The sequence below is a fragment of the Bifidobacterium sp. wkB338 genome, assembly GCF_003688325.1.
Lineage (GTDB): Bacteria > Actinomycetota > Actinomycetes > Actinomycetales > Bifidobacteriaceae > Bombiscardovia > Bombiscardovia polysaccharolytica.
This window is the reverse complement of record NZ_NPOR01000038.1, coordinates 1-115343: the sequence shown is the minus strand read 5'-3', so window position 1 is coordinate 115343 and position 115343 is coordinate 1. Positions and strand designations below refer to the sequence as shown.

At 59.7% G+C, this 115343-nt stretch carries 105 protein-coding genes, 7 tRNA genes and 2 pseudogenes (1 of these 114 running past the window's edge); 78 read left to right on the top strand and 36 right to left on the bottom strand.

Translation table 11 applies throughout. The features are described 5' to 3' along the window. The 14 genes from rplE to CI603_RS07175 form a co-directional block, all read left to right on the top strand. Nucleotides 1-212 carry the final stretch of a 50S ribosomal protein L5 gene (rplE, locus tag CI603_RS07240; protein ID WP_121913604.1) on the top strand. The gene continues 361 nt to the left of window position 1, outside the view, so 212 of the gene's 573 nt are visible here — the last part of the coding sequence; its start codon lies beyond the left edge, outside the window; the stop codon is at nt 210-212. Between the two features lies 1 nt (nt 213). Then, nucleotides 214-399, top strand: coding sequence for a type Z 30S ribosomal protein S14 (locus tag CI603_RS07235; RefSeq protein ID WP_015022346.1), 186 nt, complete (start codon nt 214-216; stop codon nt 397-399). Between the two features lie 80 nt (nt 400-479). Further along, nucleotides 480-878, top strand: coding sequence for a 30S ribosomal protein S8 (gene rpsH, locus CI603_RS07230; RefSeq protein ID WP_024626787.1), 399 nt, complete (start codon nt 480-482; stop codon nt 876-878). Nucleotides 879-894: 16 nt separating this feature from the next. After that, entirely contained in the window at nt 895-1434 is a 540-nt protein-coding gene (rplF, locus tag CI603_RS07225; RefSeq protein ID WP_121913603.1) for a 50S ribosomal protein L6, read from the top strand. 1 nt (nt 1435) lies between these two features. Next, a complete protein-coding gene (rplR, locus tag CI603_RS07220) occupies nt 1436-1807 on the top strand; it encodes a 50S ribosomal protein L18 (RefSeq protein ID WP_015022343.1) in 372 nt (123 codons plus the stop codon). Further along, nucleotides 1804-2565 (top strand): 30S ribosomal protein S5, encoded by a 762-nt coding sequence (gene rpsE / locus CI603_RS07215; protein WP_029678063.1) that lies wholly within the window; start codon nt 1804-1806, stop codon nt 2563-2565. Before rplR ends, rpsE begins: the two co-directional genes overlap by 4 nt. Next, a complete protein-coding gene (gene rpmD, locus CI603_RS07210) occupies nt 2565-2750 on the top strand; it encodes a 50S ribosomal protein L30 (protein ID WP_045924814.1) in 186 nt (61 codons plus the stop codon). Before rpsE ends, rpmD begins: the two co-directional genes overlap by 1 nt. 2 nt (nt 2751-2752) lie before the next feature. Then, nucleotides 2753-3217 (top strand): 50S ribosomal protein L15, encoded by a 465-nt coding sequence (gene rplO / locus CI603_RS07205; RefSeq protein ID WP_110413370.1) that lies wholly within the window; start codon nt 2753-2755, stop codon nt 3215-3217. A gap of 185 nt (nt 3218-3402) precedes the next feature. Further along, entirely contained in the window at nt 3403-4731 is a 1329-nt protein-coding gene (gene secY / locus CI603_RS07200; RefSeq protein ID WP_110413369.1) for a preprotein translocase subunit SecY, read from the top strand. A gap of 249 nt (nt 4732-4980) precedes the next feature. After that, entirely contained in the window at nt 4981-5553 is a 573-nt protein-coding gene (locus tag CI603_RS07195; RefSeq protein ID WP_121913602.1) for an adenylate kinase, read from the top strand. Nucleotides 5554-5865: 312 nt separating this feature from the next. Then, the gene (locus tag CI603_RS07190) at nt 5866-7671 is read left to right on the top strand and encodes an ABC transporter ATP-binding protein (protein ID WP_332468232.1); all 1806 of its coding nucleotides are present in this window, start codon (nt 5866-5868) and stop codon (nt 7669-7671) included. Further along, the gene (locus CI603_RS07185) at nt 7664-9676 is read left to right on the top strand and encodes an ABC transporter ATP-binding protein (protein WP_121913600.1); all 2013 of its coding nucleotides are present in this window, start codon (nt 7664-7666) and stop codon (nt 9674-9676) included. The genes CI603_RS07190 and CI603_RS07185 overlap by 8 nt, the downstream gene beginning before the upstream one ends. Before the next feature lie 255 nt (nt 9677-9931). Further along, complete coding sequence (locus tag CI603_RS07180; protein ID WP_259465511.1) at nt 9932-13291, top strand: DUF5107 domain-containing protein; 3360 nt, start codon at nt 9932-9934, stop codon at nt 13289-13291. Then, a complete protein-coding gene (locus CI603_RS07175; RefSeq protein ID WP_121913598.1) occupies nt 13288-15966 on the top strand; it encodes a glycoside hydrolase family 2 TIM barrel-domain containing protein in 2679 nt (892 codons plus the stop codon). Before CI603_RS07180 ends, CI603_RS07175 begins: the two co-directional genes overlap by 4 nt. A gap of 86 nt (nt 15967-16052) precedes the next feature. On the opposite strand, the gene gdhA is transcribed toward CI603_RS07175, so the two are convergent. Beyond that, a complete protein-coding gene (gene gdhA / locus CI603_RS07170) occupies nt 16053-17399 on the bottom strand; it encodes an NADP-specific glutamate dehydrogenase (RefSeq protein WP_121913597.1) in 1347 nt (448 codons plus the stop codon). Nucleotides 17400-17782: 383 nt separating this feature from the next. Here gdhA and CI603_RS07165 point away from each other — a divergent pair, with 383 nt between their 5' ends. The 9 genes from CI603_RS07165 to CI603_RS07125 all read left to right on the top strand — a co-directional run bounded on the left by CI603_RS07165 (nt 17783) and on the right by CI603_RS07125 (nt 22860). After that, nucleotides 17783-18244 (top strand): Hsp20/alpha crystallin family protein, encoded by a 462-nt coding sequence (locus tag CI603_RS07165; protein WP_046323294.1) that lies wholly within the window; start codon nt 17783-17785, stop codon nt 18242-18244. Between the two features lie 184 nt (nt 18245-18428). Beyond that, on the top strand, nt 18429-18647 hold the full coding sequence (gene infA, locus CI603_RS07160; protein WP_015022331.1) for a translation initiation factor IF-1: 219 nt from the start codon (nt 18429-18431) through the stop codon (nt 18645-18647). A 25-nt stretch (nt 18648-18672) separates the two neighbouring features. Then, complete coding sequence (gene rpmJ / locus CI603_RS07155) at nt 18673-18786, top strand: 50S ribosomal protein L36 (RefSeq protein WP_015022330.1); 114 nt, start codon at nt 18673-18675, stop codon at nt 18784-18786. A 132-nt stretch (nt 18787-18918) separates the two neighbouring features. Beyond that, the gene (gene rpsM / locus CI603_RS07150) at nt 18919-19296 is read left to right on the top strand and encodes a 30S ribosomal protein S13 (protein WP_015022329.1); all 378 of its coding nucleotides are present in this window, start codon (nt 18919-18921) and stop codon (nt 19294-19296) included. A gap of 87 nt (nt 19297-19383) precedes the next feature. Next, a complete protein-coding gene (gene rpsK / locus CI603_RS07145; RefSeq protein ID WP_015022328.1) occupies nt 19384-19782 on the top strand; it encodes a 30S ribosomal protein S11 in 399 nt (132 codons plus the stop codon). 75 nt (nt 19783-19857) lie between these two features. Then, nucleotides 19858-20853, top strand: coding sequence for a DNA-directed RNA polymerase subunit alpha (locus CI603_RS07140; RefSeq protein WP_015022327.1), 996 nt, complete (start codon nt 19858-19860; stop codon nt 20851-20853). 126 nt (nt 20854-20979) lie between these two features. After that, nucleotides 20980-21624 (top strand): 50S ribosomal protein L17, encoded by a 645-nt coding sequence (rplQ, locus tag CI603_RS07135; RefSeq protein WP_121913596.1) that lies wholly within the window; start codon nt 20980-20982, stop codon nt 21622-21624. Between the two features lie 77 nt (nt 21625-21701). After that, on the top strand, nt 21702-22664 hold the full coding sequence (locus CI603_RS07130) for a tRNA pseudouridine(38-40) synthase TruA (protein WP_121913595.1): 963 nt from the start codon (nt 21702-21704) through the stop codon (nt 22662-22664). Between the two features lie 110 nt (nt 22665-22774). After that, nucleotides 22775-22860: transfer RNA gene (locus CI603_RS07125), tRNA-Ser, on the top strand. Nucleotides 22861-23426: 566 nt separating this feature from the next. On the opposite strand, the gene CI603_RS07120 is transcribed toward CI603_RS07125, so the two are convergent. Next, a complete protein-coding gene (locus tag CI603_RS07120) occupies nt 23427-24176 on the bottom strand; it encodes a hypothetical protein (RefSeq protein ID WP_121913594.1) in 750 nt (249 codons plus the stop codon). 203 nt (nt 24177-24379) lie between these two features. On the opposite strand from CI603_RS07120, the gene nusA reads away from it, so the two are divergent. The 5 genes from nusA to CI603_RS07095 all read left to right on the top strand — a co-directional run bounded on the left by nusA (nt 24380) and on the right by CI603_RS07095 (nt 31351). Next, a complete protein-coding gene (nusA, locus tag CI603_RS07115) occupies nt 24380-25438 on the top strand; it encodes a transcription termination factor NusA (RefSeq protein WP_046323291.1) in 1059 nt (352 codons plus the stop codon). Nucleotides 25439-25621: 183 nt separating this feature from the next. Next, nucleotides 25622-28396, top strand: a complete 2775-nt coding sequence (gene infB / locus CI603_RS07110) for a translation initiation factor IF-2 (RefSeq protein WP_121913593.1) — start codon at nt 25622-25624, stop codon at nt 28394-28396. 129 nt (nt 28397-28525) lie between these two features. Continuing rightward, nucleotides 28526-29029, top strand: coding sequence for a 30S ribosome-binding factor RbfA (gene rbfA, locus CI603_RS07105; RefSeq protein WP_121913658.1), 504 nt, complete (start codon nt 28526-28528; stop codon nt 29027-29029). 40 nt (nt 29030-29069) lie between these two features. Continuing rightward, nucleotides 29070-30098, top strand: a complete 1029-nt coding sequence (truB, locus tag CI603_RS07100; protein WP_121913657.1) for a tRNA pseudouridine(55) synthase TruB — start codon at nt 29070-29072, stop codon at nt 30096-30098. Between the two features lie 119 nt (nt 30099-30217). Continuing rightward, nucleotides 30218-31351, top strand: a complete 1134-nt coding sequence (locus tag CI603_RS07095; RefSeq protein WP_121913592.1) for a riboflavin kinase — start codon at nt 30218-30220, stop codon at nt 31349-31351. Nucleotides 31352-31372: 21 nt separating this feature from the next. On the opposite strand, the gene CI603_RS07090 is transcribed toward CI603_RS07095, so the two are convergent. The 4 genes from CI603_RS07090 to radA all read right to left on the bottom strand — a co-directional run bounded on the left by CI603_RS07090 (nt 31373) and on the right by radA (nt 35415). Next, entirely contained in the window at nt 31373-32140 is a 768-nt protein-coding gene (locus CI603_RS07090) for an amino acid ABC transporter ATP-binding protein (RefSeq protein ID WP_121913591.1), read from the bottom strand. Next, nucleotides 32137-32994: an amino acid ABC transporter permease gene (locus CI603_RS07085; protein ID WP_121913590.1), complete on the bottom strand. Its 858-nt coding sequence runs from the start codon at nt 32992-32994 to the stop codon at nt 32137-32139. The genes CI603_RS07090 and CI603_RS07085 overlap by 4 nt, the downstream gene beginning before the upstream one ends. Before the next feature lie 25 nt (nt 32995-33019). Then, nucleotides 33020-33883, bottom strand: a complete 864-nt coding sequence (locus CI603_RS07080; RefSeq protein WP_121913589.1) for an ABC transporter substrate-binding protein — start codon at nt 33881-33883, stop codon at nt 33020-33022. 122 nt (nt 33884-34005) lie between these two features. Next, entirely contained in the window at nt 34006-35415 is a 1410-nt protein-coding gene (gene radA / locus CI603_RS07075; RefSeq protein WP_121913588.1) for a DNA repair protein RadA, read from the bottom strand. A 90-nt stretch (nt 35416-35505) separates the two neighbouring features. Between radA and CI603_RS07070 the strand changes: the two genes are divergently transcribed. Together CI603_RS07070 and CI603_RS07065 are read left to right on the top strand one after the other, a co-directional pair. Beyond that, on the top strand, nt 35506-36159 hold the full coding sequence (locus CI603_RS07070; RefSeq protein WP_121913587.1) for a hypothetical protein: 654 nt from the start codon (nt 35506-35508) through the stop codon (nt 36157-36159). 67 nt (nt 36160-36226) lie between these two features. Beyond that, nucleotides 36227-36316 (top strand): 30S ribosomal protein bS22, encoded by a 90-nt coding sequence (locus tag CI603_RS07065; RefSeq protein ID WP_004268639.1) that lies wholly within the window; start codon nt 36227-36229, stop codon nt 36314-36316. A gap of 138 nt (nt 36317-36454) precedes the next feature. Here the strand turns inward: CI603_RS07065 and rpiA are convergent, their stop codons facing one another. From rpiA to CI603_RS07045, 4 genes are all read right to left on the bottom strand, one after another. Continuing rightward, complete coding sequence (gene rpiA, locus CI603_RS07060; protein WP_029678040.1) at nt 36455-37153, bottom strand: ribose-5-phosphate isomerase RpiA; 699 nt, start codon at nt 37151-37153, stop codon at nt 36455-36457. Nucleotides 37154-37259: 106 nt separating this feature from the next. Next, entirely contained in the window at nt 37260-38294 is a 1035-nt protein-coding gene (locus CI603_RS07055) for a ribonuclease H (RefSeq protein WP_121913586.1), read from the bottom strand. A gap of 83 nt (nt 38295-38377) precedes the next feature. Then, a complete protein-coding gene (pgm, locus tag CI603_RS07050; RefSeq protein WP_121913585.1) occupies nt 38378-40051 on the bottom strand; it encodes a phosphoglucomutase (alpha-D-glucose-1,6-bisphosphate-dependent) in 1674 nt (557 codons plus the stop codon). A gap of 62 nt (nt 40052-40113) precedes the next feature. Then, nucleotides 40114-41208 (bottom strand): diacylglycerol kinase family protein, encoded by a 1095-nt coding sequence (locus tag CI603_RS07045; protein ID WP_046323281.1) that lies wholly within the window; start codon nt 41206-41208, stop codon nt 40114-40116. Between the two features lie 220 nt (nt 41209-41428). On the opposite strand from CI603_RS07045, the gene CI603_RS07040 reads away from it, so the two are divergent. The 7 genes from CI603_RS07040 (at nt 41429) to CI603_RS07010 (ending at nt 47617) form a co-directional block, all read left to right on the top strand. Then, nucleotides 41429-42106 (top strand): serine dehydratase beta chain, encoded by a 678-nt coding sequence (locus CI603_RS07040; protein ID WP_121913584.1) that lies wholly within the window; start codon nt 41429-41431, stop codon nt 42104-42106. A gap of 12 nt (nt 42107-42118) precedes the next feature. Continuing rightward, the gene (gene sdaAA / locus CI603_RS07035; RefSeq protein WP_121913583.1) at nt 42119-42994 is read left to right on the top strand and encodes an L-serine ammonia-lyase, iron-sulfur-dependent, subunit alpha; all 876 of its coding nucleotides are present in this window, start codon (nt 42119-42121) and stop codon (nt 42992-42994) included. 170 nt (nt 42995-43164) lie between these two features. Next, nucleotides 43165-44451, top strand: a complete 1287-nt coding sequence (serS, locus tag CI603_RS07030; protein ID WP_121913582.1) for a serine--tRNA ligase — start codon at nt 43165-43167, stop codon at nt 44449-44451. Nucleotides 44452-44544: 93 nt separating this feature from the next. Further along, nucleotides 44545-44629, top strand: a tRNA-Ser gene (locus CI603_RS07025). A gap of 190 nt (nt 44630-44819) precedes the next feature. Next, complete coding sequence (locus CI603_RS07020) at nt 44820-45317, top strand: hypothetical protein (RefSeq protein WP_121913581.1); 498 nt, start codon at nt 44820-44822, stop codon at nt 45315-45317. Between the two features lie 10 nt (nt 45318-45327). Then, nucleotides 45328-45927 carry a YbaK/EbsC family protein gene (locus CI603_RS07015; RefSeq protein ID WP_121913580.1) on the top strand — a complete coding sequence of 200 codons (600 nt, stop codon included), beginning with the start codon at nt 45328-45330 and terminating at the stop codon, nt 45925-45927. A 130-nt stretch (nt 45928-46057) separates the two neighbouring features. Continuing rightward, on the top strand, nt 46058-47617 hold the full coding sequence (locus CI603_RS07010) for a ClC family H(+)/Cl(-) exchange transporter (protein ID WP_395947975.1): 1560 nt from the start codon (nt 46058-46060) through the stop codon (nt 47615-47617). A gap of 10 nt (nt 47618-47627) precedes the next feature. Here CI603_RS07010 and CI603_RS07005 read toward each other — a convergent pair whose 3' ends face one another. Then, complete coding sequence (locus CI603_RS07005; RefSeq protein ID WP_121913578.1) at nt 47628-48239, bottom strand: Type 1 glutamine amidotransferase-like domain-containing protein; 612 nt, start codon at nt 48237-48239, stop codon at nt 47628-47630. A gap of 146 nt (nt 48240-48385) precedes the next feature. Between CI603_RS07005 and CI603_RS07000 the strand changes: the two genes are divergently transcribed. After that, a complete protein-coding gene (locus CI603_RS07000; protein WP_121913577.1) occupies nt 48386-49105 on the top strand; it encodes a hypothetical protein in 720 nt (239 codons plus the stop codon). Nucleotides 49106-49113: 8 nt separating this feature from the next. Here the strand turns inward: CI603_RS07000 and CI603_RS06995 are convergent, their stop codons facing one another. After that, entirely contained in the window at nt 49114-49815 is a 702-nt protein-coding gene (locus CI603_RS06995; RefSeq protein WP_121913576.1) for a response regulator transcription factor, read from the bottom strand. A gap of 98 nt (nt 49816-49913) precedes the next feature. After that, the gene (locus CI603_RS06990) at nt 49914-51200 is read right to left on the bottom strand and encodes an ATP-binding protein (protein ID WP_121913575.1); all 1287 of its coding nucleotides are present in this window, start codon (nt 51198-51200) and stop codon (nt 49914-49916) included. 140 nt (nt 51201-51340) lie between these two features. Between CI603_RS06990 and CI603_RS06985 the strand changes: the two genes are divergently transcribed. Continuing rightward, the gene (locus tag CI603_RS06985; protein WP_121913574.1) at nt 51341-53245 is read left to right on the top strand and encodes a PspC domain-containing protein; all 1905 of its coding nucleotides are present in this window, start codon (nt 51341-51343) and stop codon (nt 53243-53245) included. Between the two features lie 355 nt (nt 53246-53600). Here the strand turns inward: CI603_RS06985 and CI603_RS06980 are convergent, their stop codons facing one another. From CI603_RS06980 to CI603_RS06945, 9 genes are all read right to left on the bottom strand, one after another. Then, nucleotides 53601-55157, bottom strand: coding sequence for a S9 family peptidase (locus CI603_RS06980; RefSeq protein ID WP_121913573.1), 1557 nt, complete (start codon nt 55155-55157; stop codon nt 53601-53603). A 65-nt stretch (nt 55158-55222) separates the two neighbouring features. Next, complete coding sequence (locus CI603_RS06975) at nt 55223-55858, bottom strand: DUF4125 family protein (protein ID WP_121913572.1); 636 nt, start codon at nt 55856-55858, stop codon at nt 55223-55225. Between the two features lie 12 nt (nt 55859-55870). Continuing rightward, nucleotides 55871-57850 carry a DUF4037 domain-containing protein gene (locus tag CI603_RS06970; RefSeq protein WP_259465515.1) on the bottom strand — a complete coding sequence of 660 codons (1980 nt, stop codon included), beginning with the start codon at nt 57848-57850 and terminating at the stop codon, nt 55871-55873. Between the two features lie 187 nt (nt 57851-58037). Then, nucleotides 58038-58619 carry a hypothetical protein gene (locus tag CI603_RS06965; RefSeq protein WP_121913570.1) on the bottom strand — a complete coding sequence of 194 codons (582 nt, stop codon included), beginning with the start codon at nt 58617-58619 and terminating at the stop codon, nt 58038-58040. Further along, on the bottom strand, nt 58612-59814 hold the full coding sequence (locus CI603_RS06960) for an AAA family ATPase (RefSeq protein ID WP_121913569.1): 1203 nt from the start codon (nt 59812-59814) through the stop codon (nt 58612-58614). The genes CI603_RS06965 and CI603_RS06960 overlap by 8 nt, the downstream gene beginning before the upstream one ends. Nucleotides 59815-60227: 413 nt before the next feature. Then, nucleotides 60228-60371, bottom strand: a complete 144-nt coding sequence (locus tag CI603_RS09120; RefSeq protein WP_220702267.1) for a hypothetical protein — start codon at nt 60369-60371, stop codon at nt 60228-60230. 106 nt (nt 60372-60477) lie between these two features. Further along, entirely contained in the window at nt 60478-60600 is a 123-nt protein-coding gene (locus CI603_RS09190; protein WP_259465508.1) for a hypothetical protein, read from the bottom strand. A gap of 137 nt (nt 60601-60737) precedes the next feature. Next, the gene (locus CI603_RS06950) at nt 60738-60998 is read right to left on the bottom strand and encodes a hypothetical protein (protein ID WP_110425697.1); all 261 of its coding nucleotides are present in this window, start codon (nt 60996-60998) and stop codon (nt 60738-60740) included. Beyond that, nucleotides 60995-61405: a hypothetical protein gene (locus CI603_RS06945; RefSeq protein ID WP_121913568.1), complete on the bottom strand. Its 411-nt coding sequence runs from the start codon at nt 61403-61405 to the stop codon at nt 60995-60997. The genes CI603_RS06950 and CI603_RS06945 overlap by 4 nt, the downstream gene beginning before the upstream one ends. A gap of 523 nt (nt 61406-61928) precedes the next feature. On the opposite strand from CI603_RS06945, the gene CI603_RS09280 reads away from it, so the two are divergent. After that, nucleotides 61929-62240: a helix-turn-helix transcriptional regulator gene (locus tag CI603_RS09280; RefSeq protein ID WP_121913567.1), complete on the top strand. Its 312-nt coding sequence runs from the start codon at nt 61929-61931 to the stop codon at nt 62238-62240. Between the two features lie 44 nt (nt 62241-62284). Continuing rightward, nucleotides 62285-62572, top strand: a pseudogene (locus CI603_RS06930) (tyrosine-type recombinase/integrase); the annotation flags it as partial. Nucleotides 62573-62603: 31 nt separating this feature from the next. On the opposite strand, the gene CI603_RS06925 reads toward CI603_RS06930, so the two are convergent. Next, a tRNA-Pro gene (locus tag CI603_RS06925) sits at nt 62604-62677 on the bottom strand. A gap of 127 nt (nt 62678-62804) precedes the next feature. On the opposite strand from CI603_RS06925, the gene lysS reads away from it, so the two are divergent. The 4 genes from lysS (at nt 62805) to CI603_RS06905 (ending at nt 67256) form a co-directional block, all read left to right on the top strand. Beyond that, nucleotides 62805-64433 (top strand): lysine--tRNA ligase, encoded by a 1629-nt coding sequence (gene lysS / locus CI603_RS06920; protein ID WP_121913565.1) that lies wholly within the window; start codon nt 62805-62807, stop codon nt 64431-64433. A 24-nt stretch (nt 64434-64457) separates the two neighbouring features. Continuing rightward, on the top strand, nt 64458-65438 hold the full coding sequence (gene menA, locus CI603_RS06915; RefSeq protein ID WP_121913564.1) for a 1,4-dihydroxy-2-naphthoate octaprenyltransferase: 981 nt from the start codon (nt 64458-64460) through the stop codon (nt 65436-65438). Between the two features lie 66 nt (nt 65439-65504). After that, nucleotides 65505-66452 (top strand): 1,4-dihydroxy-2-naphthoate octaprenyltransferase, encoded by a 948-nt coding sequence (menA, locus tag CI603_RS06910; RefSeq protein ID WP_121913563.1) that lies wholly within the window; start codon nt 65505-65507, stop codon nt 66450-66452. A gap of 63 nt (nt 66453-66515) precedes the next feature. Beyond that, nucleotides 66516-67256 (top strand): phosphoglyceromutase, encoded by a 741-nt coding sequence (locus CI603_RS06905; RefSeq protein WP_024626731.1) that lies wholly within the window; start codon nt 66516-66518, stop codon nt 67254-67256. Nucleotides 67257-67435: 179 nt separating this feature from the next. Here the strand turns inward: CI603_RS06905 and phoU are convergent, their stop codons facing one another. After that, a complete protein-coding gene (phoU, locus tag CI603_RS06900) occupies nt 67436-68113 on the bottom strand; it encodes a phosphate signaling complex protein PhoU (protein WP_121913562.1) in 678 nt (225 codons plus the stop codon). 201 nt (nt 68114-68314) lie between these two features. Here phoU and CI603_RS06895 point away from each other — a divergent pair, with 201 nt between their 5' ends. Then, nucleotides 68315-69565, top strand: a complete 1251-nt coding sequence (locus CI603_RS06895; RefSeq protein WP_259465506.1) for a cell wall metabolism sensor histidine kinase WalK — start codon at nt 68315-68317, stop codon at nt 69563-69565. Here CI603_RS06895 and CI603_RS06890 read toward each other — a convergent pair. Next, a complete protein-coding gene (locus CI603_RS06890) occupies nt 69498-69785 on the bottom strand; it encodes a DUF2530 domain-containing protein (protein ID WP_121913561.1) in 288 nt (95 codons plus the stop codon). The two genes, CI603_RS06895 and CI603_RS06890, sit on opposite strands and share 68 nt — an antisense overlap. Before the next feature lie 139 nt (nt 69786-69924). Here CI603_RS06890 and manA point away from each other — a divergent pair, with 139 nt between their 5' ends. The 4 genes from manA (at nt 69925) to CI603_RS06870 (ending at nt 74533) form a co-directional block, all read left to right on the top strand. Beyond that, complete coding sequence (gene manA / locus CI603_RS06885; protein ID WP_121913560.1) at nt 69925-71310, top strand: mannose-6-phosphate isomerase, class I; 1386 nt, start codon at nt 69925-69927, stop codon at nt 71308-71310. A gap of 293 nt (nt 71311-71603) precedes the next feature. Continuing rightward, complete coding sequence (locus CI603_RS06880; protein WP_121913559.1) at nt 71604-72515, top strand: CHAP domain-containing protein; 912 nt, start codon at nt 71604-71606, stop codon at nt 72513-72515. Between the two features lie 70 nt (nt 72516-72585). Next, nucleotides 72586-73314, top strand: a complete 729-nt coding sequence (locus CI603_RS06875) for a C40 family peptidase (RefSeq protein ID WP_121913558.1) — start codon at nt 72586-72588, stop codon at nt 73312-73314. Between the two features lie 172 nt (nt 73315-73486). Next, nucleotides 73487-74533, top strand: coding sequence for a universal stress protein (locus CI603_RS06870; protein WP_046323252.1), 1047 nt, complete (start codon nt 73487-73489; stop codon nt 74531-74533). A gap of 90 nt (nt 74534-74623) precedes the next feature. Here the strand turns inward: CI603_RS06870 and CI603_RS06865 are convergent, their stop codons facing one another. Continuing rightward, on the bottom strand, nt 74624-75037 hold the full coding sequence (locus CI603_RS06865; RefSeq protein WP_110425687.1) for an OsmC family protein: 414 nt from the start codon (nt 75035-75037) through the stop codon (nt 74624-74626). Between the two features lie 142 nt (nt 75038-75179). Here CI603_RS06865 and CI603_RS06860 point away from each other — a divergent pair, with 142 nt between their 5' ends. The 3 genes from CI603_RS06860 to CI603_RS06850 all read left to right on the top strand — a co-directional run bounded on the left by CI603_RS06860 (nt 75180) and on the right by CI603_RS06850 (nt 77352). After that, nucleotides 75180-76055 carry a thymidylate synthase gene (locus tag CI603_RS06860; protein ID WP_121913557.1) on the top strand — a complete coding sequence of 292 codons (876 nt, stop codon included), beginning with the start codon at nt 75180-75182 and terminating at the stop codon, nt 76053-76055. Nucleotides 76056-76144: 89 nt separating this feature from the next. Beyond that, nucleotides 76145-76813 (top strand): dihydrofolate reductase, encoded by a 669-nt coding sequence (locus tag CI603_RS06855; protein WP_121913556.1) that lies wholly within the window; start codon nt 76145-76147, stop codon nt 76811-76813. Next, the gene (locus tag CI603_RS06850) at nt 76813-77352 is read left to right on the top strand and encodes a low molecular weight protein-tyrosine-phosphatase (RefSeq protein ID WP_121913555.1); all 540 of its coding nucleotides are present in this window, start codon (nt 76813-76815) and stop codon (nt 77350-77352) included. Before CI603_RS06855 ends, CI603_RS06850 begins: the two co-directional genes overlap by 1 nt. Nucleotides 77353-77948: 596 nt before the next feature. On the opposite strand, the gene CI603_RS06845 is transcribed toward CI603_RS06850, so the two are convergent. The 3 genes from CI603_RS06845 to galE form a co-directional block, all read right to left on the bottom strand. Beyond that, a tRNA-Phe gene (locus CI603_RS06845) sits at nt 77949-78024 on the bottom strand. Between the two features lie 47 nt (nt 78025-78071). Then, a tRNA-Asp gene (locus CI603_RS06840) sits at nt 78072-78145 on the bottom strand. Between the two features lie 72 nt (nt 78146-78217). Then, nucleotides 78218-79228, bottom strand: a complete 1011-nt coding sequence (gene galE, locus CI603_RS06835) for a UDP-glucose 4-epimerase GalE (protein WP_121913655.1) — start codon at nt 79226-79228, stop codon at nt 78218-78220. Nucleotides 79229-79377: 149 nt separating this feature from the next. On the opposite strand from galE, the gene trmB reads away from it, so the two are divergent. The 4 genes from trmB to CI603_RS06815 all read left to right on the top strand — a co-directional run bounded on the left by trmB (nt 79378) and on the right by CI603_RS06815 (nt 84355). Further along, nucleotides 79378-80190: a tRNA (guanosine(46)-N7)-methyltransferase TrmB gene (gene trmB, locus CI603_RS06830; protein WP_121913554.1), complete on the top strand. Its 813-nt coding sequence runs from the start codon at nt 79378-79380 to the stop codon at nt 80188-80190. A gap of 41 nt (nt 80191-80231) precedes the next feature. Then, the gene (locus tag CI603_RS06825) at nt 80232-82253 is read left to right on the top strand and encodes a translation factor GTPase family protein (RefSeq protein ID WP_121913553.1); all 2022 of its coding nucleotides are present in this window, start codon (nt 80232-80234) and stop codon (nt 82251-82253) included. 125 nt (nt 82254-82378) lie between these two features. Then, on the top strand, nt 82379-82765 hold the full coding sequence (locus CI603_RS06820; RefSeq protein ID WP_121913552.1) for a VOC family protein: 387 nt from the start codon (nt 82379-82381) through the stop codon (nt 82763-82765). 57 nt (nt 82766-82822) lie between these two features. Next, nucleotides 82823-84355 (top strand): FGGY-family carbohydrate kinase, encoded by a 1533-nt coding sequence (locus tag CI603_RS06815; protein WP_183122278.1) that lies wholly within the window; start codon nt 82823-82825, stop codon nt 84353-84355. 364 nt (nt 84356-84719) lie between these two features. Here the strand turns inward: CI603_RS06815 and CI603_RS06810 are convergent. From CI603_RS06810 to CI603_RS06800, 3 genes are all read right to left on the bottom strand, one after another. Beyond that, nucleotides 84720-84791: transfer RNA gene (locus CI603_RS06810), tRNA-Glu, on the bottom strand. Nucleotides 84792-84895: 104 nt separating this feature from the next. Continuing rightward, nucleotides 84896-85894, bottom strand: coding sequence for a peptidoglycan bridge formation glycyltransferase FemA/FemB family protein (locus tag CI603_RS06805; RefSeq protein WP_121913550.1), 999 nt, complete (start codon nt 85892-85894; stop codon nt 84896-84898). Between the two features lie 115 nt (nt 85895-86009). Continuing rightward, entirely contained in the window at nt 86010-86906 is an 897-nt protein-coding gene (locus CI603_RS06800) for a glycosyltransferase family 2 protein (protein ID WP_121913549.1), read from the bottom strand. A 90-nt stretch (nt 86907-86996) separates the two neighbouring features. On the opposite strand from CI603_RS06800, the gene CI603_RS06795 reads away from it, so the two are divergent. The 10 genes from CI603_RS06795 (at nt 86997) to CI603_RS06750 (ending at nt 99275) form a co-directional block, all read left to right on the top strand. Then, the gene (locus tag CI603_RS06795) at nt 86997-88436 is read left to right on the top strand and encodes an AI-2E family transporter (protein ID WP_121913548.1); all 1440 of its coding nucleotides are present in this window, start codon (nt 86997-86999) and stop codon (nt 88434-88436) included. Continuing rightward, on the top strand, nt 88436-89662 hold the full coding sequence (locus CI603_RS06790; protein ID WP_121913547.1) for a glycosyltransferase family 2 protein: 1227 nt from the start codon (nt 88436-88438) through the stop codon (nt 89660-89662). The genes CI603_RS06795 and CI603_RS06790 overlap by 1 nt, the downstream gene beginning before the upstream one ends. Nucleotides 89663-89715: 53 nt before the next feature. Then, a complete protein-coding gene (locus CI603_RS06785) occupies nt 89716-90561 on the top strand; it encodes an ABC transporter ATP-binding protein (protein ID WP_121913546.1) in 846 nt (281 codons plus the stop codon). Then, nucleotides 90558-92189 carry a hypothetical protein gene (locus CI603_RS06780; protein ID WP_121913545.1) on the top strand — a complete coding sequence of 544 codons (1632 nt, stop codon included), beginning with the start codon at nt 90558-90560 and terminating at the stop codon, nt 92187-92189. The genes CI603_RS06785 and CI603_RS06780 overlap by 4 nt, the downstream gene beginning before the upstream one ends. 89 nt (nt 92190-92278) lie before the next feature. After that, nucleotides 92279-93730 carry a D-alanyl-D-alanine carboxypeptidase/D-alanyl-D-alanine-endopeptidase gene (gene dacB / locus CI603_RS06775; RefSeq protein ID WP_183122277.1) on the top strand — a complete coding sequence of 484 codons (1452 nt, stop codon included), beginning with the start codon at nt 92279-92281 and terminating at the stop codon, nt 93728-93730. 19 nt (nt 93731-93749) lie between these two features. Beyond that, complete coding sequence (tilS, locus tag CI603_RS06770) at nt 93750-94859, top strand: tRNA lysidine(34) synthetase TilS (protein WP_121913654.1); 1110 nt, start codon at nt 93750-93752, stop codon at nt 94857-94859. Continuing rightward, nucleotides 94846-95448 (top strand): hypoxanthine phosphoribosyltransferase, encoded by a 603-nt coding sequence (gene hpt / locus CI603_RS06765; protein WP_121913543.1) that lies wholly within the window; start codon nt 94846-94848, stop codon nt 95446-95448. Before tilS ends, hpt begins: the two co-directional genes overlap by 14 nt. Then, nucleotides 95445-97559, top strand: a complete 2115-nt coding sequence (gene ftsH / locus CI603_RS06760; protein ID WP_121913542.1) for an ATP-dependent zinc metalloprotease FtsH — start codon at nt 95445-95447, stop codon at nt 97557-97559. The genes hpt and ftsH overlap by 4 nt, the downstream gene beginning before the upstream one ends. An 82-nt stretch (nt 97560-97641) precedes the next feature. Next, nucleotides 97642-98724, top strand: a complete 1083-nt coding sequence (locus CI603_RS06755) for a dihydroneopterin aldolase (protein WP_183122276.1) — start codon at nt 97642-97644, stop codon at nt 98722-98724. Continuing rightward, a complete protein-coding gene (locus tag CI603_RS06750; protein ID WP_121913540.1) occupies nt 98721-99275 on the top strand; it encodes a DUF3180 domain-containing protein in 555 nt (184 codons plus the stop codon). Before CI603_RS06755 ends, CI603_RS06750 begins: the two co-directional genes overlap by 4 nt. A 121-nt stretch (nt 99276-99396) precedes the next feature. Here CI603_RS06750 and CI603_RS06745 read toward each other — a convergent pair whose 3' ends face one another. Together CI603_RS06745 and ettA are read right to left on the bottom strand one after the other, a co-directional pair. After that, the gene (locus CI603_RS06745) at nt 99397-100311 is read right to left on the bottom strand and encodes an acyl-CoA thioesterase II (protein ID WP_121913539.1); all 915 of its coding nucleotides are present in this window, start codon (nt 100309-100311) and stop codon (nt 99397-99399) included. Between the two features lie 40 nt (nt 100312-100351). Beyond that, entirely contained in the window at nt 100352-102028 is a 1677-nt protein-coding gene (ettA, locus tag CI603_RS06740; RefSeq protein WP_024626701.1) for an energy-dependent translational throttle protein EttA, read from the bottom strand. Between the two features lie 304 nt (nt 102029-102332). On the opposite strand from ettA, the gene CI603_RS06735 reads away from it, so the two are divergent. The 3 genes from CI603_RS06735 to CI603_RS06725 all read left to right on the top strand — a co-directional run bounded on the left by CI603_RS06735 (nt 102333) and on the right by CI603_RS06725 (nt 104820). Then, nucleotides 102333-102959, top strand: a complete 627-nt coding sequence (locus tag CI603_RS06735; RefSeq protein WP_046323227.1) for an ECF transporter S component — start codon at nt 102333-102335, stop codon at nt 102957-102959. 88 nt (nt 102960-103047) lie between these two features. After that, nucleotides 103048-104676, top strand: a complete 1629-nt coding sequence (locus CI603_RS06730; protein ID WP_121913538.1) for an ABC transporter substrate-binding protein — start codon at nt 103048-103050, stop codon at nt 104674-104676. A gap of 70 nt (nt 104677-104746) precedes the next feature. Beyond that, a tRNA-Ile gene (locus CI603_RS06725) sits at nt 104747-104820 on the top strand. A gap of 1027 nt (nt 104821-105847) precedes the next feature. Here CI603_RS06725 and CI603_RS06720 read toward each other — a convergent pair. Next, nucleotides 105848-106669 (bottom strand): transcriptional regulator, encoded by an 822-nt coding sequence (locus tag CI603_RS06720; RefSeq protein WP_046323225.1) that lies wholly within the window; start codon nt 106667-106669, stop codon nt 105848-105850. Between the two features lie 158 nt (nt 106670-106827). Between CI603_RS06720 and CI603_RS06715 the strand changes: the two genes are divergently transcribed. Beyond that, entirely contained in the window at nt 106828-108333 is a 1506-nt protein-coding gene (locus tag CI603_RS06715) for an amino acid permease (RefSeq protein ID WP_082097782.1), read from the top strand. A gap of 71 nt (nt 108334-108404) precedes the next feature. Then, a complete protein-coding gene (locus CI603_RS06710; protein ID WP_121913537.1) occupies nt 108405-109616 on the top strand; it encodes a MalY/PatB family protein in 1212 nt (403 codons plus the stop codon). 77 nt (nt 109617-109693) lie between these two features. Here the strand turns inward: CI603_RS06710 and CI603_RS06705 are convergent, their stop codons facing one another. Continuing rightward, nucleotides 109694-110467 (bottom strand): (S)-acetoin forming diacetyl reductase, encoded by a 774-nt coding sequence (locus CI603_RS06705; protein ID WP_121913536.1) that lies wholly within the window; start codon nt 110465-110467, stop codon nt 109694-109696. Nucleotides 110468-110675: 208 nt separating this feature from the next. Between CI603_RS06705 and rpmE the strand changes: the two genes are divergently transcribed. From rpmE to CI603_RS06675, 6 genes and pseudogenes are all read left to right on the top strand, one after another. After that, nucleotides 110676-110888, top strand: a complete 213-nt coding sequence (gene rpmE, locus CI603_RS06700; protein WP_015022244.1) for a 50S ribosomal protein L31 — start codon at nt 110676-110678, stop codon at nt 110886-110888. A gap of 103 nt (nt 110889-110991) precedes the next feature. Next, the gene (gene prfA / locus CI603_RS06695) at nt 110992-112080 is read left to right on the top strand and encodes a peptide chain release factor 1 (protein ID WP_121913535.1); all 1089 of its coding nucleotides are present in this window, start codon (nt 110992-110994) and stop codon (nt 112078-112080) included. Beyond that, entirely contained in the window at nt 112077-113036 is a 960-nt protein-coding gene (prmC, locus tag CI603_RS06690; protein WP_121913534.1) for a peptide chain release factor N(5)-glutamine methyltransferase, read from the top strand. Before prfA ends, prmC begins: the two co-directional genes overlap by 4 nt. Nucleotides 113037-113112: 76 nt before the next feature. After that, nucleotides 113113-113772: an L-threonylcarbamoyladenylate synthase gene (locus CI603_RS06685; RefSeq protein ID WP_183122275.1), complete on the top strand. Its 660-nt coding sequence runs from the start codon at nt 113113-113115 to the stop codon at nt 113770-113772. Next, on the top strand, nt 113769-114959 hold the full coding sequence (locus tag CI603_RS06680; RefSeq protein WP_046323220.1) for an MraY family glycosyltransferase: 1191 nt from the start codon (nt 113769-113771) through the stop codon (nt 114957-114959). Before CI603_RS06685 ends, CI603_RS06680 begins: the two co-directional genes overlap by 4 nt. 138 nt (nt 114960-115097) lie before the next feature. Further along, a pseudogene (locus CI603_RS06675) lies at nt 115098-115343 on the top strand (IS256 family transposase); the annotation flags it as partial.

Below are 115343 nucleotides of genomic sequence, written 5' to 3'. Positions count from 1 at the left end.
TCCGCGACTTCCGCGGCATCAGCGACCGTCAGTTTGACGGCCAGGGCAATTACAACTTCGGTCTCACGGAGCAGTCCATGTTCCACGAGATCGATCCTGATCAGATCGATCACCAGCGTGGTATGGATATCACAGTGGTGACCTCCACCAAGAACGATCAGGAGGCCCGGGCGCTGCTCAAGCAGCTGGGCTTCCCCTTCAAGGAGAACTGATATGGCAAAAACCGCTCTGAGAAACAAGGCGGCACGCAAGCCGAAGTTCAAGGTGCGTGGCTACACGCGCTGCCAGGTCTGCGGTCGTCCTCATTCCGTCTATCGCAAGTTCGGCCTGTGCCGCATCTGCCTTCGTGAGAAGGCTCATCGTGGCGAGCTGCCGGGTGTGACGAAGTCCAGTTGGTAAAGATCGACGCTGAAGGTCCGCGGTCGAGGCAGATTGCTGCCCGGCGGCGGAAACCACGGCGAGGAAGGGCATAAGCCCACATGACAATGACAGATCCCATCGCAGACATGCTGACACGTCTGCGTAATGCGAGTGCGGCCAAGCATGAAACAGTCGACATGCCGTACTCCAAGTTCAAGGCGAATATCGCGCAGATTCTCAAGCGCGAAGGCTTTATCGCCGATTACCGCGCCAAGGAGGCGCGCGTCGGGCAGGATCTGGAGATCACGCTCAAGTACGGTCCCGATGGACGCCAGTCCATTCAGGGAATCAAGCGTGTCTCCAAGCCCGGTCTGCGCCGTTATGCCAAATCGGATTCCCTGCCCATGCCGCTGGGCGGGCTGGGAATCGCCATCATCTCGACCAGCTCGGGACTGATGACCCAGAAGGAATGCCTCGACAGGGGCATCGGCGGCGAAATCGTCGCCTACGTATGGTGAGAAAGGAGAGCTGAACATGGCATCGCATATTGGTAAGCTCCCCATCGCCGTTCCGGCAGGTGTGGAGGTGGCCTTCAAGGGCCAGGAATTCACCGCGAAGGGTCCCAAGGGCTCCGACGGGTGCACGCTGCCCGAGGGCATCACCGGCAAAGTCGAGGGTAATGAGATCATCATGACCCCCGCCGACGAGAACCGCACCACCAAGGCCAAGCATGGCCTGAGCCGCTCAATTGTGGCATCCATGGTCGAGGGCGTCTCCAAGGGCTACAGCAAGCACCTGCAGATCGTCGGCACAGGCTACCGAGTGGTTGCTAAGGGTAAGTCCCTGGAGTTCTCGCTGGGCTACTCGCATACCATCACTGTCGACCCCCCGGAGGGCATCACCTTCGAGACACCGAACGCCAACGAAGTGGTCGTCTCCGGCATCGATAAGCAGGCTGTCGGCCAGGCTGCGGCCAACATCCGCGCCCTGCGTGCTCCCGAGCCTTACAAGGGCAAGGGCATCAAATACGCCGACGAGCACATCCTGCGCAAGGCTGGAAAGGCTGGTAAGTGATATGACGGTCTCGATACTAGGCAAAGGCAAGAAGATCGCCCGTCTGCGCCGCCATGCCCGTCTGCGCAAGCATGTATCCGGCACGGCAGAGCGTCCCCGTCTGGTGGTCACACGGACCAACCGCAACATGATCGCCCAGATCGTCGACGACACCAGGGGCGTCACCCTGGTCAGCGAGTCGACCATGGCTTCGGACTACGGCTCCTTCAAGGGCACCAAGACCGAGGCCGCCCGCAAGGTAGGCGAGCAGATCGCGGCCAAGGCCAAGAAGGCTGGCATCACCACCGTGGTCTTCGACCGTGGTGGCAACAAGTACCACGGAAGGGTCGCAGCGGTTGCGGAAGGCGCCCGTGAGGGAGGTTTGGCACTGTGAGCGACAACGAAACGACAAAGGAAACAACCCAGGTGACTGAAGATTCCACAAACACTCAGTCCAGCCAGGGTGGCAGAAGGGACCGCAACGACCGGAACGATGATCGCCGCGGCGGTCGTCGGGGCGGCTCCCGTGACGGCCGTAGGGATGGCCGTCGTGGCCGCCGCGACCGCGACGAGCGTGACGACATGCTCGACAGGGTCGTGACCATCAACCGTGTCTCCAAGGTCCACAAGGGCGGCCGAACCTTCAGCTTCGCGGCTCTGGTGGTCGTGGGCGACGGCAAGGGCACTGTGGGTGTTGGCTACGGCAAGTCCCGTGAGGTCCCCGCAGCTATCTCCAAGGGTCAGCTGGACGCCAAGAAGCACATGTTCACCGTTCCCCGCATCCGCGGCACCGTGACCCATCCGGTGATTGGCCACGATGCGGCTGGTACTGTTCTCCTGCGGCCTGCAGCACCAGGCACCGGCGTTATCGCCGGTGGTCCTGTCCGCGCCGTCCTGGAGTGCGCCGGTATCACCGACATTCTGAGCAAGTCCATGGGCTCGGCCACGGCCGTCAACATGGTGCGGGCCACTGTAGCTGCCCTGAAGCAGCTGGAGGAGCCTGAGGAGATCGCGGCACGCCGTGGTCTGCCCCTGGAGGAGGTCGCCCCTGACTCCCTCCTGCGCGCACGTGCCGCCGGCATCGCCGACGAGCGCAAGGAGCGCGAAGAGGCCAAGGCCAAGGCTGACGAGCAGTCGAAGGCAGGTGAGTGATGACCAAGCAGATCAAGATCACCCTGGTCAAGGGCGTGGCTCATGCCACCGACCGCCAGAAGGAGAACGTCAGGTCTCTGGGCCTTCACAAGATCGGCCAGACAGTCCTGCGTGAGGACACCCCCGTCTACCGGGGAATGGCCGACAAGGTCCGCCACCTGGTGAACGTAGAGGAGGCAGACTGATTATGGCCAGCGAGAAGCAAGAGCCCACCATCCTGCAGATGCATGACCTGCGTCCTGCTCCGGGTGCCAAGCGTGACCGCATCCGTGTGGGTCGCGGCGAGGGTTCCAAGGGCAAGACCTCCGGTCGTGGCACCAAGGGCACCAAGGCACGCTACCAAGTCCGTCCGGGCTTTGAAGGCGGCCAGCTGCCCCTGTACATGCGGTTGCCCAAGCTGCGTGGGTTCAGGAGTCCCTTCAAGAAGGAGTACCAGGTGGTCAACCTGGGTGCTCTGGAAGGACTCTTCCCCAATGGCGGCGAGGTCACTGTCGAGGATCTGGTCAACAAGGGAGCGGTCCGCAAGGGCCACCCCGTCAAGGTCTTGGGTGATGGCGATGTCAAGGCTGCTTTCACCCTCAAGGGTGTAAAGGCCTCGACCTCGGCCAAAAGCAAGATAGAAGCCGCAGGCGGGACCGTCTCTGAGGACTGACACTCATAGGGGACAGACCGCAAGGCAGATGATTCCGGCCCTCCCCGCTCCAAGCGGGCGAGGGCCGGAATTCGTTTCCGGCCAGGTTGCCGTCGTGATTTGACGGAGCCATCGGTTAAGCTGGTCGGAGCAATAAGGTGCGATGCACCGGGACCAACGCGCGGGCGCGTAGGGAGGGAACTTAGGTGAGGACGTTAATCCAGGCCTTCAAGACCAAGGAGTTGAGGAAGAAAATCCTCTTTGTTCTTGGCATCATCATCATCTATCGCATCGGGTCGTTCATACCTACCCCAGGTGTGGATTATCCTGCCGTGCAGAAGTGCATCACCACAGCCGGCAATGAGGACTTCATCGGCCTGGTCAACCTGTTCTCGGGCGGGGCTCTGCTGCAGCTGTCCATCTTCGCACTAGGCATCATGCCCTACATCACCGCATCCATCGTGGTGCAGTTGCTGCGTGTGGTCATTCCACGCTTTGAAGCTCTGCACAAGGAAGGTCAGTCCGGCGAGGCCAAGCTGACTGAGTACACCAGGTATCTGACCATCGGCCTGGCGGTGCTGCAGTCCACCACTATTCTGGTCACTGCCCGCAACGGCGCGCTCTTCAACGGGGCATGCCAGCAGCAGGTTATCCCTGACAGCTCGGTCTGGAACCTGGTGGTCATGGTCCTGATCATGACCGGCGGCACAGGCCTGATCATGTGGATGGCCGAGCTGATTACTGACAAGGGCATTGGCAACGGTATGTCCGTCCTGATCTTCATCTCCATCTGCTCTGGCTTCCTGCCTCAGCTCTGGAACATCGGCTGGGGCACCAACGGCAAGAACGGCGACTGGGTCAAGTTCGGCATCGTTGTGACTGTCTTGGTGGTCATTCTGATACTGGTGGACTATGTTGAGCTGGCTCAGCGCCGCATACCCGTCCAGTACACCCGCCGGATGATCGGTCGCAAGATGTATGGCGGATCCTCAACCTATCTGCCACTCAAGATCAATATGTCAGGCGTGATTCCTCCTATCTTCGCCTCATCCATTCTGGCTATTCCCACCCTCATCGCCCAGTTCGGCAAGCCTGAACAGAGCTGGGTCAAGTGGATTGATGCCAACATGGCCAACACCACCTCGGTGTGGTACATCGTGCTCTACTCGGTCATGATCGTCTTCTTCTGCTTCTTCTACACTTCCATCACCTTCAACCCCGATGAGACGGCCGACAACATGAAGGAGTACGGCGGTTTCATCCCCGGTATCAGGGCCGGACGCGCCACCAGCCGGTACCTGTCATACGTGATGAATCGGCTGAATACAGTCGGCGCCATCTATCTGCTTTTCGTGGCGCTGATACCCACGGTGCTGATCATGTTGCTGAAGATCAACTCCAAGTTGCCCTTCGGCGGCACCACCATCCTGATTATCGCCGGCGTCGGCCTGGACACCCTGCGTCAGGCCAGGGCCCAGACCGAGCAGTTCCAGTACACTGGTTTCCTGCTGGAGGGCGACCACAAGGAAGGCTGACCCTAACTTAAGCACCTGCAAGTGCTGTCAGATTAAAACAAATGAAGGTCCGGCCCTGGCCCTTGGTGGCAAGGGGCCGGATTCTTTTTGTGTCGCGGGAAGACAGTTTGCATGGGTTCAGTAAGTGGAACCTGTATTGGGTCGGGTAGCCGCTAGCATACGTAAATGAGGGTTCTGCCCGGCAAAGACGGCTAAGGCCGTCCGGGACCAAAGAGTCAAGAACATAGAACATCGAGCAAAGGATAGGGAATGGCACAGCGACTGTTGATCATGGGACCTCAAGGTGTTGGCAAGGGCACGCAAGCGGCCTTGCTCAGCAAGCATTACGGGATTCCGGCCATCTCCACCGGCGACATTTTCCGATACAACCTGAAGAACGGAACTGAGCTGGGCAAGCAGGCCAAGGTCTACACCGACAAGGGTGAGCTGGTTCCAGACGAGCTGACCAATAAGATCGTCAAGGACCGTCTTGGCATGGACGACGCCGCCCAGGGCTGGATTCTGGACGGCTACCCCCGTTCGGCTTCCCAGGTCGAGGCCCTGGACAAGATGCTCAAAGAGCTTGACACTCCGCTGACGGCTGTGGTGGCCTTGGACGCCGACCATGACGTGCTTATGCAGCGCATCGCCAAGCGGGCCAAGGAAGAGGGGCGAGCAGACGATACCCCCGAGGCCATCGCCAAGCGTCTGGATATCTATGCCAAGGAGACCGCACCCCTGCTGAACACCTATAAGTCCCGTGGCCTTCTGGTCGCAGTGGATGGTCAGGGAGCGGTCGAGCAGATATCCAAGGAGATTATCGCGCAGCTGGACAAGCGCTAATTCATAGCCGTCAGGCGAAAGGGTTGTCGCCAGCTGAATCAACCGTAAGAAGGCCTTGTTCAGAACACACTGGCACAGCTCGCTGCTAAGACTAACCCAAGCATAGAAGCTGCATGGCCCCAGGGGGCTTGACAGCTTCTTTTTGTGGAGGGCGGAAATCCCCGCACGTCCGCCCAACTCTGGCGGAGAGGATGATAGCCTAGTTGCATTCAGACCCTCTTCCGGGGGGTATTGTATGTCGGTGATTGGCCGTAAAAGATAGAGAAATCAAGAGAAACAGAAGAGGTCCACTTGAAGGGGTCTACGGCATCCGTGGTCAGATCGGATAAACAGGAACCAGCGCGTCCGAAGCACACCATCCGAACCATTCTGCGCTCACTGCGCGAATACCGGAAGGCCAGTTTTCTAGCTCCAGCCTTCGTCTTTCTGGAGAGCGTCCTTGAAATTGTGATTCCGACCATCATGGCCTCCCTGATCGACCAAGGAGTCTCGGGGAGGTCCATGCCGGCCATCTTCAAATTCGGGTTGATATTGCTGGCCTGCTCGGCCGTCTCCCTCTTCTCCGGGTTCATGTCCGGGCGGTATGCGGCCATCGCCTCTTCCGGCCTGGCCAAGAATGTCCGCAGCGACCTCTTCGCCAAGGTGCAGTCCTTCAGCTTCACCAACATCGACCGCTTCTCTACCGGCTCCATCATCACCAGATTGACCACCGATGTGACCAATTTGCAGAACGCCTATCAGATGGTCATCAGGGTCGGGGTCAGGGCGCCGATCATGGTTATCGTCGCCTGGCTCTTTTCTTATAAGATCTCCAGGCCCATATCCCTGGTCTTCCTGATCGCCATCCCCATCCTGGGCTTCGGGCTGATCGGTCTGTCCCTGCTGGTGCACCCCATCTTTGAGCGGGTCTTCCACACCTACGACCACCTCAACAATGTGGTGGACGAGAATCTTCAGGGCATCAGAGTGGTCAAGTCCTACAACCGGGAAGACTACGAGGAGCGCAAATTCAACGGTATTTCTCTGGCCATCTACCGGGCCTTCTGCAAGGCCGAGAGAATCATGAGCCTGAACCCAGCGCTGTTGAACTTCTGCATCTACGCCTCTCTGCTGGTCATATCCTGGATGGGTGCCTCCCAGATCGTGGCATCCGGGAACAATGCGGCCCTGGGACTGACCACGGGCGATCTGACTGCCTTGGTCACCTATGCCATCCAGATCATGATGGCCATGAACATGGTCTCCATGATCGTGGTCATGGTCGTCATCTCCCAGGCCTCGGCGGAGCGCATTTGCCAGGTGTTGGACGAGGTCAGCACCGTGCATGATCCCGCCAAGCCGGTTATGAAGGTGGCCGACGGCTCCATAAGCTTCCAGGATGTGACCTTCCGCTACTCGGATCGGTCCGAACGTCCCGTTCTGAGCCATATCAATCTGGACGTTCCCTCGGGATCGACCCTGGGCATCGTGGGCGGGACCGGCTCCTCCAAGTCCAGCCTGGTCCAGCTCATACCCCGTCTCTACGACGTGACCGAAGGGTCTCTCCAGGTGGGCGGGGTGGATGTGCGCCAGTACGACCTGACCGTCCTGCGCGACCAGGTGGCCATGGTGCTTCAGAAGAATGTCCTCTTCACCGGGACCATCGCCGAGAACCTGCGCTGGGGCAATCCTGATGCTTCGGACGAAGATCTGGTGCGCGCCTGCACTCTGGCCCAGGCTGACGGTTTCGTGCGGGAGTTTCCCGATGGGTATCAGACCTACCTGGATGAGGGCGGCACCAACCTCTCTGGTGGTCAGCGACAGCGTCTGTGCATAGCACGTGCCCTTCTGAAGAAACCTGACATCCTGATTCTGGATGACTCAACCAGCGCCGTGGACACCAAGACCGACCAGCTGATCCGCCGGGCCTTCAGCCAGGAGATTCCCGATACCACCAAGATCATCATCTCCCAGCGTCTGGCCTCTGTGGAGGACGCTGACATGATCGTGGTCCTGGAAGAGGGCAGGATTCTCGACAAGGGCACCCACCAGGAGCTTCTGCGAACATGTCAGGAGTACCGATCCATCTACGAATCACAGACCAGGAACCAGAGCGAGGAGGACAAGGACCATGAGTGACGGATCATTCAAGGACCGCAAGCCCCGCTTGGACAAGGCCGCGCCGGGGACGACCCGTCGCATCTTCAGCTACTTGCTGGCCTACCGCTGGCAGCTGGTGGTGATCGTAGTCTGCATCATTGTCAGCGCCGGGGCCCAAGCCGCATCGGCCTTCTTCCTTCAGCCACTGATCGATCACTACATCCTGCCGCTGGTCGGGGCCGCCAACCCTGACTGGGGACCGCTGATGAGAACCCTGATCCTGATGGGCTGCCTCTATGCGGTGGGGACCTTCTGCTCCTGGTTCTGGAACTGGCTGATTGTCAAGGTGGAACAGGGCACATTGAAAACCATCCGCGACCAGATGTTCGCCCACCAGCAGGAGCTGCCCATCGGCTTTTTCGACACCCATGAGCACGGCGACACCATGAGCCGCTACACCAACGACACGGATACCCTCCGCCAGGCCATCTCCCAGTCCTTCCCGCAGATGGTCTCCTCGGTTTTGTCCGCCCTGGCAGCCTTGATCTCCATGCTCTGGCTCTCCATTCCCTTCACCGTCCTGACCCTGGTCTTTGCGGCGGTCCTGATTGTGGTGGTCCGGGTTCTGGTCACCCGAAGCGGCCGGTACTTCGTTCACCAGCAGCGCTATCTGGGCCAGGTGAACGCCTTCGTTGAAGAGGCCGTCAACGGGCAGAAGGTCATCAAGGTCTTCAACCACGAGAATGCCACCGCCAAGGTCTTCGAAGCGCGGAATGAGGAGCTCTTCCAGGCCTCGGCCCAGGCCAACACCTACGGCAATGTCACCATGCCGGTCGTGGGCAACATGGGCTACCTGCTCTATGTCATTCTGGCAATCGTAGGCGGGCTGGCCGGCATCGCGGGCATGGGCAACGTAGGACTGACCGGGGCAGGGCCGCTGACCCTGGGAACCATCGTCTCCCTTCTGACCCTATCCCGCTCCTTCATAAACCCCATCGGCCAGGTCTCCATGCAGTTCAACATGGTCATGATGGCCTTGGCCGGAGCCTCGCGGATCTTCGACCTGATGGACCAGCCTGTTGAATCAGACCAGGGTACGGTCAGATTGGTCAGCGTCGAGCTGGCCTCGGACGGCCGGACCATGACCCCTGTCGACCACGAAACAGGGCACTGGGCTTGGAAGCGTGAGGCAGATGACGATGGCAGGCGCTCGCTGGAGGCCGCCATGAAGCTTCCCGGCGATGCCCGAGATGTGGCCCTGAAGGCCAAGGATCAGGCAATCACCTCTCCTGATGGGCGATACACCCTCTTGCAAGGGGATGTGCGATTCACCGACGTCAGCTTCGGGTATGACCCGAGCAAGCCTGTCCTGCACGACATCACCTGGTTCGCCAAGCCTGGGCAAAAGGTTGCTCTGGTCGGCGCCACTGGTGCTGGCAAGACCACGATCACCAACCTGATCAACCGCTTCTACGACATCCAACAGGGGCAGATCCTCTATGACGGGATCGATGTGAGGAACATCCGCAAGCCTGACCTCCGCCGTTCCCTGGGCATCGTCCTTCAGGACGTCAACCTCTTCACCGGCACAGTCCTGGACAACATCCGCTACGGACGTTTGGATGCCACTGATCAGGAGTGCATCGAAGCCGCCAAAATGACCAACGCTGACAGCTTTATCCGCATGCTTCCCCAGGGCTACCAGACCGTTCTCGAGGGGGATGGAAGCGGATTGTCGCAAGGTCAGCGTCAGCTGATCTCCATTGCCAGGGCGGCTGTGGCGGATCCCCCGGCCATGATCCTGGACGAAGCCACTTCCTCAATCGACACCAGGACCGAGGAGGTGGTCCAGCAGGGCATGGACGCGCTGATGCGCGGCAGGACGGTCTTCGTCATTGCCCATAGGCTCTCCACGGTTCGCAACTCTGATGTGATCATGGTCCTGGACCATGGGCGAATCATCGAGCGTGGCAATCACGATGAGCTGATAGCCAAGCATGGCGAGTACTACCAGCTCTACACCGGAGCCTTGGAACTGGAGTAGGGCTCTCCAGGATTGCCAAAGGCATGATCCAGCATTAAGCGACGTTAGTGTAGGGGGTCGGTCAGCGATGGGCCGACCCCTTTCCTGTATATGCATTCGACCATTTTCTGCAGTCGTCCCAAGTTCGACAAGTGCTGGCCTAGTAGCAATTTTTTAATATTTTTAAACAATTTATACAGTTCCGAGGGCCAATTCCGACTATAGACTGAGAGCAAATATATACAGTTTTGCTGAGCAGACAAGGGGCTGATGACCATGGGCGTCACAGTAAAGGTCGAAAAGCTTACGATTCCCACCTACGGGATCGGAAAACCGGACAAGAATCCGCAATTTATCGAAAATCGAGTCTATCAGGGCTCTTCGGGACGGGTCTATCCTTACCCGGTCATCGAGACCATCTCGGATGAATGCAAGGATCAGGACTACAAGGCGGTCATCCTGGAGAATGAATACCTGGAGGTGACCGTCCTGCCTGAGCTGGGCGGACGCATTCAGTATGCTCGGGACAAGACCAACGACTATGACTTCGTCTACCGCAATCGGGTCATCAAGCCTGCTTTGGTAGGCCTGACGGGCCCTTGGATCTCCGGGGGCATCGAGTTCAACTGGCCGCAGCACCACCGGCCCAGTACCTTCCTTCCGGTGGACTGTACGCTGAAGGATCTGCCGGACGGGGGCAAGGCGGTGGTCTGCCACGATACCGACCGCATCTACGGCACCCAGGTCACCACCACCATCGCCCTGCATCCCGGGATCAGCGTCATTGAAATCTCGGCCCGGCTCTACAACGGCACGCCCCTGCCCCAATCCTTCCTCTGGTGGGCCAACCCGGCCGTGGCGGTCAACGAGCACACCAGGACCGTCATGCCACCCGATGTCACTGCAGTCATGGACCATGGCAAACGCGACGTCTCCCGCTATCCGATCGCCACGGGAACCTACTACAAGCACGACTACTCCCAAGGAGTGGACATCAGCCGTTACAAGAATGTGCCGGTACCGACCTCATATATGGCGGCACACTCGGACTATGACTTCGTTGGCGGCTACGATTTCTCCCGGCAGGCGGGCATTCTGCATGTGGCTGACCATCACATCTCGCCAGGCAAAAAGCAATGGACCTGGGGCTGCGGGGACTTCGGCCACGCCTGGGATCGCAATCTGACCGACGCCGATGGCCCCTACGTGGAGCTGATGACCGGGGTCTTCACCGACAACCAGCCTGACTTCACCTGGCTCAAGCCATACGAGGGCAAGACCTTCACCCAGTACTTCATGCCCTACAAACAGGTTGGGCTGGTCAAGAACGCCAGCGTGGATGCGGCCCTGAACCTGGAAGTCGGCCCCGAGCAGACCTTCGGAGCTGCCGGCGAGCATGAGGGTATCGAGGCCCAGGGGCTGAAGGCCGGGCAAGGGCGAGTCACCGTCTACGCCACACGGGTTCAAAAGGATGCATGCGTCCAGGTCGCTGCCGATGACGGATCCATCCTTTACCAGTGGCAGGGCACCCTTGGACCCGACAATCAAGTCAGGGCCGAATTCGGGACAGGCAATCGTCCGGCTACTTCATTGACGGCTCGAGTTCAGGACGCTCAAGGACGGCTCCTGGTCAGCTATCGTCCGCAGCCACCCGCCGGAGGCAAGATTCCCGAGCCGGCGCAGGCCGCCGATCAGCCGGAACGTATCGCCACCAACGAGGAGCTGCTGCTGACCGGACTGCACCTGGAACAGTACCGCCATGCCACCTACAGGCCTGATCCTTACTACCTGGAGGGGCTCAAGCGTGACCCCGGTGATGCACGCATCAACAACGCCTACGGTCGACTTCTGCTTCGACGCGGCGACTTCGCCGGAGCCGAGCAGCACTTCCGCACAGCCATCAAGCGGTTGACCTGGCGCAACAGTCAGCCTTACGACTCCGAGGCCCACTACAATCTGGGTCTCGCCTTGAGCTATCAAGGACGAACGGATGAGGCCTATGATGCCTTCTACAAGGCCACCTGGGACGATGCCCAAAAGGAAGGGGCCTTCTTCTGCCTGTCCTGCATCGCTGCATGTCGCGGCCAGTTGGAGCAGGCATTGGACTTCGTCCAGTGCTCTTTGACCCGCAATACCGACAACATCAGGGCTCGTGGGCTCAAGGCCTATCTGCTGCGTCGGCTGGGCAGGCAGGATCAGGCGGACCAAGTGGTGCGCGAGAACCTGGCCCTGGATCGGTTCGACTTCGTATCCGGATACGAGCGGGTCTTGGCAGGCGGTGATCCGGACGAGCTGTTCAAACTGATGCACGGGGATTACCTCAACCTCCTGCGAGCGGCCCGCGACTACGCAGCGTTCGGCGCCTATGAGGAGGCGCTGCAGCTGCTGGGCCAGGCCGATCAGCATCAGCCCATGGTCCTTTATTATCAAGGCTGGTATCTGCACCTGCTGGGCCGGAAGGATCAAGCTCTTGAGGCCTTCCAGGCTGCTGAGGCGGCGCCTTCGGACTACTGCTTCCCCAATTCCCTGGATGATATTGCCCCGCTGCAGATGGCCATGGACACGGTCGATGGTCCCAAGGCAGCCTATTATCTGGGCTGTCTCTACTACGACAAGTCTCTGACGGACCGGGCCATCAAGCTTTGGGAGCATTCCCGGCAGCTGGATCCCGACTTCGCCACTGTTCACCGCAACTTGGCCATTGCCTACGGCAACAAACAACATGATTGGCAGGCCGCCGACCAGGAAATCGAGACCGCCTGCCGGTTGGATCCCGAAGATGCCCGGGTCTTTCTGGAGCGGGATCAGCTACATAGGCTGATGGGCTGGAGCTTTGCCCGTCGGCTGACGGAATTTGCAAAGCATCCGGAGGTTGTGGCCCGCAGGGACGATCTCTATATTGAATACCTGAGCCTGCTCAACCAGACTGGCGGCTACGAACGGGCCTATCAGCTCATGAGCAGCCGGCGCTTCCATCCCTGGGAGGGCGGTGAGGGCAAAATCACCGCCCAATACCGAATCTCGCTGAAGCTTATGGCCAAGGATGCCATGGCGGCCCAGGACTGGGACCGTGCTGCGGACCTGCTGGAACGAGCCATGACCTATCCGGAGAACCTGGGCGAAGGCAAACTGGAAGGTCAGAAGGACAACGATCTTCACTACTATCTGGGGCTGGCCAGACGAGCAGCAGGAGACAAGGATGCTGCGGATCAGGAGTTCCGTCTGGCCTGCCTGGGCTCCGGGCAGGTGGGGGAGTCGCTCTACTACAACGACCAGCCTGCTGAGATGGTCCTTTTCCAGGGGCTGGCCCACCAGGCTCTTGGCGAGCAGGGTCCGGCCAACGCCTGCTACTATCGGCTGCTGGACTTTGGCGAGCAGCATTTGGACGATCATGTGGAGAAGGACTACTTCGCAGTCTCCCTTCCCGACTTCCTGACCTTTGATGCGGACTATACCCGTATGAACCGGGTTCATTGCCTCTACCTGATGGCACTGGCACGCATCGGCATAGGGCAGATCGACCAGGCTCGGGAGTGCCTGAAGCAGGTGCTGGAACTGGATGCCGGCCATATTCAGGCCGGGTTGTTCACTGATGAATTGGACCACAGGGCAATTCTTACCGGGAGGAAAGCATGATCAAGGTTGCATTGACTGGAGCCTGGCGGGTTCAGTCCCCATCTGAGCTGCAGGGAACCGTCCTGTTGCCAGGTACGCTGGACACCAACGGACTCGGACACGATGATCAGGAGCTGTCTGATGACTATGGCAGCGGCAAGCCCGGCCCCATCGGCTCTCGGCTGACCAGGCGGCACACCTTTGAGGGGACGGTCAGGCTGTCCCGACAGATTAGATGGTCTCCACAGCCGGGGCGAAGGGTCTTCTTCGAGGTGGAGCGCGCTCGCCGCCTGGAGGTCAGGGTGGGAGAACACCTGGTCGAGCCCTGTCGTCCTCAGACCTTGAATACGCCGCATGTCTTCGAGCTGACCGGACTGCTGACGGGCGATGACCTGCTGCAGGTGGATTCGGACAACGCCTACCAGGGCATGCCTCACGATGCCATCGTGGATTCCTCGACCGCAACTGACCACACCCAGACCAACTGGAACGGGCTTCTCGGGAACATTGGCCTGCGTGTGGAGGAGGACACTTTTGTAGATAGCGTTCGTGCCTACCCCCATGGCGATGCGCTGACCGTAGAGGCTGATGTGGATTCGCGCCAAGGATTCCATGGTCGCTTGAGGATCTCTTCCGATGCACTGGCCCGGCCTCTGGAGGTCGCTGCAGACCTGGAACCTGGGCGGCGAACACTGATCTGGCCCGATCTTCCGCTTGATGCCCATGCGGATCGCTGGGACGAATACCAGGGCTGTTTGCATGGCATGGCAATCGAGCTCCTGCCGCCAGACGGATCCAGGGTGCTCTCGCGGGTAAGTAGGGACTTCGGTATCCGTGATTTCGCAGCCGATGAGCAGGGGAGACTGGCTCTGAACGGCAGGGCCTTCTTCTTGCGAGGCGAGGCCAATTGCGCAGAGTTTCCGCAGACCGGCTTCCCGCCCATGGACGTGGGCTCCTGGATTCGTATTCTGGAGGCCTACCGGTCATACGGAGTGAATGTTGTCCGCTTCCATTCACACTGCCCGCCCGAGGCAGCCTTCATCGCCGCGGACCGGATGGGGATGATGATGCAGCCCGAGCTCTCCCACTGGGACTACCATCATGCCTTCCAGGAGGATGTGAGTTACCGCTACTATCGCACCGAACTGGAGCAGACGCTGCTCTTCCTGGCCAACCATCCCTCCTTTGTCATGCTCACCCTGGGCAACGAGCTGTCTGCGGATGCGACCGGCCACCAGCGCATGGCTCAGCTTATCGAGGATGCCCGGAGTATTGACGACACCCGGCTGTACGCCAATTCGTCCAACCCGCACTATGGACAGCTGGGCAGTGATGATTGCAACGAGGTCTACACATCAGAGTCCTACAAGGGCCACGATCTGCGCTGCTGCTTCGCCAATATGCGCGGGTCCACCAACGCTGCCCATCCGGGAACTGTACACAATTTCCAGGACTCCATGCAGGCAGTCCGCAAAGAGTGCAAGGTGCCGGTCTATGGATTCGAGGTCGGCCAGTATGAAGTGCTGCCTGACTTCCGAGAGATCGAGGAGTTCACCGGGGTCACCCGTCCTGACAATTACGCAATGATCCGTGACAGGGTCCGTGAATCTGGCCTGGATCAGCGCACCTGGCTGGAATGGGTGGCCGCTACAGGCGAACTGTCGCGGATCTGCTACCGGGAGGAGGTGGAGTCCGTCCTGCGAACCCCTTCCATGTCGGGACTTTCACTGCTGGGTCTGCAGGACTTTCCCGGACAGGGCACGGCTCTGGTGGGCATGATGGATGCCCATCTGCACCCCAAGCGATTTCCCTTCGCCCGTCCTGAACGCTTCCGGTCCTTCTTTACCGACCAGTTGCCGCTGGCAGTCATGGATCGCTATGCCTATACCAGCCGGGAGAAGCTCTCAGGGACGGTCAAAGTGGCCAACTACGGCCGACGCACGCTGCAGGGTGATCTTAGGCTGCAGTTGCAAGGCCAGGGGGTTGATCTGGAGCGTGTCTTCCGTCAGGTCACCTGTCCGGTGGGCAAGCTGACCGATCTTGGAGCCTTCGAACTGCCTCTGGACGGCGTTGAAGGCAACCAACGCTGCCGTCTGAGTTTGGAGATCGACGGCGTGACCAATGTCTATCCGGTCTGGGTCTACCAGGACAGCAAGCCTGAACGGCCAGGCGGTCTGTACGAGGCCAGGAGGTTTGACCAACAGGCGCGTCGGGTCCTGGACCAGGGACGCACAGTCTATCTGAGTCCTGACTCCACGGCCCAGTCCCTGCCCAGATCCGTTCAGGCCCATTTCTCCACGGACTTCTGGTCAGTGGGGACATTCAAGGACCAGAGCGGCACCATGGGGCAGTTCATTCAAGCCGACCACCCTATTTTTGCCGATTTTCCGACCGACTCGCATACTGACTGGCAGTGGTGGCCCATGGCCACCCAGCGGGCCATCATCCTGCCTGAGCGCTATCAATCCATCATCACCGAGATGGACAGCTACGCCTACCTGCGACCCATGACACAGCTGCTGGAATGCCGCTGCGGTAAGGGCCGGCTTCTGCTCTCCTCCATGGGCCTGCAGAATCTGACCGAATATCCGGAGGCTCGGGCCCTTCAGACCAGCATCTATCGGTATCTGGGCTCCAAGGACTTCAACCCGCGTCAGAGGATTGATCCCGAGGTCATCGACAAGCTGGTTGCCTGAGTCCTGCTGTCCGCTAAAGCACAATAAGGGGTCCGACCTGCAATTTCAGCGGGTCGGACCCCTTATTGTGCTATCTAGAGCCTATCTCAGAGGATGCCCTGAGCCACCATGGCATCGGCAACCTTGGTGAAGCCGGCCACATTGGCGCCCAGCATCAGGTCGCCCTCATGACCATATTCCTTGGAAGCCTGGTAGGACTTTTGGAAGATTCCAGCCATAATGTCCTTGAGCCGCTGGTCAACCTCGTCGAAGGTCCACTGCAGGCGCAGCGAGTTCTGGCTCATCTCCAGACCGGAGACTGCGACGCCGCCGGCATTGGCGGCCTTGGCAGGTCCGTAGAGCACCTTGTTGTCCTGATAGACCTGGATGGCTTCGGGGGTGGATGGCATGTTGGAGCCCTCGCAGACTACAGTGCATCCATTGGCGACCAGGGTCTTTGCGGATTCCTCGTCGATTTCGTTCTGTGTGGCGCTGGGCAGGGCGATGTCGCAGGGCACGGTCCAAACGCCCTTGCAGCCCTCGTGGTACTCAGCGGAGTCCACGCGGTCCGCATACTCGCGAATTCGGCCGCGGTGACCCAGCTTGATGTCCTTGACGACATCAAGGTCAATCCCGTTGGGATCATAGACGTATCCGTTGGAGTCGGATGCCGTCACCACCTTGGCGCCCAGCTGCTGGGCTTTTTCGATGGCGAAGATGGCCACATTGCCCGAGCCGGAGATGACGACGGTCTTACCCTGGAAGGAATCCTTGCGCAGTGTCTGCAGGGCCTCCTGGGTGTAGTAGCACAGGCCATAGCCTGTGGCCTCGGTCCTGGCCAAGGAGCCGCCGAAGGTCAGGTCCTTGCCGGTCAGCACGCCCGAGTACTCGTCCCGCATTCTCTTGTACTGACCGAACAGGTAGCCGATCTCGCGCGATCCCACGTTGATGTCGCCGGCGGGCACGTCGGTGAACTGCCCGATGTGGCGCTGCAACTCAGTCATGAAGGCCTGGCAGAAGCGCATGACTTCGGCATCCGAGCGGCCCTTGGGGTCGAAGTCGGATCCGCCCTTGGCACCGCCCATGGGCAGTCCGGTCAGCGAATTCTTCAGGATCTGCTCGAAGCCCAGGAACTTGATGACCGACTCGGTCACGGTCGGGTGGAAGCGCAGGCCGCCCTTGTAGGGACCGATTGCTGAATTGAATTGGATCCGGTAACCGCGGTTGACCTGAACATGGCCCTGATCGTCGGTCCAGGCCACACGGAACTTGACTGCACGCTCAGGCTCGACCAGGCGCTCCAGCACGCCGTTGGCCTCATACTCGGGATGCCGCTCCACCACGGGCTCCAGGCTGGAGAAGACTTCACGCACAGCCTGCAGGAATTCCGGCTGGTCGCCGTCGCGCTTCTCAACCTGCTGGTATACGCGCTTGATGTATTCGTTGGTGAGCATCTGAGCTCCTTTGACTAGGAATGGCCGGTCCGTCCGGTCCACATACGATTGGGTCCGCCCTCAAGAGCCTACGGGGGCTGGCGGAATCTTATCCCATGGTAAATGCCTCAAAGTTACGTCACAAGAATTTTGGTCCGTAATGTCTAACATGTGGTCATTCAAGGCCCGAAGAATGAGAGAACAAAGAAGAGTAATCAAGTCCGGTAGCGAAAGTTGAGTCTCCATGACTCAACTTTTATTCCTTGGGTGAACATCTGGTATGGAACCCGGGGCCCGCGGTTTGGACAAAGTGAAGGGCAGGGAGCCCGGGAGGACAGGTCAGGGTGTCCGTCTGGGGTTCCGGTCCGCAGAAACGATGACTTAGAGAATCAGGAGATGTGATTATGGCTATGTTTCCCGCATTGATGAACAATTCGATCTTCGGCGACTTCTTCGACGATCCCTTCTTCAACAACTGGCGTGACGGGCGTCGGCAGGGTCAGAGCGCCAAGAACGCGCTGAACAGCCCCTTGATGAACACGGATGTGCGTGAGAAGGACGGGCAGTACCAGCTCTCCATCGACATGCCTGGCTTTGACAAGAAGGACATCGGCCTGCGTCTTGAGGACGGCTACCTGATTGTATCCGCGCAGAAGAACAGCGACCAGGGCGACAAGGACGATCAGGGCCGTTGGATTCGGCGCGAGCGTTACACCGGGTCCTGCTCCCGCAGCTTCTATGTGGGCGACAAGGTACGCCAGGAGGACATCCATGCTCACTACGCCAATGGCACCCTCGAGGTGACCCTGCCCAAGACCAGCATCGAGCCGGCTGACAACACGCAGAACATCGCCATTGAGGACTGAGGGATTCGGGTCCTTATCGGACCGTCTGAACGACTGCTATACTGATTGAGCGACAGCCGTTCGGACGGCCCTTTTGTCGTGTCAACACGCTATTGCCCAATTTTGGGTCCATCAATGCTATACTTGCCATTTGGCGTGTCTTTCGGCGCGCCGTGTAACCGGCCGAGGATCGGATAGAAGGCTTATGGCAAAAGATGGTGTGATCGAGGTGGAAGGGCGTGTGGTCGAGGCCCTCCCGAATGCGATGTTCCGCGTCGAGCTCGAGAACAAGCACCTGGTGCTGGCCACCATTTCCGGCAAGATGCGCAAGAATTACATCCGCATTCTGCCCCAGGATCGTGTGGTGCTCGAAATGAGTCCCTATGATCTGAACCGCGGACGGATTACGTACCGGTACAAGTAACAAGGTACACAAGCAAAGGAAAACCATGAAGGTCAGCCCTAGTGTGAAGAGAATCTGCGAGAACTGCCGCGTGATTCGTCGTCACGGCCGCGTCATGGTGATCTGCAAAAACCCACGCCACAAGCAGCGCCAGGGCTGAGCGGATTCCCAGCGGCAACGAACACCAAAGGCGCTGAGTCACAGCCGATAGGCTGAACCCCGGGTGCGCAGGCCCGGGCCGGGAGACCGGAAGACTCGGTGCACGACCTGCGTAGAGCAAAAAGGAATCGCAATGGCACGTCTTGCCGGAGTCGACATCCCCAACGAGAAGCGCATAGAGATAGCCCTCACCTACATCTTCGGTGTGGGGCGTACTCGCGCCAAGGAAACACTTGCCGCGACCGGAGTGAATCCGGACACCCGCGTCAAGGATCTCACGGACGAGCAGCTCATTACGCTGCGTGATTACCTCGAGGGAAACTACAAGATCGAGGGTGATCTGCGTCGTGAGATCGACGCTGATATTCGCCGTAAGATCCAAATCAATTGCTATCAGGGCCAGCGCCACCGCCGGGGCCTGCCTGTGCGCGGCCAGCGGACCAAGACCAACGCCCGCACCCGCAAGGGACCCAAGCGCACCGTCGCCGGAAAGAAGAAGGCGACCAAGTAAGGCCGAATGCGAAGCGGGGATGAGGGTCCCCGATGGTTCGCACTAGCAATCAGTTATTCGTTATTCGTGACAAGGAAACGAGGATCAATGGCAGCAGCAAAGCAGGCCGCGCGCAAGCCTCGTCGTCGGGATCGCAAGTCGGTTCCGGTCGGGCAGGCGCATATCAAGTCAACATTCAACAACACCATCATCTCCATCACCGATCCTTCCGGTGCTGTAGTGGCCTGGGCTTCGGGCGGCGACGTAGGCTTCAAGGGCTCCCGCAAGTCCACTCCTTACGCAGCGGGCATGGCCGCTGAATCCGCAGCCCGCAAGGCCATGGAGCATGGGGTCAAGAAGGTGGATGTCTTCGTCAAGGGCCCGGGTTCGGGCCGTGAGACCGCCATCCGCTCCCTGCAGTCCGCAGGCCTGGAGGTCGGTTCCATCTCGGATGTGACCCCACAGGCACACAATGGCGTTCGTCCTCCCAAGCGCCGTCGCGTCTGAGCACTAGAAAACCCATGAATCCACCCGCGAAGACCGGTGAGTGCACCACCGGTCGGAGCTGAAAGGATAGCAACAGTGCTTATTGCACAGCGTCCGACTCTTACTGAAGAAGTCGTCAATGCCCAGCGCTCCCGTTTCACCATCGAGCCCTTGGAGCCGGGATTTGGGTACACCTTGGGCAATTCCCTGCGTCGTACCCTGCTGAGTTCCATACCCGGTGCGGCTGTGACCTCGGTCCGCATCTCGGGTGCCCTGCACGAGTTCACCACGCTGCCCGGTGTGGAGGAGGACGTCACTGAGATCCTGCTCAACATCAAAGGCATCGTGCTGACCAGCGAATACGACGAGCCTGTGGTGATGTATTTGCGCAAGAGCGGCAAGGGTGAGGCCACGGCCGGGGACATTACCCCGCCGGCAGGCGTCACCGTGGCCAATCCTGATCTGCATATCGCGACCCTGGCCGAGGATGGCGAGCTGGAGATCGAGTTTACGGTGGAGCGTGGGCGTGGATACGTCCAGGCCCAGCTCAACAAGCAGGACAACGATGAGATTGGCCGCATCCCGGTTGATTCCATCTACTCTCCTGTGCTCAAGGTCAGCTACAAGGTCGAGGCCACCCGTGTCGAGCAGCGCACGGATTTCGACAAGCTGATCCTGGATGTGGAGACCAAGCCGGCTATTTCGCCGCGTGACGCGGTGGCGTCCGCTGGGTCGACCCTGGTCGAGCTCTTCGGCCTCTGCCGCGAGCTCAACACCCAGGCGGAGGGCGTAGAGGTCGGGCCCGAGCCTGTGGTGGAAGAAGCCGATCCACAGATGTCCGTGCCGATTGAGGACCTGAACCTGACGCAGCGTTCCTACAACTGCCTCAAGCGCGAAGGAATCCATACCATCGGCGAGCTGGTCTCGCATACCGAGCAGGATCTGCTGGACATCCGCAACTTCGGCATGAAGTCCATCGACGAGGTCAAGGAGAAGCTTGAGGGCATGGGGCTGTCGTTGAAGGCCTCACCGCTGGGCTTCGACACTAATAATCTCGAGGGAGGCACCTTCTTCTCGCCTGACGACGAGTGAGGGATTGCAGCCTTCGTATGAGCGGGCGAGGGGGAAGGGTTCCGTCGCCTGCTGACAGAAATTCCGGGAAGTCGGATGTTCGGGCGTATGCCCACCTGTCCTCCCGGGCCGTAAGGAGATAATCCAATGCCAAAACCTAGCAAGGGCCCACGTCTGGCCTCCAGCCCGGCGCATGAGCGGTTGATGCTGGCCAACATGGCCACCAGCCTCTTCGCCAACGGCCGCATCACGACCACCCTGCCCAAGGCCAAGCGCCTGCGTCCGCTGGCCGAGCGGCTGATCACCTTCGCCAAGCGCGGGGATCTGCCTGCCCGCCGCCGCGTCATGCGCGTCATCCGCGACAAGTCTGTGGTCCATATCTTGTTCACGCAGATCGCTGAGCAAATGCAGCAGCGTGAGGGTGGCTACACACGAATCACCAAGATAGCGCCCCGCCGTGGAGATAACTCCCCGCAGGCCGTGATTGAGCTGGTCACTGAGCCTCTGTCCGCCAAGAAGGCCGTGGTCAAGGAGGCTGAGTCCGCAGCCAAGGTGGCCGCCAAGGACGACAACGCCGAGGCGGCTGCCGCCACTGATGCTGCAGTCGCCGAAGGCGCTGCCAAGGATGCTGTCGACCAGGCTGTCGAGGCCAATGAGTCCGATCAGGACGTGGCTCAGGCCGACCAGGCCGCAGAGGATCTGGAGCAGACCGCTGACAAGGCTGATCAGACAGCAGCCCAGGCTGAGGAAGACGCCGACGTGGCTGACGATGCCGAGAAGGCCGCTGAGTAATCGGTCTTTGTTCTGATGACGGGGTCGGGGAGCATGGCTCTCCGGCCCCGTTTGTCATTGGTGCCAGGGAGGTCTCGATGGAGCATCAGGAAAAGGACATGTCCCTTGTCAGGCTGCGCATGGATCTGGCTTACGACGGCGGCGGCTTCCACGGTTGGGCCCGGCAGCCTGGGCTTCGCACGGTCCAAGGCTGCATCGAGCATGCCCTGTCTCTGATAACTGGAGCCCGCAAATCAGATGGCGAGGTTTCCCATAGTCAAGTCGTCTGGGAGCCAAGACTGGTCGTGGCTGGCAGGACTGACACTGGGGTCCACGCATCTCATCAGGTGGCGCACCTGGACATTCCTGAAGTTGTGCTCGAGGCCTGCAGGGGACATATGGGGGTTGATGGTGTTTTGGCCCTGGAACGCCGTCTCCGCCACCTGTTGCCTGCTGACATCGTGCTGCTAGGGCTCCGAGCTGCTCCCATGGGTTTCGATGCCCGCTTCTCTGCCTTGGAACGCACTTACTTGTATCGGGTCAGCCAGGGGGGTCGGCTGGGGGATCCACGCATGCGGGGTTATGTGCTGGACCTGGAGGGGAGCCTGGATCTGGAAGCTATGAACGAGGCTGCAGTGGAGTGCATCGGTTTGCATGACTTCGGATCCTTCGCCAGGCCGAACCCTGGGGGCACGACCATCCGTAAGGTCAAGGCAGCACACTGGGACCTGGTTCCGACCGTGAATCTGTTCGGTGTTGCCCCGGAGCAGAGTGCCGTCGGATACCTTCCGCCTTTCATGGAGTCCGGGCTGACCGTCTTCCGGATCGTAGCCGATGCATTTGCCCATAACATGGTTCGCTCGTTGGTCGCGGCCTGCATTCAGGTGGGCCTGGGACGCCGGTCCGTGCAATGGTTTGCCGACAAGATTGCCCACCCCTTGCGTGAAGGTTCCACTGGTCCCATAGCTGCTCGTGGCCTGACCCTGGAGCAGGTAGCCTACCCGCCTGATGACCAGCTTGCTGAACGGGCGCAGGCCATCCGTGCCCGCCGTACACTATGACGCACTGGGCTGTTTTGTAGCGACCGTTGACTGCGCCACGCCGTTTGCCAGGTAGGGACTCTGTGGCATAATAGAAAAGTTGTTGTTCGGCAGTGTCGGGCAACGACCATGGTTGAGTGTCCGAGCGGTCTAAGGAGCACGCCTCGAAAGCGTGTGAGGGCAACTCCCTCCGCGAGTTCGAATCTCGCCTCAACCGCCCCCATTGGCCCTGACCCGACGGTCGGGGCCTTTTGTATGTAAATACTGTTGCCGCATCCCCAAGTTGCAGCGGCTAACCCGTGGAGTTGGGTTTCGTTATTGTCGCTGATATGCAGTCCATGGAAGATTGGTTTTGCATGATAACTGAGCATGGCAACCGGTGGATTGGTTGATTTTCAGCTAGAATTGGTCTTCCTTATGCCTGCGTTGGCTATTCAGTCTTAAGCAAATAAAAGACCGTCCAATGCAGAAGGCGATGCGATGGTCAACACCGGGTCGCCTCCTACATTGCACGGGTTCATACCCCCCGCGTTCCTATGGAATGCTCCTATGGAACACGTTCTATAATATCACTGTCTGAACCGATGTCGCCACCGCAAAGTTTCGTGAAATCTGTAGTAAGTACTAATTGATTTGTTTTGCTCGATGATTTGCTTGATGATCTTTGATCACGATTGGTCAGGTTTTGGCCATGCATGGGCAGGGATTGCTTGCATATACGAATGTGGAAACTTATGAGTGAGCGATTGGCGGAACCGGCAGGTCGATGGTCCGCCTTTGCCGTCAATGCTTTGGTGTCTGCAATAGGGCTGACGATGTGGCAGGGTAGCCGAGGTTCATGGCCATGGACAAGTGGGCTACAACCATGTCGATCAGGGCAGATGTGGCCTCTTGGTGGCTTTTCGCGTTCTTGCTGACATCAGTTCGTATGGTGCCAGCGGATCCGTTCAGTTTTCTCCCCACGGCCAGAAGGGACCGGGCCGTATCCATTTCAATCAGGGCAGGAGTAGGAGTCTGTATTCCGTTGGCAGGGTCGGTGGACTCGTCGGGGTGCGCCAGCAGATCAGTGGTGGGATAGACTCCCTGCCTGGGATCGTGCTTGGAGTGGCCGGCCAAAATCTGGGCGGCTGCAGTGTGCGCATCGGCTAGGGTCAGCATCCATGCGGCATCGGTCTTGCGGGCCGCGAGGACCGAGAGTTCGAATCCGGAACGGTCTTCGCCTGTGATGGCCTGATCGGCCAATTCGACGGGCAGCGCCTTGGCCAGCGGATCCAACCGTTGTGCAGCCTGGACCAGTCTGAGTGTAGCCGTTTGACGATTGGCCTGCCCGCCTCGGGATGCTGTCAAAGCCTGGGCTGCGTGCACTGTGGCTTCATCCAGCCTGGCAGGGCATTCGCGGGCCGCTTGGGTCCAGGCCTTGGCTCGGCTGTCTGCCTGATTCTTGTGAAGCTGTTCCGACTGCCGGGCTCGCGTCCATGCCTGTTCGCAGGCAGTGGGGCGGAGATTATCGGGATCGTGCTGACTGACGTGCACCGCTGAAGGTGCGCATCCTGATAGGGTGACAGCCAGCAGAAATACTGCGATGCCGGCCCTCACCCGTCGTGCTGGAATCGTCGGCCGATGACTCGCCCACCCGTGGTATTCAAGAACCGGCAGTGTCTGCATGAAAGGTTAGAATAGTAGGCATTGCAGACTAAAAGAAGCGCAGTCTGAATAACTTCATAGGAGGTCTTGACATGGAACTGGACCTGGCTGAAATTCATCAGCTGGCACACGAACAAGGGATTGATGCCGAGACCTTGGATCAAGCACTGAGCGAGGCTCTTCTTCTGGCATACCAGAAGTCGCCTCACGCAGCCAAACACGCACGGGTGGAGCTTGACGAACGTGCAGGGACTTTTACCATCTGGGCACAGGACGAGATCGCTCGAGAACCCACGCCTGAAGAGCCCGAACCGGGATACGACCTGGGTGAGGAATACGACGACACACCAAAGGACTTCGATCGGCTGGCGGCCTCCACGGCCCGTCAGGTCATCCGCCAGCTCTTCCGTGAGGCCGATGACGAACGAGTCTTCGGAGCTTTCTCGGGTCAGAAGGGCCACCTGATCACCGGAATCGTGCAGCAGGATGCCAGTGATCCCGGCAATGTGCATGTGGCCGTGGATAATGTCGAGGCCATTCTGCCCCGCCGCGAGCAGGTGCCTGGAGAGCATTACCGGCATGGCCAGCGGATCCGTGTCTACGTGGTCAATGTCTCCCGTGGGCTCAAGGGGCCGGAAATCATCGTGTCTCGTTCCCATCCGGAGCTGGTTCGCCGTCTCTTTGAGCGGGAGGTGCCTGAGCTGGTTTCCGGTGCAGTCTCCATCATGGCCATCGCCCGTGAGGCCGGGGCCAGAACCAAGATTGCGGTCCGGGCCAACAGCAAGGGAGTCAATCCCAAGGGTGCGCTGATCGGCCCTGGCGGTGCTCGCGTTCGTGCCGTCATGGAGAATCTGGGCCCTGAGAAGATCGACATTGTGGACTGGTCCAAGGATCCAGCTGAATTCGTGGCTGCGGCCCTGTCTCCAGCTGTAGTCCGCCAAGTGCAGATCGTCAGCGAGTCCAACCGTACGGCCATTGCCTTCATCAAGGATGCCCAGCTCTCTCTGGCAATTGGCAAAGAAGGGCAGAACGCCCGTCTGGCTGCCAAGCTGACGGGCTGGAAGATCGGCATCGAGTCCGAGGAGACCCACCAGCAAAAATTGCGTGAGCTGCAGGCGCAATCGCCTTCGGCTGCTGGTGAAGACGCATGAGAGCAAACATCCGAGGACGCGAGTATGCTGGACCCGGTATCCCGAGTCCGGTGGTTTATGCCGTCGGCCCCGGCACAGAGACGAGGTAACACGATCATGGTCGCACGATGAGACAGGATATGTTCGCCGTCATGAAAGAGTGATCGCGCCGGTCATATGCGCGGTCCGGTAAGGAGAAAGTAAGTGCCCAAAGCACGCGTGTATGAGCTGGCCAAGGAATTTGGCGTAGACAGCAAGACTGTTCTGGCGAAATTGAAGGACATGGGCGAGTTCGTCAAGTCCGCATCCTCCACTGTCGAGGCCCCTGTGGTTCGTCGACTCAAGAATGCTTTCCCTCAGAAGGGTCAGGGCGACGCTGGCCAGGCCGCTGCACGAAATGCCCGCCCCGGCAGCCCTAATCATGGAAGCGGCCAGGGTCAGCATGGCCGCTCGCAGTCCAGCGGCACCAAGCAGCAATCCACACCTGGGCCCAAGCCCGGACAGAACCGTCGGCCCTCGGCTGGTGTCGAGGCGCCACGGGGTCAGCAGCGTCCCGGTGGACACTTCCCCAAGCCTGGTGCTCCCCACGGTAACCGCAACGAGCATGAGCAGCGCAACCAGTCCCGTGGGCCCAAGCCCTCGGCCATGGGCAAGCCCGGCCCCCAGGGCTCGCACAACAACGGTCGTTCCGGCGGTTCCGGGGCTTCGCCAGCACGTCATGGCGCACGTCCGGGAGCATCCACGCCTCGTCCAGGCAACAATCCTTTCAGCCGCAAGCAGGGGATGAAGGCGCCTATGCCTTCAGACATTCCCAGGCCGCACCCCATGGCCAGGCCTACCGTCAACGACTCACGCAGAGGCCGGGGTGGATTCCGCAACGGTCGTGGCGGTCGTACCGGACAGGGCGCCCGTCCAGGGCAGTGGGGCCATAGCCGTCCAGGCCAGCAGACCCATCAAGGTGGCGGCAGCCGTTTCGGTGGCGCTTCGTCAGCACCCTCAGGTGGCTTCCGCGGCGGTTCAGGCCGTGGTGGTCGCGGTCGCGGCGGTGCTGCTGGAGCTTTCGGTCGCCAGGGAGGCAAGTCCTCCAAGGCTCGTAAGAACCGGATGGCGAAGAGGCATGAATTCCAGGAGATGAAAGCACCCGTCATCGGTGGTGTGCGCATCCCCGCAGGGAACGGTCGTACCGTTCAGCTTCGTCAGGGCGCTACCCTGGCTGATCTGGCCGACAAGATCAACGTCAACCCTGCTGCCTTGGTCACGGTGCTCTTCCATCTGGGCGAGATGGCCACGGCCACCCAGTCCCTGGATGAGGCCACTTTCCAGATCCTGGGCGACGAGATCGGATGGAAGATTCGCATCGTCTCCGCCGAGGAGGAGGACAAGGAGCTTCTTCAGCAGTTCGACATCAACCTGGACGAAGAGCGTGAGGACCAGGATGACAAGAACCTGCAGCCCAGGCCTCCGGTGGTCACGGTCATGGGCCATGTCGACCACGGCAAGACCCGGCTGCTGGACACCATCCGCAAGACCAACACGACCACCCAGGAGGCTGGCGGCATCACCCAGCGCATCGGGGCCTACCAAGCCACGGTCACCCTGGACGGTGAGGATCGCAAGATCACCTTCCTGGATACCCCTGGCCACGAGGCCTTTACGGCAATGCGTGCCCGTGGTGCTGAGCTGACCGATGTGGCTGTCCTGGTGGTAGCCGCGGACGACGGCGTTATGCCGCAGACCGTGGAGGCCATCAATCACGCCCAGGCAGCTCATGTGCCCATTGTGGTGGCTGTCAACAAGATTGATGTCGAGGGAGCCAATCCCCAGAAGGTACGCGGTCAGTTGACCGAGTTCGGCCTGGTATCCGAAGAGTATGGTGGCGACACCATGTTCGTCGACATCTCCGCCAAGCTGGGCACCAATGTGGACAAGCTCCTGGAGGCCGTCCTGCTGACTGCCGATGCCGACCTTGACCTTCGGGCCAACCCCGACATGGACGCTCGCGGCGCTACGGTCGAGGCCCGTCTGGACAAGGGCCGTGGAGCTGTGGCCACTGTGCTGGTCCAGCAGGGGACCCTGCATGTGGGCGATGCCATTGTGGCTGGATCAGCCTATGGCCGTGTGCGTGCCATGCTGGACGAGAACGGTCGGCAGATGGATGCTGCAGGCCCCTCCACCCCCGTCCAGGTTCTGGGGCTTACCTCGGTGCCTACCGCCGGCGACCTCTTCCTGGTCGCCCCCGACGATCGCACCGCTCGTCAGATCGCCGAGAAGCGCGAGGCTTCGGCCCGCGCCGCTCAGCTGGCCAAGCGCCGCAAGGTGGTCTCCTTGGAGAGCCTGAAGGAGCAGTTCGCCAAGTCCGAGGTGGACATGCTCAACATCGTCATCAAGGGCGACTCCTCCGGCTCGGTCGAGGCGCTGGAGGACTCCTTGATGAAGATCGAAGTCTCCGACGAGGTCGGAATTCAGGTCATCCACCGGGGCGTGGGCGCCATCACCCAGAACGACGTCAACCTGGCTACGGTCGACAAGGCCGTCATCATCGGCTTCAACGTAAGGCCCAACAGGCAGGTCCAGGATCTGGCAGACCGCGAGGGCGTGGAGATCAAGTACTACTCGGTCATCTACAACGCAATCGAGGACATCGAGGCCGCGCTCAAGGGCATGCTCAAGCCGGAATACGAGGAGGTTACCACCTCCCACTCCGAGATCCGCGAGATCTTCCGCTCCTCCAAGTTCGGCAACATCGCGGGCGTTATGGTCCAGGATGGCACCGTCAAGCGGGGCACCAAGGCTCGAATCGCCCGCAACGGGGTGGTCACTGTCAACGACCTGGAGATCTCCTCCCTGCGCCGGTTCAAGGACGACGTCAACGAGGTATCCGAAGGCTACGAAGCTGGCATCAACCTGGGCTCCTTCAATGACATCGAGGTGGGTGACATCATCGAGACCTACGAGATGCAGGAAGTGGAACGCAAGTAGAGCCTGTTGACCATCCGACCACATGTCGGAGGGTCCGTGGCAATCCGCCCCGGTCTGGGTACTCCCTGGCCGGGGCGGATGTCCATGAATGCGATGATTGGTCATGGACGGTTCGAGAAAGGAATCATGATGGCTGGAAATCCCCGCGCTGTACGCATAGCGGCCCTGATACAACGGGTCGTAGCCTCTGCGCTGGAGTCCCAGATGCACGACAAGCGCCTGGCAGGGGTCACCGTCACTGAGGTTCGGGTCACCAACGATTTGCAGATAGCCAAAATCTATTGGACCCAGCTGGGTCGGTCGGGCCATGAGGCCGGGGAGCGCAAGCGCGCCCAGCAAGCCCTGCGGCAGGCCTCTGGCAGGCTGCGCACCCTGGTCGGTGCCCGGGCCGGTCTGCGTCTGACGCCTACGCTGCGCTTCATCTACGATGAGGTGCCTGCCGAGGCGACCGAGATTGAGGATGTGCTGACCGCAGCCCGTCACCGGGACGAGGCCATGGCCAAAGCCCGGGTCAATGCCAGCTATGCCGGCGACCCCGATCCATACAGGCATGACGACGAGGAAGAGGCCGATGGGTCGGACTCCGTCCCTGATGAACCTGCGGCAGAGGGTGCGGATGAAACCGACCGTTGAAGGCATCGGTGGGGCAGAGGCTTACGAGTCGTCTGATGGTATGGAGTCCGGCACCGGTGAACCGACCTCGGGCATCATCCTTGTTGACAAGCCGAGCGGTGTGACCAGCCATGACGTGGTGGCTGCAGTTCGTTCTGGCCTTGGCATGCGTCGCGTAGGCCATGCCGGAACCCTGGATCCCATGGCCACTGGTCTGCTGGTCATAGGGTTCGGCCAGGCCACGCGCCTGCTGACGGTCATCGTCGGCCATGATAAAACCTATAGAGCCACTATTCGCCTGGGACTGGGCACCACCACGGACGACGCGGACGGTGATTTGCTGCCGGTGCGTCCTGGAGCTGCGCAGAGGGTGGATGAGCTGACAGCCCAGGATCTGCAGGATCTGATTGATCGCTGCTTCACCGGCTGCATCGACCAGGTGCCTGATGCATTCTCTGCCATCAAGGTCAAGGGCAAGCGAGCTTATGATCTGGCTCGCGCAGGCCAGGAGGTCAAGCTGGAGCCCCGACGCATTCGGATTGCATCCTTCAATCTGCTTGACTTTCGCCGTGTGGCTTTGCCCGATCAGGGAGTCAAGGTGGTCGATGTGGATGTTGAGGTGTCCTGCTCCAGCGGCACCTACATCCGCGCCCTGGCTCGCGATCTGGGCGAACGCCTGGATCTGGGCGGTCACTTGACGGCCCTGAGAAGGATTCGAGTGGGTCCATTCGACCTGGAGGATTCCGACCTGGCATCCAGGGTTCTGGGCGGTCATGTGGTCCCTCACACCTACCGGAACCGCCAAGGTCAGACGGTTGTTCGCAGTCGCATGGTCCTGGACCGCAACCGGCAGGCGATGTTGGATGGCTCGCTTGACCTGGTGCAGGCGGCACGCATGAGCATGCCCGTTCTGAACCTGGATGCCGACCAGGCCGTCAGAGTCTCCAACGGCGGATTCTTGGATCTGCCCGTCACTGGGCCCACAGCTGCCCTGGCAGGGTCTCAGGGCAAGCAGCGGCTGGCTGCTATCCTGGCGCCCGGTTCACGAGGCGGGGCCAAGCCGGATGTGGTCTTCCACCCCGAGGCCTGAGTGCGTAGGTTCGTGTTTAGCTCCAGGGTCTTGCCAGGGTGCGCCGGTGGGAATACAGTGCTTAAGGAATTTTCGGTGCCCGGGTTCGGGGACCGCCATGACTAAGTGATGGGAAGCGGATGAAGGTCAGCCAGGTCAGCCCGGACGAGTCGGGCATTGTCAGGTGGCCGGGAACCTTGGGGGCCCGGTCCAGCGTGGTCACCATCGGTGTCTTCGATGGTATGCACCGGGGTCATCAGGCCCTACTGCGCCGGGTGGTCGAGCTCGCTGCCAAGAATCAGGATCGGCCCATGGCCCTGGTCTTCGACCCAAGTCCCAAACTGGTTCATAGCTACGCTGACGGCCATGACATGACCGAACCGCCCCTGGACCTGATTCGCCATGACCCTGATCAGATCATGCCTCTGGAGGAGCGCCTGAGGCTGATGGCCCAGATGGGGCTGGATCAGGTTGTGGTGGTCCGATACACGCTGGCCTTTGCAGCCAAGTCCTATCGATTCTTCCTCAAGCAGCTTACCGAACAGCTGGCCATGCGAACGCTGGTTCTGGGCAGCGATGCGCAGATGGGCGCAGGGCGGGTCGGTGATATCAAGGCGATTGGCGATCTGGCAGACACAGGACTGTTCAACCTGGAGGTAGTGGACGACCAGGGACCCGGCGACTGCACACTGCCTGACGCTGACGGCCTGGAGCGACGTCGTGTACGAGCCTGGAGCAGTTCCCACCTTCGGCAGTTGATCCTGGACGGCGATGTGGGTGCGGTCCTGGATATTCTGGGCCGGCCGCACATGGTTCAAGGCACAGTGGTCCATGGGGAGCAGCGGGGTCGCCGCTTGGGATTCCCGACTGCCAATCTTGCTCCCGACAGCCAGGGGATGATGCCCGCAGATGGAGTCTATGCAGGCTGGCTGGTTGACCTGGGTCTGCCTACGGATCCTATGGCGACGCCGGAGGGACGGGAGGGGCGGCTGGCTCAGGGTTCGCCCTGGCGGATGCCTGCCGCCATCTCCATCGGCACCAAGGAGACCTTCCTGGCTCCTGGCCAGAAAATGCCAAGAATCCTGGAGGCCAATGCCGTCAGGTCGGATTGGGTGGACTTGTACGGTCACCGGGTCCGGGTGGAATTCCTCAGCCGTCTGCGCGGTCAGAAACGGTATGCGGGCGAGAAGCCCCTCAAACGACAGCTGGCCCTGGATGCCGATCGCACCCTGGAGCTGACCAAGGCTGCAGGAAGAGTGTTTTCCGTCAACTGAAGACTGTAGGAACCTTGGAACTCACAGCCCTCGGAAGTGGCTGAAAAACTCCCTGGTTCGCGGATTCTCAGACTCGTCCATGACCTCTTGCGGCGTTCCGTTCTCGGCGATGACACCGTCCAGCAGCAGGACAACCCGGTTGGCCGCATGATGGGCGAAACTCATCTCGTGGGTGGCCATGAGAATAGTGGTGCCTCCGGCGGTCAGCTCCGAGACCATGGCCAGGACCTCACCTACCAGCATGGGGTCCAGGGCTGAGGTGATCTCATCCAGCAGGAGCAGTTCCGGGTCGGTCATCAGGGCTCGGACGATGGCCACCCGCTGCTGCTGGCCGCCTGAGAGCTGATCGGGGTAGGCTCCGGCTTTCTTCTTCATGCCGATTCGATCCAGCAGTTCCAGGGCCCGTTCCCTGGCCTGGTCCTTGGGCATGCCATGAACCTTGATGGCCCCCAAGGTCACGTTTTTCAGGACGTTCATGTGGGGAAAGAGGTTGAACTGTTGGAAGACCACGCCGATTCTGGCCCGACAGGCATCCTGGTTGATCCTTGGATCCGTGATGTCGGTGCCGCCCAGCCATATCCGTCCATCGTTGACGGTCTCCAACAGGTTGATGCACTTCATCAGGGTGGACTTGCCCGACCCGGAGGGACCCAGCAGGGCCACGGTTTCATGAGGCATGATGGTCATGGAAATGCCGCGCAGGACCTTGTTGCCCCCAGGGTAGGTCTTTCGCACGTCCTCCAAACGGAGCACCGGTTGGTTCTGATCGGCGCCTGCCTGTTCGCTCATACCATGCCTCCGCTCTGTTCGCGCTTGCGCAGCCGGTTGGAATACCAGTCGTTGAGAAGAATGAAGGGGACCGAGGTGGCGATGAAGAGCACTGAGGCCACCACGTAAGGGGTGAAGTTGTAGGAGGTGGCCACGATGATCTGGGCCGCCCTGACCGCGTCGACGGCTCCCAGAACCGAGATCAGCCCGACGTCCTTCTGCATGGAGATGAAGTCGTTCATCAGTGCCGGAGCCACCTTGCGCAGAGCCTGGGGGATGACGACCAGACGCATGGTCTGCCCCGAGGTCAGGCCCAGTGAGCGTGCTGACGCCCTTTGGGAGGGGCCGACGTCCTGGAAGCCGGCCCTCAGTACCTCGGCGATGTAGGCCGAATAGGAAAGGATGACCGCCACGGTGCCCAGTAGAGCTGCCGGAATCCGGTTGAAGATGGCCAGTCCGGGAATGCCGAAGCCAATCAGGTAGAGGACCACAATCATGGGGATGCCCCTCATGATTGTGGTGTAGATCTGGGCCAGCACCCGCAGGGGAAAGAGCAGCGGGTTCCGGCTGGTGCGAATCATGGCCAGGAGGGTGCCCAGCAGGGCCACGCCGATGACCGCGAAGAAAAGGACCTCCAGATTGAGCCAGAGCCCCTGGAGGACCTTAGGGAAGGCTTTCGCGAAGTAGGCGCCGGAGAAAAACGACTGCTTGACTCGGGGCCAGCCGGGTGAGGCGTGCAACCCAAGGGCGATCAGCAGGGCCAGTACAAGCGTGCTGGCGATGCTGATCGCCACGGAGCGCAGATTCTGTCGACGGCCATAGCGTTCCCGTTCCCGTTGAATATCGCTGACCGCGTCCTGTGCCGAGGTGGCCATGAACGACAAGGTTTCCTTTCTTCTCTCAGCCCAGGGTGGGCAGGGAGGTGTAGACGTGCAGCCACTGCTTCTGCAGCTTGTCCAGTGTCCCATCCTTCTTCAGGGTGGTGACAGCCTTGGAAGCGGCCGAGGTCAGCTTGGACCCCTTGGGCAGAACTATGCCCATGCCCTCCGGGTCCTGCGAGCCCTTGATCTGCCCGAGAATCTTGGCGTTCTTGACCTGCCCGGAATCGACCATGGTTACGGCTGAAGGGGTGTCCACGACAAGCGCGTCGATCTGATTGGCATCCAAGGCCTGTGACGAGGCCACGTCGTCGTTGAAGGTGTCGATGTCGGGTTTGACCAGCTTGTGGGCCATCTCGTAGGAGGTGGAGCCGACCATGGCGCCTATCTTGGCGTCCTTGATTTGGGCCAGGGAGGTGGCGGAGGCATATGGGGAGTTGTTTCTGACCACCAGTGACTGGGTGGAGTTGTAGTAGCTGGGAGTAAAGTCGACAGCTTGCCGGCGTTCAGGGGTGATGGAGAATTGCTGGATGTTCAGGTCGTAGTCCTTGCTTCCCGGGGCGATGGCGGCATCGAAGGTGGTCCTAGTCCAGGTGACGTGTGCCTTGTCGAATCCCATTTTCTCTGCTACTGCATAGGCCACGGCAGCCTCGTAACCTTTGCCGGATTCGGGCTTGTTGTCCTGCACGTAGGGGGCGTAGGCCGGGTCTCCAGTGGCAATGGTCAGGGTGCCGGGATTGATGGTCTGCTGGGTGATGTCCTGCTTGGCCGCTGACTGCCCGCTGTTGCTCGATGAGGAGCCACAGGCCGCGCCGGCCATGAGCGTGACTGTCGTGAGTGCGGCCGCCGTCAGCCTGCGTATGGTTTTCCTGGTGAAGATGGTCATGCTGATCTGCTCCTCGCGATGATGATGGGTGTCGGTCTTCCGGCGACTCCATCCTAGTCCGGCAGGTTAACGAGTCGGCAGGTGAACGCCATATGGTGCGATAGGGGACCAGCGGCCACTTTTCAGACCAGCCCCAGAGCCTCCAGAGCCTCGGCAAGATAGGTGACTTCGATCACTTCCAATCCCTGAATGGGCTTTCGACCTCCTGAATGTCGGTCGGGCGGGACCAGCGCCCGGGTGAATCCCAGGCGAGCGGCTTCTTGCAGCCGGTGGTTGAGCTGAGGCACAGGCCTGACCTGTCCTGTCAGTGATATCTCGCCCATGGCACAGGTGGTGCGCAGGATGGGCCGGGACTTGGCTGCACTGGCCAGGGCGGCCACGATTGCCAGATCGCATCCGGGCTCCTTGGCCAGCCCGCCAGCGATGGTGGACACATATAGGTCTCGTGTCAGCAGGTTGACCCGGCCGTGGCGGTAGAGCACCGCGGCCAGCATGGCCAGGCGGTTGGCATCGATTCCATTGGTGTTGCGGCGGGGAGTGGGCAGAACCGAGGAGGTGACCAGAGCTTGGATTTCGATGGGTAGGCTGCGGTGGCCATCCAAGGTAAAGGTCACGCAGGTGCCCTCCACCTCCTGCCCGGCCGTGGACAGGAAGAGCCCAGTGGGATCGCTGACCTCTTCGATACCCTGCTCGCCCATGTCGAAGCAGCCCACCTCGTCGGTGGGGCCGAACCGATTTTTGACGGCTCTCAGCAGGCGTAAAGCGGTCTGGGAATCGCCCTCGAACTGGCAGACTACATCGACCAGATGCTCGAGGGTGCGCGGCCCGGCTATGGATCCGTCTTTGGTCACGTGGCCTACCAAAAGGATGGGGATATCGTGCGACTTGGCCATGTCGATCAGGCTGATGGCTACCTCGCGTACCTGGGTGGAGCCCCCGGAGATGCCGTCGACCTGGCTGGAGACGATGGTCTGGGCGGAGTCCACAATGGCCAGTGCCGGCTTCTCGCGCTCGATCAGCCCCAGCACCGTGGCCAGGTCGGTCGTCGAAGCCAGCAGCAGTGAATCCTTGAGCGCTCCCACCCGACTTGCCCGCATTCGCACCTGAGCCTGGGACTCCTCGCCGGATATGTAGAGCACCTTGTCTTCCTGGTCGCCCAGGTCGGCTACACGGCCAGCGGTCTCCAGCAGGAGGGTGGACTTACCGATGCCCGGTTCGCCGGCCAAGAGGATGACCGATCCTGGTACGATGCCTCCTCCCAGGACCCGATCGAACTCCTCGAATCCTGTGGGAATACGCTTTACCTGGTCCGTGCCTACGCGGGTGATGGGCCGGGCCAGGCCGTTCTTCGGGGGCGCAGGCGCCGTATGGCTGCCGCCGGAGGTGGACAGACTCCCGCCTGCGCCTACGACACGGGCTTCGTGGAATTCCTCGATGGTTCCCCACTGGCCGCATTCAGGGCAGCGTCCGAACCACTTGCCGCCGGTCCAGCCGCATTCCGTGCATACGTATTGCGTCGTCGTCTTGGCCATACCTGCACGCTATCGGGATTCAGGGACGAGGAGCTGGGCTTTTACGTCATCTTCGCAGTGCCGACACCCTGTGCATGAGAGAATGGAGGTATGGCTGAGAATCCTTCTGCACCCGTGTCCTCTTCCTCTGACTCCTCCGCGCATGCCAAGCAGCGCCGTCGACGGATCGGTCTGGTCATCGCCCTGGCGGCGGTGGTGGTCCTGGTGCTCCTATCGGCTTTCGTCTGGCCCCACTGGGCGGTGCGCAGTCAAGAGCCCGTTGCCGAGGCCTCGGCTTCCGCCTCCTCACAGCCCTCGCAAGCCAGCAGTCCCAAGGCCAAGGCGGTTCCCCTGCCTGATTCGGCTTCCGAGCTGCTCAAGGCAATGCCTGATACGGTGGGCGAGTTCGCCCGCGTCAAAGCGGATTCCGACAGCGAGTGGAGCACCCGTACACCTATTGAGGAGTACAACCTGGTCTACTCATCCGGCAAGTCGGGCGGGGACGTGACCCTCCACCTGGCTCAGTGGTCCAGGAGCGAAGATGCCAAGGCGCTCTATGACAGCCAGTCCACGGGCATGTCCGGCAAGGAGCTGGCCTCGGGCAATGTTCGCAGCGGCGGCACGGTCACCGGATCCTACCTGGAGAAGGCGGATGGCGACGACGAGCACAAGGCCCTGGTCATCTGGCAGAATGATACGGTGGTTTTCCGCGCCCAGGGTCAGCGGACTGCGCTGGAGGCTTTTTACAAGGCCTTTCCGCTCTAGTCGTCCCGCAAGCGGTGTACGATAAGCAAGTTGGACACTTCCAGGTAACTAAGGATCGGAGGCTCGGATGGGTTCTGTCATCAAGAAGCGCCGCAAGCGGATGAGCAAGAAGAAGCACCGCAAACTGCTGCGCAAGACTCGTCACCAGCGCAAGTAGCTTTATGACTTATGGCCCATCAGGGTCAACGAAGCCCCCCGCATCGAATGGACGCGGGGGGCTTCGTGTATATCATCGCCGGTCAGCGTGGCCAGCCGGATGCCTCCAACCAGTAGGGGAGGGGATGATTGCTGACGCTCACTTGTTGGCGTTGGTCATGACCCGGGGCCCGTTGGGGTCGCCCACGATGACTGTGTCAACCATGTTGAGGAAGAGGCCGTGTTCCACGACACCCACGGTGGTGATCAGGTCCTGGGCCAGATCCTGCGGGTGCTCGATCCGATCCAGATGCAGATCGATGATGTGGTTGTGTTCGTCCGTCAGAACCGGCTGTCCCTGGCCGTCCAACCGCAGTACTGGGTTATAGCCGCGTTCCTTGAAACGATCCAGGACGTGGCGCTCGCCGAAGGGGATGACCTCCACAGGCAGCGGGAAGCGGCCAATGGTGTCGACCACCTTTGACTCGTCCACAATCCAGACGATCCTTCTGGAGTTGACGGCTACAATCTTCTCCCAGAGCAGGGCTGCGCCGCCGCCCTTGATGCCGTTGAAGTCCTTGTCGACCTCGTCGGCCCCGTCGATGGTGACATCGATGTGATCAACCTGGTCGATGTCGACGATGCGGATTCCGTAGCCTTCAGCCTGCTCCTTGGTCCGCCGGGAGGTGGTCACGCCGGTGAACTCCAAGCCCTCTTCCTTCACGCGCCGTCCCAGTTCATCCACAAAGAACCGGACCGTGGATCCGGTGCCCAGTCCGGCGGTCATGCCGTTCTCGACCAGCTTGGCCGCCTCGATGCCGGCGGCCTTCTTCAGTCTGTCCTGCTCGGTCTTGTCCATACACGCTCCTTCATGCCCGCATGCGCTCAACTGCTGATGTCTGCGGGTCTTGTTGATTCAGGTTCATTCCAGTCTAGACGATGGCCCCTGACGGTCCATGAGCCGTTCAATCCTCCACTTCGATGGCGTGCAGGCGGAAAGGAGACTCCTGAATGGTCAGGTAGCCGTCAGGATCGATGTCTGCGTCTATATCGATGCTCCCGACGATATGCAGATCCTGTCCTGTGAACATGCTGCTGCCGGATGGGGGCGGCGTGATGCGGATGCGACCGCTGGCTCTCAGTCCCCGGGCGCCGGAGCTCTTGGTCTCTTGGTCAGCCGTGTCGGTATCTGAGGTGTCCTTGAAAGCAGGCGCGAGTTCGTCTTCCTGACCATCGGCTATGTCGGGGTCGGGTGTGCCATTGATGGCCTCTTCGCCTGGATCCGTTACTGTGGATTGGCTTTCTTCGATATCCCGCGTCTTTGGCGACTGGGGGGAAGTTGCTTCCACAGATTCAGCTTCTACAGCGGTCTCGGCCAGGTCTTGCTGCTCCTCCTGGTCCAGGCCGACCTTCTTGCGGCCCAGTTTATCCAGAACTTGGGGTCCTCCGTCCAGTTCAGCCTTGACTGCGGGCGGCACTTGCGTGCCCTTGGCATAGGGAGAGGCCAGCAGCGAACGCCAGCCCTCGATGGGCAGACAGCCTTCCCGTTCGCCCTTGCCTGCAGCTGTGGCGTAGCCGCGGGCCAGAGTGTCCACTTTCTCGTTGAAGGTGTCGCCGGCGTGGCCCTTGACCCAGACAAACCTGACCGATCCCGGTCGTGCTTGGATCTCCTGGTCGATGGCTTCGATCAGGGGGCGGTTCTTCACCGGCTTGCCCTGGGAGTTCTTCCAGCCCTTCTTCTTCCATCCGGGCACCCAGGTGGTGGAGCAGTTGATGGCGTATTGGGAGTCGGTTTCGATGACTAGCGGGCGCTCGCCTGGGTGGGCGCGCAACGCCTGCAGCACGGCACATAGCTCGCCAATCTGATTGGTGCCGTTGCTGGCGCCGCCTGCATCTGCGTCGCCGCCCTCGTGATCGGCCCAGGCCCAGCCCATGGGGCCATTGGGGTTGCTCAGTGCGCTGCCGTCGGTCGAGACGACTAGGTTCTTGTCATTGGTCATGGCTCCAGCCTAGACAGACAGATAGAAAGCACCCGTGCCTGCGATGAGTACTGCGGGCAGGTGCATGCGGTCTTGCCTGGAACTCAGCTCAGGGCCTTGGCGACCACCTTGTCGGCATCGTCCAGAACCTGGTCCAGGGCCTCAGGCGAAACGAAGGATTCCGCATAGACCTTGTAGATGTTCTCGGTGCCAGAGGGGCGGGCAGCGAACCAGTTGTTCCGGGTAGTCACCTTGATGCCCCCGATTTTGGCCCCATTGCCTGGAGCCTCCGTCAGCTTGGCAGTGATGGGTTCGCCGGCCAGTGTGGAGGCCGTCACATCGTCGCCGTTCAGCTGGACGAACTTCTGCTTCTGCTCCAGTGTGGTCGGGGTGTCCACCCGCTTGTACCAGCTTTGGCCGAAGCGCTCCACCTGCTCCTGGTGGAGCTGGGCCGGATTCTTGCCGGTCTTGGCTGTGATTTCAGCAGCCAGGAGGTCGGGGATCAGCCCGTCCTTGTCGGTTGTCCAGACATGGCCGTCCCTACGAAGGAAGCTCATTCCGGAGCTCTCCTCGCCGCCGAAGGCCACCTCGCCCTTGAAGAGGGGGTCGACAAACCACTTGAAGCCCACAGGTACCTCGATCAGCCTGGCACCGATGGATGCGGCCACGCGGTCGATCAGGGAGGAGGAGACCAGGGTCTTGCCGATGCCGGCACCATGGGGCCATCCGGGACGGTTGCCCGAGAAGAGGTATTCCACACAGACGGCGATGTAGTGGTTGGGATTCATGACCCCGGTTCCTGGACAGACGATGCCATGCCGGTCGGCGTCCGGATCGGTGCCCCCCACCAGGTCGTAGGAGTCCCAGGCTCCGGCGTTGAGGCGATCCACCAGCCCCTTCATGGCATAGGGGGAGCTGGGATCCATGCGGATCTTCCCATCGTGATCGATGGTCATGAACCGCCAGGTCGGATCCACCTCCGGGTTGACGACACCAATGTTCAGGCCGTACTTTTCATTGATCAGCGGCCAGTAGTTGATTGAGGCGCCGCCCAGCGGGTCGATGCCCAGACGGACTCCGGAGGATCTGATCAGATCGAAGTCGATGACATTGCCCAGGTCGGTCACGTAATGCTCCCGGTAGTCGAAGCGCTCCACCAGGTCGGATTTGATGGCATCCTCAAAAGGAATCCGCTTGACCTGCCTGTAGTCGCCCAGGAGCTCGTTGGCCCGTTGGGCGATGGCGTTGGTGGTTTCGGCCGGAGCCGGACCGCCTGTGGGCGGGTCATACTTGAATCCGCCATCGGTGGGCGGGTTGTGGGAGGGAGTGACCACGATGCCGTCGGCCAGATCCTCGCCGGAGAAGCGCTGGGTGCCGTCAGCCGCCCGGTTGTGTGTCAGGATGGCCTGGGAGACGGTGGGTGTGGGAGTGTAGTCATCATTGGCATCGATGCGCACCCGTACCCCGTTTGCGGTCAGGACCTCGATGGCCGTCTTCCAGGCGGGAAGGGAAAGAGCGTGGGTATCACGGCCCAGGTAGAGTGGTCCAGTAATCCCGTCCTTGGTGCGCTGTTCGGCTATGGCCTGGCTGATAGCCACGATGTGGGCCTCGTTGAAGGAGGTGGTCAGGGCTGAGCCGCGATGCCCAGAGGTGCCGAAGGACACCCGCTGGGAGGGAATTGAAGGGTCGGGGATGAGATCGTAGTACCTGCCGATCAGATCGTCGACGTTGATCAAATCTTCTGGGCTGGCAGGCTTGCCCGCATTCTGTGCTGTCATGGCTCCCATCATGCCACCCCGGCATGAGAAAGCGGACAGATGGGCAATAGGCTCTTTCGGTCTCAGTCGGACTGGGGCACCCGCACGTCCAGGGCCTGACGCTCCACGCTGAGTGCGATGTGGCAGGTCTCGCCCAGAATGTCTCCGTCCACCTGAGCCAGGGCCGGCTTCTCCAGGCGGATCTCCGCCTTGGTCCCCTGTAGCTGGACGATGGTGGAGTTGGTCGACAGGGGGCTCTGGCTGGTCTTGCGGGTTATGGTCTGATGCATCACGTCCCCGAAGAGGTTGGCCCAGCCGATCAAGCCGGCGGAGGTGTCGATGATCTCAAAGTCCAGGATGCCGTCATCGTAGGAGGCATCGGGCATCAGGGAGAATCCTGGAATCTCCCCGCAGTTGCCGGCCATGAAGGTGCGGAAGGTCACTGATGTGTTGGTCTGCGTGACCTGGTCGGGCCGGGTGATGGAGATGTCGGCCGTGTACTTGGGTGCGAACAGATGCTTGGCGCCACTGATGAAGTAGGCCAGCCAGCTGACCGTCTTCTTCAGATTAGGGTCGGTGTCGTCAATCATCAGAGCATCGAAGCCGATGCCAGCGATGATCAGGAAAGCGTGACCACGACCTTGCTCCTTACTGTCTGCGTCAAGGAGGGTCATGCGGCCCACATCCACCTGGGTGGACCCGTGCGAGGTGGCCACGGCCAGGGCGGCGTCCAGATCGCCTACTGGAATGCCCATGTTCCGTGCGAACAGGTTTCCGGTCCCGATTGGGATGATGCCCATGACATGATCGCTGGAAGCCATGGCGCTGGCTACGGTGCGTACAGTCCCGTCCCCGCCCACGGCAACGACTACGTTGGCCCCACGCTCCAGTGCCATGCGGGCGCAGGCCCTGCCGTCCCGATCCAGCTGGGTTTCGATGAAGCTGAATTCGCGGATGCCCTTGTCTCGGCAGTATTGCTGGATGCGTTCGCGGGCGGCAGCAGCCTGGGGTTTGGAGGGGTTGATGACGAAGGCGTAGCTGAGCTGGTCGTCGTCCCGGGCCAGTATCTGCATGGCGAACTTGTGCCGTCTTTGGGCGCGGACGATCAGCACCACCGCAGTGACGGCAATGGCCGCCGCTGCCAGGATGGCGAGGATGACGACCGCTGGAATTGGCATGACTCCATTTTGCGCGCCCTGCCGACTCGAATCTTCTGGGTGTGTCCGACGTGAACGAACCCTCTACAGCAATCACGCTCACAGTATGAGTTGATTGAGTAGTGAAAACCGTAAAGTTAAGATGGCACTCGGTCCATGTGGTCCCTTCGGTCTGGAGTTGCAACGGCTTCGTGCGCTGGAAGTCCGGGAAAGCCCGGGGGTATGGGAAGAGGAGGCAGGCATGGATAAATACAAGAGCGTGTTCGACATCATAGGTCCCATCATGATTGGACCCTCCAGCTCGCACACAGCCGGGGCCGTGGCCATTGGTCGGGTTGGCCACATCCTTGCCGGGGGTGTTCCGAGTCGTGCTGATGTTCATTATTATGATTCTTTCGCTCGCACGCACAGCGGCCACGGTACCGACTACGCCATCATCAGCGGCCTGCTGGGTTTTGCGCCGGATGACCCCCGGGTGCCTGATGCGATTGGCATCGCCCGCGGGCAGGGCATGGATCTGACCTTCCACGAGGAGGACGAACCCAGTCCCATCGACCATCCGAATACCGCTGTCCTGGATTTGCGGGGGCCAGCCGGTCGGGTGATCTACGCAGCTTGTTCCATCGGGGGCGGAACCATTGAAGTACGGCGTATCAACTTGGACGGCTGCCAGATCACTCCTCCAGGGCTTCTGCCCATCCTGCTGGTGGAAGTGGATGAATCCGAAAAGGGCGCAGATCGGCGATTGGAGCGCATACGCGATCTGCTTCGAGAAGAGGGTGTGACCAAGCAGACCAGGTATGAGCCCGAGGGTCCGGCCGGCATGGCGGTGTACGAGTTCGATTTGGACAATCCGCTGTCCGCGCAGCGGCAGAAGCAGATCGCGGGTCACTCGTCCCGGATGATGTATATCGACTAGGAGGCATGGCGCATGTTCACTTCGATTGCTGAACTCGTGAGTATGGCCGAAGAGCGTGGATCGTCGATATCTGAAGTGGCCATCGACGAGGAGGTGCGACGTTCGCACCAGACCCGTGAGCAGATCTGGGCAAGAATGGCCAGGAATCTGCAGGTCATGCAGGCTGCTGTTGCCAGGGGGTCCCAGGGCGATGGCGTGTTTTCCAAGACTGGGCTGAGTGGTGGCCAGGCGGCTCTGCTGGAGCATTATCGGAAGACGCGAACCAGCCTGAGCGGCGATGCCATGCTGCAGGCCGTTGAGGCCGCCATGGCTACCAATGAGGTCAACGCGGCCATGGGCATCATTTGTGCGACTCCTACCGCCGGCTCTTCGGGCACTCTGCCCGGCGTGCTCACAGTGCTCAGGAATCGAATGGGGCTGGATGACGACGGGTTGATTCGCTGCCTGTTCACGGCAGGGGCTTTCGGTCTGGTTACCGCCAACAAGGCGATGATTTCCGGAGCTACAGGCGGTTGTCAGGCCGAAGTGGGCAGCGCATCCGGCATGGCTGCCGCTGCAGCGGTTGAGGGTGCTGGAGGCGATCCCGATGCCTGCGCCCAGGCCTTCGCCATCGCCATGAGCAATCTGCTGGGCCTTGTCTGCGATCCCGTGGCCGGCCTGGTGGAGGTGCCTTGCGTAAACCGCAACGCCATCGGCACTGCCAACGCTTTGATTGCTGCTGATATTGCCTTATCGGGTGGTGTCAGCAGAATCCCGCCCGATGAGGTCATCGCAGCCATGAAGTCCATCGGCGAGAGCATGCCATCCTCACTGAGGGAGACTGGCATTGGCGGGCTTGCGGGCACTCCCACCGGCAAACGGTTCCGCAGGACTGTATTCGGCAAGTGATGCGGGGCAGCTGTATATAAAAGACGGATGGTTTCCGTCCGCCTTCCTGCCTCGGCTGCTCCCCCTGGCTGGTCGGCGGCGGTCGGGCCGGTTGCGACAGAGGCCATAAGGCTTGGGAAGAGTTGTGCGGGGCCGGTTTTCGTGTCCCCCGAAAGTCATAGAATTCAGATATGTTAGATATCAGGTTCATTCAGGAACATCCGGATGTTGTCCGTGAATCACAGCGTAAACGCGGCGAATCGGTCGAACTCGTCGACGAAGTGCTGAAGGCGGACAGCGAGCGCAGGGCGGCGCTCCAGGATTACGAAAGCCGCAGGGCCGAGCAGAAGTCGCTCGGCAAGCGCATGGGTTCGGCCTCTCCTGATGAGAAAGCCGACCTTCTGGCCCAGACCAAGAGTCTGTCGGACAAGGTGAACGCCTGCAAGGCAGCCTCTGACGAGGCCAACGCCAGGTACACCGATCTGATGTGGAAGTTCAGCAACGTAGTGGAGCCTGAGGCGCCCGAGGGCGGCGAGGATGATTACGTGGTGGTCAAGAAGGTCGGCACTCCGCGCGACTTCGCCAAGGAGGGTTTCGAGCCCAAGAACCACTTGGACCTGGGCGTTGGCGTGGCTGGTATCGACATGCGCAGGGGCGTCAAGGTCTCCGGATCCAGATTCTACTTCCTGCGCGGTGATGTGGCCCGGTTGGAGATTGCCATGCTGACCATGGCTGTGGACCAGGCCATGGAGCATGGATTCATTCCTACGATCACCCCCACTTTGGTCCGGCCCGAGGTCATGGCCGGCACCGGCTTCCTGAACTCCCATGCCGACGAGATCTATCGTCTGCGTGAGCCTGACGACCAGTATCTGGTGGGCACCTCCGAGGTCTCCCTGGCCGGTATGCACGAGGACGAGATTCTGGATTTGAGCAAGGGTCCGCTGCGTTACTGCGGTTGGTCCAGCTGCTACCGGCGAGAGGCTGGTTCTGCCGGCAAAGACACCATGGGCATCATCCGCGTCCACCAGTTTGACAAGGTGGAGATGTTCGTCTACTGCAAGCAGGAGGACTCCCGCGACCAGCACAAGCAGTTGTTGGCCATGGAGCAGGAAATGCTGGCCAAGGTGGACGTGCCCTACCGGATCATCGACACCGCTGCAGGAGACCTGGGATCCTCGGCTGCGCGCAAGTTCGATTGCGAGGCCTGGGTGCCCACCCAGGGTCGCTATCGGGAACTTACGTCAACCTCCAACTGCACCGAGTATCAGGCCCGCCGCCTCAACGAGCGCGAGCGGCTGGAGGACGGCTCCACGCGCCCTGTCAGCACCCTGAACGGGACCTTGGCCACTACCCGTTGGCTGGTCGCCATCCTGGAGAACCACCAGAATGCCGATGGCTCCATTGTCATCCCCGAGGCCATGCGCTCTTACGTGGGTGGAAAAGAAGTCATCGAGCCCCAGACCTGGGAGGCCTGAGCCGCCTCTATTGGAAGCGACCGACATTCCGTTGCTGGTTAGACCAACCTTGATGTCGTATGATGAGTGACGTGCCTGATTGGCACGTCTTTTGGACAGGTGTCTGAGCGGCCGAAAGAGACGGTCTTGAAAACCGTTGTGGCGCAAGCCACCGCGGGTTCGAATCCCGCCCTGTCCGCCTGGTTGATGCCCCGGAGCTATCTCCGGGGCATTCTTGTATTCGCTGAATCCAATGTTCCCAGTACTGAGGTCAGCGGTTGAGACAGCGGTTTGGGCTGGAACTTGGTGTCTACAATGATGGATGGTGGCCATGCTTAATCACGAGAGCCGACCCTTGGGCGCCGACTCTGCAAGGGAAAGGTCGGGTCGTGGATCAATTCATCGCCATTGTCTCTCTGATCGGGGATTGGCTGCTTTTCACATTCCCGCTCTTCCAGGGGCTGATGGAGCTGCAGGAATATCAGGAGCTTCTGGACGACTTTGATCAGCTCAGCAAGAATTGGGATGAGGTCTCGCCCTGGTGGTGGCTGGTGCCCATCGTCAAGATCCAGCTGGAGCGCAAACGCGGACACGAAATTCTCCGTCAGGCTACCAGGACCAGATCGGAACGTCGACGGGCGCTGAGCTTCCTCGACCAGGCGACCGCCTGGTACTTCGTGTCGGTCGCAGGCTGGCTGAAGATGGTTTCTTCCTCTTATGAGTTACTTGAAACATACGAAGCCAAAGAGAACATTTGGCTGCTGGTCCTTCTGATCGTTCTGCTGACCTCCGGCGGCCTTTTCAACGCCTACTATCGCATAGACAGGAAGCGGATAGGCCAGAAGGAGAAGGAGCTGAAGCCCGACTCTGAGGTGGACAACGACTGACGAGGTGTCCATGGGACCAGGTAATGGCAGCACTGATCCTGCAGCCAGAGCAGGGCTTGACGCCTCGGCCGGTATGGAGAAGGGGTCATTAGGCTCGGGGGACAGGATGGTTCCCCAGCCGGTGCGAGAGCTTCTGGATGGTTTGAGAACAAATTGGCGAGTCGCTCAACACCCGCCTTTGGATACCATCGAGCAAGGCATGGAGCTGGGCATTGCTGACCTGCTGGGGCTCTCTGTAGAAAACCTCTCCAAGTTCCTGCTGCTGGAGGATGCTGGAGGTCTGCTGATACTCCTGGTGGCCAGGGGCATAAGGCGACCGGATTTGCGCCAGGTGCGAGCAGTGGTCGGTTGCCGGAGGCTGCACATGGCCTCAGCTGCCACCCTGAGCGAGTGCCTGGGTACGGTGCCAGGTAGGGTCTCGCTGCTGGATCTGGTGGGTCATCGTGGCCAGGTGGACACCGTTGTCCTGGACGGTAATCTGACGGCAACTGACGAACAGACAGCACTGCCGTTAGGCTCTGACGACGTGTCCGTCTGCTTGCCCGGCTCCTGTCTGCCCGATCTTGCTCAGAAGCTGGCATCCCAGGTGTTCATACTGCCAGAAAGCTGAGGCTGTCGGCTCAGCCATTGCTCCTGGTCTCTGCCCTGAGAGAAGCTGGAAACCGTTGTGCGCGAAGGAGGGAAGGAGCAGGCCGGTGAGGCTGAATCTGTCTTGGAGGAAAGGGCCGTCGGCGGATCAGATGAATCAGGACCATTGTTCCGACACGGGCCAGGCGACTAGGCCGGGTCGAGCCAGCCGGTGGCTGGTAGCGTTCAGGGCCGCCTGTTGCGGACTGTTGGTGGGAGTACTGGTGGTGCTCTACCGGCAGGGTATCGGCTATGGCACCCGGTTCGCTCGATGGGCCTACGGGCAGATGCGTGATCAGCCTCTGATGATCCTTCCTTGGTTGCTGGCCGCCCTGGTGGTCGGGCTGGCCCTGGCCTGGATGGTTGGCCGGGTTCCCATGGCCTCCGGCTCCGGCATTCCACAGGTGGAGGGAGTGGTCATCCACGGCATGCGCATGCCTGCTCTGCCCGTGCTTGGCGTACGATTCCTGGGCGGCCTGGCCTGCGGCATGTTTGGCCTGTCTCTGGGGCGCGAGGGACCCTCGGTGCAGATCGGCGCGGCCGGTTCCCAACTGGTTTCCCGTGGGTTGCGCCGAGACCGTGTGGAGGAGACCTGCCTGGTGACCTCCGGTGCGGCGGCCGGTCTGTCTGCAGCATTCAATGCGCCGCTTTCGGGGATGGTCTTCGCTCTGGAGGAGATCCACAGGTCTTTTTCTCCCATGATTCTTCTTTCGGCGGCCATGGCCTGCCTGAGTGCTGATTTCATCGCCAAGAACCGCTTCGGCCTGCGTCCGGTCCTGGATTTCACTGCTATGCCACAGCTGACCATCGGCCAGTATCTGCTGATGATCCCCCTTGGGCTGGTGGCAGGTCTGGTGGGAGCTGCCATGAACCGCCTGCTACTGGGTGCTCAGAGTCTTTACAGCCACCTGCCCTCGAAGCTGGGACCGGTGATCTCCCTCTTCCTGGCTCTGCCGGTCGGATTGCTGCTGCCTGCCGTCCTGGGTGGCGGCGAGGACCTGATCGGCAAGGCGGAGGGTATTCGCGAGCTGGCCTGGTCAGTGGCCATCAACCTGTTGATTCTGCTTCTGGCCAAGATGCTCTTCACGGCCAGTTCCTTCGGCAGCGGCGCCCCCGGCGGCATCTTCATGCCCATCCTGGCAGTCGGCACGCTGACTGGTTCCCTGTGCGGTATGGGTGCAGCCGCCCTCGGAATGCCCGTCCGGATCATTCCGGTATGCGCGGTCTGCGCCATGGCAGGCACCCTGACGGCCTCGGTCAAGGCTCCCATAACATCCATCCTGCTGACGGTGGAGATGTCTGGATCCCTGGTTCATATGCTTCCCGTGGCTCTATGCGCCTTCACGGCCCTGATGGTGTCCGATTTGCTGCGTGTTGAACCCATTTACGAGGCTCTGCTGGAGCGTTATCGACGCGGACATGCTCCCGATGCCCAGGTTCCTGACAGAGTTACTGTGGAGTTTCCCATAGAACATGGCAGTCCAGCGGCTGGTCGTCTGCTGGGACAGGTCCCCTGGCCACACGGATGCGCCGTAATCGGTCTTCGCCGGGGCGAGCATAGGCTAATTCCCGCTGGTGATCTTCGGCTGCTCGCTGGGGATGGTGTCATCCTGCTCTGTCCGGGTGATCGTCTGGATCAGGCCCGCCAGGTCATGGAAGGCCTCTGTCGCTGACTGGCATTCTCTAAAGAATGGTCAGGCACTGCCCGCGAACCGCCACGGCTTGGGTGTTGCTGATGGCCACCATGGGCTCATCGTTGCCGTAGCGGTCCAGAATTTTTCTGGTCACCTCGGCGAAGGGCTCGGAATCAAGATGGGGCAGGAGGCGGAAGTCCACCAGACCCATCCCGGCGGTGGAGTCCAGATCCGGGGCGGCCGAGCGCGGATCCATGGCATCCAGGAAGCCGATATCGGGACCAGTCACCACAGCGCCGGCCGATTCGCCGATATAAGGTTTGCCCTGATCCACCTGCTGCCTGATCAGATCAGCAGCACCTGAGCGACGCAGCTCCTGCAGCAGGAAGAAGGTGTTGCCGCCGGATAGATAGATCAGGTCGTCCTTCTCCAGACTGCGACGCATGGTCTCCGGATCGGCGGTCGAGACTTCCAAGTCGTCGATCCGGCAGCCCATGTCGGTGAAAGCCTGGCGAGCTTCCTGGACATAGCTATCTGAACGCTGTGGAAGGTTGGCCGTGGGGATGAAGGCCACTGTGCGATTCTCGGGCGAGCCTTCGAGGAAAGCGGGCAGCCTGTCAGCAGTAGCGGAGAATGAGGATGTGAGCAGCAGCCGACGCATAACGGCTCCTTTCGTGCCGGGCGGGACTTCCGCCCTGGGCAGGTCGCAAAACGTAAGATTCGACCATTGCTGGCTTCAATATATCCATTCGATGGCCTTCACCCAGTGATTGACCACATGTAGGCTCAGATGCCTAGTCTGGGGGCATGGCAAGGCAGAATCAGGAGTTCCAGCAGGGATTAAGCCAAGGCGTATCGGGTGACCTGCCAGGTGAGGATATATTCGACGATGACCGCCCCGACCCAGCGGCCCCAGGCGGCAGCATCCTCTTCGCTCTACCTGGGACCCTGGTGGACTGGGACCCGCGCCGAGCCTTGGTCGGGCATTATCCTGACGGGGTGGTCGATATGGTGCTGGACCCGGAGGACCCTTGGGGCTTCGCTTGTGTCAGGAGGCAGATCAATCTGGGCGTGGACCCACAGCAGGCATTGGCTGATTATGAAACCACTCACGGACCTGCGGTCGCTTGGGTGGTTCGCGTCTGTCTGGAAAACTACACCTTGGCAGTAAAGGGCCTGCTTCCTGGAGCATCGGATCTGCTGGGGGATCTGCGGCGAGCCGGCCTGACCCTTTGGGGCCTGGCGGCGACGACCAGTAAGCTGACCGAAGCGGTGTCAGACGCCCTCTCGCCCCTCTCTGCTCTGAAAGGTGTTCTGATCTCATCCGAGGAGCATCTGGATCTTTCCGATCCGCTCTTCTATCGTCTGGCTCTGCGTCGTTTCGCCATCAGCCCCGGGCATACAATCTTCGTCGATGCGGATCCTGAGCATGTGGCTATGGCAGACAGACTGGGTATGGAGGGGATTGTTGCCCGTGACATCAGCAGTCTGCGTCAGCTCCTTCATCAGCGAGGCATTGACTGCTGAGCGGACGTTCAGACGATGCGGCGGTCTGCGGCCCAGCGGGTCAGTTCGGTTCGGTTGGAAAGCTGAAGCTTGCGCAGGACGTTGGATACGTGGGTCTCAACCGTCTTGATGGAGATGAAAAGCTCGGAGGCTACCTCGCGGTAGGTGTAGCCCCGGGCGATCAGGCGCATGACCTCCTGCTCGCGCGCGGAGAGTCGATCCAGTTCGTTGTCTTCCACCCGACCGGCATCTGCGGCCTCGTCCTCCTGGAAGGCGGAGAGCACGAATCCCGCCAGCTTGGGGGAGAAGACTGCATACCCCTCGTGAACTTGGCGGATTGAGGAGACCAGGTCCTTGGCGGAGATGGTCTTGGTCACGTAGCCACGGGCTCCGGCGCGGATAACTGAACCCACGTCCCTAGGCGAGTCGGATACGGAAAGAGCCAGAAAGACCGACCGGGGGGAGAGTGGGTGGGAACGGCTCAGAATTTCGGCGCCTCCGCCGCCCTGGCCGCCAGGCACGTGAACATCCAGAAGAACCACATCGGGACGGGTCTGCTCGACCATGAGAATCGAGGACTCCACGTCTGCCGCCTGACCCACGACCTGGAAATGCGGCTGCAGGGTGGTGATGACGCCGGTACGGAACATCTCATGGTCGTCGACGACGGCTACGCGGATGCTTGCGGGCCCATCCTCGGCTTGATGGGGCTCTGCTGCAGTCGTGGTCATGGGCGTGGTTCAGCCCGCCTTTCCCGACGCGGGTCCTCAAGCGTGGAAAGGATCGGACCGGCATGCGTCTGTGAATGAATGGTTCACCACGTATCCTATCATTGCTGTGCCTCAGTCCCTTTTTCAGCCTGATCAACATCGCCCTCCTGATGCTGGCTGGCCTCGGACAGCGGCATGTGCATCCTGACCTCGGTGCCCCAACCCGGGCGGGAGACGATTTCGACCCTGCCGCCACGCCGACGAATCCGACCGATGATGGACTCTCGGATTCCCAGGCGGTCAGCTGGAATCGCATCCATATCAAAGCCAGAACCGTGGTCGCGCACGTAGACTTCAACCTGATTCCTGCGGGCCTCGCAATATACGGATATGGGTTCGCCACCGTGGGTGACCGCATTGACCAGGGCCTGCTGGGCCGCGTTGAGCAGGGCGTCGGTCTGCGCGCAGGGCATGGCATCGCCCACGGTGACCACCTCGATTGGCTTGCCTGAATCATCCTCCACCTGTGCGGCTATCTGGCTCAGCCCAGTGCTGACGGACCGGTCTGAGGGAGTGCGTTCCTGATAGAGCCAGTTGCGCAGATCGCGCTCCTGGGATCGGGCCAGGGTGAAGACGGTATGCGGGTCATCGGCATGCAGCTGAATCAGAGCCAGGGTCTGCAGGACGCCATCGTGCAGATGGGCTGCCATATCGGCCCGTTCCTCCTCGCGTTCCTTCATGGCGCGTTCATCGCCCAGCTGGCTAATGATTGAGCCTACCCAGGGCACAACCACTGCTGTTACGCCCACAAGCAGCAGTCCGGCCAGGACTATCAGGGTCAGGGCCCAATGCAATTCCTGTGTGGAGAGCAGGAAGATTATCGCAGCAGACAGGATCAGGGCCAGGCTGCCGATCAGGGCCGGCAGGTGGTAGCCGGTTCCTTGGTTTTCCGGCCTCAGCCAGGCCAGAACCAGCCCGGCGCAAAAAAGCAGGCAGGGGACGACAAAGGCGGGGCGCATACCGCTGTTGAGCAGAAAAACCGTGGTCAGCAGGAGGATGATGCCTAGGCCTGCCAGCAGTCTGGTTATCCGCCCGGGGGTGATGTTGTGGTCCTCCTTCTGACCCGATTGTCCAGTAAGAATGCTGGGTGCCAGCGGAGCCGATCGCGGGTCATTCGGTTGGACCGCCTGGGTGGGATCGCCCTGGGGCAGTATCAACCAAAGGAAGCAGTAGACCACGCAGGTGATCATTTTGGGGGCCAGGAGCACCATGACCAGGCGTATCCAGAAGACGGGAATACCCAGGTGCAAACTGATGCCCTTGCAGACTCCGCACAGGATCCTGCCCTTGTGCGGCCTCATCAGGGGCATGCGCGCAGGGTGCAGAGGAGGTGGTTCCTTCAGCATTCGCTGTTCCTGCATGGGTGCGTTCATGCTTCCATTATCGTTTTCGGATGGTGCCGATAAGGCGATAAACGGAAGAAATCAGGGTCGAATCAGGGTGTTCCCCCATAAGATTTGCGCTCGCTGGGTGTTGTAATGAAGACATGAGTAGCGACATGAACGGCAATGGCCCTGATAACGGCTGGCGGTGGAAGTCTGACAAGTTCTTCCGCGCCTGCAGGGAGTCCTATCTGATCCGCGACCAGGGATGGATCGGCGGCGTCTGTGTAGCCTTGGCCCGTCGGCTGGGCTGGAGCGTAACCCTGGTCAGAGCGCTGATGATTTTGGCGGTCTTTCTCTTCGGCACTGGTGCCGCCTTCTATGGTTTTGCCTGGTTCGTCTTGCCGGATCGGCGTGGGGTCATTATCGCCCAGGAGCTGATTCACGGGATTTGGCATGCTTCCATGGTGGGTATCATCATTTACTGGCTGTTGGCCATCCTGATTCCTGGAGTCGGAATTGTTTCCTTGGCTTTGGGTGCATTGATTTTGTATCTCCTTATCCGGTGGAGTCGCAATAAGGCCCTGGAGTACCAGAGAGGGTACTGGGCTGGGCCGGATGCCGGCAGGCCGGTTTCGGGCGATCCTTGGGTGATGGGACCGCAGTATTCGGAACGGCCGAGTGGTGCAGGTTCGCAGTGGTATTCGAATCAGCCTGAGTATCCGAGCTTTTCAGGATATGAGGGATACCAGGATTACACAGGGACGCGAAGCAATGCACAGACAGCAAGTGATGCGAGTTCGGAAGGATACAAGGATCAGCCAGAGCATTCCGATTCGTATGGAACTTCGGAGCAACAAGGGGAGGTAGCCTCTCCTGGACCCATCTCTGAGACAGAGGATTCGGCAAACGCCGGCAGCGATTCGAATAATACGCAAGATGGGGGCAATCCCGGCGCTGGTGCAGCTCCCGGAGGTTGGACAGGGGCAGAAGGCCCTGCAGAACCTGCTGGGAACAAGAATCAGTCGTATGGATTCAGTGCCTGGCCGGGCTATGGCACAGCCGGGTCATTCTCGACAGGGCCGGGAATAGCCCGTCAGGGTCCGTCGGTTCCGCCCCGGCTGAGGCGTCGTCCCGCCGGACCTATGCTGGTCAGTCTTCTGTCGGGACTGATCCTGGTCTCCGGAGCAGGGGTTTGGTGGATGGCCACGAACCCCTATCGCGGGTTGAATGCGACCTTGGCCTACGCTCTGATCTGGGCTGGAGGCGTCACGCTGACACTTGGCGTGGTCATACTGATCCTGGGCTTGATGGGCCGCAGGTCAGGAGGATTGACTCCCATTGCCTTGATGGCCTGCCTGGTTGTCCTGATTCTGGCTACCGGTTCGGCCATACCCGGCATTGAGCAAACCCAGAACCGCAGGATCTTGGCCGACTACGCCACAGTTCAAGTTAACGGCAACAACTATGGGCGCTCGTTGGGGGCGAGCAGTGCGGATATGAGGCGTTACCGCCGCGGCACCGCGCTGGTCGGAGACCCGCAGGATCAGGGAAGTGCCGTCATTGACCTGACTGGTTATGAGCGTGAACACGGCACCCATCGTGTTCAGATTATGGATGATGCGGTGAGTACAGTCTCAGGCTGCCCGACGGGCACCGTGCGCCTGGCTGTGGCCTATGCTGACGTTCGCCTGCTCATTCCCAAGGGATGCAGTTTGTCCTATAGGGAACACACCGACCTCTACAGGGTCTTGGGATCAGGCGCGGCTGACTGGATAACCGAGACGGAACAGGGAAACCGGATGTGGTGGGGCAATACGTCGTCATCAGCTGAACGGCGCAATTGGGAGGAAGCCCTGCGAGCATCCAAGGAGGATCAGTGGCATATGCCCGACGATCCCGAATTGATTGTCGAAGCCAATCTCATGGACGGTGCACGGGTCACCGTGCAAGCCCAGGGGAGTGCTACCCAGCCGAAGCGGGGGCAGCTTTACAGCGGCTCGATCAATGAATATTGGGATTATAGCTACAATCCATGGCAGTTTGGGGAGGATCAGGAAGATGACTGATATGCAGCAACCAGAAGGGGGCCAGCCCCAGCCGCTGGATCGTCAGGAGCGCACCACCAAGGTCATGCCGGTTGAATCGCAGGCACCTCCGATATATCAGGTTCGGATGCAGCCGCCGGAGCCGGTCCGTCCTAGCGGCCCCAGCCTGCCGACCATCATTTTTGGCGCCCTGGTCGGACTTTTGGCTCTGACCATGTTGGCTTTAGGATTGGTCTTTCTGCGTTACGGTACGGATCTGACCATAGTCATACCCTGGCAGCGGATTATTCCATTGATTTTTGCCGGTCTGGGCGTGGTGCTGATTGGCGCGTCTGTATTAGCCTGGCTGGCATCAGCAAGGCGCACCCGATCTGTCTCAAAAGACCAGGATATTCCAGAAGATCAGGCTGCCAAGGATGGCCAGAGACCCCAGCAGGGTCAAGGTCAGGGTCAGCCAGTGGCCAGCCCCGGCAACAGCTGGCTTGCCGACAGATCGGCTGAAGACAGAGGTCAGGGTGCTCGCCAAGAGCAGGATGAGTACCAGACACAGGATGGACAACAGGGACCAGCATGATGCCATCATCGAGGACAGATGCACAAGGCCAAGCGCCTGGCGGACCACGGTAAAGGCATAGGCCAGCAGGGCAGCCATAAGTCCTGCGGCTAGCAGGCCTAGCGACCAGAGCCGTCCGGTCAGGCCTTTGCTGAAACCTGACTGTCGGTGGTCTTTGCCTCGAGCCCGCAGATGTGAGCTCAAGGCTCCAATCAGGGCTGATACCAGGGCAGCAGCCAGCAGAATGGGGCCACTGGCCATCAGGGTCAACAGGGCGGTCAGTGAAGGTATCAACCCTGTATCCGTGTGATCAGGCACTTGATTGAGCTGGTGGGGCTGGCTGCCGGCAATCATGGGAGTGGACCACTGATTGGCTTTGGTGCCCAATGCTACGGCGTTGATCCAGTCTTCCAGATTATGGGTATATCTGGGTTCAAGGGGCAACCCGGCCTTGGCCAGCCGGCTGCCGGTGCGGATCTGATGGTTGGTGGGGTAGTAGCGCAGGGTCACGTTGTCGTTGCCACTCGCATGTGTTCTGCGGATGATATCGCGCGCACCCTGCTCTACCGGCATGGAGACATCCATGGTGCCGAAGTTGATCATGACCGGCATCCGCAGCTGATCCAGATAGGGCAGGGAGGGAAAGTCGGCGTACTCCAGACCCAGCAGGGACAGGTCCATGCCCATGAGACGCGGTATAACGTTGCAAATCCCCTTAGGCGCGCCAATCAAGTCCAAATAGCTGGTGGCCGCCATGGCCATCTGCCGTCGTCCCGGGTAGACGGGAGGCGAAGTCAGGATGGAGAAGGCGATGCTGGGATCCTTGGTGGTCATGATGGACGATATCCAAGTGCCCTCGGATTCGGCGTACAGGCCCACCTTGGTTGGATCCACGCCCGGCCAGGAGCGCAGACGGTCAAGGGAACGCCCATAGTCGGCGGCCATGGCCCGGTAGTCGCGGTGGAAGGTGGTGTAGGTGTCCAAACGCTTGTCTGGCACCAGTGTGGTGATGCCGGCTGAGGCCATGGCTGAAGCCAGGTCGCCAAATACTTCGGAGGATTTGCCTGTTCCGGCACCATGGATGAACAGGCAGGCTGGTCCGGTGCCCTTGCGGTCGCTCGGCTCTCTGACAATGGCCTGGATGCGAACTCCGCCAGCCAAAGTGATGCTGATTTTCTGCTCCCTGACTGGGTGGGTGCCCTCAGGGGTCGTGGGGCCCAAACTCGAAGCGACGGTAGTGGAGCGGGTCGAGACCTGCAGATGGTCGCGGTAGGGTTCTACCCGCCAGTCCGGCGTCATGGCTTGGCCCAAAAGGAGCATGACCAGCAGGATGACCACAAAGGAGGCGGCGGTAAAGCCCGCCCGTTTCAGCTTTTGCACCCGTCAACTCTACCCGACCTCGCGACTGGTTGGAGAGAAGGACATCATGATTGTGTTTCAGGTGGTCAGTTCTGGGCCTGTTCGGCTTCGTCGAGGGTTTCAAAGCCGTTCATCTGCACCGTGGCCAGGATGGTTTCCTCGGTCAGGTTGCCACCCCGGGCCTCGATCTGGTCCACCATGGATTGGTAGAGATCCAGCGTCCTGGCCGAATAGGTGCCCAGTTCGCCACGCAGATAGGTTTCGAAGGAGGTGGCCTCCGGAGTGTCTTCACTGGTGCGCAGGACTCGCATCTCCTGACCTAGACGGGGGTAACGCTCGCGGAAGTCCTTGGCCCAGGCCACCTGCCGGTCGATGATGTGCTCCTGCTGCTCCTGGCGATCCAGGCCCAGCCTGGGCAGGTAGGGGGCAATGCTGCTGTGGTACTGGTCCGGGGCGGTGGATTCCATCATCCGCCCATACTTTTCGGTCAGCAGGTTGCGTCCCTGTGCGTCAGCCTGATCCAGATCGTCTGCATAACTGGCCAGCAGGGGATGAGGCCAGGTCAGAAACTGGCTCAGGCGCATCTGATGGAACATGGGCCAGTTGCCCTGACAGTTGGCCGGACCACCCTCGTTGTTGACCTGCTGGAACTGTTCCCATTCGTGGCGGACGATCCCCTCACGCAAGGACTCGTCATCCTGACATTGCTTGTCGTTTGCCATCCTTGGCTCCTTTCAGATGCTGTGCAGAACCGGATCGTCGCTGGCAATGTGGGCCTCGACATAGGGGCGCTGCCATTCCAGGAAGGTTTCCGGGCTGTTGGTCAAGCCCTCCGCTTGCAACTCTTCTACGATTCTTGCGCAGATGGACTCTACAAGCTTGGTAATGCGTTCGGCGGCCGGCCGAGCTCCCTTGCCGCCTTCGCCAAAGCCTTGCCCCCCGTAGCAGGCAGCCGAAGCCAGGCGCAGGATGTCCTCCAGCTGCTCGGTCAGGTCGGACAGCCTGGTGGCCATTCGTCCGCTCAGTTGGCGAAGGGCCGCGAAGGTCCACTTGTAGTAGGGCAGGTAACCGACTGTCAGCGGATTGTTGATCAGAAAGATCAGGGAGGCGCAGGCTTTGACGAATTCGTTGATTGACAGCATAGCTGCAGCTCCATCGCCCCGCTGCAGACTCCGCGGCAGGTTGTACTGGCCCGCCTGGGCGATCATGCCCAGCCGGCGGGAGATCAGGCAGAAGCGCACATCATCGGGCATGGCCTTGAACCCCTGCCGGGTAGCCAGCATCTGTCCCAGAGGATCCGCGAAAATCTTGCCATTAGTGGCCGCCGCCAGCGTGGCCTCGTCAAGGAGCAGCCACTCGTGGGGGTGATCTTCCGGGGGCGCCTGCCGGTAGCCGGTCAGAGATTCGAAGAAGGCGCCGATCTCGAAGACGCCCACGCGGCGGTTGGCTCCCTTTGCCCTGACGCTGTCGGTCCGCGAACCGAATCCCATGAACTCAGTAGGCAAGGCCTCATAGTCCTTCTGCAGCTGGTCGCCGATGGCCTGGTAATCCTCGCTGGTCAGCCACAGGCAGAAGCCGGGGCCGAAATCGTGATCCCGGGAGATGACATCGTCAAAGCCGTAGCAGTCCGAGCCATGGCCCATCAGGCCCACGGCGATCCGGTTGCGATACTGGGGATAACGCTCCTCCAGCATGGGACGGCCCACCTGTTCCCAGTAAGCCCTGGCCAGGTCCAGCCCTTGAATATCCGGGCGGGAGTCATGTTGATCGTTGTCATCGTTCTGATTCCTGGTTGAGGTTTGGATTGAGCTGATCTTCGGCTGGTTGGGTGCTATTTCGTCAGTCTGATCGGGTTGGTCCTCGTCCGCGTTTTTCTCAGCAGCGGCTTGGGCCTGGTCCAGATTGGCCTTGGTGATCTGGTAGTAGTCGCTGCCTTTGCCGTACCGGTCCTCAATGATGGCCAGGGCCTTGCGGTAGGTGTCTGCCGACTGCCTGAAGCGGCCGGTCATATAGCAGACCTGGGCGAAGCCTGCAAGGGCCGAGGCGTAGTGTGCGCTGTTCTCCAGGTGGCCGGTTCGATAGATGTCCAAGGCTGTACGAGCCTGGTCCCAAGCTTCTTGCAGAGCCTGCGGATTGTCGTTGCGCTGCATGAGCAGGAGGGCCAGATTGGTGTGGGTGGAGGCCAGGTCCAGATCCCGGGAAGGATCGGTGCTGGAATTTTCCAGTATGTCCATGGCCTGGCGCAGCTCCTGCTCGGCCTGGTCGGGTCGGTCGGTTTCGCTGTAGAGCATGGACAGGTTATTGTGCAGGGCCGCCAGCCGCCGGTCCTTGGGCCCAAGGGTCTTGGCTGCGGAGGCAAGCGCCTGTCGATAGAGGTCTTCAGCCTGGTCGTACTTCTTGGCTGCCCGTAGACCTGTGGCCGCATTGATCAGGGTGGTCGTCCAGGCATCGGACCCCTCGATGCGCATTCGGGAGGCAAGCTCGATGGCCCGCTGGATCATCCACATGTTCTCTTGATGGCGACCTTGTGACCGGTAGAAGCCGATGGTTTCGTTAAGCACGGTCAGCAGTCCGGCATCGTCGCCTGCATTCTCCGCATCCACCAGCGCCTGTTGCAGGTAGGGTTCAGCTTCGTCGCGAGCCTTGCCGGCGCTGAAGATGGCATCCAGACCGTCCAGGAAGGCTTGGGTATCGAAGGTGCCGTCCGGTTGCATGTAGGACTGTTGGGGTTCTTTCTGCCTGCTGCCTGTGATCGGTATCTGGTCCTGGCTCATGTGGCTCCCTTGCTGTCAGGGTATCTGTAGGTGCCGGTTCCTCGTGGAGCTCTAGCGCCTGGTCGCTTCTATCTATCAGTCTAGGCTGATGGTCTTTGACGGACTTTAGTCGGCTATGTCGCCTAGGTCACACTTGCTCGGTGCAGTTGCCTGAATAATCAACGAGTATCTCGGCCAAACATCGCTCATGGTTTTGGAAGTGATGGTTTCTTCGGTACTGCTCAATGACACGGCAGAGCTCATCCGCATCATTCCAATATTGGCGTAGGAAAGCATACTGCTTGATCTTGTGCAACCCCAGTTTCTCCTTGCAGAATTCGCTGGGTTTCATGTTATTAACATGCGTCCAGTCCCTATAAGCCCCCTCTTTGATGATGGCCAGGATCTCGATCTCCGGACGGGTAGTCAGAGTAAATACACGGGCTTTAGACTGGTACAGAGGCGACAAGTGAAAGCGCTCATTTGGCGAGTCAATAATACGGACGATATTCACGCAGGAAGAACCATAAGTAACGGAAAGGAACCGTTCCTCGATATCCCTATCCTTCCGGCAGCGGGTATAAAGCCGACCAGTCTGCGGATCCTCAATAAGCGAATCTTTAGGAATGATCAGTTTTCCTTCTGCCAGCAGGAGTTCAAAGATGACGCTTTCGGCAGATCCCTCGCAGATAACCAAGGTAGGTTGGTTATATATCGCTTGACTATCCATGAACCGTATCCTTGACGTAGCTCCGCAGGGCGCTAATGGAAGCGGCTGAGGGTGCCGTTCCTTGCAAGGCACCTGACATGAACTGAACGCTCTTCTTCAGTTCACCGCGCGTGACAAGTTTGTTGTATCTGACCAGTTGGAATCCCGCGTTCTCATGTCTGACAGCGAACCAGATGTTGTCCTTTCTGGTGAAATGATCCAGCAATTCAGGGTAGTGCGTAGAAAAAACGAGTACTGCCCCATGCGGGTTAGTGGCGGGAGAGGAGAACAAATCGATGATGGCGAATACCAACTGCTTGTTTATGCTGTTTTCGATTTCGTCGAATAGTAGGTAACCTCCTTGTGCAAGTGTTTCGATAGCATGCTGCGCCAGGGATGTTCCGCGAAATGTTCCCGCCGATATCATGGCCATAGCTTGTGAGGGATCACAATTACGTTCAAGCTTTTCGTTGCGGAACTTGATATGGAATTGGTGATCGCTTACCTCTAAGTGTTCGATGGTCGGATCGAATAGACGCACCACTTGGGATGGAGGAGTGACGGGGATGGACATTTGCAACGGATTTTGCAGACAGATGGTGACCATGGTCTCCTTGGCCCGCAAAATCCCGCTCATCAGAGAGCGATCGGGGGGTAAGAATCTCTTGACGTCCTCAGCCAGCTCCTTTTCGTCGCCGGACTTGTTCATTCCCCGAGTCGCTACAGTCACCCAGGATTCTTCATCGCCATCAATGGTTCTTCTCAAACGAATCTTGCTCAGGCTTCTGCCCGCATACTGGCACAGCCGTTCCTTTTCAAAAACCAAGGGAGAGTCGGCGGTGGCCTCGTTCTGATCTGCGCGTCGAAGTGTGGCATTGAGTAGCCAAGCATCGCCGTCTTCTTCGAAGATAATGCGTGCTGTAATCGTAGGCTCAAGAATGTCCATCAGCGAATCGATGGTGGAGCGTTGAGTACCCAATGAGGCGCCCCTGGCAATGTTGATGATTAGAGAAAGCAGGCGTAGATCAGTGGTTTTGCCGGAGGCATTGATGCCGGAGATGCCAATGGCTGTGACGATGCCAAGCGGTGAGGTGGTGCCCTGAAGGCGATGGGTGAAGCTGCCATCGGTAATCCTATCCTCGGCGAACATGATCATGCGTAGTGCGCCCTTGTCGTATAAACGAAGTCCTTTGAGGTCAAAGGCTAAGATCCGCATTATGCTCCTTTGAACAGAATATTTGTTTATATGCTACACCTGAAGGTTGGTGATTGGCTGTTATGTGCCGAGGAACCTGCAAGAGGAACCTGCAATATTAATGCAGTAGGCAATTCCAGAATCGTCGGGGCTGTGAACCTTGAACTTATAAAACGCGAGAAAAACGAGAATCGCTTTTGCTTTTTAAGAAGAGAAAGAGAATAGCGAGGTTAGTATTCTTACATACATCCGTCTTCAAGAGTCTCGTAACGGCCGGCGGGCGCAACCGCCGCGGAACAGTCGGGGGCCGCGGGCGGCTCCTTCTCTTTGTCGGGCTCCTGAGCGGTGACCTCCTGCACGGGCTCGTTCGGGGTGACGGCCAGGGTCGGTTCCGCTTCAGCCTGCTTCTTGGCCGCTGCACGGCGGTCTTCCTGCTAGCCATTGATGACCCCCTTCAGGCGTGCGGCGGCCTTGCCGCCGAAAACGGCCAGCCCGACGAAGAACTCGATGCGGATGCGGTAGGCGGGTTTGTCCTGCAGCCGGCCCAGATCCTGCACGTTGATGCCCTCGTTGGTCAAGCCGGTGACCGCCTGGTCGCCTTCCGAGGAGCCGTATCGTACCGCGTAGATGCTGGAGGTGGCTGTCGCTGTGCCTTGAGTCTCAAATTGTGCGAGGATCCGCGTGTTATCCGGGTCGATGCCGGCTTCCCGGACCGGGCTGGCTTCCGCCGGAACCGGCTTCCCCCTGCGGGGAGTCGGCCAGACGCATGTGGAGCCTGTCGAAACGGTGGATGAAATGCATGGGCATGGTTGCTCCTTGGTAATCGGACGCACGATTAGCGACGCGGCGTGCGGGGTCCGCGGAAAACTCGATGGCCCGTCAGGGCATGGAAAAGGCCACCCCGGTAAGGGATGGCCTGGAAAGCAATTACAAGTGTGCCCGGGCTAGGCCGTCGCGCCCTTCAGGATGTCCGCGTACTCCTGACGGTCGTCCTCGTTGAGGCAGGAGAACGCTTGCACGAGCACGTCGCGGGGGACGTCCACCTGGTACGAGGGGATGGACGCCACGGCGTAGGACAAGGCGAAATACGGCTCCCCGGCCTCGAAACCGCCGTCAAGCGCGATGAGCTCCCACTCGTCCATGACCGGCGCTAGGTAGGGTCTCAGCCGGCGGAAGGCCTGTGCTGCTTCCTGATCAGTCGTCATGCCATCTCCTTTTCCTCGCCCACCGTCGGGAACGCAGTGTTGATCATGTATCGTCCGCGGGTGTTCCGTTTCTTCTGCAGCCACACGCGGATGATCTCCTCACCGACCATCCTATACCTGTCCTCCCGGTTCCCGTCCTTCATGCTCCTGACAAGGTCGGGTGCCGCCACGGTCTCCAGGACCTCATGCCTGACGCGCTTCTCGCTCCCCGAGAAGGGGAACGCGGTCTTGCCGGGCACGAAGGTCCCTGGCCCGTGGTTGCCCAGGATATGCCCCCAGACTTGCTGGTACGGCTGGATGACCTCGTCAGGCCACGGCTTGGACAGCGTGTAGCGCCCGTTGTGGAAGGAGCCGCCGAGGGTGGCGGTCTGCTCGGACCGGTAGGCGAAGCCCTTGCCGGCCAGCATGACGCAGAAAGGGCACGGTTTGCTCCTGTTTCAGAGGCTCTGGCCGCCCAGCAATGACGATCTGCCCTTATCACGTCGTCAAGATCCGCGAGCACGTCAAAAAAGATTTGGGCAAGACCGGCCTTTTCATCGCTTCTCCTTCCCTGCGAGCAACGATGATGCCGGAGACTCCCCGTCGCAGTCATTGAGTGCTTCGCATGGATCGACACCGACTTCTTTTGACTGCTGTATGAGCTTGCTGAGCATCATGTCGCCGGCTTCAAACCGGGCGTTCAATGTGGGCCTGGCTATGTGCAGCGCTGATGTCAGTTCGGTTTTGGATTGCTTGTATGTCAGTGCCGTTTTGCGAAGCACGTCTATGGCCCGAGCAGCAAGTCTGTAAGAGCATTCTTTTACTATGTCAAACTCGCGTTGCGATTTATAAAAAGCTGTTACATGTCTGATCTGATTGCCATGGCAAAGTACGCGAGCGTTTGGATGTTGGCTGATATTACGGTTATGGGACTTATTTCCGAAAAGCGAGATGAGTCACCGTTTTAAAATATCCGACCGCGCGCTCGCTCGTGCCATTGGCGTAAGTGCGCCAAGAGTCAGCGACCTTTTCAATTGCAGGCATGGGTCGCCTTCTTTGCGTGAGTTTATAGCGCTGTGCCAAGTCTTCAATCTCAATCCAGCCTCAAGGCTAGAGCAAGCATTGCAGCTAAGCCGGCAAACCGAAGAACAAAAGAGTAGAGCTGCGAAGCTGGATCAGGTTGCGGCTCATCCGGAAGATTTCGATATAGCCACTCTGCCTGATTCCAATGAGGCGATGGAAAGGGAGACACCACGAGATTGAGGTTCAGAGAGAGCTTCCATGGATACGTGAAGTCGGTGTCGCCGAAGGATGGCGGCAAGTGGTTTGCCTGTGCGTGCGATGCGGCCGGGTTGAAACGGATGACCATCCATGACCTACGACACACGGCGGCCAGCCTGATGGTCAAGAGCGGGGCGAACGTGAAGGCCATCCAGCGGCAGCTGGGGCACACGTCGACCGCGATGACCTTGGATGCGTATGTGGATCTGTTCGACGATGACCTGGATTCGGGGGGGGGGTCGATGAACGAGTTGCTACTGCGAAGTGCGCCCAAAATCGGTTTCGCCGGTTGCGTGATGTGCGCTAAACGTTGAAATCCTGGCCCTCTCGGGCCAGGATGACTTGTCGGGGTAGGGGGATTTGAACCCCCGGCCTCTTCGTCCCGAACGAAGCGCGCTACCAAGCTGCGCTATACCCCGTGACAACGTTCTATATAGTACACGTACCGTCGGCCAAACGCCATCGTCTGCGCGGCGCGGAGCCCCGACTGCTTGCCACTCGGCGGTGCAAGGGCCAAGTACCGGCTCATGCGTAAAATAGCGATTTATGAATGACTCATCGGAAGAAACCCCTCGTCTGACGACGGTCGAGCGCGCTCAGGCACTGCTCGAGCAGGATATGGCCATCACAGAGAAGATTGATCAGGGCGCCCAGTTGGATGACGCCATCGATCCCGGCAACCTGACGGACGGCGCTGAAGGCCATCCAGAACAGGTGCGCATGCGTGTGGCCAAGAGGGCGCTCATGCTCAAGGAGGGCATCGAACCCTACCCGGTCCATCTGGATGTGACCGACCGCATCGAGGATGTGCGCCGCAAGTATCAGGACCGCCTTGAGCCGGGGCAGGAGACCGAGGATGTAGTTGGCATCGCCGGCCGAGTCCTTTTCCTGCGCAACGGCGGCGGTCTTTGCTTCGTCCAGCTGGCGGCGGGCGACGGCACCCGCATCCAGGGCATGATCTCCAAGCGTGAGATAGGTGCTGATTCTCTGAAGCGATTCAAGCAGCTGGTCGACTTGGGCGACCACCTCTACCTGCGTGGTCGTGTGGTCGCTTCCAAGACCGGAGAGCTCTCCGTCTTCGCCACTGAGTGGAACATCGCGGCCAAGGCCCTGCAGCCACTGCCAGCCCTGCATAAGGAACTGACTGAGGAGCAGCGCACCCGCAAGCCCTACCTGGCCATGATCGCCGATGAGGACGTGCGGGCCATGGTCCGCCGCCGTTCCAAGGCCGTCTCCTCGCTGAGGCGCACCTTCGAGGACCACGACTTCATGGAGGTCGAGACCCCCATGCTTCAGACCGTGCATGGCGGCGCTGCGGCCCGGCCATTCACCACGCATATGAACGCCTTCGACATCGACCTCTACCTGCGCATCGCCCCTGAGCTCTTCCTCAAGCGCTGCCTGGTGGGCGGCATTGAGCGGGTCTTCGAGATCAATCGCGACTTCCGCAATGAGGGCGTGGATGCCACCCATGCCCCGGAGTTCACCATGCTGGAGGCCTATCAGGCCTACGGCACCTATGACACCATCGGGGAACTGACCAAGGAACTGATCCAGAAGGCGGCCATGGCCACGGCTGGATCGTTGAAGGTGACTCTGCAGGATGGCAGCCAGTATGACTTTGGCGGTGATTGGCGCCAGATCAGCATGTATGATTCCCTTTCCGAGTCCCTGGGCGAGGAGATCACCCCGCAGACCAGCGTGGACCATCTGCGGACCATCGCTGACAAACTGGGTCTGGAGGAGGAGCCTGCCGAAAACCACGGCAAGCTGGTCGAACACCTCTGGGAGCACTTCTGGCAGGACAAGCTGTATGAGCCGACCTTCGTACGTGATTTTCCGGTCGAGACCTCGCCCTTGGTCAAGGCCCACCGTACCAAGCCGGGCGTTGTCGAGAAGTGGGACCTCTATGTTCGCGGGTTCGAGCTGGCCACGGGCTACTCCGAACTCAACGATCCGGTGGTCCAGCGGCAACGGTTCGTCGAGCAGGCCAAGATGGCCAGCCGTGGCGATGTCGAGGCCATGGACATTGACGAGGACTTCCTGGAGGCCCTGGGTGTAGGCATGCCTCCCGCTGGTGGCATGGGCATGGGTATCGATCGCCTGCTGATCGCCCTTACCGGTGCGTCCATCCGTGAGACCATCACCTTCCCCCTGGTCAAGCCGCTGGTCTGAGATGATAAGAGGGGAGGGACGGTCATGAATATCAGGCTGTGGATGGATGGCATGCGTCCCCGGACGCTGCCTGCCTCGGTGGCACCTGTCTGCGTGGGCGCTTCGGCTGCACTCTTGGAGCGGTCACGGCTCTTGGAACAGTGCACCAGTTCCTGCTCGCCCACGCCTGTCGACCCTGCCCTGAAAGCGGCCACACCGGGACGACTGGCCTTGATCGTGGTCTTGCTGGTCCTGCTTGCCCTGTCTATGCAGATCGCAGCCAACTTCGCCAATGACTATGCCGATGGTGTTCGCGGCACTGATTCCGGCCGTGGCGGCGAGGAGGCCACCTCCGGCAGACCCAGACGTCTTGTGGCTGCCGGTGTGCCGCCCAAGAAGGTGCTTTACGCCACCATGATCTCGGCGGCCTTCACCTGCTTGATGGGTCTGGCCGTCATGGCACTGACCGGTCACTGGTGGATGATCCTGGTCGGGGTCTGCTGCCTGATCGCCGGCTGGTGTTACGTGGGCGGTCCGCACCCATATGGCTACCACGGGCTGGGCGAGGTCAGCGTCTTCATCTTCTTCGGTCTGGTGGCCACCCTGGGTACCGAGTACTTCCTCATTAATAGGGTCGATGCCGCCGGCATCCTGGGTGCCTGCGTATGCGGGCTCAATGCCGTGGGCCTGCTCATGCTCAACAATTACCGTGACCTGGACGACGACCGCCTTGCCGGCAAGCACACATATGCAGTTCTTGTGGGGGCGCGCGCAGCGGCGATCTCCATTTACCTGGTCTACATCCTGAGCCTGGTTCTGGGCCTGATTCAGTTCGTTCCTGCTGTCATGCGACGTGGCCTGCCCGGTTTCCCTCTTGTGCTGATCCTCCTGCCAGTGGCCGTTGTCTTTCTGCTGATCTGTCGAGCCTTTGCTCGTGGCCAGGTGCCCAAGGCTTTTGGCATGGCGGGTAAAGGCACCCTGGTCTCCGCCCTGTGTTGGTCGGCGGGCCTACTCCTGCAGCTATGAAAATCTTGATACCCTCATAAGGGAGCGGTCCGACTTTCGAGCGATTTGGTGGATAATTAGGCAATCATGTTCATCACACTTCGGGAATACAAGGACGCGCTGCGACCCTCGGCCTTGCTCTGCTCGCCCACGCCGGTTCTGATTGGCACAGCGGTGGCCCTCCGGCAACTGTTCAACCAAGGGCTTGGGCCGGATGTGCGCTTCTGGCTAACTGCTCTCTTATGCTGTCTGACGGCTGTGCTCATCCACAGCACCTGCAATCTAGCCAATGACTACTTTGACGGAATCAGGGGTACTGACGAAGGTCGTAGCAGTCTTTCGGGCGCCGGGGCTGACGGTTCGGTGCCTGATCTGCCCAGAAGAGGCGTGGCCGGTGGCGTGGAGCCTCGCAAGGTCCTGCTGTCTGCCTATCTCAACATCCTTATGGCCTGCCTGGCTGGTCTGATTCTCTGCTGGGTGACTGGCCACTGGTGGATGATTCTGGTCGGCATCTTCTGTCTGCTGGGTGCCTGGTTCTACACGGGTGGCAAACACCCTTACGGCTATAGGGCCATGGGCGAGCTGAGCATCATGATTTTCTTCGGCCTGGTGGGCGTGCTGGCCACCCAGTACCTGGAGACTGGCAGCATCGACCGCCACGGGTTCATCGGCGCGCTGGTTGGTGGTCTTATCTGCATTCCTGTTCTGGAGATCAACAACTATCGTGACATCGATGCGGATCCTCTTGCTGGCAAGTACACGCTGTCTTCCTTCATCGGAGCCAAAGGCACGCTGATTCTGATGGGGTCCTGTTATGCCTTGGCTGTGATTCTGGGAATCGTCGAATCATGGTCCCTGTCCGGCGGTTCCCTAGCCGCCGCTTGGCCTCGCCTGCTTTGTCTGGTGCCTGTCTTGGTGATGGCTGTTGCCAGCACGATAGCCAGCTGTCGGAACCGCTTCAGCAGGGCCTTTGCGCTGTCGGGCTATACCGATCTGCTGACAGGGTTCTGCTGGTTGGGCGTCTGCCTGCTTTAAGAGACTGTTCTAAGGCGGGGGAGGTCCGCCAAACAGTCCCTCTTAAGTCTTAGAATTTGCAGTATGACCTACAAACTAGTATTGCTCAGGCACGGCCAGAGCGCATGGAACAACACCAATCAGTTCACCGGCTGGGTGGACGTCCCGCTGACCGAGCAGGGCGAGCAGGAGGCCCGCAAGGGCGGCAAGCTGCTCAAGGATAAGGGTGTTCTGCCGGACATCGTCTTCACCTCCCTGCTGCGCCGCGCCATCAACACCGCCAACATCGCCCTGGACGAGGCCGACCGCCTTTGGATCCCCGTCAAGCGCGATTGGCGGCTGAACGAGCGTCACTATGGGGCTCTGCAGGGCAAGAACAAGACCGAGATCCGCGAGAAGTACGGCGACGAGAAGTTCATGCTTTGGCGTCGTTCCTATGCCACCCCGCCGCCTGAGATCGACCCTGACGACGAATATTCGCAGTCTCACGATCCCCGGTATGCCGGAGCTCCTGTGCCCCGCGCCGAGGCACTGGCCAACGTGGTCAAGCGCGTCACCCCCTACTGGGAGAGCGACATTGTTCCTGAGCTCAAGACCGGCAAGACCGTCCTGATCGCCGCCCACGGCAACTCGCTGAGGGCCATCGTCAAGATGCTCGACAACCTGACCGAGGACGAGATCGCCAAGGTCAACATCCCCACGGCCATCCCCCTGGTCTACGAGCTGGATGAGAACTTCAAGCCCATCAAGCCTCGCGGCGAGTACCTGGATCCTGAGGCAGCCGCCGCCGGTGCTGCTGCTGTGGCGGCCCAGGGCCAAAAGTGATATCCAAATCCATCCGATGATGTGAACCGGACTTTGGATACAGAGCATCCAAAGTTGTTGAGGTGGTGTCCTTGCTTTTGTAGAGGGCACCACCTTTGGTATTCCCTGGAAGTTATGGAAGTAAAAAGGGCCCCCATCCGACCAGCTGTCAGGTGATGAGTAGCCCCTTTGCTATATGTTCAGTCCAGATCGAGGTCGAGATCTTTGGGGTCTTTTGAGGGGTCGAAGCCCGAGACGATGTAGACCACGCGGCGGGCCGCCGATACGCCGTGGTCTCCCAGCCGCTCCATGAACCGTGCCACCAGGACCAAGTCGATCAGCTGCTGTCTGGACCCCTTCCAGTCGTCTGACAGGGCATAGCTGAAAGTCTGTTGGTGGAGCTTATCCATCTGGTCATCGCTGACGATGATCTGCTCGGCTATGGTCGTGTCCCTGTCGGAGAGCATCTCGACCAGGCGGTCGGCCATGACATCCAGAAAGTCCTGCATCTGTTTGAACAGGGGAATGACCTCGGCGGGCAGGGTCGGTTCAGGGTAGGAGCGCCTTGCAGTCTCAGCAATGTGCCTGGCCAGGTCTCCCATACGCTCAAAGGTTGCCGACAGGCTCAGGGTGGAGACCACCACCCGTAGATCAGTGGCCACAGGGCTCTGCTTGGCCAGGAGCCGGATACATTGATCGATGATGCTGGCCTGGAGGTTGTCTATATCGGCATCCCCGTCGATGACTTCCTGGGCCGTTTCCACGTCACAGTCCATCAGGGACCGTCCTGCTTTTTTGATGGCATCGCGAACCTTGGCAGCCATCCGATCGAGATCGTCGGCGACCAGCCCCAGCTCCTCGTTGAAAATCACGCGCATTGTTCTTCCCTTTCGGCCTCGGTCAACGATATGACTACAGTCTATGTGACCAGGGTGGCAAGAAAAAGCCAGCCCCGAAGAATGTCGGGCCATTGGAGCGGCAATCACTGTCGGGTATGCGAGAATAAAGCCGGAACGGCCGACGAGACTTGGTTGATGTCGCAGTGTCCGGGGTCGGCGCCGGACTGGAGGGAAGTCCTTATGAGACGGTTCATGGACCGCCTGCGCAGCCTTATGGGCAACCGGAGCAAGGATGGCGAACAGGCCGACGGCGAGGTTTTGGAGGGCTCGACCCAGGCCTTGCTGGCACTTATCCCCGCCGCCACGGTTGTGGTCGATGGCGATGACCAGGTTGTGCGCTCCAGCCCGGATGCCTACAGGCTGGGAATCGTCAGCAACGACGAGATCTCCAATCCGAAGATCATCGAAGCCATCGCGCAGGTACGGCGTTCGGGCGGTCGACGCAGCTTGAATCTAGTCACACGAACACCTACCGAATTCGCTCTGGATGTCGCAGCTGAGGGCACGGAATCCGATAATTGGGATATTGACGAGGCCGAGGATCCCGGGGACGCGACCCATGTTCAGGCCCAGGCGGTTTCCAGAAGGAACTGGCTCAAGGTCACCTTGGGGCGGATCGACCGGTCCTTGGTGGTGGTGCTTATCGATGACGTGAGCGATTCGGTCAGGTTTGTCCGGACCAGGGACGCTTTCATGACCAATGTGTCCGAACAGATGCTCAAGCCGGTCCAGGCCCTGGAGGAGCTGGCGGCACAGCTCAAAACCACATCCCATCTGGAAGGGGACGACCCAGAACTTCTCCGTAGCCATCTGCGCAGCGTTTCCAAGGATGCCTCTTCTGTCCAGCGATACAGCGCCTATCTTGCGCATGTGCTCAAGGATCTTCTTTTGCTGATCCGGGCTCAGGAGCGAATCAAGCCCAGCAGGGAGAATGTGCTTGACGTAGCTGAGCAAATACGTGCAGTGGTGCAGGATGAGCAGAATGGAGCGGATCAGGCCCATGTGACCCTGCGATGGCGATGCGACCAGCCGCTGACGATTCATGGCGACGGGCAGCAGATCAGAGTGGCTCTGGCCAAGCTAGTGGAGAACGCTGTCTCCTATTCGCCTTCAGGCTCTACCGTCTCCCTGGTGGCACAGGCCTCCAAGGATGGGCACTACGGAATCATCAGGGTGGTAGATCACGGCCGAGGCATATCCAAGGCGGACCAAGACAGGATCTTCGAGCGTTTCTACCGTGCCGACAATCAGAGTGAAGAGACAGCCGTAGGCATCGGCCTAGGGCTGGCCATCGTCAAGCATGTGGCTCTGACCCACCATGGCTCGGTCACGGTCTGGAGCGCGCCGGGAGAGGGGAGCACATTTACGCTGATGCTTCCTCTGGCTCAGGGTCCGGTTGCTGGGCAAGGCGGCGATAATCCCAGCGATTGAAATGCTCCCAGATCAACAGCAGAATGCCCACGCCAACCCCGGACAGGCAGACAATCAGAGGCTTGGTGACCGTCATTCCGGTCAGGGCCAGAATGCCCACCACGGCCAAGGCCAGAATCCAGGCGCCAGTGCCGAGCAGGAAGATGCGTCGCAGGTCCACCTGCACGGGCCGAGGCGAAGGCCTGCGGGAATCCGGGTCGAAAATGGGAGCCAGCTTCATACCTTTACTGTACCGTTCGCAATGACATGCGGCGACCCCCTCGCCTTGCCCAGGCCTCGGCCCTTGTCTTATCATGACGGGGATTGGTGGGTTCGTATGCACCGGCCCATGGAGGGATTTCCCGTGGAAAGGGGAGTGCGTGTATCCGATCCAAGCTGTGGAGAAGCACTACGCCTGGGGCTCACATGACCGACTGCAGCGCATGTTCCATTTGGATGAGTCAGACGGGTGCTCGGGGGATACATTGGCGGAGATGTGGTTCAGTGGACACACCGAATCCCCCTCGCCCTTGGCCTTGCCCGACGGTTCGCTGCTGCCTCTGACCGTGGCCATCCGCCGCAATCCCATGGCCATGCTGGGGGAGCGCGACTCCCGCCTCTTCGGCCCCACCCTGCCCTACTTGTTCAAGATCATCTCGGCCCGCATCCCTCTGTCTCTGCAGGTGCATCCCCTGGATTTCGAAGCCCGTGCCGGTTTCAACCGTGAGAATGCCCTGGGTGTGCCTGACGACGATCCCAGCCGCTCCTTTCACGACAGTCTGGCCAAGAACGAAATGGTAGTGGCCCTGGAGCCTTTTCAGGCCTGTGTAGGCTTCGCGACCATCTCCACCCAGCTGACTATCCTGCGCGCCGTGGATCACCCTCTGGCCGAGCTGATGACCGAGGCGCTGACCGCCCGCACCTTCCACCTGGGGGTTCCTCCGGCCCGTTTTGCCGCGGCTGATGCCATGATGCCGGTTTCCTCCCTGATCTGGCCGGACTCCCGCAGACGTATCTTCCGGGCCTTTCACACCGCTGTTACTGCCGAACCAGAGGCGGCCCGAGGTCTGGAGGAAGCCTTGGAGGCTGCTACTGGGCGGCTGCGATCCAGGCGGGCGGGAGCCGTGCTGGACCATGCCCTGTGTGCCGTCCGGGCCTTTCCGGATGACCCCGCCGTGCTCTGCCTGCTTATGCTCAACCCTGTGGACCTGGAGGAAGGCGATTCGGTCTATATCCCCGCCGGTACCCCTCACGCATACATCCACGGCACTGCGGCAGAGATCATGACCAACTCCGACAATGTGCTCAGGGCCGGCATGACCCCCAAACATCGGGACATTCCCAACCTCCTGCGTAGCCTGGACTGCCAGCCTTCGGCCCCCATTGACCCATCGAGCTCCATGATTGCCACCCTGATCATGCACAATATGGTGACCTACCGGCCCAAGATCAACGAATACATGCTGGTCTACGGGCATGTGGAGGAGGGCGGAGCCACTTGGCCCCTGCTCAATAGGCTTCAGCAGCGATACGGGGATCTGATAGAGCGTCTGGGGCCCCGCCACCTGATGATTCCCCGCCGTGGACCACGCATCATCGTCTGTACAGATGGCCGGATCCGTTGCACGGCCGCTGACCAGTCCTGTGTTCTGGACCAGGGGCGGGCCCTCTTCATTCCCTCCGAGGACGGCCGTGTCGACATCACCATGCCTGAAGATTCCAACGATGCTGGCGGATCCTTCCTCCTGGCCTCGACTCCGGTCTGACCTGGTATGAGTCCGGTTCGCTCAGGGTGGACCATGCAGGGTTCAAAACTATGGGACACGCCGTGGCGGACGGCACGCATGCGGGTTTGCTCATGTCCGCATTATGTCCGTATAATCCTAGAGTATTCCGTGGTTGTCGAAGATGAGCGACCACCGAAGCCATGCTTGAGTACACCAGTATGGACAATTCAGGTCATTTGGCCTGGATTCTCGCTTGCGTTATGGTGTTCCCTTGTGATGGTTCGTGGTACGGCACGAAAGTCGCGTCGGAACATAAACGGGAGTGATTCTAGATGAAGCATGCTGCGCACGGGGCTTCGGCCAGGCGGGGCACAGGTGTCGGCAGTCGGTCGACCGGCCGATCGTCGGGCATAACCCAGGCAGCTGGCATTGAGGGTCTTGATGATGCCCTGGCAGCCAAGCTCAACGAGGTGGCCCCTCGGACCCGTCGTTCTATCCGTCTGGCGGCCAAGGCCTCAGCCCGTCGCTCTCATATCATGACCGGTTCGGCCCTGACTGTCCTGGTCGGTGCTGCCGCTTCCTCCATGGCGGTCAGCCAGGCTCGGGGCGACTGGTCCTTGCCTTTGGCCGACAGTGTCGCAATCAATTTGGTCACCCCCTCATCCTCAGTTGGTTCGTCCAGCGCAAGTGGTGGTGCAAGGGTCTCCCGCTCTGATTACCGTCAGCCCCTGCCGACGGCCTCACAACGCAACGAGGGCAGCTGGGAGCTGGGTGAATCCGAACTCGATGCCGGGCAGATGTCCAAATCCCTGGCCAACAATCCGGTCGTGGCTGTGCTGATGGATGCCAACCGATCAGTACTGCCGGCAGGGTTCAATCCCAACCATGTCACTGGAGATGTGGGCAACGCCTATGAGTTCAGCCAGTGCACCTGGTGGGTCTACGTCCGTCGTCACCAGTTGGGACTGCCGGTGGGCTCGCACATGGGCAATGCCAAGGACTGGACCGGCTCTGCCCGCACCCTGGGCTATTGGGTGGACAATACGCCGCGCAATGTCGGCGATATCGTGGTCTTCCAGGCCGGCCAGGAGGGTTCGGATTCCACCTATGGCCATGTGGCCATCGTGGAGAAGATCAATCCCGACGGTTCCATCGTCACCTCCGAGTGCAGTGCCAACATGAACGGAAAGACATATTCTCGCACCTTGTCCAATGTGCACGCTCTGAACTACATCCACTACTGATCCTTGACTGCGCGGATCGTGTCCTCTTGTGCTTGGTCCCTGTGCCCGATACGTGATAGAATTGTGAGCGATGAAAAAGACACGCAAGTATGTGAGCATGATGGCAGCTGCCACAATCTGTGGCATGCTCTCCATCGGTATACCCGCCGTGGCCCAGGCCAGTGACGGCAGTGAAGCCGCAGTCACTTCGTCGCGTTCATTCACCCCCGGCAGCAAGGTACGTGCCGACCTGTTGACCGAGTCGACGGCTACCACCGTCGAAAAGGACAGCAGCTGGGGTGGCATCGAGTCTTTGAGCGTTCCTGCCACCAAGTCTCCTGCCGAGAAGGATGCTGAAGCCAAGGCCCAGCAGGCTCAGGAACAGGCCCAGGCTGCGGCCAGTCGGCACCAGTCCTCGCAGCAGGTCAGTCGTTCGGCTGCTCGTAGCAGTACAGTCAGCACAATCACTGAAGTGCCGGCCACTGGCAGGGGCGCAGATGTGGTCAACTACGCCCTTCAGTTCCAAGGGATTCCTTACGTGTTTGGTGGGACCGATCCAGCCACGGGTTTTGACTGCTCTGGTTTCACCCAGTATGTGTTCGCTCACTTCGGCATCGGCCTGCCCCGCACAGCCGATGCGCAACGTTCAGTTGGTGTGCCGGTCACGGATCCTGCTCCTGGCGACCTGATTGTGACTCCTGAGGGTAGCCATGTGGGCATTTATGTTGGCGGTGGCCGCATGATTCATGCCCCGGATGTTGGCCGGACCGTAACAGTTGAGAAGCTTTATCGGGCTTTCGAGTATCGTCGTCTGGTCTGAGACATATTTGTGAATGTAACCTCAACGCCCCCTTGTGGGGCGTTTTGCATATTCAGAGTCGAAGTTCCTCGCGTGTTGGCCCTTGCCAACTTATCGATCAGGTCTGCATGCGATATTCTGGCAGAAAGAGCGGTGTCGGTTTGTCATCGCCAAGTTTAAAGGAGGTCGTCGGATGAGCAACGACAAGGCTGTTCTGGTAGGCGTCGATGGCTCGGACGCCAGCTACAAGGCGGCGTGGTGGGCCGCCAACTACGCTAAGCATGCAGGGTTGACCCTGCAAATCGTCTGCGCATATTCCCTTCCCTCTTATGCGGCTGTCTCTTTCGATGCGACCTACACCACCATGGGAGACGACGTAGCGGCTCACAACGACGCCCAGGAGATTCTCTCAAAGGCCAAGGCCATCGCCGATGAACAAGGTGTCGGTGCAGCCACGCTGATTGTGACGGGGGATCCCTCCTCGGTCTTCGTGGAGCTGAGCCGCAACTACCGGCTGATTGTCATCGGAAACCGGGGCAAGGGCGGCTTGGCTGAGCGGCTGCTGGGCACCACAAGCTCCAGCCTGCCCGCCTATGCCTACTGCCCTATCGTGGTCGTTCCCTACACCGACGACGATGGCAACCTGATGCATTTGAGCAACGACATCAAGCGGGTTGCCGTGGGTTCCGACGAGTCTAAGTGGGGTCTTAAGGCATTGCAGATTGCCGCCGCTTTCGCTGACAGCTGGAATGCCGAGCTGGATGTGATGTCGGCAGTGCCCAATATCTCCGGACTGACCGGCACGGGCTCGGCCGAGGAGCGCAGCGTCATGGACTCCTACCTGGATGATCTCAATACCCGAATCACTCCGCTCATGAAGACCTATCCCGATCTGCGCATCAACAAGACCGTGGTGCCAGGGTCTGCCGTAGAAGCCTTGACCCAGGCCAGCAAGACCCATGACGTGGTCGTAGTCGGCTCACGGGGCCGCGGCGGCTTCACCGGGCTCCTGCTGGGATCTACCAGCCAGGGCCTCCTGCAGCATGCGGTCAGCCCCGTTTACGTGGTGCCGCGCAAATATGTGGAGGCCGAGGAATCCGGTCTCAAAGCCGCAGCCGACGCGGCAGAAAGCACGGATGTGGCCGATATCACCGGAGTAGAGAAGATCTCTGTGGATTTGGCCAAGCCCGAGCAGCTGGCTGATCTGGAGTCGACCATCGATCCCGAGCATAAGGAGTAAGGCGGTCGATTCAACGGCAACATCGACGAAGAGCGGGGACCCCCGGAGTTCAATGAACCTGGGGATCCCCGCTCTTTTATGGCTGTCAGATCAGTGGCGAACCTTGACGGAGATCCTGACCGGGGTCTCCCGCTGATAGGTATGCGCCACAGTGCAGGACTTGGCAATATGGCGGCGGACCCGCTCCTCCAACTTGTCCGCATCCTCCTGGGCCAGCCTGGCCGAAGTGGCATCGACGTCCACCTGCTCGTCGAAGCTCAAGTAGGCGTCGTCGTCGGAGTCATAGGTGCCGTCCACCACGATTTTCGCCCCCTTGCCCTTGCCCAGGGCGCTCTCCACGGCGAACTGGCTGGAGAGGGCTCCGCAGGCGGCCAGGGCGATCTTCATCAGATCGCCCGGGTTGAACTGATCCTCGCCCTTGCCGAAGGTGATGTGGGCCCCATTGTCGCCATAGGCGTTCCAGGTGCCGTCCTTGTCGCGTTCGACCCAAAGTCTCTTGCCCATCTGTTCCTCCTTGTCCGGCACCCGGCGGGTGCGTCATCCGGGTCCGACCCTGTGGCCGGACCTGCTCTTCCAATCTAACCCGGACTGTGCGATTCGTCACCGGGGCGCGCTCAGCTGACCGAGGACTTGATAGTATGGCCGCATGGCCTTGACTTCCGAAGAACTACAGCGTATTCGTACACGTATCCCTGAGCGTCCCGACTCGGACATTCCCACCCCCTATGAGGACTTGGTGCGCACCATCCTGCGCGAGGGCACCCTGAAGTCCGACAGGACGGGGACCGGTACCATATCCCTGTTCGGGCGGCAGATGCGCTTCGATCTGTCGCATTCCTTCCCCTTGATCACCACCAAGAAGGTCTACTTCCGGGGAATCGCCTACGAGTTGCTCTGGTTCCTGAAGGGATCGCAGAATGTGCGCTGGCTGCAGGAGAACCGCGTGCATATTTGGGACGAGTGGGCCGACCCGGAAACCGGGGATCTGGGTCCGGTCTATGGGGTTCAGTGGCGCAGCTGGCCCGCACCGACGCCAGAGGACCCCCATCACACCATTGACCAGATAGCCAAAGTGCTGGATCTGATACGTACCCATCCGGACTCCCGTCGAATGATCGTCACTGCTTGGAATCCAGCCCAGGTTGACAGCATGGCTCTGCCACCCTGCCATGCGCTCTTCCAGTTCTATGTGGCCGACGGCAGGTTGAGCTGCCAGCTCTACCAGCGCTCCTGCGACATGTTCCTGGGGGTGCCTTTCAATATCGCCTCTTATGCCTTGCTGACCCTGATGATGGCCCAGCAGGCCGATCTTGAACCTGGGGAATTTGTCTGGACCGGTGGCGACTGCCACATCTACGACAACCATGTGGAGCAGGTTCTGGAGCAGCTGTCGCGCAATCCTTATCCCTATCCGACCATGCGCATCCGCAAGGCCGACTCCATCTTCTCCTATCAGTACGAAGACTTCGAGGTAGTGGATTATCAATGCCACCCCGCCATCAAAGCCCCGGTGGCGGTCTGATGGTGCGCTGAGCCGAATACGGGCACCGTCGAATCCGAAGATTAGAATGTTCTCGTATATCTACTCACTATGAGGAGTGAACGCAACAGATGGAGCATGACAATAGTCGAAGTGGCTATCACGAACCCGAGCCCGGTCAGGCCGGGCTTCTAGGCGATGAGGATTGGCGGCATCAGGAAGAAGAGATAGGCCGCCGCTCATCGGTCAATATGATCTGGGCGCAGGCGCAGGCCACTGACGGTCGGCGTGGCGCCATCGGTTACCACAATGCGCTGCCTTGGCATCTGAGCGAGGATATGCAGCACTTCAAGGAGCTGACCGTATCCCATCCTGTCATCATGGGGCGGCGGACCTGGGTCTCCATGGGGGAGCGACCCCTGCCCAAGAGGGACAACATCATTCTATCCAGTGACCCAGGGTTCCATGCACCAGGCGCCACTGTGGTATCTGCTGCCGACGATGCTCTGGAACTGGCCAGGCAGGAAGCCATTCCTGATGATGGGATGGATCGTAGCGAAATCTGGATCATCGGCGGCGCAGGGGTCTTCAGCACCTTCTTTCCGCTGGCTGATGCGGCCTATGTGACCGACCTGGATCTGCGGACTCCAGCTGATGTCTTTGTGCCTGATATGGAGGAGCTTGTCAGCAAGCGGTTCTGGCAGGTGTGCGACGAGAGCCGTTGGATGACCCCTGCCAAACCAGACCAGGCGGATGCCATCCGGCGCTTCCGGTACATCACCTATGGGAAGGTGCGTTGATGGCCCAGAATTCTGGAGGAAAGGCTTCACGGGGCCCTTACAACGTCATGACCGTCTGCACCGGCAACATCTGCCGGTCACCCATGGCTGAGATCATCCTGCGTAAATTCTTCCAAGATCGCGGACTGGATGAGGACCAGGTCAGGGTGGAATCCAGCGGGGTAAGTGACGAAGAGTTCGGCAACCCCATAGATCGGCGAGCTCAGAAGGTTCTGCGCGAGCGGGGCTATGAGGTGCCGGCTGACCACTTCGCCCACCGGATCACCCGGGAGGAGGCTGAAGACGCGGACCTGCTCCTGCCCATGACGGCCGACCATATGCGCGCTCTGCTGCGTCTGCTGCCCTCAGGCAAGCGATCCGCTGTGCACCTGTACCGCAGCTTCGACCCGGATCTGCCCAAGCCAGCGCCGGGCCGGGAAAGCCAAATCGATCTGGTGGACCCCTGGTATGGCGGCCCACATGAGTTCGAGGTGGCCATCGATCAGATTGAGCACACCGCGCCTTACATCGTCGACTGGGTGGTGCGTCAGCTGTCCTGAATGCACGAAGCGCTCCTCCGCTTGCTGCGATTACTCCACCACTTATTGCATCTGTAGCATTGCTGTGCAAGTGGCCTGGGGACAATCCCCTGGTTTCCGTAGGTTATTTCACTACCCCGGAGGGTCTCCAGGCCTTGGTGCAAGGCTATCACGTGCTCTCCTGGTCTGGTGGGTGCGAGGCGTTACGGGTGTGACGTGCATGGGCAGGCTGTAGAGCTTGCGTTCGGCTTGTTCAGCGGTGTTCGTCGGTGGCGGTACCGGGCGTTTGCACAGATTGGGCCTGTTCGATCCCTGTCGTCGTAGGCTTCGACACCGGCAAAGATAGGGATGTGCAGGATAGCCAAGTATGTGAGGGGCGTGGAGTAGTTCTTCAGGAATCCGACAAGATGCACAGCAACCCGAGCATGACACGGATTTGTGCATGCAGCGCAACCTGTACAGGAGCAGGGCCGCTGAGGAGCTCCAATGTATTGTTTGGGGATGTTCTGGGATGAGGTGAATATGCTGGGGAAACGCTGGGGTCGGTTCTGAAAATCGAAAAGGCCAAGAAAACAGAAACCCCTCAGGCCCGCCGTTCCAGCGAGTGGGGGATTTTATGGTGGCTCCGAGCGGGATCGAACCGTTGACCTAGCGATTTTCAGTCGCTCGCTCTACCAACTGAGCTACAGAGCCATGAATAGTCGAAAAGACCCTGACAAACCGGGCTAGACCATTCCCAGCGACTCCGGCCGGACTTGAACCGGTGACCTCCGCCGTGACAGGGCGGCGCTCTAACCAACTGAGCTACGGAGCCGAGGCTGCTCGAACAGCCAAGAGGAAAGTTTACATGAGCGCCGGAGGAATGCAAGCTCCGGCGCGTCGCTGCCTAGTCCTGCTGCTGCCAGCTATCGGTGTCGATGTGGTGGGAAGGGTTGGCCTGCCAGGCCTTCCAGGCTGATTCAACGATCTCCTCGACGCCGTACTTGGCATGCCAGCCCATTTCGGTGTTGATTCGGGTGGGGTCGCCGATCAGGTGCGGTGGGTCGCCGGCGCGGCGAGGCTTGATGGCCTCAGTGAAAGGCAGACCCGTCACCTTCTTGACCTCGTCTACGATCTGGCGAACGGATGTGCCCTGGCCAGTGCCCACATTGAAGGCATCGTAGCGGCGCTGGTCGCGGTCCAGGTAGTCCAGGGCGGCGATGTGGGCGTCGGCCAGGTCGGAGACGTGGATGTAGTCTCGCACGCAGGTGCCATCGGGGGTGGGATAGTCGTCACCGAAGATGGCGGGAGCCTTGCCCTGCCGCAGCCTGTCGAAAAGCATGGGGATTAGGTTGAGGACGGCCGGGTCCTCCAGGCTGACTGGTCCGCAACCGGCAACGTTGAAGTAGCGCAGGGCGCAGAAGCGGATGCCGTAAGGTTGCTCGCAGGCCCGGGCCATCCACTCGCCGACCAGCTTGGTCTGGCCGTAGGGGTTGATGGGGACCATGGGCTGCACGTCTTCTGGGACCACGTCGACCGGCGGCTCGCCGTAGGTTGCGGCTGAGCTGGAGAAGACCAGCTTCTTGGCATCGGTCTTTGCCATTGCGGATAGGACGTTGATCATGCCGTTCAGGTTCTGCCGGTAGTACCAGATGGGCTTCTCCACCGACTCGCCCACCTGTTTGCGGGCGGCGAAGTGGATGACCGAGTCGACCTTGTTCTCCCCGATGATCTCAGCCAGACGTTGATCGGCCCCAGGCGCCGCCACGTCAGCGCCGTAGAGACGGGCATTGCCGATCCGATCGGGTTTGCCATAGCTGAGGTCATCGACCACGACGACCTCCTTGCCGGCCTCCTGCAGGGCGTGAACCACATGGGCGCCGATGTATCCGCAGCCGCCTGTAACCAAAACTGACATCTGCATGCCTTTCCTGTCGAAAACCGGACGTAAGGGACTGTTCGGTTTTGCAATCTTTTGTTATTTTTTGTTCTAGATTGAGTATATCACGGGCACATGTTAGCGCTATGCCCGCTTGTATCCGCTTTCTAGGATATATATGAGCTGTGATGAGTGCAGAAAAACAGAGCAAAGCCCCCATGCGGTCCATCGTCTCCTATGTGAGGCGGTCCGAGAAGCTCAGCGACCGGCTGGCGAGGGCTTGGGCTCAGTATTCCTCCAGATACCTGCTCGATTTGGATCAGGCTGATGGTTCGTTGACGGTTGCCGAGAATCTGCGTTGTGATGCAGCAATGGTCAGGTCGATCTGGGGGCGGGATGCCCCGCTGATCGTCGAAATCGGATCAGGCAACGGGGAGAATGTAGTGGCCGCGGCCCGGGAGCACCCTGATCGGAACTACCTGGCCCTGGAGGTCTATCAGCCGGGGTTGGCCCATACCATGCTGATGGCTGGTAAATCCGACCTGGATAATCTGCGGCTTGCCCAGGTCAACGCCCCGGACCTTCTGGCCCGGATGGATACTGGGCTGATCAAGGAGGTCTGGACCTTCTTCCCCGACCCCTGGCCCAAGATGAAGCACCACAAGCGTCGTCTGGTCCAACCGGCTCTGGCTGATGACTTGGCGGAGTGTCTGGAACCTGGTGGCCTCTGGCGAATCGCTACTGACATCGAGGATTATGCTCTGCACGTGCATGAGGTCATGGATGGGAATCCGAGATTCAAAAACCTGGGCAATCTGCGAGTCAGTCTTCCCACCCGGCATGTCGGCAAAGGGACGGCCGATCAGGCCAAATCCCTGCCTCATGCCATTTTCATGGAGTCAGCGCGTTTCGATGGCAGAATCGTAACCAACTTCGAGCGCAAGGGGATCGAGGCCGGCCGTGTCATCCACGACCTGACTTATCAGGTTTTGGCAGACTGACTACAGAGTGTGCATAAACATGAAGAGCGAGGGAGGCCCCGATGGTCAAGAGGATAGTGGTGGGAATGCTGGCCCATGTGGACGCCGGCAAGACCACGCTCTCGGAAGCCATGCTCTACCGGGGCGGACGAATTCGCCGTCTGGGCAGGGTGGACCATGGCGATGCCTACCTGGATACCAATGATCTGGAGCGTCAACGTGGCATCACCATCTTCTCCAAACCGGCCCGGTTGACCTATCGCGATGTCGATCTGACCCTGATTGACACACCCGGCCATGTGGATTTCTCAGCCGAGATGGAGCGGGTTCTCTCAGTCTTGGATTATGCTCTTCTGGTCGTCGATGCAACAGCTGGATCAGAGGGGTATGTCGATACGCTGTGGCGACTTCTGGCACGCTACGGGGTACCCACCTTCATCTTCATCAACAAGTTGGATGCCCCTGGTGCTGATGCCGCCCGCATTCTTGAAAGCTGCAAGCAACGTTGGTCTCCGGACTGCCTCGATTTGAGTCGTGGACTTGAACATGGCGATATGGAGGATGTGGCCCTGCTCGACGAGGACGTCATGGACGAGTACCTCAAGACCGGGGGCATATCGGATGAGAGCCTGGCAAGACTGGTCGCCGACCGCCGTCTCTTCCCCTGTTTCCTTGGGTCCGCCTTGCGTCTGGACGGGGTTGACGCCCTCCTGGAGGGGCTGGAGCGGTACACCCTTTCGCCGGTGTACGGCAAACAGTTCGGTGCAAGGGTGTTTAAGGTATCGCATGATGACAAGGGTGCCAGATTGACCTGGCTCAAGGTGACCGGTGGCGAGCTGCCGGTCAAATCCTCTTTGGCCACTGAGTTCCGTCATGGAGATGAAGCCAGCAAAGAATCGGGTTCTGTTGCGGAGGTGTACAGGACAGCCGGAGATATGGGGAAGAACGGACGCGTTGAGACCAGGGAGACGGTTGATCAGCTTCGTGTCTATTCGGGAGATTCCTATAGGTTGACGGACTGCGCCCAGGCCGGAAGCATCGTGGCGGCAACCGGCCTTGACCTGACACGTCCAGGGCAGGGGCTTGGGTGCGAGCGGAAGGATCTGACTCCTGTGCTGGAGCCGGTGCTGTCCTATGCAGTGGAGGCCGAAGGGGTGGACCCGCACCACTTGTTGAGCGCCTTGCGCATCTTGGAGGATGAGGATCCCCTCCTGCATGTGGCCTGGCAGGAACAGCTCCAAGAGATTCACCTGCGTATCATGGGCCAGGTTCAGTTGGAGGTGATTCAGGAGGAGTTGGAGCGGCGGTTCGGCATGCAGGTCTCCTTCAGCCAGGGCGGAATCCTCTATAGGGAGACTATCGCGGCCCCCGTTGAAGGCGTTGGACATTTCGAGCCCCTCCGCCACTACGCCGAAGTCCATCTGCTCCTGGAACCTACAGAGCCAGGCAGCGGTCTCAGTTTTGCGTCGACCTGCAGTCTCGATCGCCTGGACGGGAACTGGCAGCGGCTCATCATGACCCACCTTGCGGAGAAGGAGCATTTGGGAGTTCTGACGGGTTCGCCCATCACCGATATGCGCATCACCCTATTGGATGGCCGCGGTCATATCAAGCACACCGAGGGCGGGGACTTCCGCCAGGCCACCTACCGGGCCGTCCGGCAGGGGCTGATGAAAGCGCACAATATACTTCTGGAGCCCTGGTACCATTTCAGACTCACTGTTCCTCAGAAGAATTTGGGCAGGGCCATGTCGGACATCTACCGGATGAAGGGCAGCTTCTCGGAACCGCAGGCAGACGGGGATACTGTCGAACTGGAAGGGGATGCGCCAGTATCGCAGATGCGTGATTATGCCATCCAGGTCAGCACCTACACCCATGGCCGCGGACATCTGACCTGTTTCTTCAACGGGTATCGTCCCTGCCATGACCAGGATGCTCTTGTGGATTCCATCGGGTACGATCCCGAGTCCGACCTGGAGAACACCCCTGACTCGGTCTTCTGTGCCCACGGAGCTGGATACGCGGTCAAATGGAACAAGGTAGAGGACTTCATGCACCTACCCGGCGGCCAGTACATCTGAACCATAGCCTTAAGGATTGTGCTTGGTGATCCTCGGCATCGAGGGGCACTATCGAGGGGCACTGGGGAAAGGTCATTCTGGGCGGTCTGCCCTTATTGGTTGATGATTCACCTAGAATTACGGACATGATTGATCATCTGACGCTGAAGGTTCGGGATATCCGGGCTTCCATCGATTTCTATAGCAAAGCCCTGGCACCATTGGGGTACGTGGCCAAGGCCCACCATGAGCCCACCATTGGGTTCGGTGCTGAGGATGATGGAGCCCACTCAGACTTCTATCTGACACCAGGCGAGGACGGGACCGGTTCACCGGTGACGCACATAGCCTTCAGGGCCGCTGATGCCGCAACGGTAAATGCCTTTTACAGGGAGGCGCTCGCTGCCGGGGGCCGTGACAATGGTGCTCCCGGGCTGCGTGATTATCATGCCGGGTACTATTCTGCTTTCGTCTTGGATCCGGATGGAAACAATGTTGAAGCAGTGGTGGACTGGTCAGGTTCCCAAGGGTAACCGCGTCGGTCCACATACGGGATCATGTCGGCATCCGGGCGGCTGGGAAGGCCTAGGATGACCGGTATGACCTATACAGCCGCATTCGATGTGGGCACTACGCAGGTCAAGGCCGTTCTTGTGGATGAGCAAGCCACTGCCAAGGTGTGCGCGTCCAGCGGTCTTCTGCCCATTGACACAACTGGCGGACGTGTCGAGCAGAATCCCGAGGATTGGCTGCAGGCCTTCATTGAGGTGTCCCGTGACCTTTTGGCTAAAGCTGGGAAGATTCTTGAGCACTTCAAGAGCGACCAGGTCACCGGCATCATCATGAGCGGACAGATGCAGGACCTGATCGCCTTGGATGCGCAGGGGCAGCCTGTCGGGCCGGCGATCCTGTACGCGGACGGCAGGGCCGAAGAAGAGTCTGCTGAGCTGACGGAAATGTATGGGGCTGATTCCTTCCGCGCCCGAGTGGGGAATCCGTGCGATGGGTCCCTGCCTGTAGCCAAGCTGATGTGGATGTCCAGGCATCAGCCTGACCGGTATGCGCAGGTTCGCCACGTGCTCATCGATGCCAAGGATTATCTGATTTGGTGGTTGACCGGTGCCTACTGCGGCGATATGACGGCCTGTTCGACGGCAGGCGCCATGGATTTGTATTCGGGCAAGTGGAGAAAGGACATCCTGGAGGCATCTGGCCTGGATGCCGCAATCTTTCCGGAACTCTATTGGCCATGGGAAAACGTTGGCACGAGCACGCCGGGCGCATCCGCTGCCACGGGATTCGCTCCGGGAACTACGGTCTATGCAGGAATGGGGGATGCCGGGGCATCTACCTTGGCTGGTGGGGTATTCCATCCCGGTCAATGTAATATCAACCTGGGCACATCCGGGTGGATTGCCACTGTGACAGAGCGGGCAGTAACCGACCGCACTGGAATGGTCAATCTGGCCTATCTGGGCACTGGCAGCATTATTAATACAGTGCCTTTCTTAAATGCAGGCAACGTGCATGCCTGGGCTACCAGGGTCTTTGCAGGGGGCAGTCCGGCCGGGGGCGACGGCGACCCCTATAGACGCATGGGGCACTTGTTGGAATCCAGCCCTGCAGGAGCACGCGGTGTGATTTGCCTGCCCTATTTGGTGGGTGAGCGCTTCCCGATGATGAACCCCTCGATTCGAGGAGCCTATGTCGGCATTTCTTCCGGGACCGAGGCATGCGACCTCGCCCGAGCCGCGTTGGAAGGCGTGTCCTATTCGATTCGCCAGGGGCTCGACCTACTGGGTACGCCTATCGAACGAGTCACCCTGATCGGTGGTGGCACCCGCGAACCCCAATGGTGCCAGATGCTGGCGGATATCCTTGACGCGCCCGTTCAGGTGCTTGATGACGCCCACCTCATGCCTGCAGTGGCCTTGGCTGAGCTGGTCTCTGTTGTCAAACAGACTGGATCGTCTTCCCGGCTCGATCTGGAGGCCTTGAAGAAGTTGGTGGAAGCGAACCTTGCGGAACGTGTCTATTCTCCCAACGAAGCAAATCGCCAAGTGTACGAAGAAGGTTACAGCCGGTTCCAGCGGCTGTATCCTGCTTTGGATTCCCTCAGGTAAGCGTCCTCGGATGCATTTGTTCCTCATGGTTGGTGAGGACGATTCAGACTGGCGTAATGATGGGCTAGTGAATGATACGGAAAATCTGCAACCCTCTCAACCTTTGGGTCGCAGGTAAACCGGTGCACACTGCTGACAACAATTCTGGCCGTTTTCACAGGCTCACAGACTGCACCTTGCGAAACTGCCGAAATTCAAACAAGTGAGCCTTCATCTTCCCAGCTGATTTCCGTCGAGAGTGATTTGAAAGTGTGTGCCGGCATCGGCCCTGCACAGATTGCAATAGCCGTATTCAAGACTTGATGAGAAATATGTAGTTAACTGCACATCACTGTTTTATGGCCACCTTGGGCCTTCTGGTTTGTACCCCCGGAGAGAGTCGAACTCTCGCTGTCAGATTGAAAGTCTGGTGTCCTAACCGTTAGACGACGGGGGCGAACGAAGCCATGGTACTCGATACCCCTGGACCATGGCAAGTGCCGACCTGTCGCAGGTCGGTTCGAGTGAGGTTCAGGGCAGTGTGTCGCCTGGCCGCCTGGGCTACTTCTTGATAAAGGCCTGGTACCGTTCCTGATCGAGAACCTTGTCGATTTCGCCTATATACTCGACCCACTCGTTGTTATGGGTGAACCCTCTCTTGAACTTGTAGAGGCCGTCACTGTCGTCAAAGCCGAATATGCCGCCGAAGTCATAGCGCTTCTTGCCGCTGGCAATCGCGTGTTCGATCTGCGCCCACTGGACCAGGTAGGGTGCCATGTAGTTGCGCATGATGTTAAGGCTGCCGCCATACATGTACCACGACTTGTCACCGAACTCGAAGTTGAGGGCACCGGCGATCGCCTGGGAATCAACTCGGGCCAGGTAAATGCCCAGAATTCCCTTACCAGCGCAGTTCTGGACCATTCTGTCGAAGTAGGCTTTGGGGCGGTAGGCGATGCCATGGCGTTGGCTCATCACCTCATAGGTGTGGTAGAACTCGTCCATGGCCTCCTGAGTCTCGTCGCGCTCCACCTTTACCCCCTTGCGTCCAGCCAAACGGATGTTGTAGCGGGTCTTGGAATGGAAGGTCATGATCAGGTCATCCGGATCTACACCGTCAATGTCGAGGACCACATTGAAACGGGGCTGGGTGGTGGCATGGGCCTCCTCCTTGGGGAGGTTTCTGTTGCGCATCATGTAACCGTCAGCCTTGAGCCTGGCGTTGAGATCGTCGTCGAAGGGGACTTCAGGATCCAGGCGGAGGAGGAAGCAGTTCCGGGCCTCCAGCTCCGGCATGGCCTCCTCAACGAGGGCATTGAGGGTATCTACGTCGAAGCGGTCGCCTACCGGACCCTTGGTGGCGTATGCGAAGCCGTCGATGGTCAGAACCGACATGGCTGCTCTCGGGTTCTCAAGGGGGCCCAGATAAACGTAAAAACTGCCCCAGTTGCTCTTGATCCTGCCCCATTCAACGGACTGTGTTATGGAGGTGAAAGGTGCCTTTCTTACATAATCCTCATATGCGTCTATCCGTGAATCATCAGCGGTCAGAATCGGCATTATCTAAACTCCTCAGTAATTCCTCTTTTATCTTTGCTACAGGGGGGAAGCATCGGCCCAAAGAGGATTCAATCATTGCAAATCTTAGTCTGCTCAAAGGATATAAGGGCTGGCTTCACCGGTCATCGTCCGAACCCAGCTCCTGGTCGCGACGGTGAAAGAGCTCCATTTGTTCGCGGATCCAGACACGTTCCGCAGGATTGATGTCGGCGGATTCCAGGTACTTCTGGTAGACGGGGTAGAAGGCTCGCAGAATTGGGTAGATAGCGTAAAGGGTGTGTTCGGGCTTCTGCTCCCTGGTGTGTTGTGGGTGGGCGTCGAAGGTGTTCTTGAAGCGTTGCATGTAGTGGCGGAAGGATGTGAAGGAGGTATCCATGCGGCGAGCGCTGATGCCCACGTTCATGTCTTTGCAGTAAACCGTCTTGAACCCCTGGTCGATCAGGTGCAGGGAGATATCGACATCCTCATGCATGATGTCCTCTTTATCCCTGCAGACCTGGTTGCGTATGGCCCGCCAGGCCGTGGCGCGCAGGGCCATGTTGGATCCGTAGAGCAGGTATTGCCCGTCGTCGGCCCGGTAGATGGCCCGGCGGATGGTGTTGTCGCCCTTGAGCCCGATCTTCTTGCCTGGCATGTCATAATAGGCCACTGGTCCAGTGGCGCCCATGGCTTTTGGATCACGGGTGAAGACGCCGGAGACCACCTCGACCCAGTTCGGTCGCAGCATGCAGTCCGCATCGATTCGGCCCAGTATGTCGCCGGTTGCCCGGTCAAGTCCGTAATTGCGGGTGGGGATCAACCCTTGTTCGCTGTCCTGATGGAGAAGCTTGACATGCTGGTCAGGGTGCTCATCAATGAAGTGCTGGACGATGGAGGCCGTTGCGTCCGTGGAGTGGTTGTCGACTACCAGCACCTCCTTGGGTGCCTGGCTCTGCCTGGTGGCGTTCAGTAGGCAGTCTTCAATGCGTTCTTCCTCATTCCAGGCGGGTATGACTATGGAAACGGTCAACATACCCCTCAGGATACGTGTGCCCGGATACACCGTCGGCTCAACCTGCGCTCAATAGCCCGCCATGTCAGCCATCTTGGGATAATGGAACATATGGCCAACGAGCAAAAGCAGCGCTTCGATTTCGCGACGGTCTTCCCGCCCAAGGGGGATCCACGCCGACCTCCGGAATGGTTCGGCCGCGCCCTACTCTACGTGGTCATAGCCGTCTTCCTGGCCTGGTTCGCCTACTCCTCCTGGTGGAAGATCGAATTCCTGGTCTTGGACGTGGTGATCGCCATCTTCGTCTCCCTGGCCATGGAGCCCCTGGTGCTCAGGCTGGTCAAGCATGGCTGGCGGCGAGGAGCGGCCTCGGCGGTCACCCTGATAGGTCTGATTATTATTGTGATCGTCCTCTTGGGTATGTTCGGCAATCTGCTGGTCCAGCAGGTCATCGGCATGGCCAACGGGCTGCCGGCCCTCTATGAGCAGGTGGCGGAATTCATCGCCAGCCGCACCCCTTGGCACCTGCCGGCCATGCAGGATCTGGGCGGGGAGATCGTCAAGAATATCCAGACATCCTGGGTGACGGACTTCGCGGGGCAGGCCTTGACCACCACCGTGGGGCTGGCAGGGTCCTTCATCAATATCATGACCGTCCTGCTGGTCATCTACTACATCTCGGCAGCAGGCCCCAAGCTGCGCCGTAGCCTCTGCCAGTGGCTGGCCCCCAGGAGCCAGCGTCGTTTCCTCTTCGTCTGGACCATCGCCCAGGACCAGATCTCCAGCTTCCTGTTCAGCAGGACCATTCTGGCGCTCATCTCCGCAGCCTGCATGTCGGTCTTCCTGGTCATTCTCAAGGTGCCCTACTGGTTGCCGCTGGCCCTCTTCTGCGGGCTGGTATCCCAGTTCGTGCCTACCATCGGCACCTACATCGGCGGGGCCGTCCCCATAGTGGTGGCCTGGGGGAGCCGTGGACTACTGGTGGCTGTGATTGTACTGGTTTACATCATCATCTACCAGCAGATCGAAAACATGATTCTGGCCCCCAAGATCTCCCAGCGGACCATGGACCTCAACCCTGCCATCGCCTTCCTGTCCGTACTGGCACTGGGCGCGGTCTTCGGTGCCCTGGGCGCCTTCCTGGCCCTGCCTCTGGCGGCCAGCTTCCAGGCCATCTTCTCGGCTTCGGTCAAGCATTACGAGCTGATTGATTCTCCGCTTATGCAGGATCCCAAGCCGGTCGGCAAGTCCAAGGTGGTCGAAGGTGTCGAGGCATTCAACGAGCACGTGGTCCAGCCGGTGGCCAGCCACGTGGGTAGCCGGTCCGCCAAGGGAACCAGCGCCAGGGTTCGAGTGGACGACCCTGTCATGACCATTGCCAGCCAGCTTTATCCGACATCCTCGCCGACGGCCAAAGATCTGGATGAGTCGGCTACGATGCCTATACCCAAGTCCGCCTCGGCCCCGGTAAAGCACAGGCCGCTTAAGGGTACCGAGACCGGGGACGAGGCCTCCGAGGGGGAGGACAATCCCCGCAAGGAGTGGCGCTGATGGCCCTGCTCAAGGTATTGGACGTACTGATGATGCTGCTGGGCGGGGTAGGCATCGTCTATCAGGCCATCTGCATCGTCATCTCCTTCGTCTCCAAGCCGGTGGTCTTTCCCGATGCGCCCTTCGACAAGCGGTTCGCCGTCCTTATTTCCGCCCGCAACGAGGAACACGTGGTCGGGCATCTGATCAACTCCATCAAGGAGCAGACCTATCCATTCTCCATGGTCGACATATGGCTGGTGGCCGACAACTGCACCGACAACACCGCCGGACTGGCCAGATCACTCGGCTGCCATGTGGTCGAGCGGCAGGACCCGAACCGGGTGGGCAAGGGCTACGCTCTGACCTTCCTGCTGGAGCAGATACTCGATCGGGGTCTTGACTCCTACTATGATGCCTACTTCGTTTTTGATGCGGACAACATTCTGGACCGCCACTACATCGAGGAAATGAACAAGGCTTTCCAATCCGGCTTCCGCATATTGACCAGCTACCGGAACTCGGTCAACTTTGCGGATAACTGGGTTTCCTCGGGTTCGGCCCTATGGTTCATCCGTGAATCCCGGTTCCTCAACACCTCAAGGATGGTCATCGGCTCCAGCTGCCATGTGGGCGGCACCGGGTTCATGTTCTCCAGAGAGGTTATGGAGCGCAACAACGGTTGGAAGTTCCACCTGCTGACCGAGGATTTGGAGTTCACCATGGACTCGGTTCTGCACGGCGAGCGCATCGGCTATTGCGGCACCGCCATCCTCTATGACGAGCAGCCGGTCACCTTCAAGCAGAGCTGGCGGCAGCGGCTGCGCTGGAGCAAGGGCTTCCTTCAGGTCTTTCGCTACTACGGGCCTGCTCTGATTTCCCGGGCCTTCCGCGAACGCGATTTCTCGGCCGTTGACCTGACCATCCTGATCTGCCCTTTGACAGTTTTGGGGCTGGTCCGCTGCTTCTTCGGTCTGCTCTTCCCGGCTCTGGGTTTCGTGACTTGGACCAGCCAGATGACCACCCTGATTGATGGCATTGCAGCCGGGATTCTGGGCCTCCTGGCCATGATGGGCCTGGCTGCCCTTACCGTGCTGGCCGAGCGCGACAAGATCGGCGCATCCAACAAGGAGCTTTTCGCCTACTGCCTGAGCTTCCCCATCTTCATGCTCAGCTACGTGCCCATTTCCTTCCAGGCTATTTTCGCCAATCCAGGATGGAAGCCCATCGAGCACTCAGGACATTAAGGCCAGTAGTCCTTCAATCGGCAGCGAGACGGGCATACGGTAGACTTAAGGCCATGTCCGATGAAGCGCAAACAACCAGTATGACCGCCCAGACGGCAATGGTCCCTCCGCCAGATACACAGGCAGCGGTCTCTATCCGCGCCCTGGTCAAGTGTTATCAGGGCCGGCCTGCTGTCAACGCCCTCTCTCTGGACATCCCCAGGGGGTCCTTCTATGGGATAGTTGGCCCCAATGGCGCAGGGAAGACCACCACGCTGAATATGATGACCGGACTTCTGGTGCCCGACTCCGGCAATGTCATGATTCTGGGCAGGGACGTGTGGTCGGACGTGGATACGGCCAAGCGGATCATCGGCGTCATGCCCCAGGGTGATCAGATCTTCGACAGGCTGACAGGTCTGCAATTGCTGGTCTATTCGGGCATGCTTAGACGGATGCCGCGTAGTGAGGCGCTGGGCCGGGCCAGGGACCTGCTGGAGGCCTTCGACCTGACTGATGCCGGCGGCAAGCGGGTCTGCGATTATTCATCGGGCATGACCAAGAAAATCTGCCTGGCCACAGCCATGATCCATTCTCCTAGACTCCTGGTGCTGGATGAGCCGTTCGAATCGGTTGACCCAGTCTCAAGCGCCAATCTCAAGGACATCCTGGCCGAGTATGTCGATACCGGGGGAACAGTGGTCATTTCCTCGCATGTCATGGCCCTGGTGGAGCGGATGTGCACCCATGTGGCCATCATCGACCATGGTCTGGTTCGGGCTGATGGCACGGTGGCCCAGGTCGCTGCAGGCGAGGATCTGGAGGATCGTTTCCTGGAGCTTGTCGGCGGCCGTCACCAGGCTAAGCGAATCGCTTGGCTGAACGGCTCCGGATCCGAGGAAGACCGGGAGGCGGAATGAGCACGGCATCCACCATCATCGCCATGCGTTGGTCCATTACCTGGAGCACGATCAAGCACTCCTCCTGGCAGATGGTCGGAGCCATCATCAGTCTGCTCATGGTCATAGGCATCTGCCTGGCCTCATGGCAGGCTTCACTGACACTGGGAGGCTGGCTGCCCAGTGCCGGTTCGGGCGACCGGCAGCGTATGGGAACCTTATTGGTCCTGTTCCTGGTCGGGCTGACTCTGGGAGTGGTCCTGATTCAACTGGCCTTCCTGGGCCAGGGGTCCATCCTGAGCCCCTCGCGATTCGTCCTTTACGGGATACCTGACAGCCAGCTGCAAGTGGGGCTCTACCTGGCCGGGCTGACTGGGCCTACGGGATTGACTGGCCTCGTCTGCTTCCTGGCCCTGACGGCCGTCTATGCCCGCATGGGTGTCGGAGCCGCGATCGTGGCTTTGGTCGCCGCCCTCCTGGCTGTCATGGTGATGCTGGCCCTATCCCGGGCTGTTTTGGACCTGGTCGGTACCTTGATGGTTTCTCAGCGCTCCCGATCCGGGCTCTATCTGTTGGTCACCGTGGTGATCATGCTTTTGTGTCTGCTGCCTTCTTTACTGGACAGCGGGATTATAGATGGCATGGCAGTCGACACTGACTCCCTCAAATCCACGGCCGACATACTGGCCTGGACGCCATTGGGTGCCGCTGTCCGCCTGCCGGAGGATTTCCTTTCGGGATCATGGTGGGCTCTGCTCGGACGGCTGTGTATGGAGCTGGCCACCCTGGCTCTCTGTTTCATGATCGGCATGCTGTGTCTGCGTCATAACCGTTTGTACGCAGGGGCGAGGGCTGAACGGTCGGGTGCACCCAAGGGGCTGGGGATGCTGGGCCGGTCCCGGGACACTGTGGATGCCATGGCCGCGCGATTGCTGATTTATCTTCGTCAGGATCCGCGCAAGCTTGCCAGCTATCCGCTTCTGCTTGTTGTGGTGATTCTATACGCGGTGATCTTCCGTCAGATGCCCATGTTGCTATGGTTGGGACCGATCTTGGGCGCCCTGATGCTGGAGATTCCCGAGGGCAACGCCTTGGCCTATGATGGGCTAGCCCTGCGTATGGAGATAGCGTCAGGAGTGAAGGGTCGTGAGGACCGGCAGTCCCGTGTCCGCAGCCATCTGAGTGTGGCTCTGCCCTGCATACTCCTGCTTGGATTGGTGACTTTGGCACTCTCCGGGGCAATGAAGGGCGGGCGAGATCTGATCATCTCCTTGGATATGCTGGCTGTGACCGTAGGATTGCTCCTGTCTGGGCTGGGAGTCGCCCAGATTTTCTCGGCCCTGCTGATCTATCCGGTGCCTTCTATGGACCAGCCCTTCACGTCACCGCAGGGACGTGCTGTTGCCCAAGGCTTCCTGCCAATGCTGCAGTTGCTGGCTAGCCTGGTGATCATGCTGCCCACCTTCTTGGTGACATTGCTGGCCATGACCACGGGCGGGGTTCTTCCGCTCTGGCTGCCTGTGCCGGTCGCATTGGCGAACGGCCTGGTTATGCTTGCCGTAGGTGTCGCTTTAGGGTCTCGGATCTTCGATCGTCGTCAGTCGGCCATTCTGCTGACTCTGGATCGCTATGCTTCTCTGCAGTCCTGAGACAGCGACAGGACCAGTACTAGGCTAGTTGGATGATGCCGACCGAACCGAGCCGAATTCGGTTGGCGAATGCAAGTCCGGGAGAGCAATTGGGTGACAGACATCAGCAGCGCATGACACGCCGTCGTCAGATCAAGCGACGCTGGCGGGTGGCCTTGGCCATGCTTTTGGCTGTCATACTGGTCGTCGGCTATGCTGGCATGGATCTGGCTGACCTAGTGCCTGGACCGCTGACTTTGTCCAAGACCAGTCATTCTTCGGTCCCCCCTGCTGTCATGATGGGCGAACCGCCGACCTTCGCCGCCAACAAGCCCGGGTCCGCGGTGGATACCGGTCAGGTCCAGCAGCTGGTCAACGCTTTTGCCGACACACCGGGCATAGGCAATGCATACTCGCTGGTCGTGCGACAGGCTGACGGACGGGTGCTTGCTCAGAAGAACGCCGACCAGGCACGCCAGCCGGCCTCCACCATGAAGACCTTGACCGCAGCCGCAGCCGCCTCCGTTCTGGATATGTCCTCCCAGCTGGACACTGAGGCGGTTCTGAATTCCTCTTCCTCCTCGCAGGCGACGCTGACCCTACGCGGTCACGGCGATATGCTGCTAGGCGCCGGCAAGGACGATCCCCTGCACGTCAACGGCCGGGCAGGACTGGGAACTCTGGCCATGAAGACGGCCCAGGCCCTGCACAAGCAGGGGGTCGGCCGAGTGACCTTGGCTTACCAGGACACGCTTTTCGGCGACGACCGAGCGCCGAAGGGAATCGAAGAAAACAATGCTGATGGAATCTACTTCCAGGAGCCTGTCGCTATGGCCGTGGATGAGGCCAGGCAGGGACAGACCGAGCCTGTTGCCTATCCAGATGCAGGCGGTGTCTACCTGCCTAGGGTTCAAAATCCGGCAGGGGCTGCTGCAGCGGTCTTTGCCAGTCGCCTGATGGAGTCCGGGATTCAGGTGGACAATGCACAGGAGCCGAACAGGATCGACCATGCCCAGGGCAAGGTTCTGGCCCGTATCAGCTCGGCACGGCTCAGCGAGATCATGTCGCTGATGCTGCGCAATTCCGACAACAGCCTGGCTGAGCTTTTCGGCCGCCTGACCGCCTTGGCCCTGGACATGCCCAACAGTCCAGCCGGGGCTGTGAAAGCCGTGACCAGCACGCTGAACAAGCTTGGTGTGGACACTGCGGGCCTCAATATGGCCGACTGTTCGGGGCTGACCCCTGGCTCAAGTCTAAAGGTGGGAACCTTGGTGGACGTTCAGCAGCTGGCCCTGTCCGAGAAGGGGCTGACCCCCCTGGTCAAGGGTCTGTCGGTGGTGGGGCTGACCGGCACGGCGGCCAGACGCGAAATAGACAATCAGGCCGACGGGCTGATCCGGGTCAAGACCGGCACCTTGGATCAAGTGACTTCACTGGCAGGCAATGTGATTCGACGCTCAGGCGGTGTTCTGGTCTTTGCTGTAGTCGTCAACGATCCCGAGGATGTGGCTGCTGCCCAGCAGGCTGTGGACACCTTGGTCGGATCCCTGGATCGGCTCTGAACGGGAAGATGCCTGGACCATGGTCTATTCAGCGGAGATGAAAAAGGCGGTGGGCCTCCTGCGCTCGACCCTGGACCGGGAGGGCCTGGGCCTGCAGGACCGGCGGTTCACCCATCACGGGGTGCACCGGCCTGATCCGGATGCCCCACTGATCCTGGTGGCCTGCTCTGGAGGCCGGGATTCCCTGGCCCTGGCCTGCGTGTCCCATTTGGTGGCCGATATGACCGGTCTGAGGTGCGGGGCCTTGCTGATTGATCACGGTCTGGTGCCTGATTCGGATCGGGTTGCCGAGCGCGCGGCTGGAACCTGCCGGGAGTTGGGATTGGATCCGGTCCGCGTCACCAGAGTGGATGTGCCTGTCACTTCGGCAGGCCCTGAGGCCGATGCCCGTGCAGCCCGTTACCAGGCCCTCTCCGTGCAGGCCCTTGAGTTGGGCGCCAGGGCTGTCCTCCTGGCGCACACCCGTGATGATCAGGCTGAGACAGTGCTGATTGGCCTGATTCGCTCCCAAGGGCTGGAGGCCATCACCGGGATGGCTCGGCGTATAGAGCGTGGAGGAATGCGTTACCTGCGTCCGTTCCTGGGCCTGGACCGGAAAGATACCACGGCCATTTGTCGCCAGCAGGGGATCGACTGGTGGGACGACCCCACCAACGGCGACGATCAGCCGGCTGATTGTACGCTTCCCGAGACGCTGCCGTTGCGCTCGCGGATCCGTCATGACCTGCTGCCTGCCTTGAACCGGTTCGCTGGCCGGGACATGGTCCGTCGCCTGGCTCTGGGTGCGGACATGGCACGTCTCGATCAGGATTACCTGGATTCCCAGGTGAATGGACTCTTCCAGCGGCTGGTTGCGAGCCCTGACCCGGACCAAAAGGCCGAAGGGGTTCTGGCCTGCTTGGATGCCCGCGGATTGGCCGACTGTCATCCGGCTCTGCGTACCCGCCTGCTGGCTCAGGTGCTGACCGAGCTGGACATAAGGTTCACGGCCGTGCAGGTCCGGGCCCTGGATGATTTGGTCTGCCGTTGGCACGGCCAGCATGGCCCCCGCTTTCCCAGCTCCCATACAGCAATCCGTAAGGGTCAAGTCATTCTCATATGCAATGATGGGGACCATGCGCATCGCTGATATTCAATCCCATATCGACCATGAACTGGTGTCCAAAGAACGCATAGAGGATCTGATCAATCGGACGGCTGAGCAGATCAGCCGGGATTACCAGGGCAAGAACCCAATCATGCTGGCCGTTCTCAAGGGGGCTTTCAACACGCTTGCCGCCCTTTCGCAGGCCGTCACCATACCGGTTCAGATCGAGTTCATGAGCATCTCCAGCTATCCGGCCGGCAAGACCAGTGTTTCCAAGGGGGACCTGGACATCAGGATGGATTTGGACTGCGATGTGCGCGGACGGCATATTCTGATCGTTGAGGATATTATCGATTCCGGCTATACCTTGCATTGGTTGGTTGAGCATCTCAAGGAGCGGGGAGCTGCATCGGTGGAGATCTTCACTCTGCTGGACAAAACCTCGCGACACGAGGTCGAGGTGGATGTCAAGTATCCGGGGTTCGCCATACCCGACGAATTCGTTGTGGGCTTCGGGCTGGATTATGACGAGCAGTACCGTAATCTTGACTCGATAGCCGTACTCAGGTCCGAGGAATACATGGACCCGACCCAGGAACAGGATCATCAGGATCAGGGGGAGCAGTCATGAGCTACTCGCAGGGACCGCAGCAGGGTCCGCCCAACGGAGGCAGGGACAACGGGGACAAGGGGAACAACCCCTTCAACTTCAACCTAGGCAACAACGGTTCTGGTCCCAACGGGGGCAACCGCTCCTTCTGGCGTTCCCCATGGCTCTGGGGAATTCTGGCTGTGGTCATCATCCTGGCCATCTTTGGCTTCTTCAGCAGCCAGAACGGCGCCCAGACCATCGACACCCAGGATGGCCTGGAGCTGCTGAACGACCGCAGCAGCATGGTCAAGAAAGCCGAGATCACCGAGAAGATGCAGGTCGTCGAGCTCAAGCTCAATAGCGACTTCGTCAAGGATGTACCTGGCTTCCGCGGCAACCGCACCTCCAAGAACTTCGGCAAGGACGTGCAGTTCTACTACGTGGAGGCACAGGGGGAGCAGGTCGTCAAGGCCGTAGAGAAGGCCAAGCCATCCGAGGGGTACAACTCGGTGGTGCCACAGACCAGCATGATGAGCTACCTGATTTCGTCCATCCTGCCCATGCTGATTATTCTGGGAGTCTTCTGGTTCCTGCTCTCGCGAATGTCTTCGGCGGCCGGTGGCGGCATGTTCGGCATGGGCGGCAAGAAGAACTCCGCCCGGCTCAACGACGGGCAGACACCCAAGACCAAGTTCTCGGATGTGGCCGGCGAGGAAGCCGCTGTCCAGGAGGTGGAGGAGATCAAGGAGTTCCTCAAGGACCCCTCCAAGTACAAGGCTCTGGGCGCCCGCATACCTCGTGGCGTTTTGCTCTATGGTCCTCCTGGAACCGGCAAGACCCTGCTGGCCAGGGCCATCGCCGGCGAGGCCAGCGTGCCCTTCTACTCCATGGCAGGCTCCGACTTTGTCGAGATGTTCGTCGGTCTGGGCGCCTCCCGAGTGCGCGACCTGTTCGACGAGGCCAAGAAGAATGCACCGGCCATTATTTTCATCGACGAGATCGATGCCGTGGGCGGCAAGCGCGGCTCCGGCATGAGCGGCGGCCACGACGAGCGCGAGCAGACCTTGAATCAGCTGCTGGTCGAGATGGACGGCTTTGACAACGACACCAACCTGATCATCATTGCAGCCACCAACCGCCCCGACATTCTGGATCCGGCCCTGCTCCGGCCCGGCCGGTTCGACCGTCAGGTGGCCGTGGAGGCCCCAGACCTGGAGGGCCGTGAGGCCATCCTCAAGGTCCATGCCAAGGGCAAGCCCTTTGTGCCGGATGTGGACCTGCACACTGTGGCTGTGCGTACGCCCGGCTTCACCGGCGCCGACCTGGCCAACGTGCTCAACGAGGCTGCTCTGTTGACTGCGCGTTCCGATGCCCAGCTGATCGACAATCGGGCCATCGACGAAGCCATCGACCGTGTGCTCAGCGGACCTCGGCGGCGGACCAAGGGCATGGCTCTGGCCGAGATGCGCAACACTGCCTACCACGAGGGCGGTCATGCCATGGTGGCTGCTGCCCTGCACCACACTGACCCGGTCACAAAGGTGACCATTCTGCCGCGTGGACGCGCCCTGGGCTACACCGCGGTCATGCCTACCACAGATCGCTATTCACAGTCCCGCAACGAGCTGCTGGACCAGATGGCCTACGCCATGGGCGGTCGTGTGGCAGAAGAAGTGGTCTTCCATGACCCGACCACCGGTGCTTCCAATGACATCGAGAAGGCCACCAGCATCGCCCGGCAGATGGTCCTGCAGTATGGGTTCTCGTCAAAGCTTGGCGCCATCAAGTGGGCTGACGAGAACGACCAGGATTCAGGGCTCGATGCCTTGAAGCCCCACAACTATTCGGAGAAGACAGCCGAGGCCATCGATGAGGAAGTCCACAATCTCATCGAGACGGCCCATCAAGAGGCATGGCGTATCATCACCGAGAACCGTGACGTGCTGGACGAACTGGTTCGGCAGCTCCTGGTCAAAGAGACCCTGAACAAGGACGAGCTGGCTGCGGTCTTCGCTGGCCTGCGCAAGGCTCCGGAGCGTCAGCTCTGGCTGTCTGCACCGGATCGGCCGGACTCCGAGCAGCCCCCTGTGGAGATTCCCGAGGCACTCAGGCGCAGCGTAAACGGGCCGTCCACAGAGGACCAGCACTGAATTCTGCATCGGCTCGGTGCCTTGCATATGGTCCCGGGCCGTGTGACAGTGAATGTTCCAAGGCAAGGGAGGAGCGTACATCATGGATTCCATTCGTCTGAGCTCCATCAAGGTCGCACCCCTGCATGACCAGCAGAAGCCTGGGTTCAGCTATCAAGTCGATGCCGTCCTCTACCTGGATTTGAGCGAGGCAGGCAGACTCAACGACGGCACACAGACTGTGGACTATGTGCAGATTGTCCGTAGGATTGTAAACCTGATCCAAAACGAGCCGGCTAACGAGATTCTGGAATCTCTGGCCGCCAAGGTAGCTGATTCCATCCTGCTCTCCCACCAGATCCGTCGCACCCGCGTCACAGTCACCCGTCTGGGCGCTGACCAGGGAACCGGGGTCGATTTTCAGGTGGGCATCACCTTGGAGCGAGCCGCCGACGACCAGATGGAGGGTAACCCTGGCAGCTTGGAGTCTGGACGAGTCAGCGGCGCCGGGAATGCTGCTCTGGGGCATCCCTCGCTCCTGTTGTCTGGTCAGGCCGATTCTGTTCATGCGGCGCAGGCGCGATTGCGTCATCCTGTGACCTCTTCTACGCAGAACGACCTGTCCTTAGATCCGGAGAATGATAACGAGGTGTCCAGTCAGTCGACTGTTGAAGGCGCTCAACCGCAAGGTCTCCTGATGCGTGATGTGATTGCGCTGGAAGGGGCATCGGGAACCGACCGGCTGACCATGCTCCGTGCTCTTGCAGCCCTGGACGGAATCCCTGGCAGTCAGCTGGTTGGCATCTCGCCCCTATATGCCTACCGGGACGATCAGGGGGATCAGCGTCTATCGGCCGTGGTGATCCTGCAAACGCCGCTAAGTCTGGAGGAGTTGCGGTCGGCCTTGGACATGGTGGCCGCTCCTATCAGACAGATGGGTGGACTGGATGCCGATGTAGTGGAAGTGGAGACCTTGGACGGTTCGGTTCTGTCTTCGCAGGACCATCCGCCTCTGCTGGCTGCTGATGCGCCATCGCGCATTTTGATTCCCTGGGCTTATTTGGAGCCTGAACACTGCCTGCCTGGGGCTGGCGGATCCTGTCTGGCAAGCCTGGCCAACCGTGCTCCTGATCGTGATCGCATCAGCCTGGTCTCGGAGGACTGGATTCTGGACGGGTTGTCATGAGGGCCCGCCGCACCCCGCTCGTGCACTACCTGGTCGCCCTGATCCTGGGTTTGATGGGAGGTGCCGGTATATCAGAACTCGGTATGTCCACCAGGACGGACCTCATGGGGGTTCCCTGGCTGGTCAGCGTGCTGCTCTTCCTGCTGGGGGTGGCCATCCTGGTCATGGCCTTGCAGGTGCATCGCTATGCCAAGGGAGACCGCAAGGAGATGGATTTGCGCTTCGCGGTCAACGTGCTGATTATGAGCAAGGCCTTGGGCATTGCCTGTGCCGCCCTGTTGGGCTGGTATGGCAGTCAGGCGCTGATCAGCATGGGTCATGCGGGCGCGCCCTATTACACACGGGTCATGCAGGAGTGCCTGGTGGCCTCCCTTGTCTGTCTGATCGATGTGGTGGCCGGAGCTGTGGGGGAGTGGCTTTGCCAACTGCCCCCGGACGACGGCCCTGAGAATCCCGATCGGCGCAAGTCCTCACGCAGACCCATGGCCGACGCGGCCGATACCGCTGACAGGGCGAAGATAAAAACCGATTCAAATAAAAGACACGGTTGAACAGCGTTCAAGGATGGTGCCCAGGACATTCCTGACGGACGATGGTCGGCCTGCTGACGACCAGGCTGTTGATCCTTTGAAGTGGAAGAATACGCGATGAGGCGATGACCCTAGTGGAAGGTCAGTCTTTAGGCACCCTGATCATGGCTTCCTGAAGCATATAGGCTGCCAAATCGCCCCGACTGTTGTAGACCTTGGCCAGGCACAGGCTGCGGCCATGGTCGGCTACTGGGGACTCCTGAATGAAACAGTGCCAGTCGCAGGGGTCCAGATCTTGGTACCACCACATGGCATGGTCGATGGAGGCGAAGGAAATCCCCGGGGTGGTCATGCTTACTCCGGCACGACGTAGGGCGGGCTCCATCATGATTTGATCGCATTCCATGGCCAGCAAGGCCCGGCGCATCAGCGGGTCCAGGTCGACCCTTCCCTGGGTGCGGCTCCAAACGGCCTGGCGACTCCTGCTGTCATCCCTGGAATTCCCATTTTCTGCATCATCCGCATCGTCCAGCAGGACCGTGCCGCCTACATGACGCATGTCGAAGGGGCTCTGATGGGCGTAGTAGTCAGCGAAGGGGGATTGGTCGGCATAGGGTTCCATCAGTTCCCGGGAGCCAGGCAAATTCTCCGGATCGGGCAGACCCGTGGGCATGGGGTCGTCATAGCGGACACCCTCCTGGCCGACCTGTTGATAGGAGAGCAGGGCGTTGAGGATGGTCCGTTCCCCCTGGTGCAGATCAACTCGTCTGGAGGAGAAGGAATGCCCGTCGCGGATGGTCTCGACTTCCGCCTGAACGTCCTGAATGAGCAGTCCGGTGCGCAGGTAATAGGCGTGCATCGAGTGGGGCAGTCGTCCTTCGGGCACGGTCCGCCCGCCGGCCATGATGGCCTGTCCCAGCAACTGGCCCCCATAAAGGCGACCTGTGGGGAAGTCCAGCGATTCGCCCCGAAAGCTGGAACGGCCATCAGTGTGCTGCTGTTGCTGCAGATTCAGCGCAGCGATGGCTCGAGTCAGCGGTTCATCCTCGGTGCTCATGCTTCCCCCGGTCCCCTACTCTCTTGGTGATCTGCTCTTTTCAGCGGGTCAGCTTGCGGTGGATGCGGTGGGGCCTGGAGGCCTCCTCGCCCAGACGCTTGACCTTGTTCTCCTGGTAGGCCTGGAAGTTGCCTTCGAACCAATACCAGGAGGCCGGATTCTCGTCCGTGCCCTCCCAGGCCAGGATATGGGTGGCGATTCGGTCCAGGAACCAGCGGTCGTGGGAGATGACCACAGCGCAGCCGGGGAAGGCCAGCAGGGCATTTTCCAGGCTTTCCAGGGTCTCCACGTCCAGATCGTTGGTGGGCTCGTCCAGCAGGAGCAGGTTGCCGCCCTGCTTCAGGGTGAGTGCCAGGTTCAGTCTGTTGCGCTCTCCGCCCGACAGGACGCCAGCAGGCTTCTGCTGATCCGAGCCCTTGAAGCCGAAGGAGGCTACATAGGCCCGGGTAGGCACTTCGACACCGCCTACCTCGATGAAGTCCAGCCCTCCGGAGACCACCTCCCAGAGGTTCTTGTTGGGGTCGATGCCCTCGCGGTTCTGATCCACGTAGGAGATCTTGACTGTGTCGCCGACTTCCAGGGTGCCCGATGTCAGTGGCTCCAGGCCCACGATGGTCTTGAAGAGTGTGGACTTGCCTACGCCATTAGGGCCGATGACGCCCACGATGCCGTTTCGAGGCAGGGTGAAGCTCAGATCGTCGATCAGGACGCGGTCACCGAAGGCTTTATGGATGTGCTCGGCCTCCAGCACCTTGGAGCCCAGGCGGGGCCCCGGCGGAATCTGGATCTCGGAGAAGTCCAGCTTCTTGTTGTTCCGCGCCTCGTTCTCCATCTGCTCATAGCGCTCCAGACGGGCCTTGTTCTTGGCCTGCCGGGCCTTGGGGGAGGACCGGACCCATTCCAGTTCGTTGTTAAGACGCTTGGCCAGCTTGGCATCCTTCTGCCCCTGGACCTCCAGACGCTTGGCCTTGGTCTCCAGATAGGTGGAGTAGTTGCCCTGGTAGGGGTAGAGGTGGCCGCGGTCCACCTCGCAGATCCACTCAGCCACGTTGTCAAGGAAGTACCGGTCGTGGGTCACTGCCAGGACGGCACCCTTATAGGTGTGCAGGTACTGCTCCAGCCAGAGGATGGACTCGGCATCCAAGTGGTTGGTGGGCTCGTCCAGCAGCAGCAGGTCAGGGGCTTCAAGCAAAAGCCGGCATAGAGCCACACGGCGGCGCTCGCCTCCCGAGATGACCGAGACAGGAGTGTCCGGGTCAGGGCACTGCAGGGCATCCATGGCCTGGTCCAGCTGGGAGTCAAGGTCCCAGCCGTTGGCTGCATCAATCTGCTCCTGAAGCTGACCCATCTCGGTCATGAGAGCATCGTAATCGGCGTTGGGGTCGGCCATCTGTTCGCCGATCTGGTTAAAGCGGTCCACCTTGCTCATGATGTCGCCGAAGGCCATGCGAATGTTCTCGCCCACGGTCTTGTCTTCGTCCAGCGGCGGCTCCTGCTGGAGGATGCCTACCGTATAGCCGGGGGTGAGCTGTGCCTCCCCATTGCTGACCGTGTCCAGGCCGGCCATGATCCGCAGCAGGGTGGATTTGCCCATGCCGTTGGGGCCCACCACGCCGATCTTGGCGCCGGGCAGGAAACTCAGGGTCACATCGTCCAGGATGACGCGGTCGCCGAAGGACTTGCGCGCCTTGATCATCTGATAAATGAATTCGGCCAAGAAGCTACCTCACAGAACCTTAGAAAGACAGTGCAAACTGCATTCATGGTAGTGGGAACTTCTGACTTATGCGCCGGGCTGATAAGCCTGGTGAAGCAAGTGCATGGCCGCCTATAAACAAGACCTATGACCAGACCCTGGTTCTGCCGCCTTGGTCGGGGTAGCCTTGAGTCGACGTTCCCGCCCGGCATGCGCAGGTCAAGGAGCGCCGGACAGGCCTTTGCCGGCAGGGTGGGCCTCCGTCCTATCGCTGTGCGCATGAGGAATGGGCCGTCCGCTCTAGGGCGGTTGTAAGGGAGTATCAATGACGGTGAAACAGCAGCAGAGTCGAATTTCCGCAGCTCATCGGTTGCGCTGGAGGCCGCTCGACATTGCGGTCGGCGCAGGCCTGGGCGCGGTGTCGGGGTTAATTTACTGGTTGGCCAGTCTGCTCGCCTCGTGGATATTTCCGCTGATGACGGCCCTGCTTCCCGGGGCGGCGGCCCTGTTGCATGGGGTCTTCTACTTCCCCTGCACCCTTTCCCTGTTGATATTGCGCAAGCCAGGCGCAGCCGTCTATGTTGGCGTCATCAGCGTCCTGGTCGAGATTCTGCCTGGCAATGCCTATAACGTGCCGATGATTTTGGTGGAGGCCATTGTCGAGGCCCTTTGCGCGGAACTGGCCTTTGGAATTTTCCGTTACCGCCGATGGACCCTGGGAACGACCGTTTTGGGGGGTATTCTGATAGCTTTGGTGTACAACGCTTTTCTCCTGGCCTTTTACTATCAGGGGGTCTCCCTCCTCAGCCCGAGGGGGATTATCGGCACCATCTGTGAACTGATCAGCGGAGTGGTTCTGGCTGGACTGGTCAGCTGGTTCCTCTTCCGGGCCATCGGCCGCACCGGTGCTCTGGATCGGCTGGCATCCGGTCAGGATGTCAGGCAGGTCTGAATATCGGTATCCTCGTCAGACCGACTGTATCGACCATATGTTTGTTGTGCAGCTGTGACAGCCCGTACCGGGCAGGAAGGGTCCTATTATGACCAAGCTTCGTTCCTACCTCGCAGCAGCGATACTCCCGTTCATTCTGGCAGCGGGCGCCTGCGGCACATCCCCGGCTCCCCAGGAAGACCGGGTCGACCCTAAGGCCGCTATCAGCGTCAACAATGCCGAACCTACGGCCCCCTTGATTCCCTCCAGCACCAACGACACCGCAGGCTGGAAGGTGGTGACTCAGCTCTTCGATGGGTTGGTCACCTTCGACGACAAAGGCGGGATGACCCTGGTCGAGGCCAAATCGATTACACCCAATGAGAATGCAAGCCAGTACACGATTGTCCTCAAACCAGGACTCACCTTCAGCGATGGGGAAAAGATTACAGCCAAGACCTATGTGGATTCCTGGTCTTTTGCGGCGAATGCAGCCAATGGGCAGTTGGGTGCCTCGGCTTTTTCGACCATCGCCGGGTACGAGCAAGTCCAGGATGAGCACGGCGACCCCAAGGCCCCTCTGTCTGGTCTTCGGGTGGTTGACGATCTGACCCTGGAGGTGACCATGGGTAAGCCGGATTCCTCCTTCCCCTACAAGGTGGGAGACGTGGCCTTCCTACCGCTGCCGGCATCCGCCTACAAGGACATCAAGGCCTTCGGCAAGAAACCGATCGGGAATGGGCCCTACCGCTTCAAATCCTGGGTGCCCAATCAGGGGATCAAGCTGGAGAAGGATCCCACATACAAGGGACCGCGTAAGGCTCGGAACGGAAGCCTGGAGTTCAGGGACTACCAGAGCCTTGATGCTGCCTATGCCGATGTTCAGGCCGGTCACCTGGATGTGCTCGATACGGTTCCGGTCTCCCGCCTGAAAACCTTCCATACCGATTCGGGCCTGCAGCCCTTGATCAAGCCCGGGCCGGCCTTTCGGTCGCTGACCATCCCGCAAGGCTTGAAGCATTTCCAGGGCCAGGAGGGTGCCCTTCGTCGGGCAGCCCTGTCATATGCTCTGGATCGCACGAAAATAGCCGAAAAGGTCTTCGCTGGTTCAGTTACGCCGGCCACTGATTTCCTGGCCCCAACCATCAAGGGGAATGCCTCCGACATCAAAGGCAAAAAAGTGCTGAGCCACGATCCGGATCAGGCCCGTAGACTGTGGAAGCAGGCTGATGCCATATCCCCCTGGGAGGGCACGCTTCGCATCGCATACAGTGCTGACGGGACCGACAAGGACTGGGTTGATGCGGTTCTGCATGAGTATGCCCAGGTTCTGGGCATCAAGACGGAACCGAATATCTTCCCTACGGGCAAGGAATTCAATACGGCAGTTCATAACCGTCAGGTCAACAGCATTTTCAATTCGGGCATCACCTCGGACTATCCCCACCCCGAAGGCTACCTGGTTCAAGGGTATGCCTCCAGCCAGGCCGATGGCAAGGGTCTGAACAATGGGGACTACAAGAGCGCGGAATACGATGCCATCCTTTCCCGCGCCGCCTCCAAGACCGATCAGGACGAAGCCATGCAGGATTACCGCCAGGCCGAGGCTGTACTCTTCAAGGACCTTCCGGTACTGCCGCTCTGGTACAGGAAGGTCTCGGCAGTGGCCGGCAGGCAGGTTCGCCAGGCTCCTTTCGGATACATGGGTCTGCCTGTCTATAACCAGGTCACCAAGTAGGTCCGACAATCCGGACCTGGCTGATGACGAGTCGTCTTGATACCATGACTCTGGCCGGTAAGATCGGCGCGGGGCCTTAGCTCAGTCGGTTAGAGCAAACGACTCATAATCGTTCGGTCCAGGGTTCAAGCCCCTGAGGCCCCACAGAAGAGCAAGCCCCGGAAATTTTTAACTTCCGGGGCTTTATTAATAGATTGAATAGAGGAGATCAAGGTCTCTCATCCCAAAGTCAATTGGGTAACTTGGCTCAACACTGGTCCGCGTCTTCAATGACTGCCAGTGGAAGGACTAGGTGTTGTGCACCGAACTTTCTTGATAGTCTTAGTAGAAGGACTAGCCCCGGCTATTGTCGGGGCCGTCCTCTCGCTGCCTAGCTCTAGCATCCATGATTCACCGATGCAAATATGTATGGCTTCACATGTAAGCCGGGGGAAAAGAGCTAGGCGCGTTTTTTATATCGGATCATAGAGCACTCTCGGTGTATGTCCACTTCTCGGTGCCCCAAGCGTGCATGCGTAGACAGCCAAAAGATCTGCGCATGCCACAATAATCCGGAAGCGTTTCCGTAGAACCGCTAAGTATGAGAATTTATCAGGGAAAAGAATACGGGACGGGCTCGAGTCAGAGCCGTCGGCATATGCCGGGAAACTATACGCATGTACATCTCCTCTGGAACTGAAGATAATTCAGTCCCTGTAGGTCCATCGTGTATACGTCCCCCGTATATCTGTTCTTAATCATACACCCTGGAGGGGGTGTGTCAAAGCTGAGAAGGGTGCCGTCTCCGTGCTTCCGGTTAGATGGATTTGATGAAAAGATTGTTGGCCTCGGGCATAGCGCTTTGCGCATCTCCGCTCCTCCCGGCTGAAGGGGATAAGCGGCACGTGCCTACTAAACAAGCTACCTGCTTGCTTGAATCAATAGGGTAGCTCGCATTGTTTCGTCGGGTCTATTTTTTAGGGGTGCCCTTGAATATATTGGGCCCTCAGAAACCGAAGGTATGTTCATTCTTGGACTTCAAAATCCAGGCATAACCACTTATTGGCATGAATATGACTGACACCTAGACAGTGATCCACGGCTGGGTACATCTGCAGTTGCGAATATTTCAACAGAAGAGTGTTATTGGTCCATAAATGATCAACCGTTGGCCTCAGATCTCTTATTGATGTTACTCGACAGGCTGCTCCTTGTTTCCTCTCTTTTCCTTTCTGATCAAGTGCAAGTATCTATACACCGTTGGTGCTGAAATGCCCAGTGCACCAGCCACGGTATCTATTGCACCTTTGATCAGGAAGATACCCGAATCGTCAAGGTCGGTGATGAGCTTCAGTCGTTCTGATTTGTTCATCCGCTCGGGCTGAACCCTGTGTTCCGCTACAAATGATTGGATGTGCTGGTTTGTCAGATCCTCCGCGTTCACGGATAGGGTTTCATGCGTCCCATCGGTGACCGCTTGCTGAGCAGATGCATCATTCTGAATTATTGCATTGCCATGCTCATCGGGCGTATCCACGGTTTGTGTGTCAGGATCCGATTGGTCTCTCATGATGCGATGTGTAGGGAATGGGGATCCGTTGGAACTGATGGAATCCAGATAGTCGCTGGCTGTTCGCAGAGCTTTACTGGTCTCTTTGAAGATTGAATTGTCAAAGTTGATGCAGAGAAAACCGATGACCTGATCTTCTGTATTACGTAGGAAGAAGGTGGAGGAGACAATAGGGCGGCCTTCATGTGTATAGCCGGCGTAACGGACCAGGTAGTTTCGGTGTTCGTATTCGCGGTTTTGCCAGATTCTCAGAACAAGGTCGGTGGCGGGACTGCCTACTTTGCGTCCGCTGACATGTCCGTTGGCTATTGCAACGACTGAGTGCGAGAAGTCCTTTACATCCTGCAGGACGACCTCGGTGTCATGTCCCAATAGCTCGCCAAGGAAGTCCACCAAGGGAATAAAGGGGCGTAGGGATGTTGAGATGTTCTCTGTTCCGTTCATATTGCACTCCTTTCCCCCTGAGGTCTGTATTTGAAACAGGAAATAATACCGACATATAGAGGAAATTCTATCACAATGCAAAAAAGCTATTTTATTAAAGACAAAATATTATTGCTGTGATAAAATAATATAAACAACTCAAAGAGGAGGTGCAGCACATGAGTAGATCTGATTCACAATCCAGTTCGGCCGAGCAATATGAAGATGAGGATTTGAAACGTAGCCTCAACACTCGGCAGATGGCCATGATGGCGATTGGCGGTGCAATCGGAGTCGGCCTGTTCTACGGGTCCTCCGGGGCAATATCTTATGCGGGTCCATCCGTTTTGTTGGCATACGCACTGGCAGGCGCTGCTATATTCATAGTCTGTCGGGCAGTGGGCGAAATGGCCACTGCTGAACCGGTATCAGGCGCAACCGTATCGTATGCCAGCAGATATATTCATCCTTTCGTGGGGTATGCAATAGGTTGGACCAGTCTGCTCGGTTGCGTGGCTGGTTCAGGAGCGGAATTTACAGCATTGGGTAAATATGTCCAGTTTTGGTTTCCCTCCTTTCCCATATGGGCCAGCGGTTTGATTGGCATGGTGCTGATGGGCGTCATCAACCTGATATCCGTCAGCTTCTATGGTGAGTCGCAGTTTTGGCTTTCGGCCGTGAAGGTAGTCACCATTATTGTTATGGTCATCGGTGGCCTGATCATCATCTTCACCGGCATTGGCAACGGGGGACATCCAGTCATGCTCACGAACCTGACAGTCGATGGATTCATGCCGAATGGCCTGTCCGGGCTGCTGTTTTCTGTGGTCATGGTGGCTTTTGCCTTTGGAGGCTCGGAGTCGGTCGCCTATACGGCAGGTGAAGCAAAAGATGTCAAGAAAACCATGCCTCGCGCCGTCAACGGGGTGTTTTGGAGCATTGTCCTGTTTTACTTGGGATCCACTTTTGTGATCCTGTGCATGTGGCCCTGGGATAAGATGAAGGGTGTGGGTTCTCCCTTTGTCCGTGTCTTCGCGTCATTGGGTATCCCGGCTGCGGCCTCCATCATCAACTTTGTCGTCATCACCGCGTCCCTGAGTGCCGTAAGCAGCGGCATCTTCATGTACAGCCGTCAGCTTTACAACCTTTCGCTCCAAGGCAGTGCTCCCTCGATACTCTCCAAGGTGTCAAAGAAGAAGATTCCCTACGTCAGTGTGCTGACTGTAGTGCTTATGCAGCTGGTAGGCATAGCGCTGATGGCTGTTCTTCCCGAGCGTGCATTCGCACTTTTCTCATCGATCACGGTCTTCATGCTGGTCTTCAGCTGGGTGGCCGAGCTTGTCAGCGAGTATCATTTCCGTTCCATAAAGCGGCGTGAGGGCAAAGAGGACGAGCTGACCTTCAAGCTGCCTCTGTACCCCTTCAGCAATTTCTATGCGCTCGCGTTCATGGGGCTGGTCATGATAATGATGGCAATAATGCCGGAATACAGAATCAGCTACCTGGTGACCATACCTTGGATGATCCTTCTTGCAGTTCTGTTCGTTCTTCAACGCAGAAGCAGCAACAAGCAGACTGAGACAACTTCGGATGAAGACTTGGTCAATCCGGCGCCCACTAACGGAGAAGCGGATTTGGACGCTACACTTTCAGGCGAGGGTCATGAGGCCATGGCAGATTCCTGATCGTATCGCCGAGGATCTGGCTAACTGAAAAAGACGGTCGGTTCGTCCGGCCAAAACATGGAAGGAATACAATGACCTACGATTTCACCAGCATCATGGATAGGCATGGCAAGGATGCTATTGCGGTTGACGGTTTGGGCGCCCAGCCTGGTTTCGCTCCCGAACCGCCCAAGGAGGGGTTCGATATCATTCCCATGTGGGTGGCCGACATGAATTTCCCCACGGTGCCGACCATCCCCGAGGCCATCATCGAGCGTGCCAAGCATCCGGCTTTCGGCTACTTCGATCCGAGTGATGATTACTACAATTCAATCATCAACTGGCAGCGGACCCGTAACGGCGTGGAGGGCCTGACGGCCGAGGCCATCGGCTATGAGAATGGGGTCTTGGGCGGAGTGGTTTCCACCTTGACCGCCTTTGCGGCTCCTGGCGACGCTGTGCTGCTTCACAGCCCGACATATGTCGGCTTCACGATGTGCATCGAGAACAACGGCTACCACATTGTGCACAGCCCGTTGAAGAAGGACGAGCAGGGCGTCTGGCGGATGGACTTCGAGGACATGGACCGCAAGCTCAAGGAGAACAACATCCATGTGGCGGTCTTCTGCAGCCCGCACAACCCCTGCGGCCGCGTGTGGGAGAAGTGGGAGATCGAGAAGGCCATGGAGGTATATAAGGAGAACGACTGCGTGGTCATCTCCGACGAGATATGGTCAGACCTGATTCTGTCGGGCCACAAGCACATTCCTACCCAGTCGGTCAGCGAGGATGCCCGCAACAGGACGGCTGCCTTCTATGCGCCCAGCAAGACCTTCAACCTGGCCGGGCTGGTCGGCTCCTACCACATCATCTACAACAAGTACCTGCGCGACAGGATTGTGGCCAAGGGATCCAAGGCCCACTACAACGACATGAACGTTCTGTCCATGCATGCCCTGATCGGAGCCTACAAGCCTGAAGGCCAGGAGTGGGTGGACGAACTCCGGCAGGTCCTGACCGGGAATGTGGACTACGCCTGTGATTACATCCGCCAGCATTTCGAGGGAGTCGAGCTTTCCAAGCCCCAGGGCACTTACATGCTCTTCCTTGATTGCACGCAATGGTGCAAGGACCACGATCTGAGCTTGGATCAGCTGCTCAAGCGTGCCTGGGATGTGGGTGTAGCCGTTCAGGATGGGCGGCAGTTCAAGGCTCCCTGCGCCATCCGCATGAACCTGGCCCTGCCTTTGAGCCGCGTCCAGGAGGCTATGGACCGTCTGGACAAGTACGTCTTCAACGCCTGAATGATCATGGACCCTCGCTGTCGGGTGGAATCGATCAGCGGGGGTCCATCATATGTGAGCGAAACCTTGCTGCAGCCTCACTGGAACTGCATGCCGCCGTCCACAATCAGGGTCTGGCCGGTGATGTAGTCAGAGTCATGCCCGGCCAGGAAGGCCACGGCATTGGCCACGTCCTCCGGTTCGGAAAGCCGTCCCAGGGCGATGCCGTCCGAGAAGGTGGACATGCCCCACTCGTCATCCTTGCCGGCGTTGACCCCCACCTGATGAGCGATGTCCATCATCATGGGTGTCTTGACAATGCCGGGGGCGTAGGCGTTGGCGGTGATGCCCTCCTTGGCAAGGTCGCGTGCAGCCACCTGAGTCAGGCCGCGGATGGCGAACTTGGTGGAGGAATAGAGCATAAGGTTGGGGTTGCCCACCACGCCTGCCTGGCTGGTGGCATTGATGATCTTGCCGCCGTGGCCCCGATCACGGAAGGCCTGAACAGCGGCCTGCATCCCCCAGATGGTTCCTGCCACGTTGACGTGGTAGACCTTGTCGAACAGCTCTGGGGTGATGGACTCGATCGGGGTGGTCGGCCCCAGGCCGGCATTGTTGACGATCACGTTGAAGTCGCCCAATGTGGTAGCGGTCTTCTCGACGGCGGAACGCACCTGGACACGGTCGGTCACGTCCAGGGTGACGGCCATGGCCCGTCCGTGCGATTGATTGATGGAGTTGGCCACAGCCTGGGCCTTGTCTGTATTCATGTCTGCCACGGCCACGGCGAACCCGTCCTTGGCAAGCCGACGGGCAATAGCCTCGCCGATCCCCTGAGCCGCCCCGGTAACGAACGCTACTTCCTGCTGCATTGCTGCCCTCCTTTGTTGCCTTGTCGGGCCGGCCGGTCCGACTGTTCGATTCTAAAGGAAGTTCGACCAACCACTCCGGGTTGGCGGATTCGGCGTGTGGCGCAAGGGGGTCGTATTTTCCCCGGGTTGCGCTAGACTATTACGCGGTTGCCGGTTCACGTCCGCCACAGGGGCGGTCGACCCGGGGCCCTTGAATCTAGGAGTAACCATGAAGCAGGGAATTCATCCCGATTATCATCCCGTTGAGGTCACGTGCTCGTGCGGCAATACCTTCATCACCCGTTCGACCGCTCCCGGCGATCATATGACGGTTGATGTCTGCTCGCACTGCCACCCCTTCTACACCGGCAAGCAGAAGATTCTGGACACCGGTGGTCGCGTGGCTCGGTTCGAAGCCCGTTACGGCAAGAGGACCAAGTAGCACTTCCAACGCCAGTCCCTTCCGGGTCGCTCTGCTATGCCCGGTGGGGACTGGCGTTTTTTATGACTTGAACCAGGCGGATGAGCGGACGGGAAGGGTGTAGATGAGCGAGGAGCAGTTTCCGGCGGCGGTGGCTGCCGTCGAGGAGTACGGTCGCCTGGAAAAGCAGATGAGTCAGCCCGAAACGGCTTCAGATCCGGCGCAGATCCGCAAATTGGGCCGCAGACATGCTGAACTCGCTCCCATTGTTGAAGCCTATAAGGCCTATCAAAGCGCCTTGGAGGACGGTCAGGCGGCCGAACAAATGGCAAGGGAGGATCCTGACTTCGCCGAGGAGGCCAAGGCCATGGCTGACCGCATACCGGACCTGGAGCAGACCCTGCGTACCGCTCTTATTCCGCGTGATCCTGATGACGGCCGCGATACGATCATGGAAATCAAGGCCGGCAGCGGCGGCGAGGAGGCGGCCCTCTTCGCTGGCGATCTGATGCGTATGTATGTGCGGTATGCCGAAAAACGTGGTTGGACCACCGAGATCATGAGTGAGAACCGCACCCAGCTGGGAGGAGTCAAAGATGCCCAGCTGGCTATCCGCGCTCGCGGTCAGGTAGCTCCTGCCGACGGCGTCTGGGCCTCGCTCAAGTACGAGGGCGGCGTCCATCGGGTCCAGCGCATTCCCGTCACCGAGTCCCAAGGCCGCATTCAGACTTCAGCCGCTGGAGTCATCGTTTTCCCGGAGGCCGATGAGGACGACGACGAGATTGAGATTGACCCTAAGGATCTCAAGGTTGACATCTTCATGAGTTCCGGCCCAGGAGGACAGTCCGTCAACACTACCTACTCCGCTGTGCGCATGACCCATATTCCCACCGGCATCGTGGTCTCCATGCAGGACGAGAAATCTCAGATACAGAATCGTCAGGCTGCCCTGCGGGTACTCAAGTCCCGTCTTCTGGCCATGAAGCACGAGGAGGAGGCTGCCCAGGCTGCCGACATGCGTCATTCCCAGGTTCGTTCCCTTGATCGGTCCGAGCGTATCAGGACCTACAACTTCCCCGAGAGCCGGATCGTGGATCATCGCACCGGCTACAAGGCCTACAACCTGGAACAGGTGCTGGATGGCGACCTGCAGGCTGTCATCGACTCCGACATTCAGGCCGACGAGGCCCGCAGAATGGCATCACAGGAGTGAATCAGCAGGAGCTCGGGGCCAGTCTGGCTGAGCTGGTTGATAAGGGTCACCGCCTGCTGACCCAGGCGGGTGTGCCTACTCCGATCAATGATGCCAGGCTGTTGCTAGCCGATGCTTTGCGGTGTGATCTGCACCAGCTGGATCAGGCTCTGCTTATGGATTGGACTGCTGAGGAACTGCTGACGAAAGGTGTCGATCGCACATACACTGATGGTTCCCAGTCGGCGGCCCTTGAACGTTATCAGTCCTATCTGCAAAGGCGAGCCGGACGCGAACCCCTGCAGTACATTCTTGGCCATGCCTACTTCCGTTATTTGGATCTTCGCCTGGGACCGGGGGTCTTTATCCCTCGTCCTGAGACCGAAACGGTTGTCCAGGCGGGAGTGGATGCCTTGGCTGGAATGGATCATCCACTGGCGGTGGACCTGTGCTCTGGCAGCGGGGCCATCGGGCTGTCTCTGGCCATAGAGGTTCCAGGGGTGCGGGTCCGGGCCGCAGAGGTAGACGAGCAGGCATATCGGTGGGGTGCATTGAACGCCGCCGCTCAGGAGGCTGCTATCCGGGAGGCTGGATCCGATTATCAGCTGCTGCTGGCTGATGCCACGGATTCCGCCACCCTGTCTGATCTGGATGCCCAGGTGGATCTGGTTATCAGCAACCCACCCTACGTCCCCCTGGATGCGATTCCTAGCCAGCCCGAGGTGCGTGACTGGGATCCAGATCTGGCCCTCTACGGTGGTTCGGCTGACGGGTGCGCCTTGCCCTGCCGCATTCTGGACAGGGCCAAAATCCTGTTGGCTCCCGGTGGTCTGCTGGTTATGGAACATGATGCCTCCCAGGGACCGGCCATGGTTGCTGCCGCACAGGAGCGAGGGTACCTTGAGGCATGCACCCATCAGGATCTGGCCGGCCGAGACCGCTACCTTACCGCTCGGCGGCCAGTCTTTGTTTCCTAGCGGCCTGCCGTGGTCCTGGGATAGATTAGTAGCTGGTCATATGAACATGTCGAGCCGAAAGGTCGTGATGCAGGGTATGAGCCGGGTGATGACCTATGACAGTCGGTCGCCGCAGTTGCTGGCCCGGGTGGTGGCTGCCGGGGGGCTGGCGGTCATTCCTACCGACACGGTTTATGGCATCGTCTGCGATCCATGCAACGATGCGGCCATTGATCGGCTCTTCCAGGCCAAGCATCGTCCCAGAACAAAGTCAATCCAGGTGCTTTTGGATGGAGTGGAGGCCATGGATAAGCTGGACCTCCGCTTGCCCGCACCTCTGAATCGCCTGGCTGATGCGCTCCTACCGGGTCCTTTTTCGCCCATTGCCCTTGTAGGACAGTCCTGCCCTCTGCGCACCCCTCGGATGGAGCCTGATGGTCTTACCCAGGCCGTCAGAGTGCCTGACTCGCCCATCTGTCGTGCACTTCTGCAGGTGACCGGCCCTTTGGCGGCTTCCAGTGCCAACCGATCGGGCAATCCCAGTGTGGAGACCGTCCAACAGGCCAGAGCCGAGCTGGGTGATAGCGTCGACCTTTATCTGGACGGGGGGCCGACTCCAGGTTCGGTGGCCAGCACGGTGGTGGAAGTCGACAAGGCTGATCCCGACGGAATACATGTGCTGCGGCAAGGCGTAATCGGCGAGGCCCGGGTCCGTGCACTTCTTTCGGACCAAACCGGCATAGGGGAGGGCCAGTGAGGGTATATCTGTTTATTGCCGCCATAGCTGGCGGGGCCACATGGCTGGTCATGCCCATGGTCCGTCATCTCGCCATTCGGGTTGGCGCTGTGGGTGTGGTCCGCGCTCGCGATGTACATAAGGTGCCCACCCCTCGGATGGGCGGCCTGGGCATGTTAATCGGCTTTGCCGTGGCCATGTGCTTCGCATCCCGCATTCCCTTCATCACGGGCCTCTTCCAGTCCGGGCATCAGGCCTGGGTCATTCTGGCCGGGGCAGTGGCCATCTGCCTGCTGGGTATAGCCGACGACCTTTGGGACCTGGACTGGATGCTCAAGCTGGCCGGTCAGCTGCTGATCTCGGTCTTCGTCTCCTGGGGCGGTATCCAGATTATCTCCCTGCCTTTGGGATCCTTGGTGGCGGCCTCACCCAGCTTGTCCATGGCCATAACGGCATTCCTGATCGTGGCCTCCATAAATGCGGTCAACTTTGTGGATGGACTGGATGGTCTGGCTGCAGGCATTGTGGCCATCGGGGGCATTGCCTTCGCCATCTACTCCTATATCATTGCCCGCATCTCGCCCGACTACGCCTCTCTGGCCACCCTGATCGACGTGGCCATGGTGGGCATTTGCGTGGGTTTCCTCCTGCACAACTGGCATCCGGCCAAACTCTTCATGGGAGACTCAGGATCCATGCTGCTGGGATACCTGATTACCTGCGCCTCTATTGTGGTCACCGGCCGATTGGATCCGGCCACTATTCATGCCAGCATCTATCTGCCGGCTTTCATGCCGATTCTTCTGCCTATCCTGGTGCTTTTCCTGCCTGTTCTGGACATGTGCCTGGCCATCATCCGAAGGCTCAGCCACGGGCAATCACCCATGCACCCCGACCGCATGCACCTGCACCACCGTATGTTGCGTATCGGTCACACGGTTCGTTCTGCAGTTCTTATTCTCTGGGGCTGGGCCGCCCTGATCGCCTTCGGTTCGCTCTTTATTCTTTTCTTCCGTCTGAGATATGTCCTGATCGGTCTGGCACTGGCCGCCATACTGCTGACCTTCGCCACCCTCTACCCCTATTACCGCCGTCGACTTCCCGAAATCAGGCGTGAGAACGCCCTCCTCGCCGCGCAAGGCCCACAGCATGCGGCCAGACCGCCCTGGCATCGCAAGAGCCATCATGATAAGGATGACGACAACTGATTCAGGGGCTATAGGAACTAAACGCGTTGTTTATGTTGGGGGTTTGGCCTTGTGGCTGTAAGCGTGTTGGGTGGTTGTTAATAGGTCGGGTTGTTAATAGGGGTCTTGCAGGGGTGCCCGTTCCTGTTCGATTGGGGAATGAGAACCAGATCGAAGAGGGCCAGGCATTGCCCCATATGCCATGGGCGGATGCGCAAGCATGGGCGCAACAGATCAGGCACGCAGCGCTGGATGTGTCCGTCCTGCTCGATCACGTCCACCGCGCGCAGGCAGGACCGGGCCCGCGCCGCGCAGTTGAGGGAGTTCCTGGACCGGCTGCTGACGGGCAGGACCCGGGAACAGATGGGGGCCATGGGCGCCAGGGCCTGGCGTAAACGGGTCGGC

Excerpts from the sequence above, each read along its gene's own strand:
- CI603_RS07235 (WP_015022346.1), top strand. The coding sequence starts at position 214 with ATGGCAAAAACCGCTCTGAGAAACAAGGCGGCACGCAAGCCGAAGTTC.
- rpsH (WP_024626787.1), top strand. The coding sequence starts at position 480 with ATGACAATGACAGATCCCATCGCAGACATGCTGACACGTCTGCGTAAT.
- rplF (WP_121913603.1), top strand. The coding sequence starts at position 895 with ATGGCATCGCATATTGGTAAGCTCCCCATCGCCGTTCCGGCAGGTGTG.
- rplR (WP_015022343.1), top strand. The coding sequence starts at position 1,436 with ATGACGGTCTCGATACTAGGCAAAGGCAAGAAGATCGCCCGTCTGCGC.
- rpmD (WP_045924814.1), top strand. The coding sequence starts at position 2,565 with ATGACCAAGCAGATCAAGATCACCCTGGTCAAGGGCGTGGCTCATGCC.
- rplO (WP_110413370.1), top strand. The coding sequence starts at position 2,753 with ATGGCCAGCGAGAAGCAAGAGCCCACCATCCTGCAGATGCATGACCTG.
- CI603_RS07195 (WP_121913602.1), top strand. The coding sequence starts at position 4,981 with ATGGCACAGCGACTGTTGATCATGGGACCTCAAGGTGTTGGCAAGGGC.
- CI603_RS07185 (WP_121913600.1), top strand. The coding sequence starts at position 7,664 with ATGAGTGACGGATCATTCAAGGACCGCAAGCCCCGCTTGGACAAGGCC.
- CI603_RS07180 (WP_259465511.1), top strand. The coding sequence starts at position 9,932 with ATGGGCGTCACAGTAAAGGTCGAAAAGCTTACGATTCCCACCTACGGG.
- CI603_RS07175 (WP_121913598.1), top strand. The coding sequence starts at position 13,288 with ATGATCAAGGTTGCATTGACTGGAGCCTGGCGGGTTCAGTCCCCATCT.
- gdhA (WP_121913597.1), bottom strand. The coding sequence starts at position 17,399 with ATGCTCACCAACGAATACATCAAGCGCGTATACCAGCAGGTTGAGAAG.
- CI603_RS07165 (WP_046323294.1), top strand. The coding sequence starts at position 17,783 with ATGGCTATGTTTCCCGCATTGATGAACAATTCGATCTTCGGCGACTTC.
- infA (WP_015022331.1), top strand. The coding sequence starts at position 18,429 with ATGGCAAAAGATGGTGTGATCGAGGTGGAAGGGCGTGTGGTCGAGGCC.
- rpmJ (WP_015022330.1), top strand. The coding sequence starts at position 18,673 with ATGAAGGTCAGCCCTAGTGTGAAGAGAATCTGCGAGAACTGCCGCGTG.
- rpsM (WP_015022329.1), top strand. The coding sequence starts at position 18,919 with ATGGCACGTCTTGCCGGAGTCGACATCCCCAACGAGAAGCGCATAGAG.
- rpsK (WP_015022328.1), top strand. The coding sequence starts at position 19,384 with ATGGCAGCAGCAAAGCAGGCCGCGCGCAAGCCTCGTCGTCGGGATCGC.
- rplQ (WP_121913596.1), top strand. The coding sequence starts at position 20,980 with ATGCCAAAACCTAGCAAGGGCCCACGTCTGGCCTCCAGCCCGGCGCAT.
- CI603_RS07130 (WP_121913595.1), top strand. The coding sequence starts at position 21,702 with ATGGAGCATCAGGAAAAGGACATGTCCCTTGTCAGGCTGCGCATGGAT.
- nusA (WP_046323291.1), top strand. The coding sequence starts at position 24,380 with ATGGAACTGGACCTGGCTGAAATTCATCAGCTGGCACACGAACAAGGG.
- rbfA (WP_121913658.1), top strand. The coding sequence starts at position 28,526 with ATGGCTGGAAATCCCCGCGCTGTACGCATAGCGGCCCTGATACAACGG.
- truB (WP_121913657.1), top strand. The coding sequence starts at position 29,070 with ATGGAGTCCGGCACCGGTGAACCGACCTCGGGCATCATCCTTGTTGAC.
- CI603_RS07095 (WP_121913592.1), top strand. The coding sequence starts at position 30,218 with ATGAAGGTCAGCCAGGTCAGCCCGGACGAGTCGGGCATTGTCAGGTGG.
- CI603_RS07090 (WP_121913591.1), bottom strand. The coding sequence starts at position 32,140 with ATGAGCGAACAGGCAGGCGCCGATCAGAACCAACCGGTGCTCCGTTTG.
- CI603_RS07085 (WP_121913590.1), bottom strand. The coding sequence starts at position 32,994 with ATGGCCACCTCGGCACAGGACGCGGTCAGCGATATTCAACGGGAACGG.
- CI603_RS07080 (WP_121913589.1), bottom strand. The coding sequence starts at position 33,883 with ATGACCATCTTCACCAGGAAAACCATACGCAGGCTGACGGCGGCCGCA.
- radA (WP_121913588.1), bottom strand. The coding sequence starts at position 35,415 with ATGGCCAAGACGACGACGCAATACGTATGCACGGAATGCGGCTGGACC.
- CI603_RS07070 (WP_121913587.1), top strand. The coding sequence starts at position 35,506 with ATGGCTGAGAATCCTTCTGCACCCGTGTCCTCTTCCTCTGACTCCTCC.
- CI603_RS07065 (WP_004268639.1), top strand. The coding sequence starts at position 36,227 with ATGGGTTCTGTCATCAAGAAGCGCCGCAAGCGGATGAGCAAGAAGAAG.
- rpiA (WP_029678040.1), bottom strand. The coding sequence starts at position 37,153 with ATGGACAAGACCGAGCAGGACAGACTGAAGAAGGCCGCCGGCATCGAG.
- CI603_RS07055 (WP_121913586.1), bottom strand. The coding sequence starts at position 38,294 with ATGACCAATGACAAGAACCTAGTCGTCTCGACCGACGGCAGCGCACTG.
- pgm (WP_121913585.1), bottom strand. The coding sequence starts at position 40,051 with ATGACAGCACAGAATGCGGGCAAGCCTGCCAGCCCAGAAGATTTGATC.
- CI603_RS07045 (WP_046323281.1), bottom strand. The coding sequence starts at position 41,208 with ATGCCAATTCCAGCGGTCGTCATCCTCGCCATCCTGGCAGCGGCGGCC.
- CI603_RS07040 (WP_121913584.1), top strand. The coding sequence starts at position 41,429 with ATGGATAAATACAAGAGCGTGTTCGACATCATAGGTCCCATCATGATT.
- sdaAA (WP_121913583.1), top strand. The coding sequence starts at position 42,119 with ATGTTCACTTCGATTGCTGAACTCGTGAGTATGGCCGAAGAGCGTGGA.
- serS (WP_121913582.1), top strand. The coding sequence starts at position 43,165 with ATGTTAGATATCAGGTTCATTCAGGAACATCCGGATGTTGTCCGTGAA.
- CI603_RS07015 (WP_121913580.1), top strand. The coding sequence starts at position 45,328 with ATGGGACCAGGTAATGGCAGCACTGATCCTGCAGCCAGAGCAGGGCTT.
- CI603_RS07010 (WP_395947975.1), top strand. The coding sequence starts at position 46,058 with ATGAATCAGGACCATTGTTCCGACACGGGCCAGGCGACTAGGCCGGGT.
- CI603_RS07005 (WP_121913578.1), bottom strand. The coding sequence starts at position 48,239 with ATGCGTCGGCTGCTGCTCACATCCTCATTCTCCGCTACTGCTGACAGG.
- CI603_RS07000 (WP_121913577.1), top strand. The coding sequence starts at position 48,386 with ATGGCAAGGCAGAATCAGGAGTTCCAGCAGGGATTAAGCCAAGGCGTA.
- CI603_RS06995 (WP_121913576.1), bottom strand. The coding sequence starts at position 49,815 with ATGACCACGACTGCAGCAGAGCCCCATCAAGCCGAGGATGGGCCCGCA.
- CI603_RS06990 (WP_121913575.1), bottom strand. The coding sequence starts at position 51,200 with ATGCTGAAGGAACCACCTCCTCTGCACCCTGCGCGCATGCCCCTGATG.
- CI603_RS06985 (WP_121913574.1), top strand. The coding sequence starts at position 51,341 with ATGAGTAGCGACATGAACGGCAATGGCCCTGATAACGGCTGGCGGTGG.
- CI603_RS06975 (WP_121913572.1), bottom strand. The coding sequence starts at position 55,858 with ATGGCAAACGACAAGCAATGTCAGGATGACGAGTCCTTGCGTGAGGGG.
- CI603_RS06970 (WP_259465515.1), bottom strand. The coding sequence starts at position 57,850 with ATGCAACCGGACGGCACCTTCGATACCCAAGCCTTCCTGGACGGTCTG.
- CI603_RS06965 (WP_121913570.1), bottom strand. The coding sequence starts at position 58,619 with ATGGATAGTCAAGCGATATATAACCAACCTACCTTGGTTATCTGCGAG.
- CI603_RS06960 (WP_121913569.1), bottom strand. The coding sequence starts at position 59,814 with ATGCGGATCTTAGCCTTTGACCTCAAAGGACTTCGTTTATACGACAAG.
- CI603_RS09190 (WP_259465508.1), bottom strand. The coding sequence starts at position 60,600 with ATGCCCATGCATTTCATCCACCGTTTCGACAGGCTCCACATGCGTCTG.
- CI603_RS06950 (WP_110425697.1), bottom strand. The coding sequence starts at position 60,998 with ATGACGACTGATCAGGAAGCAGCACAGGCCTTCCGCCGGCTGAGACCC.
- CI603_RS06945 (WP_121913568.1), bottom strand. The coding sequence starts at position 61,405 with ATGCTGGCCGGCAAGGGCTTCGCCTACCGGTCCGAGCAGACCGCCACC.
- CI603_RS09280 (WP_121913567.1), top strand. The coding sequence starts at position 61,929 with ATGAGTCACCGTTTTAAAATATCCGACCGCGCGCTCGCTCGTGCCATT.
- lysS (WP_121913565.1), top strand. The coding sequence starts at position 62,805 with ATGAATGACTCATCGGAAGAAACCCCTCGTCTGACGACGGTCGAGCGC.
- menA (WP_121913564.1), top strand. The coding sequence starts at position 64,458 with ATGAATATCAGGCTGTGGATGGATGGCATGCGTCCCCGGACGCTGCCT.
- menA (WP_121913563.1), top strand. The coding sequence starts at position 65,505 with ATGTTCATCACACTTCGGGAATACAAGGACGCGCTGCGACCCTCGGCC.
- CI603_RS06905 (WP_024626731.1), top strand. The coding sequence starts at position 66,516 with ATGACCTACAAACTAGTATTGCTCAGGCACGGCCAGAGCGCATGGAAC.
- phoU (WP_121913562.1), bottom strand. The coding sequence starts at position 68,113 with ATGCGCGTGATTTTCAACGAGGAGCTGGGGCTGGTCGCCGACGATCTC.
- CI603_RS06895 (WP_259465506.1), top strand. The coding sequence starts at position 68,315 with ATGAGACGGTTCATGGACCGCCTGCGCAGCCTTATGGGCAACCGGAGC.
- CI603_RS06890 (WP_121913561.1), bottom strand. The coding sequence starts at position 69,785 with ATGAAGCTGGCTCCCATTTTCGACCCGGATTCCCGCAGGCCTTCGCCT.
- CI603_RS06880 (WP_121913559.1), top strand. The coding sequence starts at position 71,604 with ATGAAGCATGCTGCGCACGGGGCTTCGGCCAGGCGGGGCACAGGTGTC.
- CI603_RS06875 (WP_121913558.1), top strand. The coding sequence starts at position 72,586 with ATGAAAAAGACACGCAAGTATGTGAGCATGATGGCAGCTGCCACAATC.
- CI603_RS06870 (WP_046323252.1), top strand. The coding sequence starts at position 73,487 with ATGAGCAACGACAAGGCTGTTCTGGTAGGCGTCGATGGCTCGGACGCC.
- CI603_RS06865 (WP_110425687.1), bottom strand. The coding sequence starts at position 75,037 with ATGGGCAAGAGACTTTGGGTCGAACGCGACAAGGACGGCACCTGGAAC.
- CI603_RS06860 (WP_121913557.1), top strand. The coding sequence starts at position 75,180 with ATGGCCTTGACTTCCGAAGAACTACAGCGTATTCGTACACGTATCCCT.
- CI603_RS06855 (WP_121913556.1), top strand. The coding sequence starts at position 76,145 with ATGGAGCATGACAATAGTCGAAGTGGCTATCACGAACCCGAGCCCGGT.
- CI603_RS06850 (WP_121913555.1), top strand. The coding sequence starts at position 76,813 with ATGGCCCAGAATTCTGGAGGAAAGGCTTCACGGGGCCCTTACAACGTC.
- galE (WP_121913655.1), bottom strand. The coding sequence starts at position 79,228 with ATGTCAGTTTTGGTTACAGGCGGCTGCGGATACATCGGCGCCCATGTG.
- trmB (WP_121913554.1), top strand. The coding sequence starts at position 79,378 with ATGAGTGCAGAAAAACAGAGCAAAGCCCCCATGCGGTCCATCGTCTCC.
- CI603_RS06825 (WP_121913553.1), top strand. The coding sequence starts at position 80,232 with ATGGTCAAGAGGATAGTGGTGGGAATGCTGGCCCATGTGGACGCCGGC.
- CI603_RS06820 (WP_121913552.1), top strand. The coding sequence starts at position 82,379 with ATGATTGATCATCTGACGCTGAAGGTTCGGGATATCCGGGCTTCCATC.
- CI603_RS06815 (WP_183122278.1), top strand. The coding sequence starts at position 82,823 with ATGACCGGTATGACCTATACAGCCGCATTCGATGTGGGCACTACGCAG.
- CI603_RS06805 (WP_121913550.1), bottom strand. The coding sequence starts at position 85,894 with ATGCCGATTCTGACCGCTGATGATTCACGGATAGACGCATATGAGGAT.
- CI603_RS06800 (WP_121913549.1), bottom strand. The coding sequence starts at position 86,906 with ATGTTGACCGTTTCCATAGTCATACCCGCCTGGAATGAGGAAGAACGC.
- CI603_RS06795 (WP_121913548.1), top strand. The coding sequence starts at position 86,997 with ATGGCCAACGAGCAAAAGCAGCGCTTCGATTTCGCGACGGTCTTCCCG.
- CI603_RS06790 (WP_121913547.1), top strand. The coding sequence starts at position 88,436 with ATGGCCCTGCTCAAGGTATTGGACGTACTGATGATGCTGCTGGGCGGG.
- CI603_RS06785 (WP_121913546.1), top strand. The coding sequence starts at position 89,716 with ATGTCCGATGAAGCGCAAACAACCAGTATGACCGCCCAGACGGCAATG.
- CI603_RS06780 (WP_121913545.1), top strand. The coding sequence starts at position 90,558 with ATGAGCACGGCATCCACCATCATCGCCATGCGTTGGTCCATTACCTGG.
- tilS (WP_121913654.1), top strand. The coding sequence starts at position 93,750 with ATGGTCTATTCAGCGGAGATGAAAAAGGCGGTGGGCCTCCTGCGCTCG.
- hpt (WP_121913543.1), top strand. The coding sequence starts at position 94,846 with ATGCGCATCGCTGATATTCAATCCCATATCGACCATGAACTGGTGTCC.
- ftsH (WP_121913542.1), top strand. The coding sequence starts at position 95,445 with ATGAGCTACTCGCAGGGACCGCAGCAGGGTCCGCCCAACGGAGGCAGG.
- CI603_RS06755 (WP_183122276.1), top strand. The coding sequence starts at position 97,642 with ATGGATTCCATTCGTCTGAGCTCCATCAAGGTCGCACCCCTGCATGAC.
- CI603_RS06750 (WP_121913540.1), top strand. The coding sequence starts at position 98,721 with ATGAGGGCCCGCCGCACCCCGCTCGTGCACTACCTGGTCGCCCTGATC.
- CI603_RS06745 (WP_121913539.1), bottom strand. The coding sequence starts at position 100,311 with ATGAGCACCGAGGATGAACCGCTGACTCGAGCCATCGCTGCGCTGAAT.
- CI603_RS06735 (WP_046323227.1), top strand. The coding sequence starts at position 102,333 with ATGACGGTGAAACAGCAGCAGAGTCGAATTTCCGCAGCTCATCGGTTG.
- CI603_RS06730 (WP_121913538.1), top strand. The coding sequence starts at position 103,048 with ATGACCAAGCTTCGTTCCTACCTCGCAGCAGCGATACTCCCGTTCATT.
- CI603_RS06720 (WP_046323225.1), bottom strand. The coding sequence starts at position 106,669 with ATGAACGGAACAGAGAACATCTCAACATCCCTACGCCCCTTTATTCCC.
- CI603_RS06715 (WP_082097782.1), top strand. The coding sequence starts at position 106,828 with ATGAGTAGATCTGATTCACAATCCAGTTCGGCCGAGCAATATGAAGAT.
- CI603_RS06710 (WP_121913537.1), top strand. The coding sequence starts at position 108,405 with ATGACCTACGATTTCACCAGCATCATGGATAGGCATGGCAAGGATGCT.
- CI603_RS06705 (WP_121913536.1), bottom strand. The coding sequence starts at position 110,467 with ATGCAGCAGGAAGTAGCGTTCGTTACCGGGGCGGCTCAGGGGATCGGC.
- rpmE (WP_015022244.1), top strand. The coding sequence starts at position 110,676 with ATGAAGCAGGGAATTCATCCCGATTATCATCCCGTTGAGGTCACGTGC.
- prfA (WP_121913535.1), top strand. The coding sequence starts at position 110,992 with ATGAGCGAGGAGCAGTTTCCGGCGGCGGTGGCTGCCGTCGAGGAGTAC.
- CI603_RS06685 (WP_183122275.1), top strand. The coding sequence starts at position 113,113 with ATGAGCCGGGTGATGACCTATGACAGTCGGTCGCCGCAGTTGCTGGCC.